102 protein-coding genes and 1 tRNA gene (2 of these 103 cut by a window edge) are annotated in these 115343 nt (G+C 74.6%); 48 read left to right on the top strand and 55 right to left on the bottom strand.

Annotated elements, in window-relative coordinates; all coding sequences use genetic code 11:
- From ACYVG5_RS09195 to ACYVG5_RS09170, 6 genes are all read left to right on the top strand, one after another.
- Positions 1 to 663, top strand: partial view of a putative bifunctional diguanylate cyclase/phosphodiesterase gene (locus ACYVG5_RS09195; protein WP_460683114.1) — the final stretch only. Its footprint begins 1932 nt before the window's first position; the window shows 663 of its 2595 coding nt (coding positions 1933-2595); the start codon falls outside the window, past its left edge; its stop codon occupies positions 661 to 663.
- Positions 660 to 3257, top strand: a complete 2598-nt coding sequence (locus ACYVG5_RS09190) for a diguanylate cyclase domain-containing protein (RefSeq protein WP_222048916.1) — start codon at positions 660 to 662, stop codon at positions 3255 to 3257. The genes ACYVG5_RS09195 and ACYVG5_RS09190 overlap by 4 nt, the downstream gene beginning before the upstream one ends.
- Positions 3258 to 3299: 42 nt before the next feature.
- Positions 3300 to 4169: an MBL fold metallo-hydrolase gene (locus ACYVG5_RS09185; RefSeq protein ID WP_460683113.1), complete on the top strand. Its 870-nt coding sequence runs from the start codon at positions 3300 to 3302 to the stop codon at positions 4167 to 4169.
- Positions 4166 to 4819, top strand: a complete 654-nt coding sequence (locus tag ACYVG5_RS09180; RefSeq protein ID WP_222048918.1) for a DedA family protein — start codon at positions 4166 to 4168, stop codon at positions 4817 to 4819. Before ACYVG5_RS09185 ends, ACYVG5_RS09180 begins: the two co-directional genes overlap by 4 nt.
- Positions 4816 to 6960 carry a phage holin family protein gene (locus ACYVG5_RS09175; protein WP_222048919.1) on the top strand — a complete coding sequence of 715 codons (2145 nt, stop codon included), beginning with the start codon at positions 4816 to 4818 and terminating at the stop codon, positions 6958 to 6960. The genes ACYVG5_RS09180 and ACYVG5_RS09175 overlap by 4 nt, the downstream gene beginning before the upstream one ends.
- A gap of 128 nt (positions 6961 to 7088) precedes the next feature.
- Entirely contained in the window at positions 7089 to 8066 is a 978-nt protein-coding gene (locus ACYVG5_RS09170) for a glucosyl-3-phosphoglycerate synthase (RefSeq protein ID WP_222048920.1), read from the top strand.
- Here ACYVG5_RS09170 and ACYVG5_RS09165 read toward each other — a convergent pair.
- The 5 genes from ACYVG5_RS09165 to ACYVG5_RS09145 form a co-directional block, all read right to left on the bottom strand.
- The gene (locus tag ACYVG5_RS09165; RefSeq protein WP_222048921.1) at positions 8063 to 8734 is read right to left on the bottom strand and encodes an HAD family hydrolase; all 672 of its coding nucleotides are present in this window, start codon (positions 8732 to 8734) and stop codon (positions 8063 to 8065) included. The genes ACYVG5_RS09170 and ACYVG5_RS09165 overlap by 4 nt on opposite strands.
- A 76-nt stretch (positions 8735 to 8810) precedes the next feature.
- On the bottom strand, positions 8811 to 9917 hold the full coding sequence (locus ACYVG5_RS09160; protein ID WP_222048922.1) for an NDMA-dependent alcohol dehydrogenase: 1107 nt from the start codon (positions 9915 to 9917) through the stop codon (positions 8811 to 8813).
- 177 nt (positions 9918 to 10094) lie between these two features.
- Entirely contained in the window at positions 10095 to 10724 is a 630-nt protein-coding gene (locus tag ACYVG5_RS09155; protein WP_460683112.1) for a TetR-like C-terminal domain-containing protein, read from the bottom strand.
- Between the two features lie 94 nt (positions 10725 to 10818).
- The gene (locus ACYVG5_RS09150) at positions 10819 to 11151 is read right to left on the bottom strand and encodes a hypothetical protein (protein WP_222048923.1); all 333 of its coding nucleotides are present in this window, start codon (positions 11149 to 11151) and stop codon (positions 10819 to 10821) included.
- A gap of 97 nt (positions 11152 to 11248) precedes the next feature.
- Positions 11249 to 12139, bottom strand: coding sequence for a 1,4-dihydroxy-2-naphthoyl-CoA synthase (locus ACYVG5_RS09145; RefSeq protein ID WP_222048924.1), 891 nt, complete (start codon positions 12137 to 12139; stop codon positions 11249 to 11251).
- 74 nt (positions 12140 to 12213) lie between these two features.
- Between ACYVG5_RS09145 and ACYVG5_RS09140 the strand changes: the two genes are divergently transcribed.
- Complete coding sequence (locus ACYVG5_RS09140; protein WP_222048925.1) at positions 12214 to 13002, top strand: endonuclease/exonuclease/phosphatase family protein; 789 nt, start codon at positions 12214 to 12216, stop codon at positions 13000 to 13002.
- Positions 13003 to 13081: 79 nt separating this feature from the next.
- Here ACYVG5_RS09140 and ACYVG5_RS09135 read toward each other — a convergent pair whose 3' ends face one another.
- The gene (locus tag ACYVG5_RS09135; RefSeq protein WP_222048926.1) at positions 13082 to 13555 is read right to left on the bottom strand and encodes an NUDIX domain-containing protein; all 474 of its coding nucleotides are present in this window, start codon (positions 13553 to 13555) and stop codon (positions 13082 to 13084) included.
- A 42-nt stretch (positions 13556 to 13597) separates the two neighbouring features.
- Between ACYVG5_RS09135 and ACYVG5_RS09130 the strand changes: the two genes are divergently transcribed.
- On the top strand, positions 13598 to 13894 hold the full coding sequence (locus tag ACYVG5_RS09130; protein ID WP_222048927.1) for an NIPSNAP family protein: 297 nt from the start codon (positions 13598 to 13600) through the stop codon (positions 13892 to 13894).
- Positions 13895 to 13897: 3 nt separating this feature from the next.
- On the opposite strand, the gene ACYVG5_RS09125 is transcribed toward ACYVG5_RS09130, so the two are convergent.
- From ACYVG5_RS09125 to ACYVG5_RS09075, 11 genes are all read right to left on the bottom strand, one after another.
- Positions 13898 to 14647, bottom strand: a complete 750-nt coding sequence (locus ACYVG5_RS09125; protein ID WP_460683111.1) for an IclR family transcriptional regulator — start codon at positions 14645 to 14647, stop codon at positions 13898 to 13900.
- An 11-nt stretch (positions 14648 to 14658) separates the two neighbouring features.
- On the bottom strand, positions 14659 to 15642 hold the full coding sequence (locus tag ACYVG5_RS09120) for a PDR/VanB family oxidoreductase (protein WP_222048928.1): 984 nt from the start codon (positions 15640 to 15642) through the stop codon (positions 14659 to 14661).
- 177 nt (positions 15643 to 15819) lie between these two features.
- Complete coding sequence (locus ACYVG5_RS09115) at positions 15820 to 16179, bottom strand: hypothetical protein (protein WP_222048929.1); 360 nt, start codon at positions 16177 to 16179, stop codon at positions 15820 to 15822.
- A complete protein-coding gene (locus ACYVG5_RS09110; protein WP_222048930.1) occupies positions 16176 to 17258 on the bottom strand; it encodes a Rieske 2Fe-2S domain-containing protein in 1083 nt (360 codons plus the stop codon). Before ACYVG5_RS09110 ends, ACYVG5_RS09115 begins: the two co-directional genes overlap by 4 nt.
- A 176-nt stretch (positions 17259 to 17434) precedes the next feature.
- Entirely contained in the window at positions 17435 to 18688 is a 1254-nt protein-coding gene (locus tag ACYVG5_RS09105; RefSeq protein WP_222048931.1) for an ABC transporter substrate-binding protein, read from the bottom strand.
- Complete coding sequence (locus tag ACYVG5_RS09100) at positions 18685 to 19824, bottom strand: branched-chain amino acid ABC transporter permease (protein ID WP_222048932.1); 1140 nt, start codon at positions 19822 to 19824, stop codon at positions 18685 to 18687. The genes ACYVG5_RS09105 and ACYVG5_RS09100 overlap by 4 nt, the downstream gene beginning before the upstream one ends.
- Complete coding sequence (locus ACYVG5_RS09095) at positions 19817 to 20707, bottom strand: branched-chain amino acid ABC transporter permease (protein WP_222048933.1); 891 nt, start codon at positions 20705 to 20707, stop codon at positions 19817 to 19819. Before ACYVG5_RS09095 ends, ACYVG5_RS09100 begins: the two co-directional genes overlap by 8 nt.
- Positions 20704 to 22392 carry an ATP-binding cassette domain-containing protein gene (locus ACYVG5_RS09090; protein ID WP_460683110.1) on the bottom strand — a complete coding sequence of 563 codons (1689 nt, stop codon included), beginning with the start codon at positions 22390 to 22392 and terminating at the stop codon, positions 20704 to 20706. Before ACYVG5_RS09090 ends, ACYVG5_RS09095 begins: the two co-directional genes overlap by 4 nt.
- Positions 22393 to 22509: 117 nt before the next feature.
- The gene (locus tag ACYVG5_RS09085) at positions 22510 to 24315 is read right to left on the bottom strand and encodes a feruloyl-CoA synthase (RefSeq protein WP_222048934.1); all 1806 of its coding nucleotides are present in this window, start codon (positions 24313 to 24315) and stop codon (positions 22510 to 22512) included.
- Positions 24312 to 25496 (bottom strand): thiolase family protein, encoded by a 1185-nt coding sequence (locus ACYVG5_RS09080; protein ID WP_222048935.1) that lies wholly within the window; start codon positions 25494 to 25496, stop codon positions 24312 to 24314. Before ACYVG5_RS09080 ends, ACYVG5_RS09085 begins: the two co-directional genes overlap by 4 nt.
- Positions 25497 to 25682: 186 nt before the next feature.
- A complete protein-coding gene (locus ACYVG5_RS09075; RefSeq protein WP_222048936.1) occupies positions 25683 to 26108 on the bottom strand; it encodes a MarR family winged helix-turn-helix transcriptional regulator in 426 nt (141 codons plus the stop codon).
- 122 nt (positions 26109 to 26230) lie between these two features.
- Between ACYVG5_RS09075 and ACYVG5_RS09070 the strand changes: the two genes are divergently transcribed.
- The 4 genes from ACYVG5_RS09070 to ACYVG5_RS09055 are packed head-to-tail and all read left to right on the top strand — an operon-like array spanning position 26231 to position 30663.
- Positions 26231 to 27142, top strand: coding sequence for an SDR family NAD(P)-dependent oxidoreductase (locus tag ACYVG5_RS09070; RefSeq protein ID WP_222048937.1), 912 nt, complete (start codon positions 26231 to 26233; stop codon positions 27140 to 27142).
- Positions 27143 to 27147: 5 nt separating this feature from the next.
- On the top strand, positions 27148 to 28011 hold the full coding sequence (locus ACYVG5_RS09065; RefSeq protein ID WP_460683119.1) for an amidohydrolase family protein: 864 nt from the start codon (positions 27148 to 27150) through the stop codon (positions 28009 to 28011).
- Between the two features lie 2 nt (positions 28012 to 28013).
- Complete coding sequence (locus ACYVG5_RS09060; protein ID WP_222048939.1) at positions 28014 to 29540, top strand: acyl-CoA synthetase; 1527 nt, start codon at positions 28014 to 28016, stop codon at positions 29538 to 29540.
- Between the two features lie 10 nt (positions 29541 to 29550).
- Entirely contained in the window at positions 29551 to 30663 is a 1113-nt protein-coding gene (locus tag ACYVG5_RS09055) for an NAD(P)/FAD-dependent oxidoreductase (protein WP_222048940.1), read from the top strand.
- A gap of 54 nt (positions 30664 to 30717) precedes the next feature.
- Here the strand turns inward: ACYVG5_RS09055 and ACYVG5_RS09050 are convergent, their stop codons facing one another.
- A complete protein-coding gene (locus tag ACYVG5_RS09050) occupies positions 30718 to 31470 on the bottom strand; it encodes a TSUP family transporter (protein ID WP_222048941.1) in 753 nt (250 codons plus the stop codon).
- 45 nt (positions 31471 to 31515) lie between these two features.
- Positions 31516 to 31602, bottom strand: a tRNA-Ser gene (locus ACYVG5_RS09045).
- An 80-nt stretch (positions 31603 to 31682) separates the two neighbouring features.
- On the opposite strand from ACYVG5_RS09045, the gene ACYVG5_RS09040 reads away from it, so the two are divergent.
- On the top strand, positions 31683 to 31922 hold the full coding sequence (locus ACYVG5_RS09040; protein ID WP_222048942.1) for a hypothetical protein: 240 nt from the start codon (positions 31683 to 31685) through the stop codon (positions 31920 to 31922).
- Between the two features lie 75 nt (positions 31923 to 31997).
- Here the strand turns inward: ACYVG5_RS09040 and ACYVG5_RS09035 are convergent, their stop codons facing one another.
- Positions 31998 to 33662, bottom strand: coding sequence for a fibronectin type III domain-containing protein (locus ACYVG5_RS09035; protein WP_222048943.1), 1665 nt, complete (start codon positions 33660 to 33662; stop codon positions 31998 to 32000).
- A gap of 372 nt (positions 33663 to 34034) precedes the next feature.
- Between ACYVG5_RS09035 and ACYVG5_RS09030 the strand changes: the two genes are divergently transcribed.
- A complete protein-coding gene (locus tag ACYVG5_RS09030; protein ID WP_222048944.1) occupies positions 34035 to 35831 on the top strand; it encodes a helicase-related protein in 1797 nt (598 codons plus the stop codon).
- An 85-nt stretch (positions 35832 to 35916) separates the two neighbouring features.
- Here the strand turns inward: ACYVG5_RS09030 and ACYVG5_RS09025 are convergent, their stop codons facing one another.
- From ACYVG5_RS09025 to ACYVG5_RS09005, 5 genes are read right to left on the bottom strand one after another with little or no spacing between them, the layout of a single operon-like run.
- Complete coding sequence (locus tag ACYVG5_RS09025; protein ID WP_222048945.1) at positions 35917 to 36960, bottom strand: ABC transporter ATP-binding protein; 1044 nt, start codon at positions 36958 to 36960, stop codon at positions 35917 to 35919.
- Positions 36957 to 38009 carry an ABC transporter ATP-binding protein gene (locus ACYVG5_RS09020; protein WP_460683109.1) on the bottom strand — a complete coding sequence of 351 codons (1053 nt, stop codon included), beginning with the start codon at positions 38007 to 38009 and terminating at the stop codon, positions 36957 to 36959. The genes ACYVG5_RS09025 and ACYVG5_RS09020 overlap by 4 nt, the downstream gene beginning before the upstream one ends.
- Positions 38006 to 38992 carry an ABC transporter permease gene (locus ACYVG5_RS09015; RefSeq protein ID WP_222048946.1) on the bottom strand — a complete coding sequence of 329 codons (987 nt, stop codon included), beginning with the start codon at positions 38990 to 38992 and terminating at the stop codon, positions 38006 to 38008. Before ACYVG5_RS09015 ends, ACYVG5_RS09020 begins: the two co-directional genes overlap by 4 nt.
- Positions 38989 to 39918, bottom strand: a complete 930-nt coding sequence (locus ACYVG5_RS09010) for an ABC transporter permease (protein ID WP_460683118.1) — start codon at positions 39916 to 39918, stop codon at positions 38989 to 38991. The genes ACYVG5_RS09015 and ACYVG5_RS09010 overlap by 4 nt, the downstream gene beginning before the upstream one ends.
- An 11-nt stretch (positions 39919 to 39929) precedes the next feature.
- Positions 39930 to 41453: an ABC transporter substrate-binding protein gene (locus ACYVG5_RS09005; RefSeq protein WP_222048947.1), complete on the bottom strand. Its 1524-nt coding sequence runs from the start codon at positions 41451 to 41453 to the stop codon at positions 39930 to 39932.
- A 166-nt stretch (positions 41454 to 41619) separates the two neighbouring features.
- On the opposite strand from ACYVG5_RS09005, the gene ACYVG5_RS09000 reads away from it, so the two are divergent.
- Together ACYVG5_RS09000 and ACYVG5_RS08995 are read left to right on the top strand one after the other, a co-directional pair.
- A complete protein-coding gene (locus tag ACYVG5_RS09000) occupies positions 41620 to 42654 on the top strand; it encodes a dipeptide epimerase (protein WP_222048948.1) in 1035 nt (344 codons plus the stop codon).
- Positions 42651 to 43688, top strand: coding sequence for a DUF1611 domain-containing protein (locus ACYVG5_RS08995; RefSeq protein ID WP_222048949.1), 1038 nt, complete (start codon positions 42651 to 42653; stop codon positions 43686 to 43688). The genes ACYVG5_RS09000 and ACYVG5_RS08995 overlap by 4 nt, the downstream gene beginning before the upstream one ends.
- Before the next feature lie 87 nt (positions 43689 to 43775).
- On the opposite strand, the gene ACYVG5_RS08990 is transcribed toward ACYVG5_RS08995, so the two are convergent.
- Complete coding sequence (locus tag ACYVG5_RS08990) at positions 43776 to 45935, bottom strand: fibronectin type III domain-containing protein (protein WP_222048950.1); 2160 nt, start codon at positions 45933 to 45935, stop codon at positions 43776 to 43778.
- Between the two features lie 262 nt (positions 45936 to 46197).
- On the opposite strand from ACYVG5_RS08990, the gene ACYVG5_RS08985 reads away from it, so the two are divergent.
- Positions 46198 to 47436 carry an MFS transporter gene (locus ACYVG5_RS08985; protein ID WP_460683108.1) on the top strand — a complete coding sequence of 413 codons (1239 nt, stop codon included), beginning with the start codon at positions 46198 to 46200 and terminating at the stop codon, positions 47434 to 47436.
- Between the two features lie 97 nt (positions 47437 to 47533).
- On the opposite strand, the gene ACYVG5_RS08980 is transcribed toward ACYVG5_RS08985, so the two are convergent.
- From ACYVG5_RS08980 to ACYVG5_RS08970, 3 genes are read right to left on the bottom strand one after another with little or no spacing between them, the layout of a single operon-like run.
- Positions 47534 to 48391, bottom strand: a complete 858-nt coding sequence (locus tag ACYVG5_RS08980) for a MaoC family dehydratase (protein WP_222048951.1) — start codon at positions 48389 to 48391, stop codon at positions 47534 to 47536.
- 2 nt (positions 48392 to 48393) lie between these two features.
- Positions 48394 to 49764: a 3-oxoacyl-ACP reductase gene (locus tag ACYVG5_RS08975; protein WP_222048952.1), complete on the bottom strand. Its 1371-nt coding sequence runs from the start codon at positions 49762 to 49764 to the stop codon at positions 48394 to 48396.
- A gap of 46 nt (positions 49765 to 49810) precedes the next feature.
- The gene (locus ACYVG5_RS08970) at positions 49811 to 51094 is read right to left on the bottom strand and encodes an acetyl-CoA C-acetyltransferase (protein ID WP_222048953.1); all 1284 of its coding nucleotides are present in this window, start codon (positions 51092 to 51094) and stop codon (positions 49811 to 49813) included.
- Between the two features lie 91 nt (positions 51095 to 51185).
- On the opposite strand from ACYVG5_RS08970, the gene ACYVG5_RS08965 reads away from it, so the two are divergent.
- The gene (locus ACYVG5_RS08965) at positions 51186 to 51860 is read left to right on the top strand and encodes a TetR family transcriptional regulator (protein WP_460683107.1); all 675 of its coding nucleotides are present in this window, start codon (positions 51186 to 51188) and stop codon (positions 51858 to 51860) included.
- Entirely contained in the window at positions 51857 to 53845 is a 1989-nt protein-coding gene (locus ACYVG5_RS08960; protein WP_222048955.1) for an acyl-CoA dehydrogenase family protein, read from the top strand. The genes ACYVG5_RS08965 and ACYVG5_RS08960 overlap by 4 nt, the downstream gene beginning before the upstream one ends.
- A gap of 74 nt (positions 53846 to 53919) precedes the next feature.
- Here the strand turns inward: ACYVG5_RS08960 and ACYVG5_RS08955 are convergent, their stop codons facing one another.
- A complete protein-coding gene (locus ACYVG5_RS08955) occupies positions 53920 to 56769 on the bottom strand; it encodes a SpoIIE family protein phosphatase (RefSeq protein ID WP_460683106.1) in 2850 nt (949 codons plus the stop codon).
- A 165-nt stretch (positions 56770 to 56934) separates the two neighbouring features.
- Here ACYVG5_RS08955 and ACYVG5_RS08950 point away from each other — a divergent pair, with 165 nt between their 5' ends.
- Positions 56935 to 58023, top strand: coding sequence for an EAL domain-containing protein (locus tag ACYVG5_RS08950; RefSeq protein ID WP_222049060.1), 1089 nt, complete (start codon positions 56935 to 56937; stop codon positions 58021 to 58023).
- Between the two features lie 52 nt (positions 58024 to 58075).
- Here the strand turns inward: ACYVG5_RS08950 and ACYVG5_RS08945 are convergent, their stop codons facing one another.
- On the bottom strand, positions 58076 to 58999 hold the full coding sequence (locus ACYVG5_RS08945; protein WP_222048957.1) for an aldo/keto reductase: 924 nt from the start codon (positions 58997 to 58999) through the stop codon (positions 58076 to 58078).
- A 347-nt stretch (positions 59000 to 59346) separates the two neighbouring features.
- On the opposite strand from ACYVG5_RS08945, the gene ACYVG5_RS08940 reads away from it, so the two are divergent.
- Positions 59347 to 59634, top strand: a complete 288-nt coding sequence (locus ACYVG5_RS08940; RefSeq protein ID WP_222048958.1) for an HU family DNA-binding protein — start codon at positions 59347 to 59349, stop codon at positions 59632 to 59634.
- Between the two features lie 86 nt (positions 59635 to 59720).
- On the opposite strand, the gene ACYVG5_RS08935 is transcribed toward ACYVG5_RS08940, so the two are convergent.
- Complete coding sequence (locus ACYVG5_RS08935) at positions 59721 to 60269, bottom strand: DinB family protein (RefSeq protein WP_222048959.1); 549 nt, start codon at positions 60267 to 60269, stop codon at positions 59721 to 59723.
- A gap of 32 nt (positions 60270 to 60301) precedes the next feature.
- On the opposite strand from ACYVG5_RS08935, the gene folP reads away from it, so the two are divergent.
- From folP to ACYVG5_RS08910, 5 genes are all read left to right on the top strand, one after another.
- Complete coding sequence (gene folP / locus ACYVG5_RS08930) at positions 60302 to 61162, top strand: dihydropteroate synthase (RefSeq protein ID WP_222048960.1); 861 nt, start codon at positions 60302 to 60304, stop codon at positions 61160 to 61162.
- Positions 61163 to 61266: 104 nt separating this feature from the next.
- On the top strand, positions 61267 to 61695 hold the full coding sequence (locus ACYVG5_RS08925) for a PaaI family thioesterase (RefSeq protein WP_222048961.1): 429 nt from the start codon (positions 61267 to 61269) through the stop codon (positions 61693 to 61695).
- Between the two features lie 87 nt (positions 61696 to 61782).
- Positions 61783 to 63411: a 4-coumarate--CoA ligase family protein gene (locus ACYVG5_RS08920; protein ID WP_222048962.1), complete on the top strand. Its 1629-nt coding sequence runs from the start codon at positions 61783 to 61785 to the stop codon at positions 63409 to 63411.
- Between the two features lie 57 nt (positions 63412 to 63468).
- Positions 63469 to 64461, top strand: coding sequence for an NAD(P)H-quinone oxidoreductase (locus ACYVG5_RS08915; protein WP_222048963.1), 993 nt, complete (start codon positions 63469 to 63471; stop codon positions 64459 to 64461).
- 90 nt (positions 64462 to 64551) lie between these two features.
- Positions 64552 to 65394 (top strand): PhzF family phenazine biosynthesis protein, encoded by an 843-nt coding sequence (locus ACYVG5_RS08910; RefSeq protein WP_222048964.1) that lies wholly within the window; start codon positions 64552 to 64554, stop codon positions 65392 to 65394.
- Positions 65395 to 65397: 3 nt separating this feature from the next.
- On the opposite strand, the gene ACYVG5_RS08905 is transcribed toward ACYVG5_RS08910, so the two are convergent.
- Positions 65398 to 66615, bottom strand: a complete 1218-nt coding sequence (locus tag ACYVG5_RS08905; RefSeq protein WP_222048965.1) for a cysteine desulfurase-like protein — start codon at positions 66613 to 66615, stop codon at positions 65398 to 65400.
- A gap of 127 nt (positions 66616 to 66742) precedes the next feature.
- Here ACYVG5_RS08905 and ACYVG5_RS08900 point away from each other — a divergent pair, with 127 nt between their 5' ends.
- Positions 66743 to 67279: a bacterial proteasome activator family protein gene (locus ACYVG5_RS08900; RefSeq protein ID WP_222048966.1), complete on the top strand. Its 537-nt coding sequence runs from the start codon at positions 66743 to 66745 to the stop codon at positions 67277 to 67279.
- 50 nt (positions 67280 to 67329) lie between these two features.
- Here the strand turns inward: ACYVG5_RS08900 and ACYVG5_RS08895 are convergent, their stop codons facing one another.
- The 4 genes from ACYVG5_RS08895 to serS form a co-directional block, all read right to left on the bottom strand.
- The gene (locus ACYVG5_RS08895; RefSeq protein ID WP_222048967.1) at positions 67330 to 68964 is read right to left on the bottom strand and encodes a methyl-accepting chemotaxis protein; all 1635 of its coding nucleotides are present in this window, start codon (positions 68962 to 68964) and stop codon (positions 67330 to 67332) included.
- 128 nt (positions 68965 to 69092) lie between these two features.
- Entirely contained in the window at positions 69093 to 69905 is an 813-nt protein-coding gene (locus ACYVG5_RS08890; RefSeq protein ID WP_222048968.1) for an HAD-IIB family hydrolase, read from the bottom strand.
- Positions 69898 to 70887 (bottom strand): HAD family hydrolase, encoded by a 990-nt coding sequence (locus tag ACYVG5_RS08885; protein ID WP_222048969.1) that lies wholly within the window; start codon positions 70885 to 70887, stop codon positions 69898 to 69900. Before ACYVG5_RS08885 ends, ACYVG5_RS08890 begins: the two co-directional genes overlap by 8 nt.
- On the bottom strand, positions 70884 to 72188 hold the full coding sequence (serS, locus tag ACYVG5_RS08880; protein ID WP_222048970.1) for a serine--tRNA ligase: 1305 nt from the start codon (positions 72186 to 72188) through the stop codon (positions 70884 to 70886). Before serS ends, ACYVG5_RS08885 begins: the two co-directional genes overlap by 4 nt.
- 211 nt (positions 72189 to 72399) lie before the next feature.
- On the opposite strand from serS, the gene ACYVG5_RS08875 reads away from it, so the two are divergent.
- The 5 genes from ACYVG5_RS08875 (at position 72400) to ACYVG5_RS08855 (ending at position 76647) form a co-directional block, all read left to right on the top strand.
- A complete protein-coding gene (locus ACYVG5_RS08875) occupies positions 72400 to 73830 on the top strand; it encodes a GuaB1 family IMP dehydrogenase-related protein (RefSeq protein ID WP_222048971.1) in 1431 nt (476 codons plus the stop codon).
- A gap of 4 nt (positions 73831 to 73834) precedes the next feature.
- Positions 73835 to 74182, top strand: coding sequence for a metallopeptidase family protein (locus ACYVG5_RS08870; protein ID WP_222048972.1), 348 nt, complete (start codon positions 73835 to 73837; stop codon positions 74180 to 74182).
- Positions 74183 to 74258: 76 nt separating this feature from the next.
- Complete coding sequence (locus ACYVG5_RS08865) at positions 74259 to 74606, top strand: GroES family chaperonin (RefSeq protein ID WP_460683105.1); 348 nt, start codon at positions 74259 to 74261, stop codon at positions 74604 to 74606.
- Between the two features lie 139 nt (positions 74607 to 74745).
- Positions 74746 to 75387 (top strand): hypothetical protein, encoded by a 642-nt coding sequence (locus ACYVG5_RS08860; protein WP_222048973.1) that lies wholly within the window; start codon positions 74746 to 74748, stop codon positions 75385 to 75387.
- 72 nt (positions 75388 to 75459) lie between these two features.
- Complete coding sequence (locus ACYVG5_RS08855; protein WP_222048974.1) at positions 75460 to 76647, top strand: AI-2E family transporter; 1188 nt, start codon at positions 75460 to 75462, stop codon at positions 76645 to 76647.
- 182 nt (positions 76648 to 76829) lie between these two features.
- Here ACYVG5_RS08855 and pheA read toward each other — a convergent pair whose 3' ends face one another.
- Complete coding sequence (gene pheA, locus ACYVG5_RS08850; RefSeq protein ID WP_222048975.1) at positions 76830 to 77768, bottom strand: prephenate dehydratase; 939 nt, start codon at positions 77766 to 77768, stop codon at positions 76830 to 76832.
- Between the two features lie 113 nt (positions 77769 to 77881).
- Here pheA and ACYVG5_RS08845 point away from each other — a divergent pair, with 113 nt between their 5' ends.
- From ACYVG5_RS08845 to ACYVG5_RS08810, 8 genes are all read left to right on the top strand, one after another.
- Positions 77882 to 79705 carry a diguanylate cyclase gene (locus ACYVG5_RS08845; protein ID WP_222048976.1) on the top strand — a complete coding sequence of 608 codons (1824 nt, stop codon included), beginning with the start codon at positions 77882 to 77884 and terminating at the stop codon, positions 79703 to 79705.
- Between the two features lie 190 nt (positions 79706 to 79895).
- Positions 79896 to 82712 (top strand): diguanylate cyclase domain-containing protein, encoded by a 2817-nt coding sequence (locus tag ACYVG5_RS08840; protein WP_460683104.1) that lies wholly within the window; start codon positions 79896 to 79898, stop codon positions 82710 to 82712.
- 243 nt (positions 82713 to 82955) lie between these two features.
- Positions 82956 to 84152 (top strand): nickel pincer cofactor biosynthesis protein LarC, encoded by a 1197-nt coding sequence (larC, locus tag ACYVG5_RS08835; protein ID WP_222048978.1) that lies wholly within the window; start codon positions 82956 to 82958, stop codon positions 84150 to 84152.
- Between the two features lie 82 nt (positions 84153 to 84234).
- Positions 84235 to 84831, top strand: coding sequence for a TMEM165/GDT1 family protein (locus ACYVG5_RS08830; protein ID WP_222048979.1), 597 nt, complete (start codon positions 84235 to 84237; stop codon positions 84829 to 84831).
- Positions 84832 to 84933: 102 nt separating this feature from the next.
- Complete coding sequence (locus ACYVG5_RS08825) at positions 84934 to 85521, top strand: GGDEF domain-containing protein (RefSeq protein WP_222048980.1); 588 nt, start codon at positions 84934 to 84936, stop codon at positions 85519 to 85521.
- A gap of 17 nt (positions 85522 to 85538) precedes the next feature.
- Positions 85539 to 86984 carry a diguanylate cyclase domain-containing protein gene (locus ACYVG5_RS08820; protein ID WP_222048981.1) on the top strand — a complete coding sequence of 482 codons (1446 nt, stop codon included), beginning with the start codon at positions 85539 to 85541 and terminating at the stop codon, positions 86982 to 86984.
- A gap of 437 nt (positions 86985 to 87421) precedes the next feature.
- Positions 87422 to 87892, top strand: coding sequence for a TipAS antibiotic-recognition domain-containing protein (locus ACYVG5_RS08815; RefSeq protein ID WP_460683103.1), 471 nt, complete (start codon positions 87422 to 87424; stop codon positions 87890 to 87892).
- Positions 87893 to 88055: 163 nt separating this feature from the next.
- Positions 88056 to 89129, top strand: a complete 1074-nt coding sequence (locus ACYVG5_RS08810; protein WP_460683102.1) for an FUSC family protein — start codon at positions 88056 to 88058, stop codon at positions 89127 to 89129.
- 57 nt (positions 89130 to 89186) lie between these two features.
- Here ACYVG5_RS08810 and ACYVG5_RS08805 read toward each other — a convergent pair whose 3' ends face one another.
- On the bottom strand, positions 89187 to 89981 hold the full coding sequence (locus tag ACYVG5_RS08805; protein ID WP_222048983.1) for a methyltransferase domain-containing protein: 795 nt from the start codon (positions 89979 to 89981) through the stop codon (positions 89187 to 89189).
- 126 nt (positions 89982 to 90107) lie between these two features.
- Between ACYVG5_RS08805 and ACYVG5_RS08800 the strand changes: the two genes are divergently transcribed.
- Positions 90108 to 90473 (top strand): STAS domain-containing protein, encoded by a 366-nt coding sequence (locus ACYVG5_RS08800; protein WP_222048984.1) that lies wholly within the window; start codon positions 90108 to 90110, stop codon positions 90471 to 90473.
- Between the two features lie 83 nt (positions 90474 to 90556).
- Positions 90557 to 91771: an arginine deiminase gene (locus tag ACYVG5_RS08795; RefSeq protein WP_222048985.1), complete on the top strand. Its 1215-nt coding sequence runs from the start codon at positions 90557 to 90559 to the stop codon at positions 91769 to 91771.
- Between the two features lie 10 nt (positions 91772 to 91781).
- On the opposite strand, the gene ACYVG5_RS08790 is transcribed toward ACYVG5_RS08795, so the two are convergent.
- The 3 genes from ACYVG5_RS08790 to ACYVG5_RS08780 all read right to left on the bottom strand — a co-directional run bounded on the left by ACYVG5_RS08790 (position 91782) and on the right by ACYVG5_RS08780 (position 96137).
- A complete protein-coding gene (locus tag ACYVG5_RS08790) occupies positions 91782 to 93230 on the bottom strand; it encodes a M28 family metallopeptidase (RefSeq protein WP_222048986.1) in 1449 nt (482 codons plus the stop codon).
- Between the two features lie 153 nt (positions 93231 to 93383).
- Positions 93384 to 95321 carry an alpha/beta fold hydrolase gene (locus ACYVG5_RS08785; RefSeq protein WP_222048987.1) on the bottom strand — a complete coding sequence of 646 codons (1938 nt, stop codon included), beginning with the start codon at positions 95319 to 95321 and terminating at the stop codon, positions 93384 to 93386.
- A gap of 63 nt (positions 95322 to 95384) precedes the next feature.
- Positions 95385 to 96137: a zf-HC2 domain-containing protein gene (locus ACYVG5_RS08780; RefSeq protein ID WP_222048988.1), complete on the bottom strand. Its 753-nt coding sequence runs from the start codon at positions 96135 to 96137 to the stop codon at positions 95385 to 95387.
- Between the two features lie 46 nt (positions 96138 to 96183).
- Here ACYVG5_RS08780 and ACYVG5_RS08775 point away from each other — a divergent pair, with 46 nt between their 5' ends.
- Positions 96184 to 96735 (top strand): sigma-70 family RNA polymerase sigma factor, encoded by a 552-nt coding sequence (locus ACYVG5_RS08775; RefSeq protein ID WP_222048989.1) that lies wholly within the window; start codon positions 96184 to 96186, stop codon positions 96733 to 96735.
- A gap of 20 nt (positions 96736 to 96755) precedes the next feature.
- Here ACYVG5_RS08775 and ACYVG5_RS08770 read toward each other — a convergent pair whose 3' ends face one another.
- Positions 96756 to 97739 carry a cytochrome c oxidase assembly protein gene (locus ACYVG5_RS08770; protein WP_222048990.1) on the bottom strand — a complete coding sequence of 328 codons (984 nt, stop codon included), beginning with the start codon at positions 97737 to 97739 and terminating at the stop codon, positions 96756 to 96758.
- Positions 97740 to 97783: 44 nt separating this feature from the next.
- Positions 97784 to 98710: a DUF5926 family protein gene (locus ACYVG5_RS08765; RefSeq protein WP_222048991.1), complete on the bottom strand. Its 927-nt coding sequence runs from the start codon at positions 98708 to 98710 to the stop codon at positions 97784 to 97786.
- Positions 98711 to 98802: 92 nt separating this feature from the next.
- On the opposite strand from ACYVG5_RS08765, the gene ACYVG5_RS08760 reads away from it, so the two are divergent.
- Positions 98803 to 99999, top strand: a complete 1197-nt coding sequence (locus ACYVG5_RS08760; protein ID WP_222048992.1) for a cytochrome P450 — start codon at positions 98803 to 98805, stop codon at positions 99997 to 99999.
- 47 nt (positions 100000 to 100046) lie between these two features.
- On the opposite strand, the gene ACYVG5_RS08755 is transcribed toward ACYVG5_RS08760, so the two are convergent.
- From ACYVG5_RS08755 to chvE, 9 genes are all read right to left on the bottom strand, one after another.
- A complete protein-coding gene (locus ACYVG5_RS08755; RefSeq protein ID WP_222048993.1) occupies positions 100047 to 100463 on the bottom strand; it encodes a type II toxin-antitoxin system VapC family toxin in 417 nt (138 codons plus the stop codon).
- Entirely contained in the window at positions 100445 to 100642 is a 198-nt protein-coding gene (locus ACYVG5_RS08750; RefSeq protein WP_222048994.1) for a hypothetical protein, read from the bottom strand. The genes ACYVG5_RS08755 and ACYVG5_RS08750 overlap by 19 nt, the downstream gene beginning before the upstream one ends.
- 161 nt (positions 100643 to 100803) lie before the next feature.
- Positions 100804 to 102306 (bottom strand): L-arabinose isomerase, encoded by a 1503-nt coding sequence (gene araA / locus ACYVG5_RS08745; protein ID WP_460683101.1) that lies wholly within the window; start codon positions 102304 to 102306, stop codon positions 100804 to 100806.
- A gap of 14 nt (positions 102307 to 102320) precedes the next feature.
- Positions 102321 to 102995 carry an L-ribulose-5-phosphate 4-epimerase gene (locus tag ACYVG5_RS08740; protein WP_222048996.1) on the bottom strand — a complete coding sequence of 225 codons (675 nt, stop codon included), beginning with the start codon at positions 102993 to 102995 and terminating at the stop codon, positions 102321 to 102323.
- Positions 102992 to 104629: a xylulokinase gene (locus ACYVG5_RS08735; protein ID WP_222048997.1), complete on the bottom strand. Its 1638-nt coding sequence runs from the start codon at positions 104627 to 104629 to the stop codon at positions 102992 to 102994. The genes ACYVG5_RS08740 and ACYVG5_RS08735 overlap by 4 nt, the downstream gene beginning before the upstream one ends.
- On the bottom strand, positions 104626 to 105804 hold the full coding sequence (locus ACYVG5_RS08730; RefSeq protein ID WP_460683100.1) for a LacI family DNA-binding transcriptional regulator: 1179 nt from the start codon (positions 105802 to 105804) through the stop codon (positions 104626 to 104628). Before ACYVG5_RS08730 ends, ACYVG5_RS08735 begins: the two co-directional genes overlap by 4 nt.
- 98 nt (positions 105805 to 105902) lie before the next feature.
- Entirely contained in the window at positions 105903 to 107156 is a 1254-nt protein-coding gene (gene mmsB, locus ACYVG5_RS08725) for a multiple monosaccharide ABC transporter permease (protein WP_222048998.1), read from the bottom strand.
- Positions 107153 to 108691: a multiple monosaccharide ABC transporter ATP-binding protein gene (gene mmsA, locus ACYVG5_RS08720; RefSeq protein ID WP_222048999.1), complete on the bottom strand. Its 1539-nt coding sequence runs from the start codon at positions 108689 to 108691 to the stop codon at positions 107153 to 107155. The genes mmsB and mmsA overlap by 4 nt, the downstream gene beginning before the upstream one ends.
- A gap of 120 nt (positions 108692 to 108811) precedes the next feature.
- Positions 108812 to 109951 carry a multiple monosaccharide ABC transporter substrate-binding protein gene (gene chvE, locus ACYVG5_RS08715; RefSeq protein WP_222049000.1) on the bottom strand — a complete coding sequence of 380 codons (1140 nt, stop codon included), beginning with the start codon at positions 109949 to 109951 and terminating at the stop codon, positions 108812 to 108814.
- A gap of 272 nt (positions 109952 to 110223) precedes the next feature.
- Here chvE and ACYVG5_RS08710 point away from each other — a divergent pair, with 272 nt between their 5' ends.
- Complete coding sequence (locus ACYVG5_RS08710; protein WP_222049001.1) at positions 110224 to 111834, top strand: long-chain fatty acid--CoA ligase; 1611 nt, start codon at positions 110224 to 110226, stop codon at positions 111832 to 111834.
- A gap of 105 nt (positions 111835 to 111939) precedes the next feature.
- On the opposite strand, the gene ACYVG5_RS08705 is transcribed toward ACYVG5_RS08710, so the two are convergent.
- Entirely contained in the window at positions 111940 to 112275 is a 336-nt protein-coding gene (locus ACYVG5_RS08705; RefSeq protein ID WP_222049062.1) for a rhodanese-like domain-containing protein, read from the bottom strand.
- 56 nt (positions 112276 to 112331) lie between these two features.
- Between ACYVG5_RS08705 and ACYVG5_RS08700 the strand changes: the two genes are divergently transcribed.
- From ACYVG5_RS08700 to ACYVG5_RS08690, 3 genes are read left to right on the top strand one after another with little or no spacing between them, the layout of a single operon-like run.
- The gene (locus ACYVG5_RS08700) at positions 112332 to 112847 is read left to right on the top strand and encodes a PH domain-containing protein (protein WP_222049002.1); all 516 of its coding nucleotides are present in this window, start codon (positions 112332 to 112334) and stop codon (positions 112845 to 112847) included.
- A complete protein-coding gene (locus ACYVG5_RS08695) occupies positions 112844 to 114334 on the top strand; it encodes a PH domain-containing protein (protein WP_222049003.1) in 1491 nt (496 codons plus the stop codon). The genes ACYVG5_RS08700 and ACYVG5_RS08695 overlap by 4 nt, the downstream gene beginning before the upstream one ends.
- A 32-nt stretch (positions 114335 to 114366) precedes the next feature.
- Positions 114367 to 115008 carry a pentapeptide repeat-containing protein gene (locus ACYVG5_RS08690; RefSeq protein ID WP_222049004.1) on the top strand — a complete coding sequence of 214 codons (642 nt, stop codon included), beginning with the start codon at positions 114367 to 114369 and terminating at the stop codon, positions 115006 to 115008.
- Between the two features lie 19 nt (positions 115009 to 115027).
- Here the strand turns inward: ACYVG5_RS08690 and ACYVG5_RS08685 are convergent, their stop codons facing one another.
- On the bottom strand, positions 115028 to 115343 hold the 3' end of the coding sequence (locus ACYVG5_RS08685) for a saccharopine dehydrogenase family protein (protein ID WP_222049005.1). 791 nt of this gene lie beyond the right edge of the window; 316 of the gene's 1107 nt are visible here — the last part of the coding sequence; its start codon lies off the right edge, out of view — the gene reads right to left on this strand; the stop codon is at positions 115028 to 115030.

Genomic DNA, 115343 nt, shown 5'->3' with positions numbered 1-115343 from the left:
GGCGACGTCTCCCCCGCGGAGTTCATCCCGCTGGCCGAGGAGTCGCCGCTGATCACCGAGCTGGGCCGCTGGGTGCTGGCCACCGCCGCCACCACCATCGCCGCCCTGCCCCACCCCGACCTGGGGGTGGCGGTCAACGTCTCCGCGCGGCACGTGCGCAGCGGCGAACTGGTCGGCCACGTCCTGGCCGCGCTGGAGGCCAGCGGGCTACCGGCCTGCCGGCTGGTGCTGGAGATCACCGAATCGGTGCTGCTCGACGACGGGCACGTCACCGCCGACCTGGCCACCCTGCGCCGGATCGGCGTCCGGATCGCCGTCGACGACTTCGGCACCGGCTGGTCGTCGCTGGCCTACCTGGTCGGCCTGCCCATCGACATGCTGAAGATGGACCGGCAGTTCCTCGCCCACGTCGAGACCGACCCGCAGCGCCGGGCGCTGTGCAGCTCCGTGCTGCACCTGGGCAGCAGCCTGGGGCTGTCGGTGGTCGTGGAGGGTGTGGAGACCCCCGCGGAGCTGCGGCTGCTGCGCGACATGGGGCACCGGTTCATCCAGGGCTTCCTGCTGGCCCGGCCGGTCGACGCGGGCGCCCTCGCCCGCGAACTGCCCGGCGACACCTGCGCAGCGCCCGCGGCCGCGCACCAGCACCCCGGCGGTGCCGCGTGACCGCCACCCAGCGGATCGCCCGGGAGCACCTGCTGGTCGTGGCCGCCGCGCTGGCCGGGATCGCGGTCACGCTGCCGTTCAGCCCGGGCGACCAGACCCCGCAGTGGGACAACCTCGTGCTCGCCGCCGTGTCCGCGTGGGCCACCGAGCGCGTCGTCCGGCTCACCCGGGCGATGACGCCGGCCGCCCGCCGGCCGTGGACGGCGATCATCGTCAGCGGGCTGCTGTTCACCGCGGCCAGCCTGCTGACCGGGCTCGGGGTGGGCGGTGTCTTCGCCCGCTCCAGCCTCGGCGACGTGCTGCTGATCCTGGCGGTGGTCGGCCCGATCATCTGCGCCGGCCTGCTCGCCGGGCGGGGCAGCGGCACCCGCTGGCCGGTGCTGGCCCTCGACGGCGTCCTGGTCGTGGTCGCGCTGGTGGTGGTGGCCGACGTGCTGCTGCTACACCCCGCGCTGCGGCCCGGAGCGATCGACCCCGGCCTGTTCCTGCTCGTCCTCGGCTACGCCATCTACCCCGCCATCGCGCTCGGGCTGGTCGGCGCGCTGTGCACGGTGACCAGCCGGGCGGTGCGCCGGTCGGCGACCGCGATCATCGGGATGACCGCGTTCCAGGGGCTGGCCGCCGCGATGCTCGCGGTGCTGGTCGTCGAGCGCGGCACCGTGTGGGTCGGCATCGCCGACGTGGCCAGCGTGCTGGCGCTGAGCACCGCGGTGCTCGCCGTCCAGCTCGCCCCGGCCGACGTCCCCGACCCGTCGTCGCCGGCCGGCCGGCCGGCGCCCACCGCCGCCGGCCTGCTCGTCACCTGCGGTGCGCTGTTCGGCGTGCCGGTCACCCTGGTCGCCGCGCTGCTGCTGGGCCTGACCATCCCCCCGGGGGCGATCGCGCTGTCCGCCGCGCTGATCGCGCTGCTGCTGATCCGCCTGGTGGTGCGCATCCGCGACAGCGGGCGCATGTCGGAGGACCTGCTCCGCAGCGAGGCCGACTTCCGCGGCCTGGTCGAGGCCAGCTCCGACGGTGTCGCGATCGTCGACGGCGGGTTCCGGCTGGAGTTCACCTCCCCGGCGGCCCGCACCCTGCTGGGCCTCACCCCCGAGCTCGGCCCCCACCCGGTGCTGCTGGACCTGCTGCACGCCGACGACCGGGCCCGCGCCCGCGCCGAGCTGACCGGCGTCGTCGGCGACGTGGCCCCCGCGGTGCTGCTGCGCGTGCGGCCGGCCGGCAGCGACCCCCGCGACCTCGAGGTGACCCACCACGAGCGCCCCGGCAGCGGTCGCCGGGTGCTGCACCTGCGCGACGTGACCACCCGGCGCCGTCGCGAGCGCGAGCTCGAGCGGATGGCCTTCTCCGACCACCTCACCCGGCTGCCCAACCGCGCCATGCTCTTCCAGGAGCTCGCCGAGCTCGGCCCGGCCGACGGCGACCGCAGCCTGCTGGTGCTCGACCTCGACGGGTTCAAGGCGGTCAACGACTCCGCCGGCCACGAGGCCGGTGACCTGCTGCTGGTCGAGGTCGCCCGCCGGCTGCAGGGCCTCATGCGCAGCGAGGACCTGGTCGCCCGGCTCGGCGGCGACGAGTTCGCCGTCCTCCTGGTCGGCGGGGAGCAGGCCGCCGTGGAGGCCGCCCAGCGCATCGTCGAGGTGCTCGCCCAGCCCTACCGGGTCGGCGACCGGACCTTCTCCGTCGGGGCCAGCGTCGGCCTGTCCCGGGTCCGCCCCGGCGGCGGGCAGCTGGCCTTCCGCGAGGCCGACACCGCGCTGCGGTCGGCCAAGCAGGCCGGCAAGGGCTGCTGGCGGGTGCACTCCAGCGACCGGCTGGCCCTCGCCGCCGCCACCAGCGACGTCGCGGTGGCGCTCGCGGACGGCGACGTCGAGCTGCGGTACGACCTCGTCGTCAACGGCGACACCGGCGTCTACGTCGCCGCCGGCGCCACCCCCGTCTGGGTCCATCCCGAGCTGGGCCCGCTGCCCGCCGCCGAGCTGTACGCCGCCGCCGAACGGCAGGGCCACACCGGCCTGCTGCAGCAGTGGGTGCTCACGCAGAGCTGCGCCGAGGTCGCCGCGATCAGCGACCGGCTGCTGCTGTGCGTCGACCTGCCCGCTGGGTACGTGCACGCCGATGACCTGACCGGGGACGTGACCGCGGCGCTCGCCGGGGCCGGGCTGGCCCCCGACCGGCTCACCCTGACCTTCACCGAGGAGGCGCTGCAGACCGCGTCGGCCGCGCTCATCCCCGCGCTGCACACCGTGCACGAGACAGGCGTGCAGCTGGCCCTCAGCGACTACGGGATGGGCGCCACGCTGTGGGCTCACCTGGCCCGGCTGCCGCTGGACGTCGTCATGGTCGACGTCCGCGACCTGGCCCCGGCCGGGCAGACCGAGCGCGCGCTGAAGGTGCTCACCGGCATCTACAACAGCACCAGCACCTTCGACGTCCGCACCGTCGTCACCGCGGTCGCCACCACCGAGATGTTCGCCGCCATCCACGCCCAGGGACTCGTCGCCATCGGCGGCCCGGTGCTGCCCACCGGGCTCTCCGCCGGCGCGCTGGACGGCCTGCTGCGCCACACCCCGGTCGCCGCCGTCGCGGTGTCCTGAAAGGCGCTGTTCCGCGCCATGATCAGCGCCGATACTGGCCGGGTGAGCGCACCCGCCGATCAGCCCACCGGAGGTGGTCCGGCTCCCCAGCGGAACTGTGACCTGCACTTCCTGGGCCACTCGACCGTGCGGGTCGAGCTGGCCGGGCGCGCCGTGCTCACCGACCCGCTGCTCACCCCCCGGCTGGGCCCGCTGCGCCGGGTGGTCGACCCGCCACCGGCCGACAGCTGGGCCGACGTGGACCTGGTGCTCGTCTCGCACCTGCACAACGACCACCTGCACCTGCCCTCGCTGCGGCGGCTGGGCCGCGGCGTGCCGATCATCGTCCCGCGGGGCGCCGGGCGCTGGCTGCGGTCGAAGGGCTTTCCCGCCGTCGAGGAGCTCGCCCCCGGCGCGACGCTCACCGACGGCGACCTGACCGTCACCGCCACCGAGGCCCGGCACAGCGCGCACCGGTGGGGCCCGCGGCTCACGCACGGTCCGCACGCCCCCGCCGTCGGGCACCTGCTGCGCGGCGGTGGATCCTCGGTCTACCTGGCCGGTGACACCGACCTGTTCCCGGGCATGGCCGGGCTCGGCGGCCCCGCGCCGCTCGACGTGGCGGTGCTGCCGGTGTGGGGCTGGGGCCCCAGCCTGGGCCCCGGTCACCTCGACCCGGTGCGCGCGGCCGCGGCGGTGGCGCTGCTGCGCCCGCGGGTCGCCGTCCCGGTGCACTGGGGCACGCTCGCCCTCGCCGGGCTCAGCTCGCTGCCCAGCCCCTGGCGGGCCCGGATGCGCGCGCTGCTCACCGAGCCGGCCGAGCAGTTCGCCGCCGCGGTGGCCGCCGGCGGGTCCGGCGCCACCGTGGCGCTGACCCGGCCCGGCGCCCGGGTGCAGCTGCCCGCCGCCGTGCCCCCGGGGACGGCGACGTGAGCACCGTCCCGCTGGCCGTCGAGTGGACCGACGCCTCGTCGCTGGGTTACCCGCTGCTCTTCGGCGGCGTGCTGCTCGGCTCGGTGGTGCCGGTGGTGCCGACCGGTGCGGTGGTCGGCGCGACCGCCGCAGTCGCCGTCACCACCGACTCGCTGTCGCTGCCCCTGGTGCTGCTGCTGTCCACCCTCGGCGCGTTCGTGGGCGACGTCCTCACCTTCGCCGTCTGCCGGTTCGGTGGCCCGGCCGCCGTGCGCCGGGTGTCCCGCGGGCAGCACGCCGAGCGGCTCGACGAGGTGCGCGGGCAGTTCCGGCAGCACGGCTGGCAGATCATCATCGCCGGCCGGCTGCTGCCCGCCGGCCGCATCCCGGTGCTGGTCGCGGCCGGCGCGCTGGCCTATCCGTGGCGGCGGCTGCTGCCGGCGTCGCTGGCCGCCGGGCTGATCTGGGCGGTGGCGTACGCGCTGCTCGGCGTGGTCAGCGGCGGGATCTTCGACTCCCCGCTGATCGCCACGCTCATCGCCACGATGCTGGTACTGCTGGTCAGCGTCGTCCTCAACGTCGTTCCGCACCGCCGGCGGACCCCGCCGGGTGCGGACCCGCTCCCCGACCCCGAGGCCGACCCGTCCCCCGCCGGGTGCGAGCCGCGGTGAGCGGGGCCCGCTCCCCCGGCCGGGTGCTGCGCGGCGGCCGGACCCTCGCCCGGGTGCTGCTCGTCTGGACCGTCGCCACCGCCGCGCTGACCGTGCTCGACGGCTGGCTGTCCGGCTTCGCCATGCGCTCGTGGTGGCAGCCGCCCGTCGCGGCGCTGCTGCTCGGCGTGCTGGCCGCCGTCGTCTGGCCGCTGGTGATGCGGGTCGCGCTGCCGGTCGCGGTGTTCACCCTGGGCCTGGGCGGGTTCCTGCTCATGGGCGCCGGGGTGCTCGCCGTCTTCACCGTCATCCCCGGCGTGGTGGTGACCAGCTTCGCCACCTCCGTCGTCGTCGCGCTGGCCATGGCCGGCGTCGCCGGGGTGATCAGCAGCGTGCTGGCCGTGAACGAGGACGAGGTCTTCTTCCGCCGCGCCCGCCGCCGGGCCGGGGCCGCCGAGCTGGCCGATGCCCCGCCCGGCGTGCTGTTCCTGCAGATCGACGGCCTCGGGCACGACGTCGCCCGCCGCGCCGTCCGGGACGGCTCGATGCCCACGCTGGCCGCCTGGCTGCGCGCCGACAGCCACGTGCTCACCTCCTGGCACACCGACTGGAGCTCGCAGACCGGGGCCAGCGTCTGCGGGATCCTGCAGGGCAGCAACGACGACGTGCCCGGCTTCCGCTGGTACGAGAAGGACCGCGACAAGATCGTGGCGGTCTCCCATCCCGCCGACGCCGCCGAGGTGGAGCGCCGGCACTCCGACGGGCGAGGGCTGCTCGCCGTCGACGGCGCGGGCCGGGGCAACCTGTTCACCGGCGACGCCCCGCACGTGTCGCTGACGATGAGCTCGCTGCCCGTCGTCGTCGCCCGGGGCTCGCGCCGCCGGCCGCACCGGATCGGTGCCGGCTACTACGCCTACTTCGCGAACCCGGTGAACGCGCTGCGCACGCTGGGCGTCTCGCTGGTCGACGTCTACCGGGAGCTGGCTGCCGCCGCCCGCCAGCGGCGGGCCGACGTGCGGCCCCGGGTCAGCCGCGGGGGCAGCTACCCGCTCGCCCGCCCGGGGACGACGGTCATCGCCCGGGACATCGTCGTCGCCGCCCTGCTGGAGGACATGCTGGCCGGCCGCCCGGTGGTCTACGCCGACTTCCTCGGCTACGACGAGGTCGCCCACCACTCCGGCGTCGAGCGCTTCGACACCCTGGAGGTGCTGCGCAGCATCGACCAGCAGATCGGCCGGCTGTGGCGGGCCACCCAGCTCGCGCCGCGGCCGTACCACCTGGTCTGCCTGTCCGACCACGGGCAGACCCAGGGGGAGGCGTTCACCGCCCGGTTCGGGGAGTCGTTCCCGCAGCTGGTCGGCCGGCTGTGCGGCGGGCCGGTCGCCCCGGCGCCGCGGCGCGGGCTGTTCGGCCGCCGTCCCGTCGAGGACAGCCGCCGCCCCGCCGAGGGCTGGCAGATCACCTCCGCGCTGGCCGAGGCCGCCTCCGGCGGCGGGCCGATCGCCCGCCGGCTGCGCGACCGGGTGGAGCGCGCCGGCACCGCGTCGGCCGCCACCCCGGCCGGCGACCACGGTTCGGTCGCCCGGATCGCGCCCGGCGTGGTGGCGACCGTCTCCGGGCACATGGCGGCCATCTCCTTCGCCGACCTGCCCGGCCGGGTGCCGCTGGAGACCATCGAGCGGCACTGGCCGCACCTGCTGCCCACCCTGGTCGACCATGACGGCGTCGGTTTCCTGCTCGTGCACTCCACCGAGTTCGGGCCGGTCGTGCTCGGCCGCAACGGGCTGCGGCGGCTGGGCAGCGGCGTGGTGATCGGGGCGGACCCGCTGGCGCCCTACGGCCGGCACGCCGCGGACCTGGTCGCGCGGTACTCGGGCTTTCCGCACTGCGCCGACGTCGTGGTCAACAGCCGCTACGACCCGGTCACCGACGAGGCCTCCCCGTTCGAGCCGCACGTCGGGTCGCACGGCGGGCTGGGCGGCGGGCAGCAGCGCGGCTTCCTGGTGCACCCGACGTCGTTCGCCGACCCCGGCGAGATCGTCGGCGCCGAGCACCTGCACCGGGTGCTGCGCGGCTGGCTGACCGACCTGGGGCACCCGGAGCCGGCCGGCGACCGCGACGCCCGGCACGCGCCCCTCACCCCCTGGCCACTGCCCGCCTGATCCACCCCCGGCGGCCGGAATGGCCGTTTCCGCCGCCGGGACGGCCACCCGGGTACGCCGCGTGAAGACTGCGTGAACGGCGGCGACCGGAGGTGCGCGGACACCGCCCGGTGACCGACAGTGGGCGCATGCGACCCGATGCCCGCGCATGGTTCGAGCACCGCACCACGGCGGCCACCTCGCTGGCCGACATCGACGTCGACGCCCTGCTGCTGGCCAAGCGCCGGGGCGGGCACCGGATCAGCGTCGTCCTGCCGGCCCGGGACGAGGCGGCCACCGTGGGCAGGCTGGTCGCCGACCTCGCCGACCGCTGGGTCACCGGCGTCCCCCTCGTCGACGAGCTGCTCGTCGTCGACTCCGACTCCACCGACGACACCGCGGCGGTCGCCCGGGCCGCCGGCGCCGAGGTCGTCGCCGCCGCCGACGTGCTGCCGGCCTGCGGCAGCCGGCGCGGCAAGGGCGAGGCGCTGTGGAAGTCGCTGGCCGCCACCACCGGCGACCTCGTCGTCTTCATCGACGCCGACCTGCTCGGCGACATCGGCCACTACGTGCCCGGGCTGCTCACCCCGCTGCTGACCAACCCCAGGGTCGACTACGTCAAGGGCTGCTACACCCGGCCGCTGGACGTCGGCGGCGAGCACCGCCCGGCCGGCGGCGGGCGGGTCACCGAGCTGACCGCCCGGCCACTGCTCAACGCGCTGTGGCCGGAGCTGGCCGGCTTCGTGCAGCCGCTGGGCGGCGAGTACGCCGGCCGCCGCTCGGTGCTCGAGCAGGTGCCGTTCGCGTCCGGCTACGGCGTGGAGGTGGGCCTGCTGGTCGACCTGCTGCAGGTGTGCGGGCTCGGCGGGCTGGCCCAGGTCGACCTGGGCACCCGGCGGCACTCGCACCAGACCGACGAGGCGCTGGGCCGGATGGCCGGGCAGATCGTGTCGGCGGTGCTGGCCCGCGCCGGGCGCGGCCGGCTGGAGCCCGGCGGGCTGCTCACCCAGTTCACCCACGACGGCACCGGGTTCGTGCCGCACAGCAGCACCGTGGCCGCCGACCAGCGCCCGCCGCTGGCCGCGGTGCCCGAGTACACGGCACTGCGGGCCGGCGTCGTCGGCTAAGGAAAGGCCAGCGGCGTCTCGTCGAGGGCGGCGGCGAGGTCGGCCGGGGTGTCGTAGAGGGCGATCGCGCCGGCACTGCGCAGTTCGTCGTCGCCGAAACCCCCGGAGCGGACGACGATCGCCGGCATCCCGGCCTTCTTCGCCGACTCCACGTCCCATACCGAGTCACCGATCAGCACGGCGGCGGCGTCGGCCGGGGCGCCGAGCTTCTCCAGTGCCACCTGCAGCAGGTCCGGCGCCGGCTTGGAGGCCTCGACGTCGTCGGTGGAGGTCCAGTCGTCGGCGAGGTCGCGGGCGTCGAGCAGGTCGAGGAAGGCATCGACGTGCTGCGGCTTACCCGAGCTGGCCAGCACCAGCCGGTGACCACGCTCCCTGATCGCCACCAGCAGGTCGCGGGCGCCGGGCAGCGGCGCCACCTCGCCGATCAGCCGGTCGAACTCCTCGACCCAGCGCTCCCGGGCCTGCCCGCCGACCCGCTCCTCGAGCCCGTCGCCGCCGAGCGCGCCCACCAACTTGTCACCGCCCATCCCGATCAGCCGGTGGATGCGCCAGATCGGGAAGGTCTCCCCCAGCGACCGCAGTGCGCGGTACCAGGCCAGCGCGTGCTGGTAGTTCGTGTCGACGAGGGTGCCGTCGACGTCCAGGACCGCGATCGTGGGCTCGTTCACGGTGCCGTGCCTGCCCGCCCGGCCACCCGTTCACCCCTCGAGGGCCAAAGTCGCGACTTTGGCCCTCGAGGAAGGCTCAGTGCTGGTGCTGCAGGACGCCGCGGATGGTGGTGCCGTCGCGCTGGTCCTGGTAGCCCTGGTTGATCTCGTCGAGGCCGTACCGCTTGGTGATCAGCTCGTCGACCTTGAGCTTCCCCTCCTCGTACATGCGCAGCAGCCGCGGGATGTCGCGGTAGGCGTTGCACATGCCGTAGAGCGCGCCCTGCACCCGCTGCTCGAAGACCGTGGCGATGTTGCCGGGCAGCACCACGGTGGTGTCCATGGCATGGTCGGACAGCCCGGTGAGCACCAGCGTGCCGCCCTTGCCCAGGCAGCCGTAGGCGCCGCCGACGATCTCCGGGCTGGTGACCCCGGTGGCGAGGACGACGACGTCCGCGCCGGTGCCGCGGGACAGCGCCCGGGCCAGCGCGGCGGCCTCCTCCGTGCTCGCCACGGCGTGGGTGGCGCCCAGGGTCTGGGCGAACTCGCGCCGGAAGGGCACCGGGTCGACGGCGATGACGTGCTGCGCGCCGACGCTCGCCGCACCCTGCACCGCGTTGCAGCCCACGCCGCCGGTGCCGACGACCACGACCACGTCACCCACCCGCACCGGGCCGGCGTTGACCGCCGAGCCCCAGCCGGTGGGCACGCTGCAGGCCATCAGCGCGGCGACGTCCAGCGGGTAGTGGTCGTCGATCCGCACGCAGGAGAACTGGGAGAGCAGCGAGGTCTGAGCGAAGGCGCCCACGATGCAGAAGCCGCCGAGCGGCTCGCCGTCCAGCGTGAAGGGGAACGACCCGTCGGGCAGCTGACCGGTGGTGATGGTGGCACCCAGGTCGCAGAGGTTGGAACGGCCCGAGGCGCACCAGCGGCAGTGGCCGCAGGCCGGCAGGAAGGTGGTGACGACGTGGTCGCCCGGCGCGACGTTCGTGACACCCGCCCCCACCGCGCGGACGACGCCGGCGCCCTCGTGCCCACCGACGATCGGGTACCGCGCGCTCTCGAACCGCAGGTGCTCGTCGGAGTGGCACAGGCCCGCGTAGGCCATGTCGACCAGCACCTCACCCGGCCCGGGGTCGCGGACCTCGAGCTCGACGACCTCCCAGTCGCCCGGGCCCCGCAGCACCGCGCCCTGCGTCTTCATCCGTGCGTCCTCCGGAGGCTCGAACCCACGCCGCCGCCCTCGGACGGGGCGCCGGTGGCCACCCGCCCGGACGCCGTTCCGGCCCGCGCAGCAGGTGACGCACCGCACGTTAGGCGCCCGTCCGCCACGCCCGCGCGCCGGGGTGGCACCCGGTGCCGGCGGGGTCGGCCGATCCGGTCAGACCGGGTCGGGAACCGGCTCCGGGTCGGTGATCGGCAGGAGGACGTCGGCCACCAGCTGCCGGACCCCGTCGGCGTCCAGCGGTGCTTGCTCGAAGGCGGTGTAGCGCTGCCACCACAGCGCCTCGAGCACCGAGCCGAGCAGCGACACCCGGTCGGGGGCGAGCTCACGGCCGCGGCGGGTCTCGCGCGCGGCGATCTCCCGGACCACCGCGGCGAGCGGGCGGACCAGCGCCTCCTCCAGGCCGGCGCGCAGCTGCTCGTCGTGCCGGGCGGCGCTGACCAGGCTGGCCGCCGCCCGCTCGGCGCGGCCCAGCGGGCGGGTCCACGGCTCCAGCAGGCCGGCCAGGTCGGTGCGCAGCGAGCCGGAGTCGGCCGGCAGCTGCACCAGGGTGGACCGGGCCAGCGCGTGCCGCGCCAGGGCCGCCATGGTGGGCCAGCGCCGGTAGATGCCGGCCTTGCCGGCCTTCGCCCGGGCCGCGATGCGGTCGCTGTTCAACCGGCCCCAGCCCTCGTCGGCCAGGATGTCGACGGCCACCGAGAGCAGCTGGTCGGACAGCTCCGCGGACATCGGCCGGCCCGGAGGACGGTTGACAGCGGTGCGCGCGGGCTGGCCGGTCGTGGTCACGGTGCAATCGTGCCCAGGAGGACACGTCGACCACAACCGGGTGGCTCGCCGACCGGCCCGGCGGGTCCGTCCGCCGTCCGCCGTCCGGCGCCGGTCAGCCGCTCGCGGCGGTCTCCACGTGGGCCTGCAGGCTGGCTCCGTCGTCGCCCACCCAGCCCTTGCCGCGGGCGTACTCGACCATGCCGTCGAAGTTCGCCCCCCAGTCCGCCGCGGAGGCCTGCGGTTCCGCCGCGGCGCGCAGCGCCGCCACGTCCAGGAAGGCCGTGTCGGCGCCGGACAGCCGGCCCAGACCCGCCGCCCGCAGCGCCTCGTCGGCCTCCTCGGGGGTCACCGCCCCCACGGCCAGGTGCAGCCGCTTCAGCTCGTCGACGTCGGACACCCGGACCTCGGGTGCCGATCCGGCACCCCCCACCACCTCGACGATCATCTGCGTCCCTCCATAGGTATGGCTCCTGCTGACACCTGGAAGGCCCCCGTGCAGGGGCCCGCCGCGAGCTTGCGAGTGGTGGGGGGCACGGGGGTCCTCAGACGTGCCACGGGAACCGGGAGAAGTCGGCGTCGCGCTTCTCCAGGAACGAGTCGCGCCCCTCGACGGCCTCCTCGGCCATGTAGGCCAGCCGGGTCGTCTCCCCGGCGAACAGCTGCTGGCCGACCAGTCCGTCGTCGATCAGGTTGAACGAGTACTTGAGCATCCGCTGCGCGGTCGGGCTCTTCGCCACGATCCGCCGCCCCCAGTCCAGCGCGGTGGCCTCCAACTCGGCGTGCGGCACCACCCGGTTCACCATGCCCATCGCCTGGGCGTCCGCGGCGGAGTACTCCTCGCCGAGGAAGAAGATCTCCCGGGCGAACTTCTGCCCGACCTGGCGGGCCAGGTAGGCCGAGCCGAAGCCGCCGTCGAAGCTGCCGACGTCGGCGTCGGTCTGCTTGAACCGGGCGTGCTCGGCGCTGGCCAGGGTCAGGTCGGAGACCACGTGCAGGCTGTGCCCGCCGCCGGCGGCCCACCCGGGGACGACGCAGATGACCACCTTCGGCATGAACCGGATCAGCCGCTGCACCTCGAGGATGTGCAGCCGTCCGCTGACCCCGGCACCGGCCTCGTAGCCGTACCTGCCCCGCACCCGCTGGTCACCGCCGGAGCAGAAGGCCCAGCCGCCGTCGGACTCGCTCGGGCCGTTGCCGGTGAGCAGCACGCAGCCCACGTCGGTGGACAGCCGGGCGTGCTCGAGGACGGCGAGCAGCTGGTCGACCGTCTGCGGGCGGAAGGCGTTGCGCACCTCCGGCCGGTCCAGGGCCACCCGGACGACGCCGGCGTCCACCGCGCGGTGGTAGGTCAGGTCGGTGAGCTCCGCGAACCCGTCGACCGCCTCCCAGGCGGCTGGGTCGAAGATCTCCGAGACGTCCGCGCGCGCACTCACCAGGGGAACCTATCGGCCGGTCCGGTTCCCCGCTGTCCCGCAGGTCAGCGGCGGCGGGGGCTACCGTTCGGCCGATGCGGGTCGGGACGCTCAACCTCGCGTCCGGGCGGGACGCCACCGGCCGCTGCCTCGACGGCGCCGGGCTGGCCGCCGCGCTGGCCGGGGTGGACGTCGACGTCCTCGCCGTCCAGGAGGTCGACGCCGGCCAGCCCCGCTCGCACGGGCTGTCGCAGCCGGCCGTGGTGGCCGCGGCCCTGAGCGCCACCGACTGGCGGTTCGCGCCCACCATCGACGGAACACCCGACCCGGTCCGCAGCTGGCGTCCGGTCGACCCGGCGGTGCTCGGCGGCCCGGACGACGACCCGGCCGGCCCGCGCTACGGCATCGCGCTGTTCACCCGGCTGCCGGTGCGCCGCTGGTCGGTGCACGCGCTGGGCGCCGGCCGGGCCCGGCTGCCGATCCGGGCGCCCGACCCGCGCACCGGCGTTGCGCGCTGGTGGTCGTTCCCCGACGAGCCGCGGGTCGCGCTGGCCGCCGAGCTGGCCGGCTGCACCGTCGTCGGCACCCATCTGTCGTTCGCCCCGCACACCGCCGCCCGGCAGCTGCTGCGGCTGCGCGGCTGGGCCCGGCAGCTGCCCGGGCCGGTGCTGGTGGCCGGCGACCTCAACCTGCCCGGCCCCGCCCCGGCCAGGCTGACCGGGGGGCAGCGCCTGGTCACCGCGCCGACCTATCCGGGGCCGGCCCCGCGGGTGCAGCTGGACCACCTGCTGGCGCTGGGCGCGCTGACCGCCAGCGACGTCGAGGTCCGCGAGCTCGCCGTCGGCGACCACCGCCTGGTCACCGCCACCGTGCACCCCGCCTGAACGGGCTCACCCGCCGCCCCTGTGCTTTTTCGGGCTCAAGTACGCGTACTTGAGCCCGAAAAAGCACAGGGGCAGGGGGTCAGGGCAGGAGGAGGGGGCGCAGCGTCGGCAGGGAGGCGGCCAGGCCGGGGTGCAGCCGGACGTCGGCCAGGGCGGCCAGCGGGAACCAGCCGACGTCGACGCTCTCCGCGTTGAGCTCCAGCAGCCCCGGGTCGAGCAGCCCGACCGGGGTGGCCAGCACGGTCGTGTAGGTCCAGCCACCGTGGTCGTCGACCGACCCGGGCCCGAGGACGACGTCGGCCCGGCGCAGCCCCAGCTCCTCGCCGGCCTCGCGCAGCGCACCGTCGACCGCCGGCTCGTGCCGGTGCAGCGCCCCACCCGGCGTGCCCCAGGTGCCGCCGTGGTGCGACCACTCGACGCGCAGCTGCAGCAGCACCTCGACGCCGTCGGGGCCGGGCCGGTGCAGCAGCAGCCCGGCCGCGCCGGCCAGCCCCCAGTGCCGGTGGCCCTGGGCGCACGTCGTCCAGCCGTCGGTCGGGGAACGGTCGAACACGCCTCGAGTCTGCCTGAACCTCCCGCGGGGCAGGATGGGCGGATGACCACCGTTCAGCTGCGCCGCTACGACGTCGAACCCGGCCGGATGGCCGACTTCCTGGCCTGGTTCCCGACCCTGGCCCCGGTGCGGGCCGAGTACGGGTTCCGGCTGCTGTTCGCCTACGCCGACGACGTGAACGACACCTTCACCTGGGCGGTCGAGCACGATGGCGACGAGGCGCAGTTCCGCGAGGTGGAGGCCACCTACAACGCCTCCCCCGAGCGCGCCGCGGTGTTCGAGACCTTCCCGGCGTGCATCACCACGATGCAGATCGGGTTCGTCCGCCCGGTGCTGTGACGCTCAACTGGTCGACAGCACCCGGCTGATCGCCCGGGCGGCGGCCCGCACGCCCGGGGCCATCGCCCGCACCGCGCCGGGCCCGTCGCCGCGCACCACGATCGACAGCGCGGCGACGACGGTGTCCCGTTCGGTGATCGGCGCGGCGACGGACACCGCGTCCGCGGTGACCTGCCGGTCGCTGATCGCCACCCCGGCGCGCCGCACGTCGGCCAGCACCCGGCGCAGCTGCGCCGGGTCGGTGATGGTCCAGGGCGTGTAGCGCCGCAGCGGGCCGGCGAGCACCTGTTCCTGTACCTCGGCCGGCGCGGCGGCCAGCAGCACCAGCCCCACGCCGGTCGGCGCCAGCGAGAAGCGCCCGCCCACCTCGCTGAGCACCGGGACGGCGTTCCGCCCCGCGAACCGCTCGACGAAGACCACGTCGGTGTCGTCCCGGACGGCGAGCTGCACGTTCTCGTGGGTGACCTCGTAGAGGTCCTCCATGAACGGCAGCGCCGCCTCGCGCAGCCCGAGCGCGCGCGGCGCGAGCGCGCCGAGCTCCCACAGCCGCAGCCCGATCCGGTAGCGGCCGTCCTCGTCCCGCTCCAGACCGCCCCACGCGCACAGCTCGGCGATCAGCCGGTGCGCCGTCGACAGCGGGACGTCGATGGCGCGGGCGATCTCCGACAGGTTCAGCGACCGCCGCTCGCGGCCGAACGCGTCCAGGACGTCGAGCAGCTTGGTGCCCGCCGTCCGCCGGCCCGCGGCAGCCACCGCAGCTGCCCTCAGAGCTCGAGGACCAGCTTGGGGCAGGCCGCGCGGGAGACGCAGATGAACATCGTGTCGTTCGCCGCCTGCTCCTCGGGGGTGAGCAGCGAGTCGCGGTGGTCGACCTCGCCCTCCACCACCGGGGTCTCGCAGGTGCCGCAGGTGCCCTCCTGGCAGGAGGAGAGGACCGGGACGCCGGCCTCCTCCACCGCCTCGAGGATCGACTTCTCCGGCGGCACGGTGAGCGTCATCCCGGAGACGGTCAGCTCGACCTCGAAGCTGCCGCTGAGCACGCGCTCGCCCTGCTCCTTGGGCGAGAAGCGCTCCACGTGCAGCGAGCCCGACGGCCAGCCGGCGGCGGCGACGCGCTCCTCGACGGCCTTGAGCAGCGGCTCGGGGCCGCAGCAGTAGATCTTGGTGTCGGGCTGCACGGTGCCGAGGATCCGGTCGAGGTCGATCAGCCCCACCTCGTCCTGCGGGTGCAGGGTGACCCGGGGGCCGTGGCCGGTCTTCGCCTCCAGCGCGTCGAGGGCCTCGAGGAACGCCATCGAGGTGCGGGTGCGCCCGCCGTAGTGGAACTCCCATTCGGCGTCGGTCTCGCAGGCGGTGGCGGCCATCGGCAGGATCGGGGTGATCCCGATGCCGCCGGCGATGAACACGTACCTCGGGGACGGCGCCAGCTCGAAGTTGTTGCGCGGCCCGCGCACGTCGATCTCCTCGCCCTCGAGGAGCCGGTCGTGCACGTACGCCGAGCCGCCGCGGCCCTCGGGCTCGCGGAGGATGCCGATCTGCCAGACCGACCGGTCGTGCGGATCGCCGCACAGCGAGTACTGCCGGACCAGCTCACCGGGCAGCTTCAGGTCGATGTGCGCGCCGGGGCCCCAGGCCGGCAGCTCGGCGCCGGTCGGGTCGCGCAGTTCCAGGACGGCGACGCCCTCGGCGCCCGTCGTCCGGCGCGCGACGACCAGCCGCAGGTCCACCTCGTCGTGGGTGCTGTGCACAGTTCTCCTTCTCGTCGCCCCGGTCGGGACCCGCCGCGACCTCGCGGGCGGTGCGGGGCAGTCTAGGCCCGCTCCGGGAACCCGCCCCGAGCCTGCGAGCGGTGTGGGGGCAGGTCAGCCCCCGCTGCAGGGGCCCGCCGCGAGCTTGCGAGCGGTGGGGGGCAGCGGGGTCCTTCCTCAGACCGGGACGGGTGTGTGCGTCCGGATGATCGTCGGGTCGGTGATGTAGTGCGCGGGTGGCGGGGGCAGCGGGCCGGTCACGGGCGGCTCGACGGGGCCGCCGGCCGGGTGGTCGGGGTGTGCGAGCAGCCACTCCCACATCTCCTGCGGGTCGGCGGCCTCGGCCTCGGCACCGCAGAAGCACAGCCCGCGCAGCCGGTCGGAGCCCGGCAACCAGTTCACCCGGAGGACGCGCTCCCCCGCCAGCACCTGGCGGGGGGCGGGCAGGCTCAGCACGCCCTGCCGCACCGTGCTCACCTCGGCCGCGTTCAGCGGCACCTCCTCGGCCGGGACGTCGCCCAGCGGGCCGCCGCTCACCGGCCGGCCGCCGGGACCGCGGCGCTCTCCGCGACGGCCTCGCCGGCGCCCTCGGCGGCCAGCCGGGCGATGATCCGCCGGGCGGCCAGGCCACCGGTGTCGATGTTGATCGACAGCTCCTGGTAGCCGTCGGGCTCACCGGTGAGCACGTTCTCGAGCACGTCGAGGGCCACGACGTCCTGCAGCACGACGGTGCGGTTGCTCTCCCGCAGGAAGTCCGAGACGCCCTCGTCGTCCAGGGCGAAGTCGCGCGCGACGGCCCAGAAGTCGTGGGTGCTGTTCTCGGTCTCGGGGGTGATCGCGTAGACGACCTCCACGTGGAAGGCGTCGGGGTCGGTGCCGTCCTCGTTGGGCAGCACGCCCACCGGCGCGATCCGGCTGTGCAGCTTGTACAGGCAGGGCGGGGTGAACTCGATGTCCTGCCAGCGGGTGATCCGGCCGGTGATGCCGGTGCTCTTGGCGTAGAACGGCGGGCAGTCGGCGTCGGCCATGTGCCGGCTGACGTAGACGATCCCGGCCGCGTCGTCGACCTCGGTGGTGATCGGGGTGTTCGCCACCTCCGGCGTCCCGATGTACCCGCCGTGCAGGTAGGTCTCGTGGGAGAGGTCCATCAGGTTGTCGACCAGCAGGCTGGCCCGCGCGGCGAGCGGCTCCATGCCGGAGACGGCGGTCCAGCCCTCCAGCTCCAGCCACGGGGCGCGGGGGATCGTGCTGGCGTCGGCCTTCTCCGGCTCGCCGATGAACACCCAGACGAAGCTGTCCTGCTCCACCACCGGGTAGGACCGCAGCCGGGCGGTGCGCGGCACACGGGTCTGCCCCGGAACGGCGACGCAGGCGCCCTCGGCGTCGTAGGTGAAGCCGTGGTAGCCGCAGACGACGGTGTCGCCGACGAGGTGGCTGGGCTGCTGGGAGAGCGGGAACCGGCGGTGCACGCAGCGGTCGCTCATCGCGGTGACCTCGCCGGCCTCCGTCCGCCAGAAGAGGATCGACTCCCCGCAGATGGTGCGGCTGAACAGTTCGCGGCTGACCTCGCGGCCGTAGGCCGCGACGTACCACTGGTTCCGGACGATCGACGTCATGGGGTGCCCTCCCGGCGGTGTCCTCTTCGACTCCTCCCCAGGGTGACTGCGGTCACCGGCGGTCGGCCAGCCAGCTTCCATCATATGGAAGCTGCTCTGGACCCGGGGGTGTCGAGGGAAGGCGCCCGCCCGGCCGACTGCAGGGGCCGGGCGGGCGCCCGATCGATCGGTGGTGCTCAGCCGGTGAACTCGTACCCTTCGGCGAGCTCGGAGACGAACGAGTCGCCCACGGCCGTCAGGCCACCGGCAGCGGCCGGGTCGGCCCTGGAGATGTAGATCTCGCGGGTCGGCGGGACGCTCGGGTCGGAGTAGTCCAGCACGCCGGCGACGGTGCCGCCCGACTCGTAGTCGGTGATGGAGCGCAGCGCCTCCTGCAGCCCCTCCCGGGTGAGCGCATCCTCCTCGCAGGCCCGGGTGAGGACCTCGTGGATGATCTGCGACGACGCGTAGCCGTACATGGCGCCGTTCTGGATCGGCTCCTCATCGGGGTACTCCGCCTGGTAGGCGGTCAGGAACTCCTGCACGCCCTCCTCCTCCAGCGAGGGCGGGGCCATCGACGTGGCGGTGTAGAAGTTCTGCTCCAGCGCCGCACCGGCCGGCGTGTCGAGCAGGTCCGGGGTGAAGGCCGGGCCGTTGCCGACGATGGGGACGTCCAGCCCGATCGAGGCGGCCACGCTCGCGATCGAGGCGGTCTGCGGCGACGCGGCGGCGACGATGATCGCCTTCACGCCGTCGTTCGCCATCGCGTTGACCTGCGCCGACAGGTCGGTGTCGCTGGGCTTGATCTGGTGCGGGACGACGGTCAGGCCCAGCTCCTCGGCGGCGTACTCGGCGCCGCGCAGCGAGCTGCCCCCGAAGTCGCCCTCGAAGTACACGACGCCGATGGAGTCGCCGCTGGTCAGCCCGTGCTCACGGGTCAGCCAGTCGATCGCGTTGATCGTCTCGATGTCGTAGGTGGTGCCGGTGATCTGGAACTGCGGGTCGGGCAGGACGTCGGAGGTCCACGCCGCCATGCCCACGAGCATGTTGTCCTCCTGGAAGGAGGGCCGCAGCGCCGTGATGACCGACGAGCCCAGCACGGGGGCGATGGCCAGCACGTTCCCGGACATGGTCTGGTAGAGCGAGACCGCGGTCTGGGCGTCGTAGCCGTGGTCCTGGACGTCGAGCTCGACCTGCCGGTCGCAGACGCCGCCGTCGGCGTTCACCGCATCCCAGTACAGGTTCGTGCCCTGCAGGATCGACCGGCTGTTCGACGCGAACACCGCGGTGAGGTCCATCAGCGAGCCGAGGGTGATCGTGTCCTCGGTGACGCCGGGCACCGCCTCGGCGGCGCCGCCCGCGCTGCCGCCGCTCTGCTCCTCGGCCTTGCCGCAACTCGTCGCGGCGAGCGCGACCATCAGACAGACACTCGTGACCAGTGGTCTCTTCATCGAGCCAGCTCCTTCGTGGTGGGCGAATCGGACATCGGGCGATCGGGACTGCCGGGGCCGTCCGCGTTCCGGCGGAAAGATGAGCCCAGCCGGCGGCCGAGGCCGGCCAGCCCGTCATGGGCGAACAGCAGGATCAGCACGATGGCCAGGCCGTAGATGATCCGGCTCAGGTCCGCGGCGCTGATCCCACTGGACCCGGGCTGGGCGAGCAGCGGGAGCAGGTCGCTGTAGCGGTTGAGGACCAGCGGCAGCAGCGTGACCAGGGCGGCGCCGACCACCGCGCCGCCGACCGAGCCGATGCCGCCGATCACGATCATGACGAGGAAGTCGACCGACATGGTCAGCCCGAAGCTCTCCGGGACGATCCGGCCGAACACCAGCGCCATCAGCACCCCGCCCAGCGCGGCGTACATCGACGAGACGATGAAGGCGGCGGCCTTGTAGCGGGGCACGTTCACCCCCATCACGCCGGCCGCGACCTCGCTGTCGCGGATGGTCGCCAGCGCCCGCCCCGGCCGGCTGCGGACGAGGTTGCGCGCGCACCACCAGGAGACGCCGACCAGCAGCAGCCCGAGGTACCACAGCCGTTCCAGGCCGCCGAACTGCACGCCGAGGACCGTCAGGCCCTCGGGGGTGCCGTCGGAGAAGCTGAACCCGAACAGGCTGAAGGGCTCGGCGTTGCGCCCGTTGTAGCCGCCGGTCAGCGGGACGGCGTTGAACAGGATGTGCTGGCCGAGGAACACCAGGCCCAGCGAGGCCAGCCCCAGGTAGATGCCGCGCAGCCGGCCGGAGATCGGGCTGAACAGCGCTCCGGCGAGCCCGGCGGCCAGCACCGCGCCCAGCAGCGCCAGCACCGGGGGCAGCCCCAGCCCGGAGGCGAGGGGCGAGGACGGGTCGCCGGCGAGGTAGCAGTACCCGTAGGCCCCGATCGCGACGAAGAACGCGTGCCCCAGCGAGAGCTGGCCCGAGCGCCCGACCAGCAGGGTCAGCCCGATCGCGCTGATGACGGCGGCCATCGCGAACAGGCCGGACTGCAGCCAGAAGGCGCGCAGGGTCAGCGGGAGGGCGAGCGCGACGAGGACGACGGCGATGATCGCCAGCGTGCGCACCCGCCGGGTCGTCGGTGGCCTAGACACGGGCGACCTCCTTCGTGCCGAACAGCCCGGACGGTCGGATGAGCAGGACCAGCAGCATCACGGCGTACGGCGTCACCTGGGCGAGGTCGCGGCCGAGGAACGTCAGGTCGCCCTGGTAGCCGGCGGACAGCGTGGTCACGACGCCGATGATCAGTCCGCCGACCACCGCGCCGGGGAAGGAGTCGAACCCGCCGAGCACCCAGGCCGGGATCGCCGCCAGTGCGACCAGTCCCACCGTGGGGCTGATGCCGGGCGACGGGAACGAGGTGAGGAAGATCCCGGCCACGGCCGCCAGCGCGCCCGCGACGCCCCAGGCGCTCGCGGCCACCCGGTTGAGCCGGATGCCCATCAGCTCCGCGGTTCCGCCGTCGGCGGCGGCCGCCCGCATCGCGATGCCCCAGTTGGTGAACTGGAACAGCGCCCACAGCACCCCGACCACCACGGCCGTCACCAGGGCGGCGATCACCCGGGACAGCGGGATGCTGGAGCCGAGCACGTCGACGGTGCTGGTGCCCCAGGGCGCCCCGGTGGTGAGGGTGGCGGTGCCCAGCCGTCGGGTGAGCTCGGTGACCATCAGGACGTCGACGCCCAGGGTGAGGATCGCCAGCGTCCCGAGGTCCGCGGCGCGCACCCGGCGCATGATCACGACATCGATCACCACCGCGGCCAGCGCGGCCACCACGATGCCCAGCAGCAGCGCCGGCCAGAAGCCCAGGGCGTCGTTCGTCACGCCCACGACGTAGGCGCCGAGCAGCAGGACCGAGCCGTGCGCGAAGTTCAGCACGTGCGTCGCCTTGAAGATCATGACGAAACCGAGCGCGATCAGCGCGTAGATCGCGCCCAGCGACAGCCCGTTGAGGACGAGGCCGAAGAGGTTGCTCACCGCTCCTCCTCCTGCTCGGTGCCGAGGTAGGCCCGCAGCACGTCGGGGTCGGCCTGGACCTCGGCCGGGGTGCCGTCGGCGATCCGCCTGCCGAAGTCGAGCACCGTGACCCGGTCGGCCAGGCCCATGACGAACCGCATGTCGTGCTCGACCAGCACGATCGAGATGCCCAGCTCGCGCTGCACCGTGCCGATCGCCTCCTCCATCGCGACCGACTCGTTGAAGTTCATCCCGGCCACCGGCTCGTCGAGCAGCAACAGCCCCGGCTCGGCGCAGAGCGCGCGGGCCAGCTCGACCCGTTTGCGGTCGCCGTAGGGCAGCTCGCTGACCAGCTGGTGCAGCACGCCACCCAGGCCGAGCAGCTCGGCGGTGCGCACCACCGTCGCCTCCTGCGCGGCGGCCTCCCGGCGGGCGCCGGGCAGCCGCAGCGCGGCCGAGAAGAACCCCGTGCGCATGTGCCGGTGCCGGGCGACCAGCAGGTTGTCCAGGACCGTCTCGGTCGAGGACAGGGCCATGTTCTGGAACGTGCGGGAGATGCCGAGGGCGGCGATCTGGTGGCGCGGCAACCGGGTGAGGTCGCGCCCGCCGTACCGCGCTGCCCCCTCGGTCGCGGCGTACACCCCGCTGAGCACGTTCAGGCAGGTGGACTTGCCCGCGCCGTTGGGGCCGATGAGCGCGTGCAGGGAACCCGGCGCGACGGTGAACGACACGTCGGTGAGCGCGGTGATGCCACCGAACCGCACCGTCAGGCCCTCGACCACGAGGTCGTGCACCGCGGCGCCCGCCGGCCGCGCCGCTCCGGCATCCGCGGATGGGGCGCCGGTGGCGGTGGCGCCGGTTGGGGGGACGTCGGTGGCGGTGGCGCCGGCGGCGGGGACGTCGGTGGCGGGGGCGGCCTCCGCGCCCACGCCGAGGTACCGGTCGCGGACCTCGTCGGTGCGGGCCAGCTCGGCCGCCGGCCCCTGCAGGGAGATCTGGCCGACCTCGAGGACGAACGCGTGGTCGGCCACCCGCAGCGCCATCGCCGCGTTCTGCTCCACGAGCACCACGGAGGTGCCCTGCCGGTTGATCTCGGTGATGACCTCACCGATCTGCTCGACGATGAGCGGTGCGAGCCCCAGCGACGGCTCGTCCAGCAGGAGCAGGCGGGGGCTGCCCATCAGCGCCCGGCCGATCGCCAGCATCTGCTGCTCGCCGCCGGACAGCAGCCCGGCGCGTTGCCGGCGCCGCTCGCGCAGGATCGGGAACAGGTCGTAGACCTCGCCGCGCGCCCTGTCGCGGGCCGCGGCATCCCGCGCCGCCGTCCCGCCGGCGCGGAGGTTCTCCTCGACGGTGAGGGCGGCGAAGACCCGCCGGCCCTCCGGTACCTGCAGCACTCCCCGGCGGACGACGTCGGACGCGCCGCGCCGGCCGATCGGCTCCCCACCGACGTGGATGGAGCCGCCGTCGATGGCGCCGCCCTCCCGGCCGAGCGTGCCCGAGATCGCCCGCAGGAGCGTGCTCTTGCCGGCTCCGTTGTTGCCCAGCACGGCGACGATGCCGCCGTCGGGAACCCACAGCGAGACCCCGCGCAGCGCCTGCACCGAGCCGGCGTAGGAGACGTGCAGGTCGGTCACCTCGAGCAGGGCATCCCGCGTCCCGGCCGTCGCGGCCGAGGAGCCGGTGGCTCCGCGCGCCTCAGCCACCGGGCCACCGCCACGCACCCGCGCACTCCACCCGCACGACCATCTGCTGCTCCCGACCCGTCATCCCGCGGAACTTCCCGATCGGCAGCGACCTGCCCGTCCTGGCGCCCGGACGCCTCATCCGCGCACGACCACCTGGGGCGGGAGCGGCTCCGCGTCGAGCAGGGCCACCAGGTCGGCCCGCCGCTCGCGCACGGCGGCCTGGTTGACGTAGCCCTTGTCGGTGATCTCCCCGGCGTCGAGGACCGGCGGCTCGCGCAGGACGAGGAGCCGCTCGACCCGCTGGGAGGAACCGCCGCCCTGGTCGGCCAGGTGCTGCATCGTCTGCGCCAGCTCCCGGCGCAGGGACTCCGCCGGCACCCCGTCGGCATCGCAGCGTTCCGCGGCGTCCGGGCGCAGCCAGACCATCGCGGTCACGCAGTCGCCGTCCTGGCCGCAGATCACCGCGTCGGTGAGCAGGCCCTCGGAGGCGGACAGCAGGGCCGGCCGCAGCGTGCCGACGCTGACGAACGTGCCCGTCGACAGCTTGAAGTCCTCCGCGATCCGGCCGCGGAACAGCAGCCCGGCGGCGACGTCGGCGGGGTCGGCGAGCGTCACGGCGTCGCCGGTGCGGAAGAAGCCCTCCTCGTCGAAGGCGGCGGCGGTCAGGTCGGGACGGCCGTGGTAGCCGGGGGTCACGTTCGCCCCGCGCACCCGCAGCTCGGTCTTCTCCCCCACCGGCACCAGCGCCAGCTCCACGCCGGGCAGCGGCACGCCGAGGACGTCGCTGCGGGTGATCGGGAAGTGCGCCGACGTCGCCGCGGGCGCGGTCTCGGTCAGCCCCCAGGAGGTGGTCATCTGCATCCGGGAACCGTGCTCGGCGGCCAGCGCCTGCAACCGGTCCCACAGGCGCTGCGGCAGGGCGGCCGCGGCGAAGAAGCCCAGCCGCAGGCGGTCGAGGAACGCCCGGGCCGCCTCCGGGTCCTGCTCGAGGGCCGGGAGCAGCGCGGCGTAGCCGGCGGGGACGTTGAAGTAGAGCGTCGGCCGGGCGTCGGCGAGGTTGCGCACCGTCCGGCCGATCAGCGGTGGTGCGGGCCGCCCGTCGTCGATCCACAGGGTGCCGCCGTTGACCAGCACCATGTTCAGGTCGTGGTTGCCGCCGAAGGTGTGGCTCCAGGGCAGCCAGTCCAGCAGCACCGGCGGCTCGTGCTCGAGGAACGGCCACGCCTGGCGCATCTGCTGCTGGTTGGCCATGAGCATGCCGTGGGTGTTGACGACGCCCTTGGGCTGGCCGGTCGATCCCGAGGTGAACAGGATCTTGGCGACGTCCTCCCGCCGCAGGGCGGCGCAGCGGCGGTCCACCTCCGGCGTGGGCTCGGCGCCGAAGCCGTCGAGGGCGACCGAGCCGGGCAGGTCGCCGTCCCGGCTCACGACCGGGCGGTTCCCGGCCACCGCGGCGACCGCATCGGCGAAGGTGGCGTCCTCGGCGACGATCAGGCCGGGGTCGACCACGTCGACCATCGCGCGCAGCTTGGCGTGGTCGGTGCTCTGCAGCGAGTAGGCGACGCTGGCCGGCACGACCGGTGCGCCCACGGTCATCGCGGCCAGCGTGGCCACCAGGTGCAGCCGGCTGTTGCCCGAGACCACCATGACCGGCCGGTCGGCCAGCCCGTGGTCGAGCAGGCCCTGGGCCATCCGGTCGGCTGCCGCGCGGGCCTCGCCCCAGGTCAGCCGGAGCCAGCTGCCCTCGCCTCCGCGCTCGGCGGTCAGCAGGCGATCGGGGTGCTCGTCGCTGCCCCGGCGGAACTCGTGCACCGGGCTGACCGGGTGCGGGGCCAGCGGCACGGCCGACCGGATGACGAGGCGACCGTCCGGCCGCTGTTCCGCGGTGATCTGCGGCGATGCGAACGAGGCCTGCTCGCGGGTGTCCGAGCCAGCTGTCACTCGGTCACCTCGATCACGAGCGCGGCGCCGGTGTCACCCGCGGCGCAGCCGGTGAACAGACCGATGCCACCGCCGCGCAGCCGGAGGGTCTCGATCAGCTCGGCGATGGACCGCAGACCGGTGGGCCCCTGGGGGTGACCGAAGACCAGGCTGCAGCCGTAGACGTTCATGTCCTCGACCTTCGCCCCGGTCTCGCGGGCGAAGAACAGGTCGTTGACGGCGAAGGGGTTGTGGGTGGTGATCGCCTGCACGTCGCCCATGTCCAGCCCGGCCGACTGCAGCGCGGACAGCGCGGCCGGCACGGGGGCCTGGGGCATCCGGCTCTTGGCCACCCGCGCGAAGCCGCTGGACAGGATCCGCACGATGCCCTCGCCGGAGAGCTCCCGCGCCCGGTCGGCCGTGGTGACCACCGCGCCGGCGCAGCCGTCGGCCGGGTGGGTCTGGGAGGCGAAGGTGTGCAGCGCGCCCGGTGCCGCGGGGGGCAGGGCGCCGATGCCGTCCCGGGTCTTGGGGCGGATGCCCTCGTCGGCGTCCAGGGTGAGCGGCTTCTTGCGCTGCGGGATCTCCACCGGCACCTGGTAGCGCCGCTGGAACGCCCGGTCCTCGGCGAGCCCGGCGGCGTACTGCTCCCAGCGCAGGGCGGTCAGGTCATCGAGCTCCTCGCGCGTGACGCCCATCTCCGCGGCGACCGCCTCGGCCGCGGCCAGCATGCCGGCACCGGCCCACGGGTCGCGGGCGAAGCTGTCGAGCACCCAGTGCGAGGTGACCGGCGCGCCGCCCATGGCGGCGGGCGCCGGCCAGGACAGCGTCGGCCCGTTGGAGATCCGGTCGGTGCCGACGACCAGCTGCGGCCCCGTGCCCGCGGCCACCGCCCCCGCGGCGGCGTGCAGCGCCGCCACGCCGGTGGCGCAGGCCTGGCTGACCATCGGGCCGGTCAGCCCCTCGGCACCGAGCCTCGCCGCCAGGGTGGGGGCGCCGTAGAAGATGTCCCGCTGGGGCACCGTCCAGCCCAGCACCACCCCGTCGAACCCGGCCAGGTCCACCGACCGGTCGGCCAGCGCGCGGGAGGTCACCGCGACCGCCAGGTCCAGGCTGTTCACCTCGGCGAGCGTTCCCTGCCACTTGGCGAACGGCGAGGACCATGCGTGGCCCAGCGGGATCGCCACGTCGGCGTACTGCATCTTGCGCCTCCACCCGATCGGAATGTGATCCCGGCCATCCATTCATGGAACGGTCACCCGGTCAAGATGGACAGGCGTCTAATACTTTGGGCGATGGAACGGGTGTGGCTGCGGGCCGGCACGCCCGCACCCATCCGAGGTAACGGCCGGCTCGCCGCCGTCGCGCCGGCCCGGCCGGCCGCGCCGTCAGCCGGCGGAGTCGACGACCCGGGAGAGCAGCGCGCGCAGCGTCGCCTGCTCCTCCTCGTTCAGGCAGCCCAGCGGACGCTGCTGCCCGCGAGTGGCCCGCCGGGCGGCCTGCCGGCGGACGCGCTGCCCCAGCGGAGTGCCCGCGACGAGCTTGGTGCGGCGGTCGGTGGCCGAGGGGCGGCGCTCGACCAGCCCGGCGTCGGCCAGCTCGTCGACCAGCTGGACGACCTGGCTCGGGTCGAGACCGAGCCGGCAGGCGAGATCGCGCTGCGACATCCCCTCGGCCGCACCGCACGCCAGCACGAGGACGGAGTAGTGCCGCACCCGGAGGCCGTGCTCGGCCAGTGCGGCATTCGTCGCCCGGGCGACCAGACCGCTGGCGCGCGACAGGAGGAAGCCGGCGTCGTCGGTCAGTTCGGTCACGCCGCTGCCTCCCTCAATGATTGACAAGCTCCACGATATCGCCCTAGCGTCGGCCGCGGGAGTTCGAGGCCCGCCAGCGCGCCCCTCCCCGACACCCCGGTACGCACCGAGAAGGAGCCATCGTGGACCTGTCCGGCAAGGTAGCCATCGTCACCGGCAGCGGACGGGGGCTCGGCCTGGCCTACGCGCAGGAGCTGGCCCGCGCCGGCGCCGCCGTGGTCGTCAACGACGTCGACGAGGCGGTGGCCACCGCCGCGGTCGGGTCGATCACCGCCGCGGGCGGCACCGCCGTCGCCGAGGTGGTCGCGGTGGGCACCAGCGAGGCCGCGCAGGCCCTGGTCGACCGGGCGGTGGGCGAGTTCGGCCGGCTCGACGTGCTGGTCAACAACGCCGGCATCCTGCGCGACACCACGCTGTGGAAGATGACCGACGAGCACTTCGACGCCGTGCTCACCACCCACCTGCGGGGCACCTTCACCTGCACCCGGGCCGCCGCGATCCGGATGCGCGAGCAGGGCGAGGGCGGCCGGATCATCTGCGTCGGCTCCCCCACCGGCCAGGTCGGCAACTTCGGCCAGACCAACTACGCCGCGGCCAAGGCCGGCATCGTCGGCATGGTGCGCACCTGGGCGATGGAGCTGGCCCGCGCGGAGATCACCGTCAACGCGATCGTGCCCGTGGCGGCCACCGCGATGACCGAGACCGTTCCGTTCGTGCAGCCCTACATCGAGATGCTGAAGAACGGCGAGCCGCTGCCGGCCTTCGCCCGGCAGGAGCTCGGCTTCGGCACGCCCGAGGACGCCGCCGGCCTGGTCGCCTTCCTCGCCTCCGACGCGGCGTCCGGGATCACCGGGCAGGCGGTCGGGATCGGCGGCGACCGGCTGGCGCTGTGGAGCCATCCCAGCGAGGTCGTCGTCGAGTTCGCCGAGGGCACCGGCTGGTCGCCCGACGCGATCGCCGAGGTGTGGCCGGAGAAGTTCGCCTCCGCTCAGCAGACCGTGGGCCAGCAGCTTCCGCAGGAGCCGGGCAAATGACCGGCCTGGACCTCGAGAAGCTGGTCGCGATCGACGTGCACGTGCACGTCGAGCAGGACCTGCACGGCCACCTGTCGATGGACGCCGAGCTGCTGGACGCGGCCGCCAAGTACTTCAAGGGCGAGCCGAACCACCCGACGGTGCCGGAGATCGCCGCGCACTACCGCGACCAGCAGATGGCCGCGATCGTCTTCACCGTCGACTCCGAGCTGGCCACCGGGCACCCGACGCTGTCCAACGAGGAGATCGCCGAGGCCGCCGCCCAGCACCCCGACGTGCTCATCCCGTTCGGCTCGATCGACCCGGCCCGGGGCGCGTCCGGCGTGCGGCTGGCCCGCCGGCTGGTCGAGGAGCACGGCGTCCGCGGGTTCAAGTTCCACCCGTCGATCCAGGCCTTCGAGCCCAACGACCGGCGGCACTACCCGCTGTGGGCGGAGCTGGAGAGCCTCGGCGTCCCGGCGCTGTTCCACACCGGCCAGACCGGCATCGGCTCCGGCCTGCCCGGCGGGCGCGGGATCAAGCTGCGGTACTCCGACCCGATGCTGCTCGACGACGTCGCCGCCGACTTCCCGGGCCTCACGGTGATCATGGCGCACCCCTCCGTGCCCTGGCAGGACGCCGCGATCTCGATCGCCCAGCACAAGGCCAACGTCTACATCGACCTGTCCGGGTGGTCGCCCAAGTACTTCCCGCCGCAGCTGGTGCGGGCCGCGAACACGCTGCTGAAGAACAAGGTGCTCTTCGGCTCGGACTACCCGCTGCTGTCCCCCGAGCGGTGGATCGCCGACTTCGCCAAGCTGGAGATCCGCGACGAGGTGCGGCCGCTGATCATGAAGGACAACGCCGTCCGCGCCCTGAAGCTGGGCTGAGCGTGCGCAACGCGGGCATCGGCTCCTGGCCGGAGCGGCGGCTGCGCATCTCCCCGGACAAGGACGCGCTCTGGTTCGAGGGGACGACGACGTCCCACGGCGCCTTCGCGCTGCGGGTGCGGCGCACCGTGTCGGCGCTGGCCGCCCTCGGCGTGCAGGCCGGCGACCGGGTGGCCTGGGTCAGCGGCAACCACCCGTCGGCGCTGGAGACGCTGTACGCCTGCGGGCAGCTCGGCGCGATCTGGGTGCCGGTCAACGGGCGGCTCACCGCGACCGAGGCGGAGTTCGTGCTGCAGCACTCCGGCGCCTCGGTCGTCGTCCACGGCCGCGACCACGGCACGGTCGCCGACGCGCTGCGCGACCGGCTGCCCGGCGTGCGCGCCTGGGTCGCGGCCGAGCCGCCGGTCGCCGGCGGCTCCGACTCGCTGCCCTACGAGGACCTGCTCGCCGCGGCGGCCGAGGAGTCCCGCGACGAGCCGGTGACGCTGGAGGACCCGTGTCTGATCATGTACACGTCCGGCACCACCGGGCGGCCCAAGGGCGCGGTGCTCACCCACGGCAACATGACGTGGAACGCGGTCAACCAGGTGCTGGGCATGGACTTCACCGCCGACGAGCGGACCCTCGCCCTCGCCCCGCTGTTCCACATCGGCGGGCTCAACGGCACGGTCAACCCGACGCTGCTGCGCGGCGGGTGCGCCGTCGTCGTCCGCGGGTTCGACCCGGCCGGCACGCTGGAGGTCATGGAGGCGCAGCGGGTGAACTCCTTCTTCGCCGTCCCGACCATGCTGGACGCGATGGCCCGCGAGCCGGGCTTCTCCACCCGCGACCTGTCCGCGATGCGCACCATCGGCGCGGCCGGCGCGCCGCTGCCGCTGTCCACCCTGCGCACCTGGCAGAACCGGGGCATCACCATGCAGCAGGCCTACGGGATGACCGAGGCCGCGCCGGGCTGCACCGTGCTCGACTCCACCGACGCCGAGCGGAAGCTCGGCTCGGCGGGCAAGCCGTGCTTCTTCACCGACGTCCGGGTGCTCGGCCCCGACGGAGCCGCGGTGGCGCCGGGTGAGGTCGGCGAGGTCGTCGTCCAGGGGCCGAACGTGATGGCCGGCTACTGGAACGAGCCCGAGCAGACCGCCGCCGTGCTGCGCGACGGGTGGTACCACACCGGCGACGCGGGCTCGGTCGACGAGGAGGGCTTCCTCTACATCCGCGACCGGTACAAGGACATGATCATCTCCGGCGGGGAGAACGTGTACCCGGCCGAGGTCGAGTCGGCGCTGCTGGAGCTGCCCACGGTGCAGGAGGCGGCGGTGATCGGCGTCCCCGACGACAAGTGGGGTGAGGTGGGGCTGGCGATCGTCGTCGCCACCCCCGGCGCGGGCGAGGACGTCGAGGCGCTACGCACCGCGCTGCGGGCCCGGCTGGCCGGGTTCAAGATGCCGCGCCACTTCCAGTTCGTCGACGAGCTGCCCAAGACCGCCACGGGAAAGATCCGCAAGCCCGATCTGCGGAGCCGGTTCCGCTAACGTCGGGTCGGTGCAGGTGGACGTGCTGGTCGTCGGCGGCGGTCCGGCGGGGGCGGCCTGCGCCGCGGCCGCGCTCCGCGCCGCCCCCGGCTGCCGGGTGCTGGTGGTCGACCGGGCCGACTTCCCGCGGGACAAGGTCTGCGGCGACGGCGTCGCCCTCGAGGCGCTCGACGTCCTGGCCGGGCTCGGCCTGGACGCCGAGGCGCTGGTCGAGGGCTTCCCGGCCGTTCCCCGGCTGCGGCTCACCTCCCCGCGCGGGACGATGGTCGAGCGCGCGATGCACCGCCCGGCCCGGACGGTCCCGCGCGCGGTGCTCGACGGCCGGCTGCTGGGCCAGGTGCTCGCGGCCGGTGCGGAGTTCACCCGGCACACCGTCCGCCGGGTCACCGCCCACCCCACGCACGTCGACGTCGACGGCCGGTTCACCGCCGGGGTCGTGGTGGGCGCGGACGGCGCGGAGTCCGCCGTCCGGAGATCGCTGGGCCTGCCGGGCAACGCACCCGACCGGCTGGCGGTGGCGATCCGCGGCTACGCGCCCGAGTTGCCCGGCCAGGCGGGCGTCCAGGTCATCGCCACCACCGGGCGGCGCTGGCCGGCGTACGCCTGGTCGTTCCCAATCGGCGACGGCCGGGCCAACGTCGGCTACGGCGAGCTGGTCACCGGGGACGTGACCCGCGCCGGGCTGGTCGACGGGCTGCACCGGCTGCTGCCGGGCGCGGCGCCGTCCGGGCTGCGGGCGCACCGGCTGCCCCTGTCGACCGGCCGGCCCCGGCTGCCCGACGGCCGAGTACTGCTGGCCGGCGACGCGCAGTCGCTGATCAACCCGCTCACCGGGGAGGGCATCTTCTACGCGGTGCTGTCCGGGGCGCTGGCCGGCGCGGCCGCCGCGCACGGGGCGGCGGCGGGCCGGGCGCACCGGCAGCTGCTGCGGGCGCGGCTGGGCCGGCACCTGCGCGCGTCCGGCGCCGCGTCGCAGCTGAGCCGGTGGCCGGCCGTGATGGACGCCGCGGTGCAGGCGGCTGCGGCCGACCAGCGGGTGTTCGACGACGTCGTCGCGCTCGGGCTGGCCGACGGCCGGCTGACCGCGCGCACCCTCGCCGGGGCGGCGCGGCGGCTGCGCTGAGCAGCCGTCGGCCGGGAGCGACGGCGACCCGGTCGCGCGGTGGGTCGCTGCTGGTCAGCCGATCGACGTGGCCACCGTGGTCAGCCCGGTGACCAGCACCAGACCCAGGGTGAGCAGCCGGAACGGGGCGAGGGGCAGCCGGGAGCCGTAGGTCACCCCCACGACGTTGCCGAGCACCGCGCCGGGCAGCCAGCACACCAGCAGCAGCCCCACCCGTTCCCACGACAGGCCACCGGCCAGCCCGATCAGGGCCAGGGCGAGGGCGTTGCACACGAGCAGGTACACCGCCATGTCGGCGATGAACTCCCGGGGTGCCACGTTGCGGTGCGACAGCAGGATCACCGGCGGCGGGCCGTTCATCGAGGTGGTGATGCCGAGGAACCCGCCCAGCATCCCGGCGACGCCCGGCGCGACGCGGGACGGGGCCTCCGGCGCGCCGGAGCTCACGGCCGGCCGCCGGAGCAGCAGGAAGACGGCGGCGACGACCGCCACGCTCCCGGCCGTCACCTTGAGCGCGTTCTCGTTCACCAGGTCGAGGACGAGGTAGCCCACCAGCAGGCCGGGCACGCAGCCGGCCAGCAGGTAGGTGGAGCGCTGCCGGTTGACCGAGTGCCGCAGCCGCAGGACGGCGCCCAACCGGGTCGCGACGCCGACGCTGAGGTTGACGACGACCACGTCGACCAGTGGGATGCCGGCGAGCAGCAGCAGCGGGGCGCACACCAGGGAGTAGCCGAAGCCCGTGCCGCCGGCCAGCACGCTGGCGAGGAAGACGACGATGCCGCCGGCCACCAGCAACGCTACGTCCACGCACACCCTCCACGGTCGAGCTGCCGGCCGTTCAGGCGAGCTGAGCGGAGGGCGTGGGATTCGAACCCACGATGGGTGTTACCCCATAGCGGTTTTCAAGACCGCCGCCATCGGCCACTAGGCGAGCCCTCCTCCAGACCCCCTGACCGCCGCAGCGGCGCAGCAGGAGACCGGAGAGGGGAGCGTATCCGGGCTCGGCCTAGCGTTGCGCCGTGGCCACCGCTCCGTTCCGCCCGCCCTGGTTCGAGCACAGGGGTGTGCAGGTGCTCGCCGCCGGCGCGCTCCTCTACAACCTCGTGCAGGCGGTGCTGCACCTCGTGGGCGCCGAATGGGGGGAGGCGTTCCTCAGCTGCGCCTGGAGCGTGCTGTTCGGCTACGTGCTGATCGAGTCGCTGCGCTTCCGCCAGCAGCAGGACGCCGCCCGGGACGAGCCCGCCGGACCGGGCGACTGACCGGGCAACGGGCACCGGCCCCGCCCGCGGGTGCGGGACGGGGCCGGTGGCCTGGTATTGAGGTAGTGCTGGAGATCAGGCCTGGCGACGACGGGAGACGACCAGCAGGCCGCCACCGACCCCGAGGGCCAGCACGCCGGCACCCACGAAGGGCAGCGCGGTGAAGCCGGTGTAGGCCAGGCCGCCGGTGGTGGCGAGGGAGGTGCTGTCGGAGACGACAGCCGCCACGGCCGCGACGCCGCCGGTGACGGTGACCTCGACGACCAGGTACCGCGGGTTGCCGTCCTCGTCGACGCCGGCCGCCACCAGGTTGTGCGTGCCGTCGGCCAGGCCCTCGGGCACGGTCACGATCGCAGTGAAGTCGCCGTTGGCGTCGGCCACGACCGTGGCGAGGACCTGGGGGGTCGAGTACATGACGATGTCGACCGAGGAGCCCGGCAGGTAGCCGGAGCCGTTCACCTTGACCAGCTCGCCGACCGCGACCGACTTGTCCGCGTCCGTGGTCGCCAGCGGCGCGGACGCCGTGGGCACCGCGGTCGGCGCCACGAAGCCGGGCACCGTGCCGCTCCGGACCGGCTCGGAGCCGGTGTTGCGGTAGTCGCCCTCGGCCAGCGCGGCGACGCCGACGTAGTAGTTCCAGCCCGCCTTCACCGGGAAGGTGCAGTTGTAGTCGTCGGCCTCGGTGGCGCACGTGCCGACGGCGAGGTCCTGGCCCTGGGGGTCGCCCTCGAACTGCGGGTACGCCTCGACGCCCCAGCCGGTGATTCCCGCGCTGTCGGCAGGCGCCTTCCAGCTGACGGTCAGGGACCTGACCCCGGTCTTGACGGTCACGTCGCTGGGGGCGGGGTAGGTGTGCACCGGCGTGGCGGTGACGACGGCGCTCTCACCGCCGACGCCCACGATGCTGGTGGTGCGCAGCTGGACGGTGTGCGCGGTGCCGTTGGTCAGGCCGGTGACGGTGGCGTACAGCGCCTCGTCCTGGGCGTCGTCCGCATCGCGCACCGGGGTGATCGGCGCCCAGGCGCCGCCGTCGACCTTGATGTCGTAGCCGGTGACGTCGGCGTAGGGCATGCCGCTGCCCTCGTAGTCCCGGAGCTGCTCGCCCTCCCACGAGGTTCTCGGCTCGAAGAAGCGCACGGTGATCGAGTTCTCCCCGACCTCGGTGTCGGTGAGCTCCACCTGCGGTGCCGGCGGCGCGCTGCAGAGCACGCCCTCGCCCGCGACGAGGCCGGCACCGGTTGCGTTCGAGCCCTCGAGGGTGTTGCCCTCGGCGGCGCCCGAGGAGTCGTAGAACGGCTGGCTCCCCGGCCAGGGCACCAGGATCTCGTTCTGCGGCTGGCCGAGCCCGGCCAGCTCCCCGCCGGCGGCGATCAGGACCTCGGCCCCGGCCAGGGTGACCACGCTGTCCGCGCCGGCGGTGCCCGTGCCGGCGGCGCCGGCCGACAGGGTGAAGTCCTCTCCGGCGGAGACCTCGGTGGTGACCCTCAGCTCGCCACCGGGCTGCCCGGGCGCGCCGTCGACGTCCACGCCACCCTCGCCGCCGATGACCCGCCAGGCGATGCCGCAGATGCCCTCGGGCACCGCTCCCGAGGTCGTGTCGCCGTCCACGGTGGAGAAGGACAGGGCCGGGACCGGCGTCGCGGAAGCGACGCCAGAAACGCTGAGGACTGCGGTGGACATGCCGATCGTGGCGACGGCCAGCAGGCCGGCCGCACGACGGGATGGGGATGCTGTGCGCACGCCGGACTCCCAGGAATGGTGTGCCCGGAACGCCGGGCCTCGTCGGTCCGGGGTGCCGGACACGGGGAGGACTGGACCACCGGCCCCGGCCCCGCCCGGGTGGCGGCGCGACGATGGTGTGAGCCGTTATCGAACCGTGATCTGCGCTGCATGGTGCAGTTTGACCCCAACTTGTGCCAACTGTTATGAGTCGAAACCGGATCGTTTCCGCGTTCGGAGTGGTGAGGACTGCTGACAACGGCCCGTCGGAACCGTCAGGTCGGCGAAACGGGCATGATCAGGCCGCTGCGGGCGTTCACCATTTCGGACGGTCCGCGCACGGGCGCGTCGACGTCCCCCAGAGCCCGCCTGATCGAAGGACACCGCCTGCCTGTGACCGCCCCCCAGCCGTCCACCCGCCGCCGCGAGCGCAGCGCGGGCCGCGAGGCCGCCACCCGCGACGCCGACCGCGTCGAGGCGCGCAACGAGAAGCGCGCCCAGCAGATCTGGGTCGACGGCGCCGCGCCCGCCCTGCCGGCGCGCACCACCCGCCCCGAGGAGGTCGTGTTCCACCTCGGGCCCACCAACTCCGGCAAGACCTACGAGTCGCTGCAGGCCCTGGCCCGCACCGGCAGCGGCGTCTACGCCGCGCCGCTGCGCCAGCTGGCCCACGAGGCCTACGCCCGGCTGTCCGCCGAGCTGCCCCCCGGCACCGTCGGGCTCTCCACCGGCGAGGAGGAGATCGACCCGAACGCGCCCATCGTGTGCTGCACGGTGGAGAAGGCCCCGATGCGCGGGGAGATGCTCGTGCTGGACGAGTCGCACTGGGTCGCCGACCCCGACCGCGGCCACCACTGGGCCCGGCTGCTGCTCACCGGCGACTACCGGGTGATGCACCTGATCTCCGCCGCCGAGGCCTACCTGTTGCTCAAGCCGCTGGTCGCCGATGCCAAGCACGTCGAGGTGGTCAACCACAAGCGGCTGTCCCGGCTCGACGTGCTGCGCGCCCCGGTGCGGGCGAACGGGGTGCGGCCGCAGACGCTGGTCGTCGCGTTCTCCCGCAAGGCCGTCTACGCCGTCGCCGCCGAGCTCGACCAGCACCGGCCCGGAAAGGTCGGCGTCCTGTACGGGGCGCTGCCCCCGGCCACCCGCCGCGAGGTCATCGAACGGTTCACCACCGGCGAGCTCGAGGTGCTGGTCACCACCGACGTGATCGGCCACGGGATCAACGTCCCGGCGACCACGGTGCTCTTCGCCGAGACCACCAAGTTCGACGGCACCGAGATGCGCCCCCTGCGCACCTGGGAGACCGCCCAGATCGCCGGCCGGGCCGGCCGCTACGGGCTCACCGGGCACGGCCAGGTCGGCATCCTGATCGGCGTCGCCGGGCTCAAGCCCTCCCAGGGGCTGCTCATGGCCGGTGCCGAGGTCGCCCGCGGCGACGCGATCAGCGACCTGCCCCGCCGCGCGCCCCGGCTGCGTCCCGAGCTCGCCGACCTCGGCGCCTTCGAGCCCCAGGACCTGCCCGAGGCGCTCACCCGGTGGATGGCCTGGGCCCGCGCCGCCACCCGCGACGAGGCGATGACCGCCGACGACGTCACCAGCCTCGTCGTCCGGGTGCACGCCCTGCTGCCGCTGCTGCGCGGGCCGCTCGGCGCGGCCGGTGACCTCGACACCGTCTGGCGCCTGGTCAACCTGGCCATCGACTACAACCCGCCGCGGCGCACCCGCTGGCTGGTGCTGGCCAAGGCAGCGCTGCAGCACGCCGTCGGGCTGCCCGTAGCGCCGGAGACGGTGCTCCCCGACGTCCCGGTCGGCGGCACGGTCGAGGAGTTCGAGCAGGCCGCGGCCGGCGCGCGCGACGCCCAGACGCTGCTGCGGCAGTTCCCCGGGGTCGCCGGCCTGAGCAGCGACGACGCCGCCTGGGTCGAGGAGGAGTGCGCCGAGACGATCACCGAGCTGCTGCCCGGCGCGATCGCCCTGGGCCGGTCGGGCAAGTGCGCGGAGTGCGGAACGGCGATCGCCCCGTGGTTCAGCACCTGCCGGCCGTGCAGCGGACCGCCGGCCGGCCGGGGCGGGCGGGACGGCAGCGACCGGGGCGGTCCCGGCCGCGACCAGCGGCGTCCTCGGCCCGGCTCCCGCTCCGGTTCCCGGCAGGGCCGGCGTCCCAGCCGCAGCGGCCGGGGCTGACCTGCCGGCGGGCCGGGCTCTTGCGGTTCTGCCACCGGTCCTGCGGTGGTGCAGCACCGCAGGACCGGCAGGAGAACCGCAGGACTCACGGCCTCCGGGACGGCGCCGCCGCGTCCTGCTCCTGCGCCACCGGCGTCCCGACCACCCCGTGCAGGTGGCAGGCGGCCACCTGACCGGCGGCACCGGCCGGCTGCAGCGCCGGGTCGACCCGGTCGCACGGCTCGAAGACGTACGGGCAGCGCGTGCGGAACCGGCAGCCGCTGGGCACCGCCGCCGGTGACGGCACGTCCCCGGTGAGCACGATCCGCTCGCGGGCACGCTCCTCGGCCGGCTTCGCCAGCGGCACCGCGGACAGCAGCGCCTGGGTGTAGGGCATCTGCGGGTCGCCGCCCACCGCCGCGGCCGGACCGACCTCGACCACGCGCCCGAGGTACATCACCGCGATCCGGTCCGAGAGGTACCGCACCGCCGACAGGTCGTGGGAGATGAACAGGTAGGTCAGCCCCAGCCGGCGCTGCAGGCGGCGCAGCAGGTTGAGCACCTGGGCCTGCACGCTCACGTCCAGCGAGGCGATCGCCTCGTCGCACACCAGGAAGTCCGGCTCACCCGCGAGCGCCCGGGCGATGCCGACGCGCTGGCGCTGCCCCCCGGAGAACTCGTGCGGGTACCGCCCGGCCACCGCCGGGTCGAGCCCGACCAGCTCCAGCAGCTCCCCCACCCGGGCGGCGCGCTCCCGCTTGCCGGACCGCAGGCCGTGCACCTCCAGCGGCTCGGCGACGGTCTGGGCCACCGTGCGGCGCGGGTCGAGGGATGCGAACGGGTCCTGGAACACCATCCCGGCGCGGCGGCGCAGGTCGCGCAGCCCGCGGGCGGAGAGCCCGGTGACGTCGGTGCCGTCGAAGGTCACCGAGCCACCGGTCGGCTCGACCAGCCGCAGCAGCGCGTTGCCCAGCGTGGACTTCCCGCAGCCGGACTCCCCGACCAGGCCGAGGGTCTCGCCGCGACGGATGTCCAGGTCGACCCCGTCGACCGCGCGCACCGCACCGGTGGTCCGGCGCAGCAGGCCGGAGCCGCGGACCGGGAAGTGGACCTGCAGCCCCCGCGCGGAGACCAGGACGTCGTCGCTCACCGGTCCTCCTCCGTCGTCCCCGGGGCCCCGCCGTCCTCGGCGCACCAGGTCGCCGCCCGGTGCGCCAAGGAGGGGCCAAAGTCACGACTTTGGCCTCTGACGTGGGCGAGCGGGGGTTGCTCGGTCTCGCACCGGGGGTCGGCCCGCACCGGGCAGCGCGGCCAGAACACGCAGCCCGCCGGCAGGTCGGTCGGCGCGGGCGGCGTGCCCGGCACGGTGGCCAGGTCGGGGAGCCCGCCGTCCGCGCGCGCGACGGCCAGGTCGGGCAGGGCGCCGAGCAGCCCGCGGGTGTAGGGGTGCGCGGGCCGCTCCAGGACGTCGTCCACCGTGCCGTCCTCCACGCACCGCCCGCCGTACATGACCAGCACCCGGTCGGCGATCCCGGCGACGACCCCCAGGTCGTGGGTGATCCAGACGACGCCGGTGCCGTGGTCGGCCTGCAGCCGCTGGACCAGGTCGATGATCTGCGCCTGCACGGTGACGTCGAGCGCCGTGGTCGCCTCGTCGGCGATCAGCAACGCCGGGGAGTTGCTCAGCGCGATCGCGATCATGACCCGCTGGCGCATCCCGCCGGAGAGCTCGTGCGGATAGCGGTCCACGGCCTTCTCCGGGCCGGGCAGCCCGACCTCGCCGAGCAGCTCGACGGCGCGCCGGCGGGCGACCGCCTTCGGGACGTCGACGTGCGCCCGGATCCCCTCGACCAGCTGCCGGCCCACGGTCAGCACCGGGTTCAGCGAGGTCATCGGGTCCTGGAACACCATGCCGACACCGGGCCCGCGCAGCTGGCGCAGCCGGTCGGCGGGCATGGCCAGCAGGTCCTCGCCGTCGAGCAGCGCCCGGCCGGTCACGGTCGCGACGCCGGCCGGGAGCAGCCCCAGCAGGGCGAGCACCGAGACGCTCTTTCCGCTGCCGGACTCCCCGACCACCGCCACGGTCTCGCCCGCACCCACGGTGTAGCTGAGCCCGTTGACCACCGACGCGGTGCCCCGCGGCGTGCGCAGCCGGACGTGCAGGTCCTCGACCTCCAGCAGCGGCGCAGTCACAGTCACTGGCGGCCCCCGCTCATCGCGGTGCGCTGCCGCGGGTCGAGCACGTCCCGCAGCCCGTCGCCGAGCAGGTTGAACGACAGCACCAGCAGGAAGATCGCCAGCCCGGGGAAGACCGCGATCCACCAGGCCAGCTCGATGTACCCGCGGCCCTCGGACAGCATCAGACCCCAGGAGGGGTCCGGCGGCTGGGTGCCCAGGCCGAGGAAGGACAGCGCCGCCTCGGACAGGACGGCGAAGGCGAGGCTGACCGACGTCTGCACGATGATCGGCGGCGCCGCGTTGGGCAGCACGTGCCGGGCCAGCAGCCGCACGTCGGAGGAGCCGACCGAGCGTGCGGCGCGCACGTACACCTCCTCCCGGACGCCGAGCACGCTGGACCGGGTGACCCGGGCGAAGATCGGGATGTAGACGATGCCGATGGCGATGGTGGTGTTGGTCAGGCCCGGGCCGAGGATGGCGACGATGGAGATCGCCAGCAGCACCGCGGGAAAGGCGAACAGCATGTCCATCAGGCGCATCAGGACGTCGTCCACCCACTTGCCGTAGAAGCCGGCGAGCAGGCCGATCAGGGTGCCGACGACGAGGGAGATGCTGACCGCGATCAGCCCCACCCGCAGCGAGACCGCGGCCCCCAGGATGACCCGGGAGAACACGTCCCGGCCCAGGTCGTCGGTGCCGAACGGGTGGTCCGGGCTCGGTGGTTGCAGCCGGGCGCCAACGTCGATCTCGTTGGGGCCCTCCGGGGCCAGCTGCTCGTCGAGCAGGGCGACGACGATCATCCCCAGCACCACGAGCGCGGCGATCAGCGCGGTGGGGTTGCGGGCCAGCAGGCCCAGCGTCTCGCGCCAGCGCGGCCGGGCCGGCCGCAGCGTTCCCGCAGCCGTGTCCGAGCCCGCACCGGGTGGCCGGTCGGTCACCGTCTGCGGCGCCGGCTGCGTCGAGGGAACGGTGCGGCCGGGGCCCGGGTCGGCGGGGGTGGTCATCGGCGGGCGATCCGCGGATCGAGCCGGCTGTAGAGCAGGTCCACCACCAGGTTGACGAGCAGGAAGACCAGGGCGAACAGCAGCACGGCGCCCTGCAGCACCGGGTAGTCGCGGGCCTGCACCGCCTGCAGTGCCAGCTGCCCGAGCCCCGGCCAGGCGAAGACGATCTCCACCACCACCACCCCGGAGAGCAGGTAGGCCAGCTGCACGCCGGTCACGGTGACCAGCGGGAGCAGGGCGTTGCGCAGCACGTGCCAGCTGAGCACCTGCCGGGCCGGCAGGCCCTTGGCCTGCGCCGTCCGGACGTGGTCCTGGCCCAGCGCCTCCAGCACGCTGGAGCGGACGAACCGGGTGATCACCGAGCCGGAGACCACCCCGGTGACGATCGCCGGCATGATCAGCCGTTGCAGCCAGCCCCACGGGTCCTCGGTCAGCGGGACGTACCCGCCCGAGGGCAGCCAGCCCAGGGTGCCGGCGAAGACCAGGATGAAGACGATGCCCATCCAGAAGTCGGGCACCGAGATGCCGATCTGGCTGAGCACGGTGGCCCCCCGGTCGACCAGCGACCGGGGGCGCAGCGCCGACAGGGTGCCCAGCGGAACGGCGATCAGCAGGGCGACGAGGATCGCCGCCAGCGCCAGGGTCAGGGTGGCCGGCAGCCGCTCCAGGATCAGCGCGGTCACCGGTTCACCGCTGCGGAAGCTCACCCCGAGGTCGCCGGTGAGCGCCCGCCCGGACCAGGTGAAGTACTGCTGCAGGACGGGTTGGTCCAGGCCGGACCGCTCGAGCAGGGCGTCGTAGGTCTCCTGGGAGAAGCGGGTGCCCAGGGCCAGGCGCACCGGGTCGCCGGGGACGAACTGGATCAGGGCGAACACGATGATGCTCACCCCGATCAGCACGACGACCGACTGCCCGGTGCGCCGCAGCAGGTACCCGGTCAGGGCAGCTCCACGTCCTCGAAGTTGATCGCCTTGTCCGGCCGGATCGTGTACCCGCTGAGCCCCGGCGTCCAGGCCTGCACGACGTCGGGGTTGTACAGGTACACGTACGAGGCGTCGTCCACGATGAGCTGGGCGGCCTGGTCGTAGAGCTCCTTGCGGGCCTCCCGGTCGGTCTCGCCGGCCGCGGCGGTGAGCAGCTGGTCGACCTGCGGGTTGCTGTAGCCCTGGTAGTTGCTCGCCCCGCCGGTGATGTGCTGGGAGTGGTAGTAGTCGAACGGGTCGATGTTGCCCAGCCAGCCGAGCAGGAAGGCGTCGAAGTCGCCCTGGGCCTGCCGGTCCAGCCAGGTGGCGAAGTCGACCGTCTGGACGTCGACGTCGATGCCGATGGGCTGCAGCTGGCTGGCGATCACCTGGGCGGCGGTCACCGTCTCGGGGAACTCGTCGGTGACCATCAGCCCCATGCTGATCGGGGTCTGCACCCCGGCCTGCTGGAGCAGCTGCTGCGCGGCCTGCGGGTCGGCGTCGTACGGCGCGTAGTCGGTGTGGAAGTAGCTGTCCTCGGGGATCGCCGTCTGGTTCGGCTCGGCCGCGCCGAAGCGGGCCGCCTCGGTGACCGCACCCCGGTCGATCGCGGTGGCGATCGCCTGGCGCACCTGCGGGTTGCCGAACGGCTCGCGCGCGTAGTTCATCGACAGGTACCAGTAGTCGACGCTCGGGGTGGTCGCCAGCTCGACGGCATCGCTGTCGGAGAGCGGCTCGATCTGCTGCGGCGGGATGTTGTCGGTCCACTGCACCTCGCCGTTCTCCAGCGCGGTGAGCGCCGCGGCGGGCTCGGTGATGTACCGGAACTCGACCCCGCCGATGCCGGGCGCGCCACCCCAGTAGTCCTCGTAGGCGGCGAGCTCGGTGCTGCTCGCGTCGGAGCTCTCCAGCGTGAACGGCCCGGTGCCCACCGCCTCGGTGGTGAGGTCGTACTCCTCGGCGGCGCCCTCGGGGAGGATCGCCATCCCCTTGAAGGCCCCGATCAGCGCCGGCAGGTTCGGCGTCGGCCGGCTCACCTGGATGACCACCGTGCCCGGGCCGTCGGCGGTGACCGACTCGACGTTGGCGAACCGGTAGGCGTTGTTCAGCTCCTCGTCGATGATCCGGTTGTACGAGTAGACGACGTCGGCGGAGTCGAACGTGCTGCCGTCGTGGAAGGTGACGTCGTCCCGCAGGGTGAAGGTCCAGGTCAGCCCGTCCTCGCTGGTCTCCCACCCGGTCGCCAGGCTCGGCTCCATCGTGAGGTCCTCGGGATTCGGGACGGCGAGGGTGTCGTAGACGTTCTCGAGCACCTGGAAGCTGGGGTAGGCGCTGGTCACGTGCGGGTCGAACTGGTCGGGCTGGGCACTGACGGCGGCGACCAGGACGTCTCCGCCGCCGCCGTCACCCCCGCCCGTGTCGACGCTCTCGCCGCCGCCGCAGGCGGTCAGGGCGAGACCGCCCGCGGTGGCGAGCAGCAGGATTCGTGGACAGCGCACGGGTTACCTCCAGCGGTTCGACGGTCTCGCGCACCCCCGACCCTGTTCCTCGCGCTCCGCCGGCGCACAGGCAGGCGCGGGATCGTTGCCCGTTCGAGATCTTGCCGGCCGCCTGCCAGGGTGGGGCCCGCCGCCCGGAGCGGCCCGCCGACGAGGAGCGATGCCGATGGCCCGCGACACCGTGGCCGTGACCTGCCGGGCACGGACGCTGCACCTGCGCGACACCTTCACCATCGCCCGCTCGTCGGTGGACACCGAGGAGGTGCTCGTCGTCCGGGTCGACGCCGCCGGCGCGACCGGCCACGGCGAGGGTGCGCCGGTGGGCTACGCCGGGGAGTCGGTGGCCGGGATGGCCGCGGCCGTGGAGGCCGACGGCGCGGCCCTGCTCGGGAGCGACCTGCGCGACCTGGAGGGCATCGCGCGCCGGCTGCGGGCCTGGGACGGGCCGCAGGGCGCGAAGATGGCCCTGGACGGCGCGGCGCACGACTGGGTGGGGCGGCACTACGGGCTGCCGGTCTGGCGGCTGCTCGGCTTGGACGGCCGGCAGCCCCCGACCAGCTTCACGATCGGCATCTCCAGCGTCGAGGAGACGGTGGCCCGGGTGCGCCGGGCACCTGGGTTCGAGGTCTACAAGGTCAAGGTGGGCGGCCCGGACGACCTCGGCCGGCTGGCCGCGATCCGTGCGGTATCCCCTGCTCGACTGCGGGTCGACGGGAACGAGGGCTGGACGCTGGACGGCGTCCGGGAGCTGCTGCCGCGGCTGCGCGAACTCGGCGTGGAGCTGATCGAGCAGCCCTTCCCCGCCGCCGACCTGGACTCCTTCGCCCGGTACCGCGAGCTGCCCGGCCGGCTGCCGGTCTTCCTCGACGAGGGGTGCACCGACCTGGCCTCGGTGCCCGCAGCCGCCCGGCACGCCGATGGCGTCGTCGTGAAGCTCGCCAAGTGCGGCGGCATCCGCGAGGCGCACCGGATGCTGTCTGCGGCGGCGGCCCTGGGTCTGCGGGTCATGCTCGGCTGCATGATCGAGTCGCAGCTGGGCATCGCCCAGGCCGCCCAGCTCGGGTCGCTGGCCGACCTGGTCGACCTGGACGGGCACCTGCTGATCTCCGACCAGCCGTTCACCGGCCTGGGCCTGGACGCCGGCCGGGTCGTCCTCCCCGACGCCCCCGGGCTCGGTCTCACCCCGGCGGAGGCCCGATGAGCGTCGACCGGCTGGCCGTGCTCACCGCCGGTCAGCTGACCGAGTCCTACGCCAAGACCGCGCACGGGGTGCTCCGCTACGGCACACGCGAGGTGGTGTGCGTCGTCGACCAGGTGCACGCCGGGCGCCGGGCCGTCGACGTCGTGCCGTTCTGCGACCACCCCGCCCCGGTGGTCGCCGACGTGGCCGCGGCCGCGGAGCGCGGGGCGACCACCGTGCTGCTGGGAGTCGCGCCGCTGGGTGGCCGGCTGACCCCGGAGTGGCACGCGCTGCTGGCTGGGGCACTGCGGCTGGGCTTGCACGTGGAGGCCGGGCTGCACACCGACCTGCGCACCGACCCGACGCTGGCCGGGCTGGCCCGCGAGCACGGTGCGGAGATCCGGAACCTGCGCGCCGCCCCGGCGGACCTGGACGTGCCCCGCTCGGAGCCGCTCGCCGCCCGGGTGGTGCACACGGTCGGCTCGGACTGCGCGATCGGGAAGATGAGCGTCGTGCTGGAGCTGGACCGGGCGGCCCGGAACCGCGGCCGGCGATCGGTGTTCGTGGCGACCGGCCAGACCGGGGTGGCGATCTCCGGCTGGGGCATCGCCGTCGACTCGGTGGTCTCCGACTACGTCGCCGGGGCCGCCGACCGGCTGGTGCGGGAGGGCGCCGCCCGCGGGGACCTGCTGTGGCTGGAGGGCCAGGGCTCGATCTACCACCCGGCGTACTCCGGCGTCACGCTCGGTCTGCTGCACGGCTCCTCGGCCGACGCCCTGGTGCTCTGCCACCGGGCCGGGCAGACGGCGATCGTCGACTACCCGCGGACCCCGCTGCCGGGGCTGGCCGACATCGTCCGCGGCTACGAGCAGGCGGCCGGCTGGGTGCGGCCGGCGCCGGTGGCGGCGGTCGCGCTGAACACCGCCCACCTGGACGGGGCCGGGGCCCGGGCGGCGATCGCCGAGGCCGAGGCGGCGACCGGCCTGGTCGCCGACGACGTCATCCGGTTCGGGCCCGACCGGGTGCTGGACGCCGTCCTCGCCGCCCTGCCGTGACGGAGGGCCGCTGATGACGCAGTTCGGGCCCTGCTCCGAGAGGAGCAGGGCCCGAACCGTGGTGCTACCGCCTACCGGCGGCGGAGGTCACGCCTCCTGGGTGTTGCGGCGGCGCGAGGCGACGAGCAGCCCGCCACCGAGGCCGAGGGCGGCCAGGCCACCGATCAGCGGGACGGCGACCGAGGCGCCGGTGTAGGCGAGCCCACCGCTGCTGGCGGCGGCGACGCCACCGGTGACGGTGAAGTCCGCACGGACGACGTAGGGGTTGCCGTTCAGGTCCACGCCGCTGGCGACCAGGCTGTGCTCGCCGTTCACCAGGTTGGCCGGGATCGTGACGTCGACGGTGAAGTTGCCGTTCTCGTCAGCCGTGACGTTCTGCAGGAACGTGGGCTCCGAGTAGACGTAGAGGGCGACCGTGGAGAAGGGCAGGTAGCCCTCGCCCTTGAGGGTCATCTTCTGGCCGGCGGTGACCTTGGAGATCGCCGTGCCGTCGCTGTTCTTGAGCGCGGTGCTGCCCGGGGTGGCGGCCGGCACGGTGGTGGCCTTGACCGGGGCCGGAACCACGGACGTCTCGAGGAAGCCGGCGGACTCGCTCAGGTTGGCGTCCTTGTCGAACGCGTAGACGCCGACGGTGTAGGCCACGTCGGCCTGGACACCGAGCAGGCAGGTGCGGACGGCGGCGCTGACGATGCAGGACACCAGGTCCTGGCTGCTCTGCGCGCCGACCGGGTTGGCGAAGGCCTCGTAGCCCACGACGGCCGAGTCGTCGGCCGGCGCGGTCCAGCTGACCAGGATCGACGAGGTGCCGACGACGGCCTTGACGTCGCGGACGGCGCCGATGGAGGCCTGCGGAGCCTCCGGCGTGGTGACCTCCGGCGTGGTGGGGATGGTGGGGATGGTCGGGATGGTCGGGGTCACCGGCGGGAGGGTGCCGTCGGTGGTGCAGTCCGTGGCGGCAGCGACCGTGGCGATGGTCGCGGCGGCCTTGCCCTCACCGAGGGTGTACAGCGCCGCGCCAGTGGAGATGCCGGCGGCCGCGGCGGCCGCATCGGCCTCGGCCTGGGCCGTGACGGCGTCGGCCTCGGCCTTGTCGGCGGTGGCCTGCGCCTCGGTGGCAGCAGCCTCGGCGGCCTCGGCGTCGGCGGCAGCGGCCAGGGCGGCAGCGTCCTTGGCGACAACCTCCTCGGCGGCAGCGGCAGCGGCCTGGACGGCAGCGGTCTCGGCGGCTACGGCCTCGTCGGCGGCGCCCTGCGCGGCCGTGAGAGCCACCTGAGCCTCCCCGGCCGCGGTCTCGGCCACGGTGAGGTTCGTGAGAGCGTCCGTGAGGGCCTGAGCGGCCAGGGTGTTGGCCGCGGCAGCGTCGGTGTCAGCCTGAGCGGCCAGCACGGCGTCGGCCTCAGCCGCAGAGGCATCGGTCGCAGCGGTGGCCGCGGCGTCGTGAGCGGTCACAGCATCGGCGGAAGCGGTGGCGGCCAGGCCGGCAGCGGTCGCAGCCTCCTCGGCAGCCGTCACGGCGAGAGCGGCAGCCTCGTCGGCAGCGGTCTGGTCTGCGGGATCACCGGAAGCGTCGGCAGTGGCCTGGGCCTCGTCAGCAGCGGTCTGGGCGCTGGTGGCAGCGGTCTGGGCGTTGTCGGCAGCGGTCTGAGCGGCGTCCGCGTCGGCCTGCGCGTCGGCGGCGGCAGTGTCGGCGGTGAGCTTGGCCTGGGCCGTGGTGTCGACCAGCGCGTCGGCGGTCACCAGGGCGGCGGCAGCGAGCTGAGCGCTCGCCGCGGCCTCATCGGCAGCGGTCTGCGCGGTACCGGCAGCCGTCTGGGCGGCGAGGAGGTCGGTATCGGCAGCCGCGGCGTCGGCCTTGACGAGGTCGAGGGCGGCGAGAGCGTTGACAGCAGTCGCCTTGGCTTCGTCGGCCAGGAGGGCAGCGGCCTCGGCGGCTGCAGCAGCGGTCGCGGCGTCAGCGAGAGCCGCGGTAGCGGTGGCAGTCGCGACGGCGGCGGCCTCGGCGGCATCGACGGCGGCGGCAGCGGCGGCGTCGGCAGCGGTCCGGGCCACCAGAGCGGCCTCGGCAGCAGCAGCGGCGGCGGCAGCAGCGGCGGCGTCGGCGTCGCCCGGGTCCACGCAGACGGGGGTGGTGACCGGGTCGGTCTCGGCGTTCGCGACGCCGGAGACGCCGAGGACAGCGGTGGACAGGGCGATGGTGCTGGCAGCCAGCAGGCTGCCCCAGCGCCGGGACGGGCTCTTGATGCTCACGCGGTGCTCCCCCGAGGGACATGGCCCGGAACGCCGGGCACGTCGACCCGGGTTCCCGGGTGCAAGAGAACAACACCATGCGGGAATCACCGCAACATGCGCCGACGCGACGGTGTTACGTCGCGTTATCAAACCGTTACATGGAGATATCCAGGCCTTCCCTTGGCTTGTTCTGCCAAATCAACTGGCGGCTACCTGGATACCGGCTGTGCGCCGGCGACCCGCTGACCTCGGCGGGGACCACACCACCGAAGATGGCCACGTGAGTTCATCGTCGAGCGTCGGCCCCGGCCCGCGCGCCACTCGCGCCGGTGGGCGGCTGCGGTTCCTCGCTCCCGCCGCGGCGCTCGTACTGATCGCCCTGTGCCTGCGCGGCCCGTTCTCCGCCGTCGGACCGGTGGCCGCCGACCTCCGCGCCGAGTTCGAGCTGTCCACCGCCGCCCTCGGGGCGCTCACCGCCCTGCCGCTGGTCTGCTTCGGCCTGGTCTCCCCCTTCGCCCCGGCGCTCGCCGCCCGGCTCGGCGTGCACCGCGCAGTGCTGGCCGCCGCGGTGGTCCTGTCCCTCGGTGTGGCGGTCCGGCTGGGCGGAACGGCGGGGCTCTTCCTCGGCACGGTGCTGCTCACCGGCGGCATCGCGGTGTGCAACGTGCTGCTGCCTGCGGTGGCCCGCGCCGAGTACGGCGAGCGCGCCCCCACCGTCATCGGGGTGGTGGTGTGCTCGATGGCCCTGTCGGCGGCCATCGGCGCCGGGCTGGCCCAGCCGCTCACCGCGGTCAGCGGCAGTGCGGGCACGGGGCTCGCGCTGTGGTTGCTGCTCACGGTCCCCGCGGCGGCCGCGATCGCCGTCCTCGCCCGGGCCCGGCCCCACACGGCCGCGCCGGCCCAGCCGACCCGGCGCGCCATCCTGCGCGACCGCGTCGCGCTGCTCGTGACGCTGTTCTTCGGACTGCAGTCGCTCAGCTTCTACTCGATGCTGGCCTGGCTGCCCGACGTCCTCCAGACCGAGGCCGGCATCTCCCCCGTCGCCGCCGGCGGGCTGCTGGCCCTGGCCGCCGCCGTGGGCGCGCCGGCGTCGCTGGTCGTGCCCACCCTCGCCGCGCGCCATCCGAACCAGGGGCGCTGGGTGCTGCTGGCCGGTGGGCTGATCGCGGCGGGCATCCTCGGACTGCTGGTCGCCCCCGGTACGGCACCCGTGCTGTGGGCGCTGCTCTACGGCCTGGGCACCGGCGTCGCCTTCCCGCTGGCCATGACCCTGATCCTGCTGCGCACCCGGGACGTCGCCCAGACCGGCCGGCTGTCCGCGGCCGCGCAGAGCACCGGCTACCTGCTGGCCGCCACCGGGCCACTGAGCGTCGGCCTGCTGCACGACCTGACCGAAGGCTGGAACCTCGGGCTGGCGCTCCTGCTGGTGCTCGTCGTCGCCCAGACCGCGGTTGGCCTGGCCGCTGCCCGCCCGCGCCTGGTCACCGAGCGGCTCGTCACCGCGCCGTCCGCGCCGTAGGCCGACCCCTCCGGCCGAGTGGGCAGTTGCGGTCGGCGACACCGGCAGACCCGCCGGGCGCAGCGACCGCAACTGCCCACTCGAGCCACGCGGAGGGTCAGCGCGGGCGGACCGTGCCGACCAGGTGCTCCGCGCCGCTGCCGGCGTTGCGAACGGCGAGGTCCCAGCCGCCGTCCACCTGCTCGGTGCCGAGCGTGACCGTCGAGGGCAGGAAGAGCGGCTTGCGGAAGGCGACGTCCACGTCGGCCGCCTCGGGCAGCCGGCCCGACAGCGCCGCCAGCGCCCGGGCCTGCACCCACATGCCGTGCGCGATGGCCCGCTTGAACCCGAACGCCTTCGCCGACAGCGTCGACAGGTGGATCGGGTTCACGTCACCGGAGACCTTCGCGTAGCGTCGGCCGGTGTCGGCGGGCACCCGCCACTGGGCCGCGGTCCGGTCCAGGGCGACCACGTCCACCGTGACGTCGGCGTCCGGGGCACCCGCCGGCGCGGTGGCGCCGCGGGCCAGGTACGTCGACCGGCCGCGCCACACCTCCGTGCCGCCGGTGGACACCGACGCGCACAGGTCCACCGTCGCGCCCCGCACGTGCGCAGCGAACCGCTCGGCCCAGACCTCGACGTCCAGCTCCGCCGACGCCCGGACGGGCCGGATCGACGAGATGGAGTTGCGCACGTGCACCAGCCCGGGCAGCGCGAGCGGAAAGGCCGGGTCGGCCATCAGGGCGACCTGCAGCGGAAAGGCGAGCAGGTGCGGAAAGGTCACCGGCAGGGTGTCGGTGAGCGGGAAACCGCAGACCCGCGCGTAGTCGGCGGCCTGCGCGGCGTCCACCGGGACGCCCACCCGGGCCAGCCGGGTCGCCGGCAGGTCGCCGCCGCGGCCACGCGCGCTCAGCGCGGCCCGGCCGAACAGCGCGGGCAGGTTCGGTGCCTCCGCCAGCACGGTGCGCTCGGCCACGGTCACGCCCCCAGCAGCGACTGGCCGCAGACCCGCACGACCTGGCCGTTGACCCCGCCGCTGGCCGGCTGCGCCAGCCAGGCGATCGTCTCGGCCACGTCGACCGGCAGGCCACCCTGCTGCAGCGAGTTCAGCCGCGCACCGACCTCCCGGGTGCCGACCGGCATCGACGCCGTCATCTCGGTGACGATGAAGCCCGGTGCGACCGCGTTGATCGTCGCGCCGCGCCCGGCGAACTCCGGCGCCCATGCGCGCACCATGCCGATCACCCCCGCCTTGCTGGCCGCGTAGTTGGTCTGGCCGCGGTTGCCGGCGATCCCCGACTGCGAGCTGACGCAGACCACCCGGGCGGCCGGCCGCAGCAGGCCGTCGGCGTCCAGCAGCGCCTGCGTGAGGTCGAGCTGGGCCTGCAGGTTGACCGTCATCACCGTGTTCCAGCGGTCGGCGTCCATGTTCACCAGCAGCTTGTCCCGGGTGATGCCGGCGTTGTGGACGACGATGTCCACGCCAGGGCCTACGCCCGCGTAACGCCGCTCGCGCAGGTGCTCGACCAGCCGGCTCGCGGCGTCCGCGGCGGTGATGTCCAGCTGCAGCGCTGCTCCGCCGACCTCGTTGGCGATCCCGGCCAGCGCCTGACCGGCGGCCGGCACGTCGACGGCGACCACGTGCGCGCCGTCCCGGGCCAGCACCCGGGCGATCGCCGCGCCGATGCCGCGGGCCGCGCCGGTGACGACGGCGACCTTGCCGGTCAGCGGCCGCTCCTCGTCCTGCACCGCAGGGGCCACCGGGGCCGACACCGTGACCTGCTGGCCGTCCACGTAGGCCGACCGGCCGGAGAGGAAGAACCGCACCGGCGCGGCCAGCGCCTCCTCGGCGCCGGCCGGGACGAGCACCAGGTTGGCCGTCGACCCGCCGCGCAGCTCCTTGGCGACGGACCGGACCAGCCCATCCAGGGCCTGCCGGGCCGCGGCCTGGGCCGGCGTGGCCGCCTCGGCCGGTGGGTCGGCCAGCACGAGCACCCGCCCGCTCGGCCGCAGCCGCTTGACCGCCGGGGCCAGAAAGGCGTGCACGCCGGCGAGGTCGGCCGGGCCGGTCAGCCCCGTCGCGTCGAGCAGGACGGCGGCCGGGCGCTCGCCGTCCTCGGGCCCGTCTGCGGTGCCGAGCGACTGCACCGGCACCCCGGCGTCCTGCAGCAGCGCGGTCAGCCGGTCGGCCAGCCGCCCCGCGGCCGCCGAGCCGACCACGGCCGGGCCGGGCAGCAGCGGCTGGCCGGGCTCGTACCGGCGCAGCACGGCCGGCCGGGGCAGGCCGAGCTGCCTGGTGATCGTCGTCCCGACGCCGGAGTTGGCGAAGTTGCGGTACCAGTCGTTCACGATGGGTCCTCCACGTGCTCGAGCCCGGAAGAGCGTAGGGACACGATCAGGACTCCAGGATGGCGACGACGCCCTGGCCGCCGGCGGCGCAGATGGAGATCAGGCCGCGCTTGCCCGGGCCGGCCTCGTGCAGCAGCTTCGCCAGGGTGGCGACGATCCGGCCCCCGGTCGCGGCGAACGGGTGGCCGGCGGCCAGCGACGATCCGTTCACGTTGAGCTTCGACCGGTCGATCGCGCCGAGCGGGGTGTCCAGGCCGAGGGTGTCCTTGCAGTACGCCGGGTCCTCCCACGCCTTGAGGGTGGCCAGCACGGTGGAGGCGAAGGCCTCGTGCACCTCGTAGAAGTCGAAGTCCTGCAGGGTGAGCCCGTTGCGGGCCAGCAGCACCGGGACGGCGTGCACCGGGGCCATCAGCAGGCCCTCGCCGCCGTGCACGTAGTCGACGGCGGCGGTCTGCGCGTCGACCAGGTGGGCGAGCACCGGCAGACCCTTCGCGGCGGCCCACTCGTCGGAGCCCAGCAGGACGGCGGAGGCGCCGTCGGTCAGCGGGGTGGAGTTGCCCGCCGTCATCGTGGCGCCCTCGCCCTTCCCGAACACCGGCTGCAGCGTGGCCAGCTTCTCCGGCGAGGAGTCCGGCCGCAGGTTCTGGTCGCGGGCCAGCCCGAGGTAGGGGGTGACCAGGTCGTCGAAGAAGCCGCGGTCGTAGGCGGCGGCCAGGTTCCGGTGCGAGGCGACGGCGAGCTCGTCCTGCTCCTCGCGGCCGATCTCCCACTCGGCGGCGGTGATCGCCGCGTGCTCACCCATCGACAGCCCGGTGCGCGGCTCGGCGTTGCGCGGCACCTCGGGCAGCAGCTGGCCGGGCCGGATTCCGGCCAGCGCCTTGAGCCGCTGCTGGACCGTCTTGGCGCTGTTGACCGCCAGGAGCACCCGGCGCATGTCCTCGTTGATGGCCATCGGGGCATCGGAGGTGGTGTCGACGCCGCCGGCGATGCCCGACTCGAGCTGCCCGAGGGCGATCTTGTTGGCGACCAGGATCGCGGCCTCCAGACCGGTCCCGCACGCCTGCTGGACGTCGTAGGCCGGCGTGCTCGCCGCCAGCCGGGAGCCCAGCACGCTCTCCCGGGTCAGGTTGAAGTCCCGGGCGTGCTTGAGGACGGCGCCGGCCGCCACCTCGCCGAGCCGCTCGTCCTGCAGCCCGAAGCGGGCGACCAGCCCGTCGAGGGTGGCGGTGAGCATGTCCTGGTTGGACGCCCGGGCGTACCGGGAGTTCGAGCGGGCGAAGGGGATGCGGTTGCCGCCGACGATCGCGGCCTTCCGGGTCGGAGCTGCCATCGGGGAGACCTCTCAGCGGGGCGGTCCGCCAAAATGGCCATTCTGGCGGAAGCATGCGTCGGTACTCAAGGTATCAGGTACCGTTCGTTGCGTGAACGCTGACCGAGGAAGTGCGCGGGACCGGCGCGACTCCCGGTGGGACGAGCACCGGCGGGCGCGCCGCGAGCAGCTGGTCCAGGCCACCATCGCGGCGGTCGGCAAGCACGGCGCCGGCGTCGGCATGGAGGAGATCGCCGCCGAGGCCGGCACCAGCAAGACCGTCGTCTACCGGCACTTCGCCGACCGCAGCGAGCTGCACGTCGCCGTCTGCGCCCTGGTCGCGGAGCAGCTGACCCGCAAGCTGCGCGAGACGATGAGCGGCACCGACCACCCGCGGCAGATGGTGGCCGCCGCCATCGAGGCCTACCTGGCCTTCCTGGAGGCCGACCCCGAGGTCTACCGCTTCGTCGTCCACCAGCAGCTGCCCGACCGGCCCGTCGACCCGGCCGGACGCCCGCTCGACCCGATCAGCAACCTCTCCGGCCTGGTCGGGCACGAGGCCGCTGCCCTCGTCGCGGTGGGCCTGCGCCGCGCCGGGCGCGACCCGGCCGCCGCCGAACCCTGGGGCCACGGTCTGGTCGGGCTGATCCGCTCGGCCGCCGACTGGTGGCTGCAGGCCGACCGCCCGATGCCCCGCGCGGAGCTGGCCGCCCACCTCACCGATCTCGCGTGGTCCGGCCTGGCCGGCATCGCGATCCCCGCACCGATTCCCCTGGAGGGCCCGTGACCATCCCCGCATCCGTCGACCCCGTCCGCATCCAGGAGGTGCTCGACGGCCGGTGGGCGCACGTCCGCCGGGCCGTCCGCGAGCAGCTGGACGACGCCGCGTTCACCCCCGTCCCCGGCGAGTCGATGGCCGAGGCCCGGGCGCGGACCACCGCCCTGGCCGGCCGGCTGGCCGGCACCGACGCGGTGACGCTGGGCTTCCCCGCGCAGTACGGCGGGCGGGACGACGCCGGCGGCTCGGTCACCGCGGTCGAGATGCTGGCCTTCACCGACCTGTCGTTGATGGTCAAGGCCGGCGTGCAGTGGGGCCTGTTCGGCGGGGCGGTGCAGGCGCTGGGCACCCGGCGCCACCACGACGAGTTCCTGCCGGCGATCATGAGCTTCGAGCTGCCCGGTTGCTTCGCGATGACCGAGACCGGCCACGGCTCCGACGTCCAGCAGCTGCGGACGACGTGCACCTACGACCCGGCCACGGAGACCTTCGACCTGCACACCCCGCACGAGGCCGCCCGCAAGGACTACATCGGCAACGCCGCGCGGGACGGGCGAATGGCGGTCGTCTTCGCCCAGCTGATCACCGGTGGGGAGGGCCGCGGCGTGCACGCCTGGCTGGTGCCGATCCGCGACGAGGCCGGCAACCCGCTGCCCGGCGTCACCATCGGCGACGACGGCCCGAAGGCCGGGCTGCTCGGCGTCGACAACGGCCGGCTCACCTTCGACCACGTGCGCGTGCCGCGGGAGATGCTGCTGGACCGCCACGGCTCGGTCGCCCCCGACGGCACGTACACCTCGTCCATCGAGAACGAGACCCGCCGCTTCTTCACCATGCTGGGCACCCTCGTGCGCGGCCGGGTGAGCGTCGCCGGCTCGGCGGGCTCGGCCACCAAGGTCGCGCTGGAGATCGCCGTCCGGTACGGCGACACCCGCCGCCAGTTCACCGCGCCCGGCGAGCCGCGCGAGGTCGTGATCAACGACTACCGGGTGCACCAGCGCAAGCTGCTGCCGGTGCTGGCGCGGACCTACGCCCTGCACTTCGCGCAGGAGGAGCTGGTCTCGGCGATGCACGACGTCCAGGGCGCGGCGGACCTCGACGAGGCCGCCCAGCGCGAGCTGGAGTCCCGGGCCGCCGGCCTGAAGGCGGCCACCACCTGGCACGCGACGCGCACCATCCAGCTGTGCCGCGAGGCCTGCGGCGGGGCCGGCTACCTGGCGGAGAACCGGCTGCCCGGCCTCAAGGCCGACACCGACGTGTTCACCACCTTCGAGGGCGACAACACGGTGCTGCTGCAGCTGGTCGCCAAGGGCCTGCTCACCGGCTACCGGGACGCGTTCGGCTCGCTGGACGGCTGGGGCAAGGTTGCCTTCGTCGCTGAGCAGGTGCGGGAGACGGTGCTGGAGCGCACCGCGGCCCGCGGGCTGATCCAGCGCCTGGTGGACGCCGTCCCCGGCCGGGAGGACGACGTCGCCCTCACCGACCGCGGCTGGCAGCTGGCCGCCTTCGAGGACCGCGAGAAGCACATCCTGGACGGCGCGATCAAGCGGCTGCGCCGCAACGCGACCCGCAAGGACATCACCCCCTTCGACGTCTTCAACGACGTGCAGGACCACGTGCTGAGGGCGGCGCAGGCGCACATCGACCGGGTGGTGCTCGAGGCGTTCGTCGCCGGCATCGAGCGCGCCGCCGATCCGGCGGCCCGGGCGCTGCTCGAGCGCGTGTGCGACCTGTTCGCGCTGTCGACCATCGAGGCGGACAAGGGCTGGTTCCTGCAGCACGGCCGGCTCACCCCCGCCCGCGCCAAGGCGCTGACCGGCGCGGTCAACGAGCTGCTGGGCGAGCTGCGCCCGCACATGCGCACCCTGGTCGACGCCTTCGCCATCCGCGACAGCTGGCTGGCCTGCGCGATCCTGACCGAGGAGCCGGCCCGTCAGGAGGCGATGGCCGCGCACGATGCCGCGACCGACCGGGAGATGGCGCCCGCTCGGTGACCTCGCGGCCGGCCCACTGAGCAGTTGCGGTCACCGACACGGCGGGGCACGCCGTGCCGGCCGACCACAACTGCTCAGTCGGCGGGGCGACGTGGGGGGTCGCCGGCGGTGCCGGCGCCGGAGACCACCGCCGGGGAGGGCTCGATCCCCGGGGGCACCCGCTGCGGCCCGGCCTCCGCCGGCCGCGGGGCGTCCTGCCGGTGGACCCGGACGGCGAGCAGCGCGACGTCGTCCTCGGTGTCGGGCAGGAACATCCGCTGCAGCAGGCGGTCGCACAGCTGCTGCAGCGGCAGCGCGGACAGCTCGGCGAGCACCTCCCGCAACTCCTCCATGCCGGCGTCGAGGTCGCGGTCGCGGCGTTCCACCAGGCCGTCGGTGTAGAGCAGCAGCGTCCCGCCGACCTCCACGGTGGCCACCCGGTCCATCCGTGGCCGGTCGGCGTCCACCCCGAGCAGCAGGTCCGGCGGCTCCTCGTCGAGCAGGGTGGCCGCGCCCTCGGCGGACAGCAGCAACGGCGGTGGATGGCCGGCGGTCGACCAGCGGACCCGGGTCTCCCCGGCCCGCAGCTCCGGATCGTCCTGCTCGAGCCGCGCCACCAGGGCCGTCGCCATGATGTCCAGGTCCAGCCCCCGGGCGGCCCGGTCCAGCCCGCCGAGCACCTCCGCCGGGGTGCCACCGGTGTGGTGGCCGATGCCCCGCAGCAGCCCGCGGAGCTGGCCCATCGCGGCGGCGGCCCGGCTGTCGTGGCCCACCACGTCACCGATGACCAGCACCGTCGCGCCGTCGGACTGGACGAAGGCGTCGTACCAGTCACCACCGATCTCCGCTCCGGCCGCGGCGGGGACGTAGCGGACGGCGATCTCGCAGTGGTCGGGCGCCGGCGGCTCGGTGAGCAGGCTGCGCTGCAGCGTCTCGGCCAGCTGGCGCTGCTGGCCGAACAGCCGGGCCTGCTGGAGGGCCAGGCCCGCCCGCCGGCCCACCTCCGTCGCGGTGTCCAGCTCCACGCGGGTGTGCGGGCCGCGTTCGGCGCCGGTGTACAGCCCCAGCGCCCCCAGCGTTCCGCCGCGCGCCACCAGCGGGACGACGGCCCCCGAGGCCGGCCCCAGGGCAGCGAGCGCGGACCGTGCCGCCGGGTCGGGCAGCGCGCGCTCGACGTACTCCGGTGCCAGCACGGGGAGCACCACCGGGCGGCCGGTGCGGATGGCCACCCGGGCGCCGGCCTCGTCGGTCATCGTGGCGACCATGGCCCGCACGTACTCCGCCAGCTCGGCGCCCCGGGCCGGGTCGGAGTGCGCCGAGGTGAGCTCGCGCAGCCGGCCGTGCTCGTCGGTGACCACGACCCAGCACCAGTCCCCGAGGGCGGGGACCACCAGCTCGGCCAGCCGGCTGATCTGCTCGGTGATGTCCAGCGTGCCCGACAGGACCTCGCCCACGTCGGCGAGCAGGCGGAGCTGGGCGTTCGCCGCGGCCATCTGCTCGACCGCCGCATCCCGCTCGGCGTCGGCCTGCAGGCGCATCACGCTCAGCGCGATCTGTGCGGTCAGCGCCTCGAGCACCTCGACGTCGTCGTCGCCGAACGGGTGGGGCGTGTTCCACACCGCCACGAAGGCGCCCAGCAGCCGGCCCTCCACCCGCAGCGGCAGGGCGGCGACCGCCTGGGCGCCGAGCAGCCGGGTCATCTCGGCCATCCGCGGGAAGCGCGCGGCAGCGGCCGCCGGGTCGGGCAGCAGCACCCGCTCCCCGTGGCGGGCGACCCACTGGGTGGGCAGGGAGTCGTCGAGGGCGATCTCCACGCCGTCGGCAGGGGCCGGCACGCCGACCTCGGCGGCCGCGACCTCGACGATGTCCTTGAGCCGGGAGCCCAGGTGCGCGCGCAGCACTCCCGCACGGTCGAAGACGGCGAGCGCCCCGGTCGCGGCGCCCAGCACCTCGGCGCCGCGGAGGGTGATCTGCGCCAGCTGGTCGATCCGACCGGCGCCGGCGAGTGCGGCGGCGACCTCGGCGACGGCGGTGGTGCGCTGGAGCGAGGACAGCCGCCCCTCGGCGTGCCGGCGCCCCTCCGTCACGTCGACCAGGGCGCCGAGCAACCGGACCGCGCGTCCGGTCGGGTCGGTCAGCACCCGGCCCCGGGACACGACCCAGCGCGCCGACCCGTCGGTGCGCAGGATCCGCATCTCGGCGGCGTAGTGGCCGCGCTCCGCGACGGCTGCGTCCATCGCCGCCCCGACCGCGGCCTGGTCGTCAGGGTGGACGTGTTCGAGCACATTGCCCGGCGCGTCCGGGCCGGGCACGTACTCGCGGCCGAACAGGGCCGCGCACCGCTCGTCCCAGCTCACCTGGCCGGTGTCGAGGTCCAGCTCCCACACGCCGACCATGCTGGCCTCGAGGGCCACCTCCAGGCGGCCGAGCGAGCTGCGGAGTTCGGCGGACGCCGCGGCGAGCTCCAGCTCGGTGCGCACCGCCGCCGCCACCTCACCGGCCAGCGCGACGTCCTCGGTGGACCACGCGCGCGGCACCGCGGACAGCGCGGTCAGCGCACCGACCGCGTGGCCGGAGAGCTCCAGGGGCAGGGAGAGGAGGGCACGCACCTGCCCGGCGGCGACGGCCGGCACCCGGGCGAACCGGGCGTCGGCCGCGACGTCGGGCACCACGAGGGGCGCCCGCAACCGCGCCGCCATCGCGCCGGGCGCATCGCCCAGCGGGCTCGCCGGGCCGCGGACGGTCGGCCGGCCGACCCCGCCCACGGCGACCGCGACGTCGGTGTAGAGCACGACCTGCACCGTCTCCGCCCGCAGCAGGCGGGCGGCCAACCCGGCGAGCCGGTCGAACGGGGCGCTGCCGGGAAGCTCGGCGACGAGCCGGCGGGTGACGGCCAGGCGCGCCGGGTCGTCCAGCGGATCGCGTTCTGCACACGGGACGGGCACGGCGACGGACCTCCTCGTTGCACATCGACGGCGGTGCCCGGCACGGCGACGGTCGGACCATGCTGCCATGCCCCACCCCCCGGCCGCGTCGAGCGGAACGCCTCGATGGGGTGAATCCCCGTTCAGCGGCGCCCGCCGGGGGTCGATGCCGGGGAGGTGACGACGATGCTCCCGCGGCCGCCCTGGGACTGCCGGCCGCTCCTGGCCGACCCCAAGGACCTGACGGTGGTCTTCCAGCCCATCGTGGACCTCGCCTCGGCCGGCATCGCCGGCTACGCGGCGTCGGCCCGCTTCCCGGGCACCGCGGCCCCCGACGTCTGGTTCGCCGCGGCGACGGAAGCAGGTCTCGGCGCCGAGCTGGAGGCGCTGGCGATCAGCCACGCGCTCGCCGCGCTGCCGGACCTACCGCCCAGCACCTTCCTCAGCGTCGACGTCAGCCCCCACCTGCTGGGCAGCGCCCCGGTCGCCGCGGCGTTCGCCGCGCCGGCCACCCTGCGCCGGGTGGTGGTGAGGCTGACCGGGCACACCCCGGTCGGGGACATCGGCGCGCTACGCGAGCAGACTGCCGCGCTGCGCGGCCGCGGTGCCCGCATCGCCATCGACGACGACGGCTCCGGCTACGCCGGACTCCAGCAACTGGCCGAGCTGCGGCCCCAGCTGGTCACGCTGGACCGCGCCCTGGTGACCGGCGTCGACGACGACCCGGTGCGATACGCGCTGGCCGAGCTGGTCGGCGCCTTCACCGGGCGGATCGACGCCTGGCTGCTGGCCGACGGCATCGAGACCTCCGGCGAGCTGGCCGCCTTCGCCCGGCTCGGGGTCCCGCTCGCGCAGGGCTGGCTGCTCGGCCGCCCGGCGCCGGGGTTCGCGCCGCTGACCCCGCAGGTGGTCGACATGGTGCGCGGCCAGGTCGCCCGGGCCCGGCGGTCGGAGAGCGTGGCCGGCCTGCTGCGTCCGGTGCGGCAGCGTCCGGCCGGCGGGGACGACGGCACCGCGCCGCCGCCCTACGTCCTGGTCGACGACGACGGGACGCCGTCGGGGATGGTGCTGACCGACCCGCACTCGGGCCGGTCGTACCCCGCCGCGGTGTCCCTGCGGGTGCCGCCGGCGGCCGACGTCACCGAGACCCTGCAACGCGCGCTGACCCGGTCGCCCGCCCAGCGCTTCGACCCGGTCGTGTGCACCGCCCGCAACGGCGAGGTGCTCGGCCTGCTGCGGATGGAGGACCTCGCCTCCGCGGCCGCGACCCGCTGAACCCGCAGGTGGAGTGGATCCGTCGACGTGTCGCCGGACGGATCCACTCCGCTCATGCGCTGGCGTCGCTGAGGCGCCGGCGCTGCTCGTCGGTGAGCACGAGGTCCTGCATCGGCAGCAGGTCGGCCAGCTGCTCGACCGAGCGGCCGCTGGCGATCGGCGCGACCACGGTGGGCTGGTCGGCCAGCCAGCGCAGCGCCACCGCCGCCCCGGGCACCCCCTGCTCGGCGGCGACGCCGGCCAGGGCGCCGAGCACCCGGTCCCCCTGCTCGCCCACGTATACCGAGGCGCCCTTGGCGCGCGGCGAATCGATCTGCTCACCGGCCCGGTACTTGCCGGTCAGGAAGCCCTTGGCCAGCGAGAAGTAGGGCAGCGCGCCCAGACCGTTGGCGGCGACGACGCCGGCCAGCTCGTCCTCGTAGGCCGGTCGCTCCATCAGGTTGTAGAGCGGCTGGAGGGCCACGTAGCGGGGAACGCCCAGCCGCTCGGAGATCTCCAGCGCCTCGGTCAGCCGCTTCGCCGAGTAGTTCGACGCCGCGACGTACCGCACCTTGCCAGCCTGCACCAGCGCGTCGAAGGCGGTGAGCGTCTCCTCCAGCGGCGTGGTCTCGTCGTCGTAGTGGGCGTAGTAGAGGTCGATGGTGTCGACCTGCAGGTTGCGCAGCGACCGCTCGGCGGCGGCCGCGATCTCGCCGGCCGACAGCGGGTGCTCCTTCTTCCCCGGCGAGGCCTTGGTCGCCACCACCATCCGGTCCCGCGTGCCGCGCTCGGCCATCCACCGGCCGAGCACCTGCTCGGAGACGCCGTTGCCGTACATCTCCGCGGTGTCGACGAACGGCGACTGCGTGCTCGGCGTGGCGTCCAGGAAGCGATCGAGCAGGGCGAAGGACGTCGGCTCGTCCGCCGTCCAGCCGAAGACGTTGCCGCCCAGGCAGAGGTCGCTGACGGTCAGATCGGTCCCGGGGAGCTGTGGCATGGCCGCCACGCTATGTGCGCCCCCGGGCGGCTGCCCGCCGGGCCCGGTGATCCTCCGGGCGTGACTGCTGGGGCCCGCGGGTCGAAAAAGCCCGGAAACTCGGGACTTCGGCTGGCCAGGACCGGGGTAGTCATGGCAGCGTGCGCCCAGTTCCTGGTCGACGACGTGGTCGGCCAGCCCCTCCCACCGGGACCCCTGTGCTGGAGTTGTCAGCAGCACCGGGCACGGTGGAGACCCCGGCGTCCACCAGGACGACCAGGGTGCCGCGCCCGTCGACCGGGCGCGCCGACCAACGGCGACCGCCCCGCACCGGGGTCGGTCGCCGATACCCCAGCGAGAGGAACCCGATGAACAAGGCTGAACTCGTCTCCGCCATCGCCAAGCGCGCCGACGTTCCCGCGTCGACCGTCGACTCCGTGATCGACGGCCTGCGCGAGGAGCTGGTCGAGGCCATCACCCGCGGCGACAAGGTGGCCGTCCCCGGCCTGCTGACCGTCGAGCGCACGCAGCGCTCGGCGCGCACCGGCCGCAACCCGCAGACCGGCGAGTCGATCGACATCGCCGCGGCCCACACCGTCAAGGTGACGGCCGGCTCGAACCTGAAGAAGGCCGCCAGCGCCGTTCCGGTCGACTGAGGACCCGGCACCTGCGCCCCCGCCCCCGCCCGACCCGCGGTCAGGCGGCGGGCGGGGGCGCCGCTCGCCGGTGAGCCAGGACGGCGTCAGTCGCCGGTGACGCCGTCGATCGCCTCCCGGAGCAGGTCGGCGTGGCCGTTGTGCCGGGCGTACTCCTCGATCATGTGCAGGTGGATCCAGCGCAGCGACACCCGCTGCCCGTGGCGGGGGCTGGCGCCGGTGTCGTCCAGGGAGTCGTGCGCAGCCGCCAGCGCCCGGCTGGTCGCCAGCTCCCCGGTGAACGTGGCGAGCTCCCGCGCGACCGCGGTGTCGGCGTCGGGGTGGTCGGGGTCGCGGCCCACGCCGTCGAAGTCGCCGTCGTCGTCGTCCGGCCCGTAGTACAGCGGCGCGGCCTGCTGCCCGTCGAGCACCCGGCGGAACCAGGACCGCTCCACCTCGGTCATGTGACGGACCAGTCCGCGCAGGCTCATCGTCGACGGCGGGACCGACCGCCGGCCCAGCTGCTCGGCGGTCAGCCCGGCGCACTTGTGCAGCAGCGTCGCGCGGTGGAACTCCAGCCAGGCCTCCAGCGCCGCCCGCTCACCGTCGCGGAACGGCGGGTCGACGCGCTCGGGCACGGCGGGGAACTCGGTCATGGGCACAGCATGGCGTCTGCTTGGCTGTACCGGTGCTGCGACTCGGTGCCCTGGACGTGCCCGACGGGCGGCTGGTCGTGATGGCCATCGTGAACCGCACCCCCGACTCCTTCTACGACCGCGGTGCGACCTACGAGCTCGAGGCGGCGGTCGAGCGGGTCGGCCGGGTCGTCGCCGAGGGCGCGGACATGGTGGACGTCGGCGGGGTCAAGGCGGCGCCCGGTGAGTTCGTCTCGCCGGCCGAGGAGGTCCGGCGGACCGTCGACCTGGTGGCCGCCATCCGCGACGCCCACCCCGCGCTGCCCATCTCGATCGACACCTGGCGGGCCGAGGTGGCCCGGGAGGCGCTGGCCGCCGGCGCCGACGTGGTGAACGACGCCTGGGGCGGGGTCGACCCGGAGCTCGCCGGGATCGCCGCCGCGGCCGGTGCGGGCATCGTCTGCACCCACGCCGGTGGGCTCCCGCCCCGCACCCGGCCGCACCGGGTCAGCTACCCCGACGTGATGGCCGACGTCCTCACCCGGACGACGGCGCTCGCGGAGGCCGCCGTCGCCGCCGGCGTGCCACGGGAGCGGGTGCTCATCGACCCCGGGCACGACTTCGGCAAGAACACCCGGCACTCCCTCGAGGTCACCCGGCGGCTGGACGAGATGGTCGCCACCGGCTGGCCGGTGCTGGTCGCACTGTCGAACAAGGACTTCGTGGGCGAGACCCTCGACGTCCCGCTCGACCAGCGGCTGACCGGCACGCTGTCCGCCACCGCGGTCAGCGCCTGGCTGGGCGTGCGGGTGTTCCGGGCGCACGACGTCGCCGCCACCCGCCAGACACTGGACATGGTGGCCTCGATCCGCGGCGACCGCCCGCCGGTGCACGGCATCCGCGGGCTGGCCTGAAAAAGGACCTCCCTCCTCCCCACCGCTCGCGAGCTCGCGGCGGGCCCCTGGAGGGAGGCCATCGGCGCGGGTCCCTGCGGCGGGGCCGGGCTAGGTTGCCCGGCATGGCCGCCACCGGGTTCCACACCGCCGACCAGCTCAACGAGATGCTGCCGGGCACGCTCCCGGGCCTGCTGGGCATCGTGATCGACAGCCACGAGGCCGGCCGGCTGACCGCCCACCTCGACGTCCGCCCCGACCTGCTGGCCCCCAACGGCTACCTGCACGCGGCCACCGTGGTGGCCCTGGCCGACACCGGCTGCGGGCTGGCCACCCGGGCGCTGCTGCCCGAGGGTGCCAGCGGCTTCACCACCGTCGAGCTCAAGAGCAACCACCTGGGCACCGCTCGCGAGGGCCGGATCGCGGCGGTGGCCACCAACGTGCACGCCGGGCGGACGACGCAGGTCTGGGACGCCGTGGTGACCGACGCCGGCAGCGGGCGGACGGTCGCGCTCTTCCGGTGCACCCAGTCGGTCCTCTGGCCGAGGACCTGATCGGTACCTGCCGGTCATCCGTTCGCCCCGCAGCTCGGCAACGGGTGTGAGACTGGCGTCACGTTGCACCTGAGTCGAGGAGGACCCGTGGCGTTCGCCAGTCGCTATCCCGATGTCGAGATCCCCGAGCTGTCGGTGCCGGAGTTCGTGCTGGCCGGCGCGGCCGCGCGCGGCGACGCCCCGGCGCTGATCGACGGCATCACGGGCGACACGATCAGCTTCGCCCAGTTGGCGCACCACGTGGGTCGGGTGGCCGCCGCCCTGCACGCCCGGGGCCTGCGCAAGGGCGACGTCGTGGCGGTGCTGTGCCCCAACACGATCTGGTACCCGGTGGTCTTCCACGGCATCGCGGCGGCCGGCTGCGTGAGCAGCCCGATCAACTCGCTCTACACGCCGGAGGAGATCGCCTTCCAGCTGAAGGACTCCGGCGCCAAGGTGCTGGTCACCATCTCGCTGTTCATGGAACGCGCGCTGGCCGCGGTCGACAAGCAGCCGGTCGACGAGGTCATCGTGCTCGACGGCGCCGAGGGGCATGCCTCGCTGATGGACCTGCTGACCAGCGACGCCCCGGCCCCCGAGGTCTCCATCGACCCGGCCACCGACCTGGTGACCCTCCCCTACTCCAGCGGCACCACCGGGCTGCCCAAGGGCGTCATGCTCACCCACCGCAACCTGGTGGCCAACGTCGAGCAGTGCCGCCCGCTGTTCGAGCTGCACGAGAGCGACGAGCGGGTCATCGCCGTCCTGCCGTTCTTCCACATCTACGGCCTGACGGTGCTGATGAACCAGGGGCTGGCCTGGGGCTGCGCCGTGGTGACGCTGCCGCGGTTCGACCTCGAGCAGTTCCTGCGGACCCTGCAGGACCAGCAGGTCACCCGGGCCTACGTGGCTCCGCCGATCCTGGTGGCGCTGGCCAAGCACCCGCTGGTCGACCAGTTCGATCTCTCCTCGCTGCGCACCATCACCTCCGGTGCCGCGCCGCTGGACGAGTCGCTGGCCCAGGCCGTGGAGACCCGGCTGCGCCGCGGCGCCCCGGACGGCGTCGTCGTCGGGCAGGGCTACGGGATGACCGAGCTGTCCCCCGTCTCGCACAGCAGCCCCGAGGCCGGCCACGAGCCGCCCGGCGCCGGCGGCCCCGTCCCGAAGGGCACGGTCGGCTACGCGATCCCCAACACCGAGTGCCGGCTGATCGACCCGGCCACCGGCGAGGACGCCGCCCCCGGCGAGCGCGGCGAGCTGTGGGTGCGCGGCCCGCAGGTGATGGCGGGGTACCTGAACAACCCGCAGGCCACCGCCGAGACGCTGGACTCCGACGGTTGGCTGCACACCGGCGACGTCGCGATGGTCGACGACGAGGGCCGCTACACCGTGGTCGACCGGGTCAAGGAACTGATCAAGTACAAGGGCTACCAGGTGGCCCCGGCCGAGCTGGAAGCGGTGCTGCTGGGCCATCCGGAGATCGCCGATGCCGCAGTGATCGGCGTGCGGGACGCCGACGGCGAGGAGCTGCCCAAGGCGTTCGTCGTCCGGGCGCCGGGCTCCTCGCTCACCGAGGACGGCGTCAAGGCCTTCGTCACCGAGCGGGTGGCCCCGCACAAGAAGGTCCGGCTGGTGGAGTTCATCGAGGCGGTGCCCAAGTCCGCCGCCGGCAAGATCCTGCGCAAGGACCTGAAAGGAAGGACCCCGTCCTCCTCACCCCTCGCAAGCTCGGGATGAACCTCTGGACGGGGCCACACGGTGCGCGGCAGCGGCCCCCGGCTTAGCGTCGGGGTCATGCGTGCGGTCACGATCAGCGAACCCGGCGGCCCCGAGGTCCTGGGCTGGGGTGAGGTGCCCGATCCGGTGTGCGGGCCGGGTGAGGTGCTCGTCGACGTCGTCGCGGCCGCGGTCAACCGGGCCGACCTGCTGCAGCGGCGCGGCAACTACCCGCCGCCCCCGGGCGCCAGCGCCGTCCTGGGCCTGGAGTGCAGCGGCGTCATCAGCGAGGTCGGCCCCGGGGTCTCCGGCTGGTCGGTGGGCGACGAGGTGTGCGCGCTGCTGTCCGGCGGCGGCTACGCCGAGCGGGTGGCCGTTCCGGCGGCCCAGCTGCTGCCCCGGCCCTCCGGGGTCGAGCTGGCCACCGCGGCCGCGCTCCCGGAGGTCGTCTGCACCGTCTGGTCCAACGTCTTCCTGCTCGCCGGCCTGCGCGCCGGCGAGGTCTTCCTGGTGCACGGCGGCTCCAGCGGCATCGGCACCATGGCGGTCCAGCTGGCCGTGCGGGCCGGCGCCCGGGTCGCGGTGACCGCCGGCAGCCCGGCGAAGCTCGACTTCTGCCGCGAGCTCGGTGCCGACATCCTGGTCAACTACCGGGACGAGGACTTCGTGGAGCGGGTGCGGACGGCGACCGACGGGCACGGCGCCGACGTCGTCCTGGACATCATGGGCGCGAAGTACCTCGCCCGGAACGTCGACGTGCTGGCCACCGGTGGCCGGCTGGTGAGCATCGGCATGCAGGGCGGCACGAAGGCCGAGCTGGACCTGGGCAAGCTGATGCGCAAGCGGGGCTCGGTGCACGCCACCGCGCTGCGCTCCCGCCCGGTCGAGGGCCGTGGCGGCAAGGCGGAGATCGTCGCTGCGGTGCGGCACGACGTGTGGCCCGACGTCGAGCGCGGCGCCGTCCGGCCGATCGTGGACCGCCGGCTGCCGATGTCGCGGGCCGGCGAGGCGCACGCCCTGATCGAGGCCAGCGACCACATCGGCAAGGTCCTGCTGCTCCCGGACGCCTGAGAAAGGACCCCACTGCCCCCCACCGCTCGCAGGCTCCCGGCGGGCCCCTGCAGCGGGGCCACTGGTTTCCACCACCCCGAGGAGAACCCCATGCCGCAGCGCGCCCGCCCCTTCGCCCAGGTCGACGTCTTCGGCGCCGGGCCCTACCTGGGCAACCCGGTCGCCGTCGTCCTGGACGGCACCGACGTCGACGACGCGGCCATGGCCGGTTTCGCCCGGTGGACCAACCTCTCCGAGACCACGTTCGTGCTGCCCCCGACCACCGCCGACGCCGACTACCGGCTGCGGATCTTCACCCCCGGCGGGGAGATCCCCTTCGCCGGGCACCCGACGCTGGGCTCGGCGCACGCCTGGCTGACCACCGGCGGCTCCCCGCGCCGCCCCGGGGTCCTGGTCCAGGAGTGCGCGCTGGGGCTGGTCGAGCTCCGGCCGGCCACCGACGAGATCAGCTTCAGGGCGCCGGAGCCGCTCCGCACCGGCCCGCTGGACGACGACCTCCTGGCCCGGATCGCCCGGGGACTGCGGACCGACCCGGCCGCCGTCGTGGCACACCAGTGGGTGGACAACGGCCCGGGGTGGGCCGCTGTCCAGCTGGCCACCGCCGCCGAGGTGCTCGCCCTGGAGCCCGACGACGCCCTGATGGGCGAGCTGGTGCTCGGAGTGGTCGGCGCGCACCCCGCCGGCGCGCCCGAGCAGTTCGAGCTGCGCGCGTTCTGCGCGCCCCTCGGCGTCCGCGAGGACCCGGTCACCGGCAGCCTCAACGCCGGCGTCGCGCAGTGGCTGATCCAGACCGGCGCCGCACCCGCGACCTACCGCGCCGCCCAGGGCAGCCGGGTGGGCCGCCGCGGGGTGATCGCGGTGCGGCACGAGGACGGCGGCACCTGGATCGGGGGTGCGTCGACGACGTGTATCACCGGCGAGGTCGAGCTGTAGTGCTCAGCGGAGGGCGGCGACGCTCTCGATCAGGTGCTCGACGTCGCCGGCGGTGTTGTAGTGCAGCAGCCCGAACCGCACCGCTCCGCCGGTCTCGTTGACCCCGATCGCGTCGAACAGCTCCCGGGCGTAGAAGTCGCCGTCCCAGGCGCACACGTTGTGGCGGGCCAGCTCCCGGGCCACCTGCCGGGGCCGCATCCGCGAGACGGTGAACGACAGGGTCGGGGTCGGGCGCACCGGCGCGCCGAGCACCTGGACGTGCGGCATCGCGCGCAGCGCCCGGTCCAGCCGGCCGAACAGCTCTCCCTCGTACCGCTCGACCGCGCCCATCGAGGTGGCCAGCCGCTGGCGGCGGGTCCCGGTGGCGGCCGGGCAGAGATCGGCGAGGTGCTCGACAGCCGCGGTCAGCCCGGCGTAGAGCTCGAACGGCGGGGTGCCGGCCTCGTACCGGTCGGGCACCCGGTCCGGCGCGGGCATGAGCTTGTCGGGCCAGAACTCCCCGAGCAGCCCGGGGTCGGCGACGACGGCCGCCACGTGCGGACCGCACCACTTGTAGGCCGAGACGGCGAGGAAGTCCGCGCCCATGGCGCGCAGGTCGAGCAGCCCGTGCGGTGCCGCGTGCACGCCGTCGACGTAGACCAGCGCCCCGACCCGGTGCGCCCGCTCGGCGATGCCGGCGACGTCGGGCCGGGTGCCGATGGCGTTGCTGGCGGCGCTGACCGCGACCAGCCGGGTGCGCGGGGTGAGCAGCTCGTCGTACTGCCAGACGGGCAGCTCGCCGGTCTCGATGTCGACCTCGGCCCACCGGACCTGCACGCCGGTCTCGTCGGCGACCTGCATCCACGGGCGCACGTTCGCGTCGTGGTCCAGCCGGCTGACCACGACCTCGTCGCCGGGCCGCCACTGCTTGGCCAGCGCCCGGGCGAGCGAGTAGGTCAGGCTGGTCATGTTGGCCCCGAGGACGACGCCCGCCGGCGTCGCGCCGACCAGGTCGGCCACCGCCGAGCGCGCACCGGAGACGAGCTGCTCGGCCCGGGCGGAGGCGGGGAAGACGCCGCCGCGGTTGGCGATCGGCACCCGCATCGCCTGGGAGACCGCGCGGATGACGCTCTCGGGGACCAGTGAACCGGCCGGGGCGTCGGCGTGCACGAACCCGTCGGACAGGCCGGGGAACAGCCCGCGGACACGGGCGACGTCCAGCCGCCCGCCCCCCGATGACATGCCGCGAGCCTAGTCAGTGGCCACCTCCCGGCCGGTCCGCCGCCGACCGGCCGGAACGGCCCGCCGCGAGCTCCCGGACCCGACCGCGCCCGCACCTGCTCGGCGGCCAGCAGGCAGGATGGGGGGCATGACGGCAGCAGGAAACGGCGGGCAGCGCCCCCAGCAGGTCCTCGTAGTGGGGCCCGACGGTCAGCCGGTGGGCTCGATGCCCATGCCGGCCGACGGCGAGGATGACGGCGCGGCGGCCATCGGCGACCTGGTCGAGCAGCCCGCCAAGGTCATGCGGATCGGCACGATGATCAAGCAGTTGCTGGAGGAGGTCCGGGCGGCTCCGCTGGACGACGCCAGCCGCAACCGGCTGCGCGACATCCACGCCTCCTCGATCCGCGAGCTGGAGCAGGGGCTGGCCCCGGAGCTGCGCGAGGAGCTCGAGCGGATCACCCTCCCCTTCGCCGAGGACGAGACGCCGTCGGACGCCGAGCTGCGGATCGCCCAGGCCCAGCTGGTCGGCTGGCTGGAGGGCGTCTTCCACGGCATCCAGACCGCACTGTTCGCCCAGCAGATGGCCGCCCGGGCGCAGCTGGAGGAGATGCGGCGCAAGGCGCTGCCCGGCGGCCAGCAGGCCGGCCCGGAGGTCCGCCCCGGCGGGGGGCAGTACCTCTAGGACGACGGGGGCAGGGTTCCCTGCCCTCGGACGGTGCTGGTGGTCCGCCGTCAGACGGTGAACCTGCGGACGGCGTCCTGCAGCTCGCTGCTCATCCGCGACAGCTCGGCCGCGGCCAGCTGGGCGTCGGCGACCCGGTCGTTGGTCTGCTGGGTGCCGGCCGCCAGGCCGGTGATCGCGCTGGCGATGGACCGGGAGCCGTCCGCGGCCTCCCCGACGTTCCGGTTCATCTCGTTCGTGGTGGCGGTCTGCTCCTCCACCGCGGCGGCGATCGTGGCCTGGAAGTCGTTGATCTCCCCGATCACCGAACTGATCTGACCGATCGCGTCCACCGCCCCGGCGGTGTCGGCCTGGATCGCCGCCACCCGCTGGGAGATGTCCTCCGTGGCCCGCGCCGTCTCCTGCGCCAGCTCCTTCACCTCACTGGCCACCACCGCGAAGCCCTTGCCGGCCTCCCCGGCCCGCGCGGCCTCGATCGTGGCGTTCAGCGCCAGCAGGTTGGTCTGCTCCGCGATCCCGTTGATCAGCTTCACCACCGCGGCGATCTCGGTCGAGGAGTCACCCAGCTTCCCCACCGTCCGCGTCGTCGCCTCGGCCACACCCACGGCCTGACCGGCCACCCGCGAGGCCTCCGTCGCGTTCTGGCTGATCTCCCGGATCGCCGCCTCCATCTGCTGCGACCCCGTCGCCACCGTGTCCACGCTCGAGGCCACGTCACCGGCCGACGCCACCACCACGTCCGCCTGACCCGCCGCGGTCTGCGCGTTGTCGGCGATCGCGTCGGAGGCAGTGCTCAGCTTCCGCGACGCGGTCTCCAGCCGGTTCGCCGAGGCGCCCACCAGCGTCAGCACGCCCGACAACGCATCGAGGGTGTGGTCCAGCGACCGGGCGACCTCGCCGATCTCGGCGCCGCCGGTCTCCCCGACCCGCACGCTCAGGTCGCCGTCGGCCACCTGGTCGAGCACCTGCCGCACCCGCTGCACCGGCCGGGTCACCGACCGCACGACCAGCAGGGCGAGCACCACGGCGACCGCCAGGCCCAGCGCCACCACCACGACCGTCCAGTTCCGCGCCGCGGCGTAGGTGTCGCGCGCCATCGCGGCGGTGTCCGCGGCGACGCGGCTCTGCGCCTCGGTGGACTCTCCCAGCGCCTCCACCGCGACGGCCTCGAACTCCTTCATCTGCCCGATCGTCGCGGCTGCGGTCACCATGTCGTTGCCGGCCAGCGACGCCTGCAGGTCCCGCTGCAGCTGGAAGTAGCTGGCCGCCGCCGCCTGGTACTCGGCGAAACGGTCGGCCACCCCGGGTGCGAGCGGGGCAGCCGCGACCACGGCGCCCTGGGCCTCCAGGGCCTCCTGCGCTTCGGCTGCGGACGCGGCGTCCTGCGCGTTCACCGCGGGGCCGGCGCTGACGATGTTGGACCGCGCCGAGTACGCCTCGTGGATCCACCAGGCGGCCTGCAGCGTCTGCAGTTCCTTGAGCGGCACCGCTCCCTCGGTGTAGACCCGCTCGGCGTCGGCGCTGAGAACCGACATCCGCTGCACCCCGAAGGCGCCGACGGCCAGCGTGGTCAGCGCGACCAGCAGGATCGCGGCGAGCAGCCGGCCACGCAGGCCCACGCGGGCCAGCACGGCTCGGCCGGCCGAGCCGTCGGAGGTGCGGACATCGAGGTCGGGGACTGCCATCTGCGCTCTCCTGACGAGGGGGCGTCCAGCACGCCCGGTCCTGCCGTCATCGGCAGCCGGGGGCGGCACCTGAACCCGGCAGGCCGGCGGGTCCGGAATCCGCAACCGCTCCGGCGGTGGTGTCCGGCTCAGCTGCGGGGCAGGCTCGCCAGGAAGGCCGCCACCCCGTCGGCGTCGTTGGTGCCGGTGACGTCGGTGGCCGCGGCGAGCACCTCCGGATGGGCGTGTGCCATCGCCACTGCGCGGCCCCCGCCCTCGCGCACCCAGTCGAACGCGGCGACGTCGTTGGGCATGTCACCGAAGTAGACGACGTCGCCCGGCCCCAGCCCCAGGTCGCCGGCGACCCGGGCGAGCCCGGTGGCCTTGGTGACCCCGCGCGCCGAAATCTCGGCCAGCGCGTCGGTGGAGCTGTTGGTGACCGTCGCCCGGTCGCCCACCACCTCCTCGACCAGCGCGACGAAGGCGTCCCGCGGCATCGACTCGTGCCGGGCGAGCAGCTTGGCGACCGGCCGGGCCACCATCTCCTCCAGCGTGGCGACGGCGACGCCGGGAGCGTTGACGTCCCAGCGCGGCTGGTACACCGGCTCGTGCCGGAACTGGTCGCCGTACTCGACGGCGAACCAGGTGGTCGGCTCGCCGGCCCGCAGCCCGGCGGTGATCTCCCGCAGCACCTCCGGCTGCACCGGGAACTCTTCGAGCACGGTGAGCCCGCCGAGGTCGAGCAGCACGGCGCCGTTGCAGCAGATCGCCGTCCCGGAGCCGATCACGTCGCGGATGCCGGCCATCCACCGCGGCGGCCGGCCGGTGGCCAGCACCACCGGGACGCCGTCGTCGCGCCAGCGGTCCAGCTCCGCCCGGGTCTGCGCGCTCACCGTCTCGTCGCTGCGCAGCAGCGTGCCGTCCATGTCGCTGGCGATCAGCCGCGGCCGCCAGTCAGACACCGGCGGCCTCGCGACCGCTGTCGATCCCGGCCAGCACGGTCTCGAGGTAGCGGGCGACGCCGTCGGCGTCGTGCCCGCTGGTGCGCCCGGCCGCCGCGGCGCGTACCGCCGGGTGCGCGTTGGCCATGGCCACCGCCCGGCCGCCGGCCTCGGTGACCGCGTCGATCATCGGCAGGTCGTTGGGCATGTCGCCGAACACGAGCACGTCGGGGAAGGCCAGGCCGTAGGTGTCGAGCACCACGGCCAGACCGGTGGCCTTGGTGACGCCGGGGGGCAGCACCTCGATGAAGCCCAGCCCCGCGTGGGTGAGCTCGGCGACCGCCGGGTCGACCACCCGCTGGGCGATGCCGAGCAGCTCGTCCTCCCCCAGCGACGACGAGCGCAGGAAGACCTTCAGCACCGCCCCCACCGGCAGCACGTCGTGGCGCGGCAGCAGGTGCGCGGGCTCGGGGTAGGGCCAGTCGAAGCCGTGCTGCACGCGCAGCGGGGCCAGCTCACCGTCCTGCAGCGCCTCGGCCTGCTCGGCGGCGTCCTCGACGGCGACGATCAGCTCGCCGGCGACATCCTCGATCGCGGCGATGACCGCCGTCGCGTCGTCCCGCGCCATGCCCACGGTGCGCAGCACCTCGTCCCGGCCGCCGTCGGTGCCGAAGCGGACGACGTACCCGCCCTGGGCGAGGACGGCGATGCCCCGGCCGCCGACCGCCCCGCGGACGCTGTCCAGCAGCCGCGGGCCCCGGCCGGTCACCCCGACGACCGGGATGCCGGCGTCCCAGCACGCGGCCAGCGCGGCCCGGGTGCGGGGGCTGACCCCGCCCGCGGAGTCGAGCAGCGTCCCGTCCAGGTCGGTGGCCACCAGCCGCGGACGCCAGCCGTCGAGCTCGGCGGCGAGGTCGCCGAGATCGACCACCTCGCGTGCCCCGGCCGCGGCGTGCGGCGAGGTGAGGCCGTTGGCGGCACGCGCGGGGAGTCGGGTGCTCACCCGACCAGCCCCGGGGCCGCCACCGGCGCCAGCGCCATGCCGGGGGTGAGCACCGCGTGACCGCCCAGCCAGGGCCGCAGGGCGACCGGCACGTGCACCGAGCCGTCGGCCTGCTGGTGCACCTCGAGCAGGCAGGCGATGGTGCGGGCGATCGCACACAGGGTGCCGTTGAGGGTGGCCGCCGGCTGCGGCCGGCCGTCGGCGTCGCGGGTGCGGATGGCGAGCCTGCGGGCCTGGAAGGTGGTGCAGTCCGAGGTGCTCGTCAGCTCGCGGTAGGTGCCCTGGCTGGGGAACCACGCCTCGATGTCGAACTTGCGGGCCGCGCTGGTGCCGAGGTCCCCGGCGGCGATGTCGACCACCCGGTAGGGCAGCTCCAGCGCCTGCAGGAACTCCTCCTCCCACTGCAGCAGCCGCCGGTGCTCGGCGGCAGCCTCCTCGGGTGCGCAGAAGCTGAACATCTCGACCTTGTCGAACCAGTGCACGCGGATGATGCCGCGGGTGTCCTTGCCGTAGGAGCCGGCCTCGCGGCGGAAGCAGGACGACCAGCCGGCGTAGCGGCGCGGGCCGGCGGACAGGTCGAGCACCTCGTTGCTGTGCATGCCGGCGATCGCCACCTCGGAGGTGCCGACCAGGTACAGGTCGTCGCGCTCGACCCGGTAGACCTCCTCGTCGTGCTCGCCGAGGAAGCCGGTGCCCTCCATGGCCTCGGGCTTGACCAGCGCCGGGGCCACCACCGGGATGAAACCGGCCGCGACGGCCCGGGTGATCGCCAGCTGGGCCAGCGCGAACTCCAGCAGCGCGCCCGGGCCGGTGAGGAAGTAGAACCGGGCGCCGGAGACCTTCGCGCCGCGCTCCATGTCGATCGCGCCGAGGGCCTCGCCGATCTGCAGGTGGTCCCGGACCTCGAAGTCGTAGCCGGGCACCTCGCCGACGGTGCGCAGCGTCACCGCGTCGTCCTCACCGCCCGGCGGGACGTCGGGGTGCACGACGTTCGGGATGCGGAGGTGGACCGCGCGCAGGGCCGCGTCGGCGGCCCGCTCGGCCTCCTCGGCCGCCCGCACCTGGGTGCTGAGCGCCTTGGCCCTCTCCAGCACCGCGGGCCGCTCCTCCGGCGAGGCGCCGCGCACCGCCTGCGAGGCGGCCTTCTGCGCGCCGCGGAGGTCGTCGGCGGCCTGCACGGCCGCGCGCCGTCCGGCGTCGGCGGCGAGCAGCGCGTCGACCAGGGACTCGTCGGCACCACGCGCCCGCTGGCTGGCACGGACGAGGTCGGGGTGCTCACGCACGAGTCGCAGGTCGATCACGGTGCAATGTTGTCATCCTCCGGATGACACCGCGGCCAGGCGCCGTGCCCCACTCGCGCTGAGCCGCTTCGTCGCGCGCGGCGGGAACCCTCCGGGCTCCGCACCGCTCACGACAGAACTCCCGGCGCGTTCGTCCCGCACGCCGGGGACCGGGCGGGCCCGTCGGCGTGCGGAACACCTCGCTGGCGCGAGGGTGCGGGACAATGGCCGCATGCGCTTCCTCGGCGACCGCCCCGCCACCGACCTGACCTACGCCGACGTCTTCATGGTGCCGGGCCGGTCCGCGGTCGGCTCCCGGCTGGAGGTCGACCTGACCACCCCCGACCAGGTGGGGACGACGATCCCGGTCGTGGTCGCCAACATGACCGCGATCTCGGGACGGCGGATGGCCGAGACGGTCGCCCGCCGCGGCGGCCTGGCCGTGCTGCCCCAGGACATCCCGATCGACGTCGTCGGCGAGGTCGTGTCCTGGCTCAAGGCCCGGCACCCCGTCTACGACACCCCGATCACGCTGGGCCGCAGCTCCACCGTCGGCGAGGCGCTGTCGCTGATGGGCAAGCGCGCGCACGGGATCGTGGTCGTCGTCGAGGAGGGCCGCCCGGTCGGTCTGGTCACCGACGGCGCCTGCCAGGGAGTGGACCGGTTCACCCAGCTGTCGGAGGTGATGACCCCCGGCCCGCTGACCATCCCGGCCGGAACCGACCTGCCCAAGGTCTTCGAGGTGCTCACCGAGGAGCGGGTGCAGGCCGCCCCGGTCGTGGAGGGCGACCGGCTGGTCGGCGTGATCACCCGCAAGGGCGCGCTGCGCTCGGCCCTCTACCAGCCGGCCGTCGACGCCCGGGGGGAGCTGCTCACCGCGGCCGCGGTCGGCATCAACGGCGACGTCGCCGGCAAGGCCGCTGCGCTGCTGGCGCACGGGGTCGACGTCCTCGTCGTGGACACCGCGCACGGGCACCAGGAGAAGGCGATCGAGGCCGTCCGCGCCGTGCGGACGGTGGCCGGGTCCACCCCGGTCGTCGCCGGCAACGTGGTCACCGCCGAGGGCACCCGCGACCTGATCGAGGCCGGTGCCGACGTGGTGAAGGTGGGCGTCGGGCCGGGCGCCATGTGCACCACCCGGATGATGACCGGCGTCGGCCGGCCGCAGTTCTCCGCCGTCGAGGAGTGCGCCGCGGCCGCCCGTGCGCTGGGCCGGCAGGTGTGGGCCGACGGCGGGGTCCGCCACCCCCGCGACGTCGCCCTGGCCCTGGCCGCGGGGGCGGCCAACGTGATGGTCGGCTCCTGGTTCGCCGGCACCTACGAGAGCGCCGGCGACCTGAACACCGACGGCGACGGCCGGCAGTACAAGGAGAGCTTCGGGATGGCCTCGGCCCGCGCCGTGCGCGCCCGGACGTCGACCCAGAGCGGCTTCGACCGGGCCCGCGCCGGCCTGTTCGAGGAGGGCATCAGCTCCTCGCGGATGTACCTGGACCCGGCCCGGCCGGGCGTGGAGGACCTGATCGACGGGATCGTCGCCGGCGTCCGCTCGGCCTGCACCTACGCCGGCGCCCGCACGGTGGACGAGCTGCACGAGCGGGCCGTGCTGGGGGTGCAGAGCGCCGCCGGGTACGAGGAGGGCCGGCCGCTGCCGACCAGCTGGTGAGCTGATGGACGCCCTGCCCCAGGACCGGTTCGAGGAGCTGGTCGCCGACGCCCTCGACGAGGTCCCGGCCGAGCTGATGGCCCTGCTGGACAACGTCGTGGTGCTGGTCGAGGACCGCAACGACGAGGAGCCGGACCTGCTCGGCCTCTACGACGGGTACGCGCTCACCGACCGCGGCTGGGACTACGGCGGGGCCCTGCCGGACCGGATCATGATCTACCGGTCGGCCATCTGCGACATCTGCGACGACGAGGACCAGGTGGTCGAGGAGGTCACGATCACCGTCGTCCACGAGATCGCGCACCACTTCGGCATCGACGACGACCGGCTGCACGCCCTCGGCTGGGCGTAGCAGAAGGACCCCCTCCCACGAGCCCTTCGCAAGCTCGGGCCACGACCGGAGGGGGCCGCGGGTAGCGTCGGCCGACGTGCCCCAGGACGACGTTCGCCCCACCACCGGCGCCAGCGGGCTGCCGATCAAGATGCTGCACGACCGGCTGCTGGTGTCGCTGCGCCGCGAGGACGGCGACCGCCGGTCCAGCGGCGGCATCCTGATCCCCGCCACCGCGCAGGTGGCCAAGCGCCTGGTGTGGGGCGAGGCCCGGGCGGTGGGGCCGACCGTGCGGCAGATCAAGGTCGGCGACCAGGTGCTGTTCTCCCCGGAGGACCAGCACGAGGTCGAGGTGCACGGCGAGGACCTGATCATCCTGCGCGAGCGCGACGTGCACGCCGTCGCCGCGGAGCGGATCGAGGAGTCGACGGGTCTCTACCTCTGAGGCCACCAGGTCGGGGATTGTGACAAGTGCGTGTCGGTCCGGGGCCGCAGCGCGATCCCGTCGCCGCAGCGGGCACACCGGGGACATGGGCGTCCGCAGTGGGTCCACGAGGACGAGCGCAGCGGGGTGGGGAGGGATCGTGGTGCAGCACGACGGTCGCCGCGCGCGGCGGCGCCGCGGGCTGACCGCCCTCGCGGCCGCCGTCCTGGCGCTGACCGGGGTGGCCGGCTGCACCGACCCCGCCGAGCCGGCGCCGAGCGCGGGGACCACCGAGGGCCTGGCGGACCTGCGGGACCGGGTCGACACGCTCGAGGGGCGGGTGGACACCCTCGAGGACCGGGTGGCGACCCTGGAGGACAGCGGCAGCTCCACCCCCGCCGCGCCCGCCGACCCCTCCGGTGAGGCCCCGGCCGACGGCGGGCCGCCCGGGGAGGGCTTCCCCGGCATCGGCGAGGACCTCGTCGGCCGGACGACCAGCGTGCGCGCCGTGGTCGCGGAGGTGATCCCGTCGACGGGGGTCGGCACCGCGTTCCGCGCCGACGGTGGCACCGGCGACCCCATCGCCGTGCTGTCGGCCGTCCCGTTCCCGGAACTCGACCGCGGCGACGTCGTCGAGGTCTCCGGCACGGTCGTCCGGGTCCGGCCCGACACCTTCGAGGCGGACTTCGGCGTGGCCGCCGACGCCCTGCTGGAGGAACCGGATGCCTTCCTGGCGGCGGCCGGCGGCGATCTCGCCCTCTCCGCCGACCGGATCGACGTCTTCGGGGAGGGCGGCGACTAGACCCGCCTCCTTCCTCCTCCTTCCTCCTTTCACCGCCGGGCCCGTCGTGCCCGGCCGAGCAGACGGGCCACGATGAGACGCCGATCCACGGGTGCCCCCAGCACCCCGGGCGCCGGTCGACCGGTTCCCGACGGTTCCGCTCCGGACGTCGACGGCGGGCCCGGCGTCGACCGGACCCCGACCGGGGTGGTGCCTGCCTGGACGCTGCGGGTCCTGGCGGTGTCCGGGGCCGTGCTCGCCGGGGCGGGGGTCGCCTGGCTCGCCTTCTGGCTGCTCTTCCGGCTGCCGCTGCTGACCCTCTCGCTGCTGGTGGGCCTGCTGCTGGCCGCGCTGGCCGGGCCGATCGCCCGGCGCCTGACCCGCAGCGGCGTGCCGCGGGGGGTGTCGGCGCTGGTGGGCGTCCTGGCGCCGTTCGCCGTCGTCGCCGGCATCGGGGTCCTGATCGGGTTCCGGGCCGTCGCCCAGCTGCAGGACCTCACCCGCCCGCTGGCCGCCGGCGTCGACCGGATCCGGGTCTGGCTGATCGAGGGGCCGCTGGGCCTGGACCCGACCCGGGTGTCCGAGCTCCGCAACGAGATCGTCACCCAGATCTACGCGGCCACCCCGGCCCCGGCGGACGGCGCACGCCTGGGGCTCTCCCTGCTCGCCGCGCTCGTCCTCACCGCCTTCCTCACGTTCTTCCTGATCAAGGACGGCGGGCAGATGTGGTCGTGGCTGCTCGACCGGGTGCCCGACCGGGCGCGCACGCGGGTCGACGGAGCGGGGCGGGCAGCATGGGACACCCTGTCCCACTACGTGCGCGGGGTGATCGTCGTCGCCCTGATCGACGCCGTCGGGATCGGCGCCGCGCTGTTCCTGCTGGACGTCCCGCTGTGGATCTCGTTGACGCTGCTGACGTTCATCGGGGCGTTCGTGCCCATCTTCGGGGCCACGCTGAGCGGGGCGGTGGCCGTCCTGGTCACGCTGGTCACCAACGGCTTCACCGACGCGGTGATCGTGCTGGTCGTCGTCCTGGTCGTCCAGCAGCTCGAGGGCAACGTGCTGCAGCCGGTCATCATGGGCCGGGCGCTGCACCTGCACCCGGCGGCCATCCTGCTGGCCGTGACGGCCGGAACACTGCTGGCCGGCATCGCCGGTGCGCTGTTCGCCGTTCCGCTGCTCGCCGCCTCCTACCGCGCGGTGGAGTACCTGCGCACCGCGCCGGACGGTGCCGGCGCGGCCCCGCCGGGGAACACCGCCCCGTCGACCGCCGCGTCCTGAGCCCTTCCGGCCCGGCGAGCGTTACCAGCCGGTTCACCGGAAGGCCCGCAGCGACACGCAGCTGTGACCGGAGTTGTCGCGTGTGACGAACTGGTCCCGCCGGGGGGTTGCCATCGGTTGCCGATGGAGCACACTGGGTCACCAGCGTGACGAGCGAAGGCGGTGCGGTGTACTCCACGCGCTCAGTCGGCCTCCCCCTCCCGGATCCGGGCCAGCCACTCCTCGGCGTCGGCGAACGCCGGGTCGGCCACGTGCTCGTCGACCGGCTTGCCCGGCAGGGCGTCCGCCCGCGGGTAGGAGCCCAGGAACCGCACATCGGCGCAGAGCCGGTGCAACGCGGCCAGCGCGTCCCCCACCCGGCGGTCGGCGACGTGCCCCTCGCAGTCGATGGAGAAGGAGTAGACGCCCAGGCGCTCCCTCGTCGGCCGCGACTCGATCCGGGTGAGGCTGATCCCCCGGACGGCGAACTCCGCGAGCAGGTCCAGCAGCGCGCCGGTCCGGTCGTCGACCACCACGGTGACGGTCGTCTTGTCCGCGCCGGTGGGTGCCGGCAGCGGCCCGGGCCGGGTGACCAGCACGAAGCGGGTCACCGCCCCCGGGTGGTCGGCGAGATCCTCGGCGAGCGCGGTCAGCCGGTACCGCTGCGCGGCGATCGGCGCGCACACCGCGGCGTCCCACTCGCCGGCGGCGACCCGGCGGGCGGCGTCGGCGGTGGAGGCGGCGACGACCACCTCGGCGCCGGGCAGCAACCCGGCGAGCCGGCTCCGGCACTGGGCCAGCGCGTGTGGATGGCTGGCGACCGTGCGGACGTCGGCGACCGTCGTCCCCGGGCGGACGGCGAGCACGAACGCCACCGCCAGGAAGACCTCCCGGGTGATCACCAGGGGCGCGCCGGTGACCAGCCCGTCCATCGTCGCGGGCACCGATCCCTCGACGGAGTTCTCCAACGGGACCAGGGCGGCGTCGCAGTTCCCGGCGCGCACGGCGGCCAGCGCGGCCCCCACGCTGGGCTCGGGGCGGGCCTCCTCCTCGCGAGGGGCACCGAGGATGCGGAGCGCGGCCTCGGCGAAGGTACCCTCGGGGCCGAGATAGGCGAACCTCGTCGGAGCTGTACCAGGCATCCGGCGAGGGTAGTGCGGCCGTGTCGGGGCAGGCGCCCGGCACGGGGGGAGCTGCCTCGTCACCGGCCGGTTGCGCAGCTGCTGCGTCAACCGTCAGTTGACTGGAGGAATCCGTGACCCCCGGGCCCGAGGCCGTCGACGAGCAGCAGCTCGAGGCGGCCCGCTGGCGCCTGCTCGCCGTCAGCGACGCAGGGGACGCCGGGGCCTTCGGCACCGAGTTCGCCGCGGTCGAGGGTGCGTTCCGCACCGCCGGCTCGCCGTGCTGGGACGCCTGGGCCGGTGCCTTCGCCGCCCGCACGCAGCTGGACGGCGGCGACCTGGACGCTGCTGCCGCCGACGTCGCCGCCGCCCGCGCCGACCTGGAACGCTGCCCGCCGACGGCCGAGCGCGCGCTCACCCTGGCCTACCTGGCGCACGTCGAGGTGGCCGCCGACCGCCTCGACGCGGCCCTGCACCTGGCCGTCGACGCCAGCCTGCTCGCCGACCAGGCCGGCACCGGCGAGCCCAGCCGCGCGCTGCACCAGGCCCACTACTGGCTCTCCCGGGCGCTCACCCTGCTCGACCTCGAGGAGCTCGCCGCCGCCCAGGCGTTGCGCGGCTCCCGGGTCGCCGACGCGCTGCCCGACGTCGCCGACCGCTGGCGCCTGCTGCGGCTGAGCGCCCAGCAGCACGCGGAGCTGGCCCAGACCGTGCACCGGCGTGGCGACCTCCCCCGCTCCCGCGAGCTGGCCGCGGTGGCGCTGGGCTGCGCCACCTCCGCCCGGGAACTCCCCTGGAGCGCACCGGAGCCCGAGGAGGACCTGCTCGCGGTGGTGACCGCCTGGGCGATGACGCTCGCCGGGCAGCTGGACGAGGCGCTGACCCCGCTGCGCCGGGTGCGCGGACGGATCGAGGGCGACGGCGGCGGCCTGCACCTGCTCGGCCACGCCGACCTGGTGCTCGCCCGGTTGCTGTTCTCCCTCGGCGAGCGCGACGCGGCCGCGGCGGTCACCGGCACGTCCGCCGCCCAGCCGGTTCCCGCGCCGGCACCGACCGGGCCCGGCGAGGAGGCCATCGACCTGCTGGTGGACGCGGCCGGCGCGTTCGCCGCCGCCGGCGACCGGCGGCGGTACCGCCAGTGCCTGCTGGAGCTCGGCCAGGCATCGGCCACGCTGGGCCACAGCGCCGAGGCCCTGCACTGGCTGGAGGCCTACCGCGCCGAGACCACCCGCGCCCACCTCCGCGGGCGCGAGCTCTGGGCCGAGATGTTCGTGCGCCGCAGCCGGCTGCGAGAGGCGCAGCGACAGACCGCCGTCCTCCGCCGGCACGCGATGGAGGACGCCCTGACCGGGCTGGGCAACCGGCGCAACGCCGAGCGGCGGATGGCCGAGCTCGACTTCGAGGCCGGCCCGGTCTCGCTGGCCGTGGTCGACGTCGACGGGTTCAAGGCCGTCAACGACGCCAGCTCCCACGTGCACGGGGACGCGGTGCTGCGCCGGATCGCCGAGCTGTTGCGGGTGCACAGCCGCACCGGTGACGAGGTGTACCGCTGGGCCGGTGACGAGTTCGTCGTGCTGCTGCCCGCGACCGCCGAGCCACAGGCCGTGGTCGCCATGGAGCGGCTGCGCACCGCCGTCGCCGACGCCGACTGGGCCGCGCTGCCGGTGCACCGGCCGATCACGGTCAGCATCGGGGTCGCGACCGCCGCCCCCGACCGGGTCGGCGGCCCGCACTCGTGGCGGGCCCTGTTCGACTCCGCCGACCTGCACCTGTTCGGCGCCAAGCGCAGCGGGCGCAACCGGGTGCGCGCGACGACCGCCGGCCAGGCCGGCACCCAGCCCGCCGGCCGCCCGCTGCCGATGACCGCCTCCGTGGACGACCTGGTCGCCGAGGTCCTCGGCAGCCAGGCCGCCCGGCCGCCGGGCTGGGCGTTCGACGACGGCGAGGTGGCCTCGTGAGCGAGCTCGCGAGCTCACGCAGGAGCACAGCAACCGGGCGAAGCTGCCCGACGAGCGCCAGCGAGGAGGGGCAATGAACCTGCGCGCCTCGCGGGGCCCCCGCGGCCCGGCCGGCAGCCCGGGCCGCGCGCGACGTGCCAGCAGGGCGCAGGTGCGTGACTCCCGGGCCGGCACCAGGCACAGTGCGCTCGTGCCACCCGGAGTCCTGCACCAGCAGGTGACCTCGGCGCTGGCCAACGGGCAGCTGGACACCGCCGAGGCGCTGCTCGCCGAGATCGACGGCGCGCTCGCGGTGCCGGCCACCGAGCCCGGCACCCCGCCGCTGCCGCCACTGGCCCGGGCCTGGGCCGACACGCTGCACGCCGAGCTGCTGGTCCGCCGGCTGCGGCGGGCCGGCTGGTCGCTGGTCGGCGACCCGCTCGTCGAGGGCGGCCCCGAGCAGGATGCCGCCCTGGATCTGCACACCGGCGTCGCCGGGCTGCACGACCCAGCGACGGCCACACCCACCCCGGCGCCGGCCACCGACGGCCGCGCCGAGTCCGCGACGCACGCCGCGCTGGCGATCGCCCTGGTGCGGTCGGCGCGGGCGGCCTTCGACGCCCAGGACGACGATCTCCAGCGTGCCGCCGGCCTGGCCCGGCACGCCCGCATCGAGCTGCTCTCCCGCCGGGTCGACGCCGCGATGGACGAAGCGGTCGAGGCGGCCAGCCTGCTCGACCCGGGCCTCCCCCCGACCCCGCTGCTGGTGCACACGCTGTGCTCACTGGCCGGCGTGCTGGCCGACCTCGAGCTCATGCCGCTCGCCCTGGACTACCAGCGTCGCGCGGCCGACACCGCCGAGCTGGCCGCCCAGCAAACTCCCGGCGAGCCGCGTCCGGACGGGCGGACGGCATCCGCGGTCGCCGCCGAGGCCGCCACCCGGCTCGCCGCGCTGTGCGCCGAGGTCGGTGAGGGCCTGCTCGACGAGGACGCCCCGGAGGCGGCGGCGCCCCGGTTCGCCGAGGCCCGCGAGCTCACCGTCCGGGCGCTGGGCCGGCTGCCCACCGACGACCCGGGGGTGCTGGAGGCGCAGGTCGTGCACGGCTGGGCGCTGGCCGGCCTGGGCGAGCACGAGGCCGCCGTCACGCTGCTGCGGTCGGCCGTACCCGCCACGGAGGCCGCCGACGAGGCCGAGCTGACCGCCTCGGCCCAGCTCGGGCTGGGCCGTGCGCTGCGCCGGTCCGACGACCGTCGCGCGGCCGACGACCACCTCGCGGCGGCGCTGGCGCTGGCCACCGAGCAGGGCCTGCCCCGGCTGCGGCGGGCCGCGCTGCGGGAGCTGTGCACGCTGCACGCCGAGCTGGACGACGCCGCCCGGGCGCTGCCGTACCTGCAGGCCTACCTCGCCGACGAGCTCGACCGGGTCGATGAGCGACGCACCCGCTGGGTGGAGCTCTTCGGCCGCCGCAAGAGCCTGCTGGAGACCGAGCGGGCCGCCGGGCAGCTGCGCCGGCAGGCCTACGAGGACCCGCTCACGCACCTCCCCAACCGGCGGTACGCCGAGGCCCGGCTGGACGGGCTGCTCACCGCGGGCAGCGTGCCGGCGCTGGCCGTCGTCGACATCGACCGGTTCAAGTCGATCAACGACGCCGCCGGCCACCCGGGCGGTGACGCGGTGCTGCGGGCCGTCGGCCAGCTGCTGGTCGACGGGTGCCGCGACACCGACGAGGTGTGCCGCTGGGCCGGCGACGAGTTCGTCATCCTGCTCCCCGACACCACCGCCGAGCAGGGCGAGCGGGCGATGGAGCGCATCCGCCGCTCGATCGCGGTGCACGACTGGTCCTCCCTCGGCGTCGACGTGCCGGTCACGATCAGCGTGGGCGTCGCCTCCGCGGCCCGCGGCGACGACCGCCGCACCCTGTTCGCCGCCGCTGACGGCGTGCTCTACGAGGCCAAGCGCGGCGGCCGCGACCGCGTGGTCCGGCTGTCCGGGGTGACCCAGACGCTCGCCGACGACGGCGCCCTCGGCACCGGGGACACGCCCGACGACACGCCCGGTGACACGCCCGCCGCGAGCGGGCCGGCGCCTGCCGACACGGCCTCCGCCGACGTCCCCGGCACGGCCGGGCCGGCGGTTAGGGTCGGCGACGTGAGCGCCCGACCGCTGGAGGACGACCCCGGATACCGGGCCGACGACGACGCCGACGACCTCGCCGACGCCGCGGGCGGGTTCGCCCCGCTGCTCGTCGAGCCCCCGGCCGACGAGGCGCCGGCCCGCCCGCGCAGCCCGCTGGACGAGCTGTTCGGCGGCGGCCCGCGCGCCACCGGAACCCGCACCATCTCCCCGGCCGCGCCGCCGGCGCCGGTCGCCGGCACCGCGGCCGCGCCGTCCCGCGAGCCGGCCGTGCCGGTCGGCCCGGACATCATCTGGGGCACCGGCCGCAGCACCGAGCAGGTGCTGGCCCTGGTGCGTGCGGCCCGCCGCGAGTTCCCCGACCGCGCCGCCCTGGTGGTCCGGGCCGACGCCGACACCTTGGTCGCCCTGGCCAGCGAGCACGACGCGTACACGACGATGGACCACGCCGCGATGTCCTGCGCCGTCGGCCCGCTGCCCGAGCCGGTGGGCCGGGTCGGCGTGCTGTGCGCCAGCAGCGGCGACACCCCGATCGCGGCCGAGGCCGCCTTCGTCGCCCGGGTCACCGGTACCGCGGTCGTCCGGGTCGACGACGTCGGGGGCAGCCGCCTGCGCCCGCTGCTCACCGACTCGTCGCTGCTCACCGAGGTCGACTGCCTGGTCGTCGTCGCCGGGCTGGATGCCGCGCTCGCCGGCGTGGTCAGCGGCCTCACCGAGGTCCCGATCGTCGCCGTTCCCACCTCGGCCGGGCAGCCGAACTCCTTCGGCGGCTTCGGCGCGCTGCTGACCATGCTGAACTCCGCCGCCCCCGGCGTCGTGGTCAGCAACATCGACAACGGCTGGTCGGCCGGGGTCTTCGCGGCAAGGATCGCGCGGCGGAGTAGCCGGGGTTGATGATGCGGACCGCGCAGCGGGCCGGGTGCTCGGTCGTCGCGACGGACCCGACTTCCGGACCGAGCCACACGGGGATGCGGTGACGGTCCAGCCGGACCGGGGGACGGCTCCTGGCCGGAGTGGCCTCGTCGCGGGGGCCGGAGGCTCCCCGACGGGGACACGGTCAACGGCTCCACGCCAGCCGGGAACGGCACGTGGCCGCGGTGTCGTCCGGAGGACGACAGTGTCATCGATGATCACGGCATGACCATCGGGTGGTTGGACTGCTCCGCCGGCGCGAGCGGCGACATGCTGCTCGGGGCGCTCGTGGACGCCGGGGTACCGCTCAGGGTGCTGTCCGCGGCCGTCGCCGCGCTGCCGGTGGAGCCGGTGACGCTCACCGCGGAGCCGGTCACCCGGCACGGGCTGGGTGCCACCCGGGTGCACGTGCACGCACCGGCCAGCGACGTGCACCGCACCTGGGCCGACGTCCGCGGCCTGCTCGCCACCGCCGCGCTGCCCCCGGCCGTCCGGGACGGCGCGCTGGCCGTCTTCGGGCGGCTGGCCGCGGCCGAGGGGCGGGTGCACCGGGTTCCACCCGCCGAGGTGCACTTCCACGAGGTCGGCGCCCTCGACGCGCTGGCCGACGTCGTCGGCGTGGTCGCCGGGTTCGAGCACCTCGCGCTCGCCCGGCTGTCGGCCTCACCGGTGGCGCTGGGCAGCGGCTCGGCCCGCGGCGCGCACGGCGTCGTCCCGGTCCCCGGGCCCGCCGTCCTCGAGCTCCTCGCCGGCGTGCCCGTCGTCGCCGGGCCGGTGCCGGCGGAGACCTGCACGCCCACGGGCGCGGCGCTGCTGGCCGCCCGGGTCCAGCAGTGGACGACGCTGCCGCCGATGCGGGTGCAGCGGGTCGGCAGCGGCGCCGGCGGCCGCGACCCCGTCGAGCACCCCAACCTGGTCCGGCTCGTCCTCGGTGAGCCCGCCGACGCCGCCGCCGGCGAACCCGGCGGCGGCGACCTGGTGCTGGAGGCGAACGTCGACGACCTGGACCCGCGGCTGTGGCCCGGGGTGCTCACCGACCTGCTCGCCGCCGGTGCCGCCGACGCCTGGCTGACCCCGATCCTGATGAAGAAGGGCCGGCCTGCGCACACCCTGTCGGTGCTCTGCGCCCCGGCGCGGCTGGCCGCCGTGCAGCAGGTGGTGCTGTCGGCGAGCTCCACCATCGGGCTCCGCCGTTCCGCGGTGTCCAAGCTGGCCCTGGACCGCACCCAGGGCCACGTTCCGGTGCTGGGCGGGGAGGTCGGGGTGAAGGTGGCCCGGTCGGCCGGCCGGGTGGTGAACGTGAGCGTCGAGTTCGACGACGTCGCCGCGCTCGCCGGGGCACTGGCCCTGCCGGTCAAGGAGGTGCTGCGCGCCGCGACCGCCGCCGCCGAGCGCGCGCACCCCGTCGAGCCCGGGGCCTGATCCCGCCGGCGCCGTCGCCTACCCTCGTCCGGCGAGAGGGGCAGCAGCCCTGGCCCGGTCGTGTGAGCAGAGAAGAGCAGGCGTGGTCCCCTCGGTCATCCTGGCCGCGTTCGTGCTGGTCCTGCCGGTCGAACTCCCCGACAAGACGCTGTTCGCGACGCTGGTGCTGGCCACCCGCTTCCCGGCCCTGCCGGTGTTCGTCGGCGTCGGCACCGCATTCGGCCTGCAGGTCGCCATCGCCGTCACGGCCGGCAGCCTGCTCTCGCTGCTGCCCGAGGCCCTCGTCACCGGAGTGGTCGCGGTGCTGTTCCTGGTCGGCGCCGTCCTGCTGTGGCGCAGCGCGACCAGCGCCCCCGACGAGGATGCCACCGCGCAGACCCGGGAGAACACCTCGTTCCTCCGCGCCGCCGCCATCTCCTTCGGGGTGCTCTTTGCGGCCGAGTGGGGCGATCTGTCCCAGCTGGCCACCGCCGGCCTGGCCGCCCGCTACGACGAGCCGGTGTCGGTCTTCCTCGGCGCCTGGGCCGCGCTGCTGGTCGTCTCCGGCCTGGCCGCCTTCCTGGGCAGGAGGCTGGCCGACCGGCTGCCGGTGGCGATGATCCGCCGGGTGGCAGCCGTGCTGTTCCTGGTCTTCGCCGTCATCGCGATCGTCGAGACCGTCCGCACGCTCACGGCCTGACCCGGAGGGGGCAGATCCCGCCCCGCCGTCCTCAAGACGGCCCGGCGGACGGTCGACGTCCTGAGCGGGGGCCGACAGCCGGCCCCGGGACGGGAGTGGGTCATGGACGCGGTCCGGCTGGAGCAGTCGCAGGACCTCCTGGTGCAGACGGCGGCGGTCGTCGCCGCGCAGCGGGAGTTCGCCTCCCGGCTGCGCAGCCGCACGATCCGCGACCCGCTCACCGGCCTGCCCGTGCGCAGCCTGCTGGTCGACCGGCTCGAGCTGTCGCTGGCCGCGGCCGGCCCCGGCTCCGGGCGCCTGGCCGTGCTCTCCTGCGACCTGGACGGCCTGGCCAGCCTCGAGCACCGGCACGGCCCGACGGTGGCCGACACCGCCCGCGGTGAGGTCGCCGGCCGGCTGGTGGCCGCCGTCCGCCAGGGCGACCTGGTCGCCCGGGTCGGCACCCAGACCTTCGTCCTGCTGTGCCCGGGGATCGTCGTCCCCGAGGACGCCGAGGGCATCGCGGAGCGGGTGGCCGCCTCGTTCGACGAGCCGCTGCGCCCCGATCCCGACGTCGCCGCACCCGTGCGGATCAGCGTGGGGGCGGCCCTGTCCGGCCGGGATTCCACGCCGGCGTCCCTGCTCGCTGCCGCCGATCAGGCGATGGCCCGGGTCCGTGCCGACCGGCTGGCCGCCGGCCGCACCGACTGACGCCCGCCCGTCCCGCCGTGCCCGTGTCCACGCCCGAGGTGTCCGCCGTCGACCTGCTCGACGTGCCCGAGGACGCCGAGCTCGACGCCATCGTCCGGATCGCCGCGGCCGTCACGGGCATGGCGATGGCCACCGTGAACGTGCTGGACACCCACCGTCAGGCGCAGCTGGCCAGCGTCGGCTTCCCGCGCCGGGTCACCCCGCGGAACGAGTCGCTGTGCACCCGCGCCCTGGAGGCCGGCAGCGTGTTCGCCTCCGCCGACCTGAGCACCGACGACCGGTTCAGCGACAGCCCGTGGGTGGATGGCCGCCGCGACGAGGTGCGCGGGTACGCGATGGTGCCGCTGCAGCTCGACGGCGGCGTCGTCGGCACGCTGTGCGTGCAGGACCGCGAGGTCCGGGCGCTGTCGGCCGACCAGCTGGACCGGCTGCGCGACCTCGGCACGGTGGTCGTCGCGCTGCTCGAGCGCCGCCGGCAGAGCCGGCGCACCACCGAGCTGGCCCGGGCCAGCTCGGCCGCGCACGCCGAGGCGACCGCCGCGCACGACGAGCTCGCCGCCGCCCATGCCGCGCTGACCAGTGCCCGCGCCTTCGACGAGGCGCTCCTCGACGCCCTGCCGGTGGCCGTCGTGGCGGCCGACCCCTCCGGTCGGGTGACCGTCTTCAACCGGGTCAGCCGGCTGTGGCACGGCACCGACAGCGACCCGACCCTGCTTCCGGAGGAGTTCGCCCAGCACTTCACCCTGCGGACGGCGGACGCCACCCGGCTGCTGGCCCCCGGGGAGGTGCCGCTCACCCGGCTGTTCCGCGAGGGGCGGCTGGAGGACGTAGAGATCAGCATCGTCCCGGACGGCTCGGCTGCCCGGGTGGTCTCCTGCAACGGTGCGGCGGTCCGCGGCCCGGACGGCAGCCGGCTGGGGGCCGTGATCGTGATGTCCGACGTCACCGCCCAGCGCGAGCTGGAGGACCGGCTGCGCACCGCGGCCCTGCACGACCCGCTCACCGGACTGCCCAACCGCAGCCTGCTGGTCGACCGGCTGGACCTGGCGCTGTCCGCGGCCGGCCGGGACGGCGCCCCGCTCGCCGTCCTGTACTGCGACCTCGACGGCTTCAAGGCCGTCAACGACGGGTGGGGGCACGCCGCCGGGGACGCCGTCCTGACCGGGGCCGCCGGCCGGCTGTCCGCCGCGGTCCGTCCGGGGGACACGGTCGCCCGGATCGGCGGCGACGAGTTCGTGCTGCTGTGCCCCGGCATCGAGGACCGCGCGGCCGCCCAGGCCGTCGCCGACCGGGTGGTCGCGGCGATGGAGACCCCACTGCCCTCCGGCGCCGGCCGGGTGCACCGGGTGGGGATCAGCGTCGGGGTCGCCCTCTCGACGCCCGACTCGGCCCCCGAGGCGCTGCTCACCGCCGCCGACCAGGCGATGTACCGGGTGAAGTGGGCCCGCCGCCGGCTGGTCTGAGGCGGATCCTGGAACGGGCTTGACCCTGACGCGACGTCAGGCTGTCTGCTCTGCCCTGTCCGGAACACACGGAGAGGAGGGGTCATGAGCTGGACGGTGGGCGAGCTGGCCCGGCTGGCCGGCGTCACGGTGCGCACGCTGCACCACTACTCGAAGGACCCCGCTGCCCCCCACCGCTCGCACGCTCGCGGCGGGCCCCTGCAGCGGGGCCAAAAGAACGTGCTGCTGCTCACGGATGCTGTTGTACTTGCGGCCCGCCTGCAGGGGCCCGCGCCGAGCTTGCGAGGTGCGGGGGGCAGGCCGGTCCTTTCGTTGCACCGGCGGACAGCATGTCTGTGTGGCCTGCCTGCAGGGGCCCGCGCCGAGCTCGCGAGGCGTGGGGGGGCAGGCGGGTCCTCCCGCGGCTGCTGCGGGACCGGCTCGAGCGCACCCAGGCGATGGTCGCGGCCGTCGAGAAGGAGATGGAGGCACGGCAGATGGGGATCTCCCTGACCCCGGAGGAACGGTTCGAGGTGTTCGGCGACTGGCTGCCCGAGGAGTACGCGGCCGAGGCCGAGGAGAAGTGGGGCGACACCGAGGCCTGGAGCCAGTCCCAGCGGCGGACGGCAGCGATGTCCAAGGAGGACTGGCTGCGGGTCAAGGCCGAGGGGGACGACGTCGAGCGCCGGTTCGCCGCCGCCCTGGCCGGTGGGGTGCCGGCCGACTCGGCGACCGCGATGGGCCTGGCCGAGGAGCACCGGCAGCAGATCAGCCGGAACTTCTACGACTGCTCCCCGGAGATGCACGCGGGGCTGGGCCGGATGTACGTGGCGGACGAGCGGTTCACCGCGTACTACGAGCAGATCGCGCCCGGCCTGGCGCAGTACGTGAGCACCGCCGTGAAGGCCAACGCCGCCCGCCAGGGCTGAGCCGCCCGGCCGACCGGTAAGCCGGGGCGTGACCCGGCTTACCGGTCGGCCACCCGGGTCGACCCGGCGAGGAACGTCACGGTGCCCCCGGTGCCGCCGGCGGGGCCGCGGGCCGCATGCTGGACGGGTGGGGTGGGTGATCGCGCGACTACAGCAGCCCTGGGTGCAACGCGGGATTCGGGCGGCGCTGGCCGCCGGGCTGGCCTGGCAGATCGCGGTGCTGCTGCCGCCGATGCTGTCGGAGTACGCGTTCTACGCCCCGCTGGGCGCGGTGATCGCGGTGCACCCCACCGTCGCCGACTCGGCCAGCGCGGCCTGGCGGTCGGTGCTGGCGATGCTGATGGGCTTCGCGCTGGCCTACGGGGTGTACCAGCTGACCCTGGCGGTGCCCGCCGCCCTCACGATCGCCCTGATCGTGGCCCTGTCGATCGCGGTGGAGCAGTGGCGGCGGCTGTTGCGGGAGCAGGCCAGCTGGGTGAGCTTCGCGGCGGTGCTGATGATCACCGTCGGTGCCGGTGAGCCGGGCCCCTATGTCCTGCGGTACGCCGGCCTGACCCTGCTCGGGGCGGCCGTGGGAGTGCTGGTCACCGCCGTGCTGTTCCCGCCGCTGCAGCTCACCACGGCGGTGACGAGGATCGCCGACACCCGCTTGCTGCTGTCCACCCACCTCGCGGAGATCGCCGCCGGACTGCGCGCGGGCGGCGTGCCCGAACCCCGGGAGTGGGAGCGCCGGGGAACCGCGCTCGACGCTGCGCTGGAGGCGATGCGCCGGGCCGAGACCCAGGTCGAACGGGCCCGGCGGGCGAACCCGCGGGCACACCGCTGGCAGGGCATCGCCGGCAGCATCCGCGAGCAGTCGCGCGCGCTGGACCGGGTCGCCGTCCTGGTCGACGACCTCACCACCCTGGTGGTCGAGTTCCAGCCGCACCGGCGGGGCCTGGACCGGGTGGACGGCGCCACCGGCTGGGTGCTCGCCGACACCCTCGACGGGCTGGCCCGCGTCGTCCGCATCCCGTACCACGCCGCCATGGAGGCGCCCGACGACCGGGACGCCGCCATCGCCGACGCGATGGCCGCGCTCGCCCGGCTCACCACGCTGCTGCGCACCTCGGATATCGCCGACGACGAGGGGTTCTTCGCCCTCGGCGCGGTGACGGTCGGCACCCGCCGCTCGCTCTTGGCGCTCGACGCCCACGAGCGGTTCCCGCGGCCGGTCTGGCCCACTCCCCCGGCCTGATCCCCGGCCTGATCCCCTGCTCCGGGCGGCAGAGATGGCCATTGCTGCCGCCCGGGGTCAGACGTGGATGAGCAGTTCTCCGTGCAGCATGCCGAGCCAGCCGTCGTCGGCGGCCGCCCAGCGCAGCCACGCGGCGGCCACGTCCGCCAGCTCGGCCGGCGTCGCCAGGCCGTAGGCCACCGCCTGCTCGGCGAACGCCGACGCGGTGGCGCGGCCGGCCCACGAGTTCCCCCACCACTGGCGCTCGGCCGGGGTGGCGAAGCACCAGGCCGTCGTGGTGGCCACGGTGTCGCGCAGCCCGGCGGCGTGCGCCCAGGAGAGCAACCGGCGGCCGGCGTCGGGCTCGGCGTCGTTGTGCCGGGCCACCCGGGAGTACAGGTTCAGCCAGCGGTCGAGCCCGGAGTCGGCGGGGAACCAGGTGGTCGCGGCGTAGTCGACGTCGCGGACGGCGAGCACCCCGCCGGGGCGGCAGACCCGGGCCATCTCGCGCAGCGCCGCGACCGGATCGGTGAGGTGCTGCAGCACCTGGTGGGCGTGCACGACGTCGACGGAGTCGTCGGCGGCCTCGAGCGCGTAGACGTCGCCCACCGCGAACTCGACGGTCACCCCGCCCCGGGCCGCCAGTGCGCGGGCCTCGTCCAGCGGCGCCGGCGACACGTCCAGCCCGAGGACCCGGCCGGGCGCTACCCGCCGGGCCAGGTCGACGGTGATGGTGCCCGGGCCGCAGCCCACGTCGAGGACGTCGAGCCCCGGGCGCAGCGACGGCAGGAGGTACCCCGCCGAGTTCTCCGCCGTCCGCCAGCGGTGCGACTGCAGCACCGGCTCCGCGTGCCCGTGCGTGTAGGTGTCCACCCGGCCAGCCTCCCGCACGACGCGCGACCGCGGCCGGGCGGCAGCCCCGGCGTGCTGCCGCCCGGCTGAGCGGCAGGACACGGCCGAGGGCGTTTCCCGGCGGCCGGCCGAGGGCACCTCGGCACCATGGTCAGCAGCCCCGATGCCGCGCGGGACGACGTGCCCGCCAGCATCGAGGCGGTGGAGGGGCCGGTGCGTCAGCTGCGGTTCACCGGCGCCGTCACCAAGGACGTCGTCCGCGAGTTCCGGCTGCGCGTCCGCCCGACCGACTGGCCGGCCCGGGTCGACCTCAGCGGGGTCACCGCGATGGACACCGCGGGGCTGGAGCTGCTGCTGCACCTGGCCCGCAAGCAGAAGCGCTTCGGCGGCGAGCTGGAGGTGGTCGAGCCGCCCGCGGCACTGCGCCGCACCATGGAGCAGGGTGGCCTGACCCGGCTCAGCCACTGGGCGCTGGCCCCCGACGGGACCCCGACGGTGGGCGCTGACGCGTAGTTCCGGGCCGGGGAACCAGCCGGCCGCGCACTCCGTCGTGGCGCCGGCGGGGAACCGCCGCGCCGATCGGGCAGGCTCGGCGCATGACGGGGAACCAGGTGACCAGCGAGGTCGGCCGGCTGCGCACCGTGCTGCTGCACCGGCCCGGCGCCGAGCTGCGCCGGCTCACCCCCCGCAACAACGACGAACTACTCTTCGACGGCGTCCCGTGGGTGGCCCGGGCCCAGGAGGAGCACGACGCGTTCGCCGCCGAACTGACCGCGCGCGGGGTCGAGGTGCTGCACCTCGACCGGCTGCTCACCGACGTGCTGGCCGCGCCGGCCGCGCGGGCCGCCGCCATCGCCGCCGCCGTCGACGACCCGCGCCTCGGCGCGACGCTGCAGCACGCCACGACCGCCCACCTGGACGGGCTGGCCCCGGATGACCTGGCCCGGGCGCTGGTCACCGGGGTGGCGCACGACGAGCTGCGCGGCGGGCGGGGGCTGGCCTACCAGCTGATGGGCCGCGGGGAGTTCGTCGTCCCGCCGCTGCCCAACCTGATGTTCACCCGCGACTCCTCGGTGTGGATCGGGAACCGGGTCGCGGTCACCTCGCTGGCGATGCCCGCCCGGCACCGGGAGAGTGCGCTCACCGCGGCCGTCTACGCCCACCACCCGCGCTTCGCCGGGGTCGAGCCGCTCTACGGGGCCGACCTGGAGCACCTGGAGGGCGGCGACGTGCTGCTGCTCGCGCCGGGCGTGCTGGCCGTCGGGGTCGGGGAGCGGACGACGGCCGGCGGGGCCGAGCGGCTGGCCCGGCGGGTGTTCGCCCGCGGGCTGGTGCACACGGTGCTCGTCGTCCCCATCGCGCAGGAGCGGGCGACCATGCACCTGGACACCATCTGCACGATGGTCGACGTCGACGCGATGGTCATGTACCCGGCGGTGGCCGACACCCTGCTGGCCTGGACGGTCACCGCCGGCGACCAGGCGCCGGACGACGCCGACACCACCGAGCTGGCGGTGTCCGGGCCGCAGCCCTTCCTCGTCGCCGCCGCGGCGGCGATGGGCATCGACCGGCTGCGGCTGATCGACACCGGGCTGGACCCGGTCACCGCCGAGCGCGAGCAGTGGGACGACGGCAACAACACCCTCGCCCTCGCCCCGCGGCTGGCCGTCGCCTACGAGCGGAACACCGTCACCAACGCCGCGCTCGAGGCCGCCGGCATCGAGGTGGTGCGGATCGCGGGGTCGGAGCTGGGCAGCGGCCGGGGCGGGCCGCGGTGCATGTCCTGCCCGGTGTTCCGCGACCCGCTGTAGCGGAGCTCCCTCAGCCGTTGTCGGTCAGGTCGAGCGGGCTGGGGTCGGTGGCCAGGCTCAGCGTGGCGAACGCGATCGCCCGGCTGTTGATCTTCAGCGCCTTCAGGTCCACGTTGGCCAGGTCGTCCGCGGCCGCGTGGTAGTTCGGGTCGTGCGGAATTCCCGCGGTGCCGCCGAAGAGTGCGACCTCCTCCTCGGTCTTCACATCGTCGGCCCCGGTGAACAGCCCGCTCGCCGGGATGCCCGCCTCGATGAAGCCCTGGTAGTCCGACCGGCCGGAGAACTCCGTGTCCACCCAGGGCTGGCCCGTGCCGTCGAAGTAGTCGGTGAACACCTGCTCCAGCGACTCCGAGCCCGGCGGCACCGCGACGGGCGCCTGGTAGGTGGACTGGTCGGCGTCGTAGACGCCGATGACGTAGTTCGGTGAGCCGATCATGTCGAAGTTGAGGTAGCCGGTGATCTGCGCGAGCTGGGCCTCGTCCAGCGAGGCGACGTACTCCAGCGAGCCCAGCAACCCCGACTCCTCGGCCCCCCACCAGGCGAACCGCACCGCGTTCTGCGTCGGCTGCCCCAGCCAGGCGAGCTCCAGTGCGGTCTGCAGCACGCCGGCCGACCCGGTGCCGTTGTCGTTGATACCCGGGCCCTCGACGACGGAGTCCAGGTGGGCACCCAGCATGACCACGTTGTCCGGGTCGCCGTGCGGGGTCTGCGCGATCAGGTTGAACGTCGTCCGGTTCTCGCGGAGCTGGCGGAGGTCGAGGGTGCCGGGAAGCGCCGGGTCCGCGGCGAGCTGCGCGCGCAGCGCCACGCCGTCCTCCTGGCTGATGCCACCGGCCGGCGCGCCCTCGACCGGACCGCCCAGGGTGCCGACCAGCGGGCCGGGCTCGTTGTTGGAGACCAGGACGCCGACGGCGCCCGCCGCGGTGGCGTGGGCCTGCTTGTCGCCGAAGGCGCACACCCCGCGGGAGACCACCACGATCGTCCCGGCGACCGAGCCGTCGAAGTCGGTGGGCTCGCAGCCGGGGGTCGGATCGTCGGCGGGGAGCGCCCGCAGCGGGGCGGTCACGCCGCCCTCGGCCGTCGACGGCGAGTACTCCATGACGATGACCTCGACCGGGGCCGCCCCGACCAGGAACGTCGCGGCGATCGTCTCGGTGTGGACGAAGTCGAAGGGCTGCCGCTCGACGTCGTAGCCGGCGTCCTCGAGCAGGCCCTGGACGTAGTCGCCGGATGCGTCGTAACCGGGGGTGCCGGAGGCGCGGGTGCCGCCGTGCTCGTCGGCGATGTCCTGGAGGGCCTCGAGGTGCCGCAGCACCTCCTTGGTCGTCACGCCGGAGGCGAACGAGGACGGATCGGGGTCGGTCGTGGCACCGGCGGGGGTGGCCACCAGGCCGGCGGCGACGAGGGCGGCCGACGTGGTCGCGACGACCAGCGTCGATCGGCGGGTGCGGAACGTCATCGAGCGGTCCCTTCCATGGAACCGGCACAGCCCGGTGTCCGTGCCCGGTGCGGCGACCCTAGCGCCGCGGGTGTGACCGACACCACAGGAGCACGGGCAAGCCAGGCACCTTGACGGGCTCCGGCGGGAACCCGTTCCGGTGCCGGCCCGACGTCAGGCTGCCGGAGCGAAGGCCTGCACGGCCGGCAGGAAGACCTGCTCGCGGTAGACGTCGCTGCGCTCCGGGCTGGCGGTGAGCTGCACCAGCGCCAGCCCGCCGGGGTGCTGCGCCAGGGCCAGGTCGACCCGCTGCCCGAGGTCGTCGACCCGGTAGAGGTCCCAGGTGAGGAACGGCGACTGCAGCTGCCCCACCGGCTCCGGGGGCGAGCCGGTGCCGAGCTGCGCGCCCAGCTGCTGGAGCAGCTGGTCGGCGGTGACCCCGGGGACGACCTGCTGGATCAGGGAGACCAGCGGCGACGCCTGGAACACCCCGGGCACGACCTCGGTCCACCCGTCCGGCCGCACCCCGGCCGCTCCGCCGTCCTCGGCCTGCCACGACGCCATCTCGACGGCGACGGAGTCGGCGGTGAACGCCGGTGCGTCGATCTGCTCGATGCAGGCGGCATCCGGTGCAGCACCGGGGTCGTCGAGGAACGCCGAGGTCAGCTGCACCGCGCACTCGTGGACGGCGACGGATCCGTGCCCGGTGACGGGGAAGGAGAAGAAGAAGCTGTTGGGCAGGTCGTCGCTGATCGACTCCCCCCACCGCGGGGGCGTGATCGGGTCGAGGTCGCCGGCGAGCACCAGCGTCGGGATCTCGCTGACCAGCGGCTCGTTCTCCGCCTCCCCCGGCTCACCGGCGTCCCAGGTGGCGCAGACGTCGAAGATCCCGGCGCCCAGGGTCGGTGCGCTCTCGAAGAAGCCCTCGACCAGGGGGTGGTCGTCGGCGGCCGCGGCGACCGTCTGCTCGCTGCTGAACGGCACCTCCTCCTGGCACTGCACGGCCAGCTGCTGGCCGACGGCGACGAGGTCGAGCTGCTGGGCGAAGGCGCTGAGGAGCAGGCCGATCGTGCCGACGTCCCCGCCCGCCGCCGCGTCGATGATCTCGGGGAGGAAGGGCACCAGCTCGGTGGAGTAGAGGCTCTGGAACAGGAACCCGGTGAGCCCGGCGCCGTCCAGCTCGCTCTCCACCCGCTGGCCGGTGGTCGGGTCGAGCAGGGTGACCGGTACCGGCTGGGCGTCGAACTGCTCGGCGAGGCCGGTGAACGTCTGCTCCAGGTCGGGGAAGCGCTCGGCGCACCCGGCGTCGTCCGCGCAGACGTCGAAGAGGGCCTCCATCGCCCGGGCAGCATTCCGCGGCGCCTCGCCGTACAGGTCGGCGTCGATCGGGTACGCCGCGTCGAGCACCACCGAGCGGATGCCCCCGGGGGTGTCGCGCATGGCGGTCTGCGCCAGCCGCGTGCCGTAGGAGATCCCGTAGAGGTTCCACTCCTCGTACTCCAGGGCCCGGCGCAGGTCGTCGAGGTCGGCGGCGGACGCGGCGCTGTTGTAGTCGGCGAGGTCGATGCCCTCGTCGAGCAGCCGCTGCCGGCAGGTGTCGAGGGACTCGACGGCCTGCTCCGCCAGCTCCTCCTCGGGAAGATCGGACCCCAGCGTCTCCCGGACCCACGAGCTGTACTCGTCGCACGCCAGCGACGGCTCGGTCAGCCCGGTTCCCCGCTGGTCGAGGATCACCAGGTCGCGGGTGGCGGTCAGCGGCTCGTACAGCTGGCCGAACGCCAGCGGCACGAACTCCAGCGCGCCCTGGCCCGGCCCGCCGGAGAGGTAGACGACCGGGTCGTCGGCCGGGGCATCAGCCGTGGAGCGGGCGATCCCGAAGGCGAGGTCGATCGTGCCGGCGTCGGGTTCGGCCCGGTCGGCGGGCACCTCGAGCGTCCCGCACTCGATGTCGACCCCGGCCGGCACGTCGAACCCGCAGGCGCCCCACTCGACGTCCCGGACGGGGGTGCTCGCGGCGGCCGCCGGCTCCGCCCCGTTCTCGGCCTCGGCGCCGGTGCACCCGGCCGCGAGGAGCAGGAGGGCGAGCAGCACAGCCGGGGGACGACGCTCCATGGGTCTCCTTCTCGGTCCTCGTCGGGCCGGTGACGGTAGCAGCGCGGCTGCCCGGCCGCCGGGTCACGCAGCCGGGCGCTCCGCGGCCGGAGCACCCGACCGGTACGTCGGGCCGGCGACCCGGACCAGCGGGACGAGGCCGTCCGCGGCGCTCCGGCGCGGCCACGCCGCCCGCCGGGACGACGGCCACCGCGGAACGCCGGCCCCGACCGGACCGCCACTCCCGGTCCGGCCGCGCAGCGCGAGCAACCCCACCAGGACCGCCCCGCCGACCAGCAGCAGGTGCACCCCGGCGCGCTCGACGTGCACGTGCCCCGCACCCAGGTCGCCGACGGTCACCCAGGCGAGGACGGCGGTGAACGGCAGTAGGAACGGCAGCGAGCCGGCCGCGAGCCGCGGGCGGGCGGCGACGACGAGAAAGCACGCGGCCAGACCCAGGTTCCACGCCGCCGTCTCGTTGACCAGGTGCGGGGGCGCCGACATCGCGGCCTCCGCGCCGCCGGTCAGCGCCGGCAGGGCCACGGCCAGCTGACCGGCACCGACGGCCAGGAGTGCCAGCCGGAGCCCGGCGTCCACCCACCGGCGCCGGATCCCCCGGGAACCGGCCGGCAGGGCCGCCAGCACGGCCGCGCTCACGTCCGGCACCCGGGGAGCCGGGACGAGCCGCACCCGGCGGGTCACCTCGGCCGCGGCCTGCTGCCAGTTCCGGCAGGCGGCGCAGCCGGTCAGGTGCTCGTCGACCCGGGCCGCGGGCATCCCCGGCGACTCGCCGTCCAGCTGGGCGGACATCGCCTCGCGGAAGGGTTCACAGGTCACGCTGGCATAGTCGGCGGCGACAGCCGAGGAGTTCCCGGAGGGCGACGTGGGACAGCTGGAACGTCTCGCGGCGCTGGCCGGCGCGGGCGACCGGGACGCGCAGGCGGCCCTGGTGCGCGCGACCCAGGCCGACGTGTGGCGGTTGTGCGCGCACCTGGCCGACCGGCAGGTCGCCGAGGACCTCACCCAGGAGACCTTCCTGCGGGCGCTGCCCGCGCTGGGCCGGTTCGAGGGCCGCGCCAGCCTGCGGACGTGGCTGCTGTCCATCGCCCGCCGGGTGTGCGCCGACCACGTGCGGGCCAAGCAGCGGCGCCCGCTGGTCCTGGTCGGCGAGGACACCGACCTGGCCGGCCTGGCGCGCGACGTCCCGGCCGGCGAGGTGGCCGGGACGGTCGCCGCCCAGGACCTGCTCGACCGGCTCGACCCCGGACGCCGCGAGGCCTTCGTGCTCACCCAGCTGATGGGGCTCCCCTACGCCGAGGCCGCCGAGGTGGCCGGCTGCCCGATCGGCACCATCCGCTCCCGGGTCGCCCGGGCCCGCACCGACCTGGTCGAGGCGCTGGGCACTCGTCGTGGAGCGGCGGATTCGTCGGCGTGACGCCGACGGATCCACTCCGTTCAGGGCTGCTGGGCGGCCAGCCGGCGCAGCCTCTCGTTGTAGGCGGTGAGCGCCGGGTCCTCACCGCTCTCCCCGCGGGCGATGGCCCGCTCGCGGGCCCGCTCGGCCGCCCGGTTGGCGCGGTCCTCCGAGCGGCTCCACTGCACGAAGACGATGGCCAGCACGATCACCGTCGGGAACTCGCCGAACGACCAGGCGATGCCACCCGCCCAGCCCTGGTCGAACAGCGGGTCGATGTCCCAGGCCTCCGGGATCGAGGAGTAGCTGGTCAGCAGCAGGCTGCTGCTCATCATCACGATGACGCCGAAGAACGCGTGGAACGGCGCCGGCAGCAGCAGCTCGAGCATCCGGCCGCCGTGCCCGGAACGCCGGGGCCACGGGTCGACGGCCAGGATCGGCCCGAAGAACAGCAGCCCGGTGACCAGGAAGTGCAGCAGCATGAGCGTGTGGCCGGGGGTGGTGGCCATCAGGTCGTCGAAGACCGGGGTGAAGTAGACGCCGTAGAGGCTGGCGATGAACAGCGGCACGGTGAACAGCGGGTGCGACACGAACCGGCCCAGCCGGCTGTGCAGCCCGGCCAGCAGCAGCCGGCGCGGCACCCCGGAGGTCCCCTGGCTGCTGGGCAGCACCCGCAGCGCGAGGGTCACCGGCGCGCCCAGCAGCAGGCCCAGCGGCGAGAGCATCGTCAGCACCATGTGCTGGACCATGTGCACGCTGAACAGGCCCATGCCGTAGGACTGCAGGCCGCTGGCGCAGACGTGGAACACGCTCGCGGCGCCGGCGAGGAAGGCGACGGTGCGCAGCACCGGCCAGGCGATCCCACGCCGGTGCAGCTGCCAGACCCCGGCCAGGTAGACGGCGGCGAGGACCAGCGCCAGCCAGGCGACCGGGGAGGCGTAGCCGAGGTCGAGGGCCAGCAGCCGCCCCAGGGTGGGCGGCGGCTCCGGCAGGACGTGCCCCATGCTGCCGTGCTCGTGCTCCACGCCTGCTCCTCCTCAGCCCCTCGGTACCGCCCTCACGGTAGGCCTCACCGGAGGGTGACCTGGCGGGACAGCAGCCCGGCGCGGGACCGCCGCTCGTCGGCGGTCAGCGGGGAGTCCAGGCGCAACGCGGCCTCCAGCGCCGCCTGTAGCTCGGTGGCGGGGCCGGCCCAGTCGGCGCCCGGCGTCCCGGCCGGCACGTCCCAGACCGGGACGACGAGGCCGTGGGCGCGGAAGGCGCCGGCGTAGCGGGTGTCCTCGCCCAGGGTCAGCTGCTCGGCGGCGCGCAGCCGGGCCAGCGCGTCGAGCAACCGCTCCTCCGGCTCCGGCCGCACCCACCGCACGTGGGCGCGGTCGGCGGCCGGCTGGCACCAGTAGGCGGCGTCCAGCCCGGCCAGCCGCACGGTGGGCATGACCGCCTCGTTGGCCTGCTCCAGACCGCGGCGCGCGGCGGGGCCGGGGTCGGTGCCCTCCAGCCAGAACTCGAAGTCGTCGTGCACGGTGACGTCCAGCGGGGCGCTCGGGTCGAGCAGCTCCTGCAGCCGCGGACCGGCCGACCCGGCGCCGCCGATCGGGCCCGGGTCCACGGGCGCGCCGGCCGGCGCCTCGAGGGCGGCGGCCAGCGCCGTCCCGATGTCGCGGCTGACGTCGTCGGAGGAGGTGGGCAGCTGGAGGCCCAGCAGGATCTCGCCGCTGGCGCGGACCAGCGCGGGGGCGCCGCCGGGCAGCACGCTGGCCAGGGTGATGCGCCGGCCGGCCGTCGTCGTGAGGGGCGCGGTGGCGGCCGGCACCAGCTCGCGCAGGGCGATCCAGTCGGCCTCGCCGGGCAGCCCCTCGAAGGGACGGCGCACCGGCGGGGCGTACCCCGAGCCGTGGCAGTGCTTGTAGCGGCGGCCCGAACCACAGGGGCACGGCGCCTTGGGGTTGACCTCCCCGGGGGCGGCGGGGGCGGCGGAGCGCTTGCGGGAGACCATGGCTGTCAGCGTAGGTGGCCGCCTCGCGGGGTCCCGTCACGAGCCTGCGAGTGGCGGGGGACGAGGCGGTCCTTTCATTAGGCTGCCCTCCCGTGACTCCCCTGGACCTGACCGACCCGGCCGTCGTCGCCGACCCGTATCCGGCGTTCGCCCGGGCCCGGTCCGAAGCTGCCGTCCAGTGGCACGAGGGCATGGGCCTCTGGCTGGCGTTCACCCACGCGGAGTCCAACGCGGTGCTGCGCGACCGCCGGCTGGGCCGGATCTGGCGCGACAAGGAGCCGGCCGAGCGGTTCGGCAGCTTCAACCTGATCCACCGCAACGCGATCCTGGAGATGGAGCCGCCGGACCACACCCGGCTGCGCCGGCTGATCAGCACCGCCTTCGCGCGCGGGCACGTCGAGCGACTGCGGCCCTGGGTGCAGGAGCTGGCCGACTCGCTGGTCGACGGCCTGGTGGCGCGCTCCGGCGGCTCGACGCCGGTCGACGTGCTCAGCGGGATGGCCGAGGAGCTGCCGGTTGCGGTGATCGCCGAGCTGCTCGGCGTGCCCGACGCCGACCGGCCGCTGTTGCGGCCGTGGTCCAACGCGATCGTGAAGATGTACGAGTACGGCCGGACGACGCAGGTCGAGGACGACGCCGAGCGGGCGGCCGCCGAGTTCGTCGGCTACCTGCGCGAGCTCGCCGCACAGCGGCGCACCGCGCCCGGTGAGGACCTGCTGTCGCACCTGGTCACCGTGCGCGACTCCGACGGCGACCGGCTCACCGAGGACGAGCTGGTCACCACCTGCATCCTGCTGCTCAACGCCGGCCACGAGGCGACCGTGAACGTCAGCGGCAACGGGCTGCTGGCGCTGCTCGAGCACCCGGACCAGCTGCAGCGGCTGCGGAACGACCCCGCCCTGCTGCCGACGGCGATCGAGGAGCTGATGCGCTACGACTCCCCGCTGCAGCTGTTCGAGCGCACCGCCACCGAGGACATCGGGATCGGCGGGGTGACCGTGCAGGCTGGGGAGAAGATCGCTGCGCTGCTGGGCGCGGCAAACCGCGATCCCGCCGTGTTCGCCGACGCCGACACCCTCGACGTCGGCCGCACCGACAACCCGCACATCACCTTCGGCGCCGGCGTGCACTTCTGCATCGGCGCCCCGCTGGCCCGGGTGGAGCTGCAGGCCTCCTTCGGCGCGCTGCTGCGGCGCACGTCGGCGCTGGAGCTCGGCGCCCCGGCGCGGCGTCGTCCCGAGTTCGTCATCCGCGGGCTCCGGGAACTGCCGGTGATCCTCACGGTGTGATCCCGGGCCGCTCCGCACGCTCCCGTCAGCTGTCCGGGGAGCCGCGATCAGATGTGTGTGATCACGATGTGCGGATGCGCCGCCGTCAATGCGGTCATGTCGACGGGGTCCGAGGTCAGCAGCATGAGCGGGCGGGGCTGAACCATTGCTGCGACCGCGATGTTCGCGTCGACCGTCGCGTCGTTCCTGGTGGCGACGGTGCCCAACAGCCGGCCGGCTTCCTTCGCGCTCTCCTCGGTCACCGGGACGACGTCCACGGCCTTGATGACGCGGCGCACCTTTGCGTCCCGCGGACCACCTCCGAGCGTCTCGGTCAGGCTCAGCGCCGACACGACGACCCGGGCACCCCGCCGCTCGGCGGCCTGCAGGAAGGCCCGCACCCCGACGTCACCGACAGCTGCCTTGCTGATGCCCTCCGAGTCGAGGAACAGCGTCCCGGGGGCGGTCACGTGCTTCTGGGCCATGCGGCTTCCGCCTCCGCGACCAGGGCCTCCGGCACGGGGCCGTGCTCCGCGTCCAGCTCGTCGAGCAGATCCCGCAACCGATCAGCTGCCAACGACGCCTCCACGGCGGCGGTCAGATACGCGGAGAGGCCACCCTTGTCCGCCCGCGCACGGGCTTCGGCCAGGACGTGCTCGGGCATCGTCACACTGACCTTCGTGAAGGCACCCCCCGTTGTTCCGGCCGGCCGCCGGGGCGGCTTCTCGGGAGCAACGGCCAGCGCCCGGGACGCCTCTGGACTCATGGCCTGATCCTACCGTCGGTAGGATCAGGCCAACGCCACCGCGCCCGGGCGACGGTCGCTTAGAGGCGCTGGGCCAGCCGCTGGTAGGCCGCGCTCCAGCGCAGCTCCTGGGCCAGGCTGCGCCGCGTGGTGTCGGCGTCGATCAGCACCAGCTCGGTCCCGAACACCTCGGCCAGGTCGGTGAGCTCGTCGGCCCCGAGCTGGGTCGACAGCACCGTGTGGTGCGGCCCGCCGGCGGTCAGCCAGCCCTCGGTCGCCGTCTCGAAGTCCGGCCGGGGCTCCCAGACCGCGCGCGCGACCGGCAGGTTGGGCAGCGGCTCGGACGGCGCGACGACGTCGATCTCGTTGGCCACCCAGCGGAACCGGTCGCCCAGGTCCGACCAGCCCACCGTGATGCCGGCGGCCGGTGCGGCACTGAACACCAGCCGCGCGGGGTCCTCCCGGCCGCCGATCCCCAGCGGGTGCACTTCCAGCCGGGGCCGCTCGCCGGCGATCGTGGGGCAGACCTCCAGCATGTGCGCGCCGAGGATCCTGGGGGTGTCCGCGGCCAGGTCGTAGGTGTAGTCCTCCATGAAGGAGGTGCCGCCGGGCAGCCCGGCGGCGGCGACCTTCAGCACCCGCAGCAGCGCCGAGGTCTTCCAGTCACCCTCACCGCCGAAGCCGTACCCGTCGGCCATCAGCCGCTGGACGGCGAGCCCGGGGAGCTGCCGCAGCCCGCCGAGGTCCTCGAAGTTGGTGGTGAACGCGCCGAAGCCCCCGTCGGTCAGGAACGACCGGAGCGCGACCTCGACCCGGGCCTGGTAGCGCACGCTGTCGTGCCGTGCGCCGCCGGGGCGCAGGTCGTCGTCCATGTCGTACAGGTCGCCGTACTCGGCCACCACCGCGTCGACCGCGGCGTCGCCGACGGTGTCGACCACCTCGACCAGGTCGTTCACGCCCCAGGTGTTCACCGACATGCCGAAGCGGATCTCCGCCTCGACCTTGTCGCCCTCGGTGACCGCGACGTTCCGCATGTTGTCGCCGAACCGGGCCAGCCGGAGACCGCGGGCGGCGGCGGCGCCGGCCGCGGCCCGGGCCCAGGACCCGACCCGGGCCTGCACCCGCGGCTTGCCGACGTGCCCGGCCACCGTGGTGCGCGGCGTGCGCAACCGGGTGAGCATGAACCCGTACTCGCGGTCGCCGTGGGCGGCCTGGTTGAGGTTCATGAAGTCCATGTCGATCGTCGCCCACGGCAGCGCGGCGTCGGCCTGGGTGTGCAGGTGCAGCAGCGGCTTGCGCAGCGCGTCGAGCCCGGAGATCCACATCTTCGCCGGGGAAAAGGTGTGCATCCAGGTGATGACGCCGATGCAGGCCGGGTCCTCGTTGGCCTCGCCCATGATCCGGCGGATGCCGCCGGCGTCGGTGAGCACCGGCTTCCAGACCACCCGCACCGGGACGGCGTCGGCGTCGTCCAGCACGGCGGCCACCCGCTGGGACTGCCCGGCGACCTGCTGCAAGGTCTCCTCGCCGTACAGCCCCTGGCTGCCGGTGAGGAACCAGACCTCGAGTCCGTCGAACGCCACCTCTTGCTCCTTCGTCATCGCTGTCCGTAGACGTTCTGGTACCGCGCGTACAGGCTGTCGATGTCGGCCTGCGCGATGGGGACGGGCTCCCCCAGCTGGCGGGAGAGGTGCACGGTGCGGGCGACGTCCTCGGTCATGACGGCGGCCTTGACCGCGGCCTTGGCCGAGGGCCCGATGGTGAAGACGCCGTGGTTCTGCATCAGCACCGCCGGCGAGCGGTGCCCGGCGAGGGTGGCCACGATCCCCTGGCCGATCGAGTCGTCGCCGATGAGGGCGAACGGGCCGACCGGGATCGGGCCGCCGAACTCGTCGGCCATCGCGGTGAGCACGCACGGGATCGGCTCGGCGCGGGCCGCCCAGGCCGCCGCGTAGGGGCTGTGGGTGTGCACCTGGCCGTTGACCTGCGGCATCGCCCGGTAGACGTAGGCGTGCGCCGCGGTGTCGGACGACGGCGCCCTGGCCCCGTCGACGACGGCCCCGTCGAGGTCGCAGACGGTGATGCCCGCCCAGGTCAGCTCGTCGTAGGAGACGCCGCTGCCCTTGATGACGAACAGGTCCTCGCCGGGCACCCGCTCGGAGACGTTGCCGGCGGTCCAGGTGACCAGCTGGTAGCGGGTCAGCTCGGCGTGCAGCGCGGCGACGTGCTCACGCTGGACGCGGTGGGTGCCGTGCTCGGCAGGGCTGGTCATGCGTGCTCCTCGATCGGTGCGGCGGCGGTCGTCCCGATGCCCACGTGCTCCACGGCGGCCCGCTCGACCGGGAGCGCGGCGACGTACCGCCGCATGAACGCGTCGAAGCCCGCGACGTCGTCCGGCCGGGGCTCGGCGGTCTCCAGCGCGGTGCCGGCGAAGACGGCGGTGTCCAGGTAGTCGGCCAGGCCCTGCTCCGGCGCGCGCCGGGTGGCGAAGGCGGCGAGGACGGCGATCCCCCAGGCGCCGCCCTCGGCCGCGGCGTCCCCGACGGCGACCGGCGTGTCGATCGCCGCAGCCAGGAAGCGTTGCGCCACGCCCTCGGTCCTGAACAGGCCGCCGTGCGCGAACATCCGGTCCAGCCGCACCCCCTCGGTCTTCTGCAGCACGTCCATGCCGATCCGCAGGGTGGCCAGGGACGCGAACAGCTGCGCCCGCATGAAGGTGCCGAGGTCGAACCTGCTGTCCGGGGACCGCAGGAAGAGCGGCCGGCCCTCCTCGAAGTCCGTGATCGGCTCTCCGGAGAGGTAGTTGTACGCCAGCAGCCCGCCACCGTCGCTCGCACCGCCCAGCGCGGCGGTGAAGAGCGTCTCGAAGACCTCCGACGGGCCGGCCCGGACACCCATCGCCCGGGCGAACTCGGCGAACAGCCCGGCCCAGGCGTCCAGCTCGCTGGCCCCGTTGTTGCAGTGCACCATGGCCACCGGGTCGCCGGCCGGCGTGGTGACCAGGTCCAGTTCGCGGTGGGCCCCGGAGAGCTCCCGCTCCAGCACGACCATGGCGAAGATGCTGGTGCCGGCGGAGACGTTGCCGGTGCGCGGGGCGACCGAGTTGGTCGCGACCATCCCCGTGCCCGCATCCCCTTCGGGAGGGCAGAGCGGGATTCCGGGACGCAGCCGCCCGATCGGGTCGAGCAGCCGCGCCCCCGCCTCGGTCAGCGTGCCGGCCGGCCGGCCGGCGACGGCGACGGCGGGCAGCAGCGCGGCGAGGTCCAGGTCGACCCCGGCCTCGGCGGCCAGTTGGTCGAACCGGGCCAGCATCGTGGCGTCGTACCCGCCGGTGGAGGCGTCGATCGGCAGCATGCCGCTGGCGTCCCCGATGCCCAGCACCTTCTCGCCGGTGAGCTGCCAGTGCACGTACCCGGCCAGCGTCGTCAGGTGGTCCAGCCGGCCGACGTGCTCCTCGCCGTCCAGGACCGCCTGGTACAGGTGCGCGACGCTCCACCGGTGCGGGATGTTGCAGCCGAACTCCGCGCTGAGCCGCTCGGCGGCCCGGCCGGTGTTCGTGTTGCGCCAGGTGCGGAACGGGGCGAGCAGCTCGCCGTCGGCATCGAAGGCGAGGTAGCCGTGCATCATCGCGGACACGCCGAGGGCGCCCACTCCGGCCAGCTCGACCCCGTGGCGTCGCCGCACGTCCTCGGCCAGGGCCGCAACGCTGCCCTGCACCCCCGACCACACGGCCGCCAGCGAGTACGTCCACCGCCGGTCGACGAGCTGGTTCTCCCAGTCGTAACTGCCGACCGCGAGCGGAGCGTGGTCCGGGCCGATCAGCACCGCCTTGATCCGGGTCGATCCGAGCTCGATCCCCAGGGCCGTGCGACCCGAGGTGATAGCTGCACCGGCATCCGTCGTCATGTCAGGAGCCCCTTCCGCCCACCGGTGACAGGTGTGGTGCCCGCGGTCCGGTCGGCCGCACGGCGCGGCAGCCGACCCGGTGCTGCGAGCGCGCGCGTGCCGGCCGGAGCCGCCACCGGAGCCTCGCGCCGCCCCTTCGGGGAGGGCGGTGGGCCGGTGGTCGACCGCACCACGAGCTGCGGCTCGACCGGTTCGGCCTGGTGGTCCCCGCCGCCCAGCCGGGCCAGCACCAGCTCGACCCCCCGCCGTCCCAGCTCGGCGAAGTCCTGTCGCACGGTGGTCAGCGGCGGGGTGTAGTAGGCCGCCTCGGGCACGTCGTCGAACCCCACGATGCTCAGGTCGCCGGGCACCGTCAGGCCCTCGCCGTGCAGCGCGTTGAGCAGGCCGAGGGCCATCTGGTCGTTGGCGAGGAAAACGGCGGTGACCGCGGGCTCCCCGGCCCGGCGGCCGCGGATGCGGGCGGCGAGCTCGCGGCCGGCGGCGTGGCCGGACGCCGGCCACCAGTCGCCGGTCAGCACCTCGGGCACCTCCGCGCCGGCGGCGAGCAGTTCCCGGCGCCACCCGACGATCCGGCCGCGGGCCTCCATCGAGTCGCCGGGACCGGCCACGTGGTGCACCGTGCGGTGGCCGAGTTCGAGCAGGTGGCGGGTGGCCAGCGCGGCGCCGGCCTCCTGGTCGACCCACACCGTGGGCCGCCGTTCGTCCCGGCCGACCTGGACGGCGATCAGCGGCACCGGCACCTCGAACCGCCGCAGCGACTCGACGGCCTGCCCGTAGGTGGACAGCGCGAGCACGGCGTCCACCGACTGGGCGACGAACCGGTCGACGGCCTCGCGCATGGCCCCCTCGCTGTCGTCGTCGAGGATGGCGACGCTCAGCGAGTAGCCCGCGGCGCGGGCGGCCTGCTCCAGGCCGAGCAGGGTCTGCGCCGGCCCGTACTGGTTGATGTGCGAGGTGACCAGGCCGAACGTGCGGGTCGACCCGGTGACGAGCGCCCGGGCGGCGGTGTTCGGCCGGTACCCCAGGTCCTCGATCGCCTGCTGCACGCGCTGCCGGGTCGCCGGGGCGACGTGCGGGTGCCCGTTGACGACGCGCGAGACGGTCTGGTGCGAGACGCCTGCCCGGGCGGCCACGTCGGACATGACCAGCGCTCGGGTCGCCCCCTCGGGCTCCACCGTTCTCCCCCTCGTCGATGCTGTCGGGGCCGGGACGGCCCATCGGATGGCACGGTCAGCCCGGCCGGGTGCCCACGGTCGCGCCGGGCGACCGGGACTCAGCGGGCGGCGCCGGCGCGGCGCTTGTTGTAGACGTCGAAGGCGACGGCGAGCAGCAGGACCAGGCCCTTGACCACGGACTGGACCGACTGGTCGACGCCCAAGAGGGACATGCCGTTGCTCATGACCGCCATGATCAGGCCACCGACCATGGCGCCGACCACCGTGCCGACCCCACCGGTGACCGCGGCCCCCCCGATGAAGGCGGCGGCGATGGCATCGAGCTCGAACATCTCACCCGCGCCGGGCTGGGCGCCGTTGGACCGGGAGGAGAAGATGACCCCGGCGATCCCGGTCAGGAAGCCCATGTTGACGAAGATCCAGAAGTTGACGGCCTTGACCTTCACCCCGGACAGCGTGGCCGCCGACAGGTTGCCGCCGATCGCATAGACCTGGCGCCCGAACACGGTCCGCTTGGTGACCAGCCCGTACACGATGGCCAGCACACCCAGGATGATCAGCACGATCGGCAGGCCACGCGCGTGCGCCAACTGCCAGGCGAAGGCCATGACGACGACGCCGACCAGCACGATCCGAGCGATGAACAGGCCCATGGAGCCGACCGGCTGCTCGTAGCGGATCCGGGCGGTGCGGGTGCGCCAGGCGCCGAACGCATACCCGGCCACTGCGATCGCGCCGATGAGCAGGGTGAAGGCGTCGTAGCCGTTGCCGCCGATCAGCCCGTTGAGGAACCCGCTGGCCACCTCGCGGTACTGCGACGGGAACGGGGACAGCGAGACGTTGTCCAGCACCTGCAGGGTCAGGCCACGGAACAGCAGCATGCCGGCGAGGGTCACGATGAACGCCGGGATGCCGACGTAGGCCACCCAGAAGCCGTGCCAGGCCCCGACGGCCAGGCCGACGGCGATGGCGGCCAGCGCACCGGCCCACCACGGCCAACCCTGCTGGATCACCAGCACGGCGGAGACCGCCCCGGTGAGCGCCACCACCGACCCCACCGAGAGGTCGATGTGCCCGGCGATGATCACGATGACCATGCCGATGGCCAGCACCAGGATGTAGGAGTACTGCAGGACGAGGTTGGTGATGTTCCCGGCGCTGAGCAAGGTGCCGTCGGTCAGGACCGCGAAGAGGGCGACGATCGCCACGAAGGCGACGTAGATCCCGCTCTGCCGCAGGTTCCGGATGATCAGCGACCGGAGGTCGTTCGAGCCGTCGTCCAGCAGCCCACCGCGCGCGCCGGCACCCGGCGCCGGCTTGAGCTCCTCTTCCTGAGGCACGGTCCTGGTCATGCTGCGGTCTCCCTCTCCTTGGTCATGAGCGCCATCAGGCTCTCCTGGGTGGCCTCACGCACCGGCACCTCGCCGGTGATCCGGCCGGCCGACAGCGTGTAGATGCGGTCGCAGATGCCGAGCAGCTCGGGCAGTTCGGACGAGATGACGACGACGGCCTTCCCGGCCGCGACGAGCTGGTTGATGATCGTGTAGATCTCGTACTTGGCGCCGACGTCGATGCCGCGGGTGGGCTCGTCGAGGATCAGCACGTCCGGGTCGGTGAACAGCCACTTGGCCAGCACGACCTTCTGCTGGTTGCCGCCGGACAGCTTGCCCACGATCGAGGAGACGCTGGGCGCCTTGATGTTCATGTTCCGCCGGCTGGACTCGGCGACCTTGGTCTCCTCGTTGGCGTTCACCCAGCCGCGGCGGGACAGCTTGCCGAGCCCGGCGGCCGAGACGTTGCGGCGGATGTCCTCGATCAGGTTGAGGCCGTACTTCTTGCGGTCCTCGGTCGCGTAGGCGATGCCGTTGTCGATCGCCTCGGCCACGTTGCGGGCCTTGACCTCCCGGCCGTGCATGAAGAGCCGGCCGGAGACGTCCCGCCCGTAGGAGCGGCCGAAGATGCTCATGGCGAGCTCGGTGCGGCCGGCGCCCATCAGCCCGGCGATGCCGACGACCTCGCCGGCGCGGACGTCGAAGGCGGCGCGGTCGACGACCAGCCGGTCCTGGGTCGGGTGCTTGACGCTCCAGTCCTCGACGCGGAGGACCTCCTCCCCCGGGTGCGACTCCCGCTCGGGGTAGTAGGACTCCAGGTCGCGACCGACCATGCCGCGGATGATCCGGTCCTGGGTGACCTCGCCGGCGTGCAGGCTGAGCGTCTCGACGGTCCGGCCGTCCCGGATGATCGTCACGTTGTCCGCGATCGCGGTGATCTCGTTCAGCTTGTGCGAGATCATGATCGAGGTGATCCCGCGCTCCTGCAGCCGGCGGAGCAGGCCCAGCAGGTGAGCGGAGTCGGTGTCGTTGAGCGCCGCGGTGGGCTCGTCGAGGATCAGCAGCTTGACGTCCTTGGAGAGCGCCTTGGCGATCTCGACCAGTTGCTGCTTGCCCACACCCAGCTGGCCGACCGGGGTCTCCGGGTTCTCGTTCAGGCCCACCGACGCCAGCAGCTCCGCCGCCTTGGCGTGGGCCTTGTTCCAGTCGATCAGGCCACCGCGACCGCGGCTCTCGTTGCCCAGGAAGATGTTCTCCGCGATGGAGAGGTAGGGGACCAGGGCGAGCTCCTGGTGGATGATCACGATCCCGACGTGCTCGCTGTCCCGGATGCCGGAGAAGCGGCAGACCTCGCCGTCGAAGGAGATCTCGCCGTCGTAGCTGCCGCTGGGGTACACCCCGGACAGCACCTTCATCAGCGTCGACTTGCCGGCGCCGTTCTCACCGCAGATGGCGTGCACCTCACCGCGGCGGACCGCCAGGGAGACGTCCTCCAGCGCCTTGACGCCGGGGAAGGTCTTGGTGATGGAACGCATCTCCAGGATGTGGTCGTCCATGGACTCCGTCGTCCTCGTCCTCGTCGCGCGCGTGCGGCGCTGTGTGGGGTTGTCGGGAGGTGGTTCCGGCCGGGCTGGACAGCCGTGCTGCCCAGCCCGGCCAGGACTGGGAGACGGACGTCAGTCCGTCTGGCCCGCGGCGACCTCTTCGGCCGTGTAGTAGCCGGAGTCGATCAGGACGGACTGGATGTTGTCCTGGTAGACGGTCTCGACCGGGAGCAGGTAGGACGGGACGACCTTCACACCGTTGTCGTAGGTCTCGGTGTCGTTGGCCTCCGGCTCCTCACCCTCCAGGTAGGCCTCCGCGGCGGCGACGGCCTGCTCGGCCAGCAGCCGGGTGTCCTTGAAGATCGTGGAGTCCTGGACACCGTCGGCGATGAGCTTGACCGAGGCGATCTCGGCGTCCTGCCCGGTGATCACCGGCATCGGCTTCTCCGGGGTGCCGTAGCCGGCGTTCTGCAGGGCGGTGATGATGCCACGCGAGATGCCGTCGAAGGGCGAGAGCACGCCGTTGAGGACCGAGCCGTCGCTGTAGCTGGAGGTGAGCAGGTCCTCCATGCGCTTCTGCGCGGTCTCCTGCGACCAGCGCAGGGTCGCGGCCTGCTCGATGCCGGTCTGGCCGGACTTGACGACCAGGGTGCCGTTGTCGATGTAGGGCTGCAGGGTGTCCATCGCGCCGTCCCAGAAGAAGTGCGCGTTGTTGTCGTCCAGCGAGCCGGCGAACAGCTCGACGTTGAACGGCCCGGTGGCGGTGCCCTCGGAGCCGTCCTCGTTGAGGATCCCCAGCCCGGTGAGCAGCGCCGTGCCCTGGGCGACGCCCACCTTGTAGTTGTCGAAGCTGACGTAGAAGTCGACGTTCTCGGTGTCGCGGATCAGCCGGTCGTAGCTGATGACCGGGATGCCCTGGTCGGCGGCCGCGTCCAGCTGGCTGCTCAGCGCCGTCCCGTCGATCGCGGCGACGATCAGGGCGTCGGCACCCTCGGTGATCATCTGGTCGATCTGCTGCATCTGGGTCGGGATGTCGTCACCGGCGTACAGGAGGTTGACGTCGTACCCGGCCTCCTCGAGCTGCGCCTCGACGTTGGCGCCGTCGGCGATCCACCGCTCGGAGGTCTCGGTCGGCATCGAGACACCGATCGTGAGGTCCTCGGGAGCCGCGTTCTCGGTGTCCGTGTTGCTGCCGGCGCCCTCGCCACCGCAGGCCGTGAGGCCGATCGCCAGCGTGGCGCCCAGGGCGGTCAGGCCCAGCTTCTTGTTCACTGCCACATCTCTCCTTCGAGACATCTGCCGCCCGATGGCGCAGGCCCACCTCGGTGCGGGCGGACCCAGTGTGAGCGCTAACAACCGTGGTCCGTCAACCCCGTCACCCCAAGTTGATCGTCACGGTCGCGTAACGGCCCGTTCATCCGGGCGCCGGCCGGCGGCGGCGCTCCCGCCCGTTCCCCCGGACGGGTGACGGCCGGGACCGGTGCCGCCGGCCCGGGGACGCGTCCGTGGTGGAACGTGAGCCTGCTCACTGGCACGATGCGGCCATGCGCGGGTTGATGCAGGACGTCCCCCTCACCGTCGACACGATCTTCCGGCACGTCGAACAGCACCACGGCGACGTCCCGATCGTCACGAACAACCCCGGCGGGAAGGTGCGCACCACCTATGCCGAATGGGCGCAGCGCACCCGGCGGCTCGGTGGCGTGCTGGACACCCTGGGCATCAGCGCCGACGGCCGGGTCGCGACCTTCGCCTGGAACTCCGCGCGCCACCTGGAGCTCTACTTCGCCGCGCCGTGCACCGGCCGGGTGCTGCACACCCTCAACGTGCGGCTGTTCCCCGAGCAGCTCACCTACATCGCCAACCACGCCGAGGACGAGGTGGTCTTCGTCGACCGCACGGTCCTGCCGCTGCTGTGGCCGCTGATCGACACCATGACGACGGTCCGGCACGTCGTCGTCATGGACGACGGCGGCGACGCCGAGATCCCCGACGACCCGCGGGTGCTCGACTACGAGACGCTGCTCGCCGCGGCCGAGCCGGTCGAGTTCTCCGTTCCCGACGAGAACTCGGCGGCCTCGATGTGCTACACGAGCGGCACCACCGGCAACCCGAAGGGGGTGGTCTACAGCCACCGCTCGACGTTCCTGCACACCCTGGGGGTCATCGCCCCCAACGCCTTCGGGCTCAGCGTCCGCGACGTCGCCATGCCGGTCGTGCCGATGTTCCACGCCAACGCCTGGGGCATCGCCCAGGCCGCACCCGCCGCCGGCTCGGCGCTGGTCTTCCCCGGCGCGATGATGCAGCCGCAGGCGATCGCCGACCTGATCGTCGACGAGAAGGTCACCTTCACCGCCGGCGTCCCGACCATCTGGCAGGGCGTGCTGCCGCACCTGGCCGGCCGGGAGCACTCCCTGCGGGAGATCGGCTGCGGCGGGTCCGCCGTGCCCAAGGCGCTGTCGGAGGCCTACCGCGAGCAGGTCGGGCTACCGATCCTGCACGCCTGGGGCATGACCGAGACGCACCCGGTCGCCTCCTCCGGGGTGCTGTCCCGCGCGTTCGACGACGCCGACGAGGACACCCGGGCCACCCAGCGGGCCCGCCAGGGCATCCCGTTCATCGGCGTCGAGGCCCGGATCGTCGAGGCCGGCACGATCGACGAGCTGCCCTGGGACGACGTCGCCACCGGGGAACTGCAGGTCCGCGGCCCGTGGTGCGCGCAGGAGTACTACAACCCGGACGCCGGCGCGGAGCTGTCCACCTCCGACGGCTGGATGAAGACCGGCGACGTCGCCGCCCTCGACCCGTTCGGCAACATCCGGATCGCCGACCGCACCAAGGATCTGATCAAGTCCGGTGGGGAGTGGATCTCCTCGGTCGACCTGGAGAACGCGATCATGAGCCACCCAGCGGTCGCCGAGGCCGCCGTGGTCGGCGTCCCGCATCCGAAGTGGGACGAGCGGCCGCTGGCCTGCGTCGTCCTCAAGTCGGGGGAGACCGCCGGCGAGCAGGAGATCCTCGACCACATCGCGCCGCTGGTGGCCAAGTGGTGGCTGCCGGACGCCGTGGAGTTCATCGACGAGGTGCCCAAGACCAGCGTCGGCAAGTTCTCCAAGAAGGACCTGCGCACCCGGTTCGCCGACTACGAACTGTGAAAGGACCCCGTCCTCCTCACCCCTCGCAAGCTCGGCAGAAGGACCCCGTCCTCCTCGTCCCTCGCAGGCTCGGGATGAGCCTCTGGACGGGGCCGGACGGGGCCGTCAGCGCACGAAGGGCTGCTGGCCGGTCTCGCTCACCATCGGCCGGCCCGCGGCCTGCCACTCGCCCATGCCACCGCCCACGTTGACCGCGTCGAAACCGTTCTGGTTCAGCCAGGCGGCCACCCGGGCCGAGCGGCCGCCACCGCGGCAGGTGACGTAGAGCGGGTCGCCCTCGGGCAGGTCGTCCAGGCGCGCGGGGACGTCGCCCATCGCGATGTGCGTGGCCCCCTCGATGTGCCCGGCCACCCACTCGTCGTCCTCCCGCACGTCGAGGACGACGGCGTCGGCGGGCAGTTCCGACGCGGGCACGGTGGGAATCTGCTGCGGCATCGTCATGCCGTCCATCGTGGCACGCACGTCCCCGCCGGCGACCGCTGCCAGGATGTGCGGTGATGACCGCTCCCCCGCCGGCCCCCGTCCGCGACCCGGCCTGGCCCCTGTCCCGCTCGGCCATCGGTCTGTGGACCACCCAGGGGGTCATCAGCACCGTCGTCTACGTGCTCGCCCTGGCCGCCTTCTTCGTCTTCGTCCCCGGCGACGCCGGCACCCCGGTCACCCTGGTGCGCTGGCTGGGGCCGGTGCTCGTCGTCGTCCACGGGGCGCTGGCCATCGGCGTGCGCCCCCGGCTGCGCTACCGGGTGCACCGCTGGGAGGTCACCGACGAGGCCGTCTTCACCCTCACCGGCTGGCTGACCCGGACGTGGACCCTGGTGCCGATCTCGCGCATCCAGACGGTGGACGTCACCCGCGGTGTGCTGCAGGGCCTGTTCGGGCTGTCGACCGTGCTGGTGCTGACCGCCTCGTCGCAGGGCACAGTGCGGATGCCGCACCTGGAGACCGACGTCGCCCGCCGGGTCGCCGACGACCTCGCGCGCCGGGCCGAGCTGGTCCGGGACGAGGCGACGTGATCGATCCGGCTCCGCAGCCCGGCGAGCGCACCTCGCCGCGGGTGCTGCTGGTGCACACCATCACCTTCCGGCAGGCCCGGGCGCTGGCGCCGGTGGTGCTGGGCATCGGCGCCGCCCGCGGACTGGGCGACGGGCCCGCCGCGCTCGTCGCGCTGGTCGTGGGCATCACCGTGCTCTCGCTGCTGGCGGCGGCGGTGTCCTGGTGGCGGTTCAGCTACGCGGTGGGCGACCGCGCCGTCGTCGTCACCCGCGGGCTGCTGACCCGCTCGGTGCGCACCGTGCCACTGGACCGGGTGCGCGGGGTGGAGGTGGAGGCGCCGCTGCTGCACCGGGTGTTCGGCCTGGTGCGGGTGCGCATCGACGCGGCCGCCGGCAGTTCGGTCACCGGCACCGAGGAGCTGCTGGTCGACGGTGTCCCGCGGGCGGAGGGCGACCGGTTGCGCGCCGTCCTGCTGACCCGCCGCGCCCGCCCGGCCGCGGGCGAGCCGGAGCCGGAGCACGACGCCGCCCAGGATGATCCGACCGAGCCCGTCGAGGAGGAGATCGCCCGCTTCGACAACCGCTGGCTGCTCTACGCCCCCCTGGTCGGTGGCTACCTCGCCGTGCCGCTGGCGGCCGTGGGCGCGCTGACCCGGCTGGCCGACGAGCTGCCCGAACGGTTCGTGCCCGACGTCGAGGGCCCCGACGTCGTCGACGGCCCGGTGGTCGCGATCGCGGTCGTCGCGGCCGTGCTGGTGCTGGTGCTGGGCTCGGTGATCGGCGCCGCGGTGGTCAACTGGCGGTTCCGGCTGGTTCGCCGGGGCGGGTCGCTGATCGCCGTCCGCGGTCTGGTCACCCGCCGGCACACCGAGCTGGAGATCGACCGGATCCGCGGCTACACCGTCAGCGAGGGCCTGGGCATGCGGCTGGTCGGGGCCGCCCGGGCCAGCGCGCTGGTCACCGGGCTCGGGGACGCCGCCCGCCGGGGACAGCTGTTCCCGCTGGGCCCCCGGGCGCAGGCGTGGTCGCTGGGCGAGCGGATCGTCGAGGCCCCCGGCCCGCTGCGCGCGCACCCTCCGGCGGCCCGGCGCCGGGCCGTCGTCCGGTCGGTCGTCCCGGGCTCGGTCGTGCTGCTCGCCGGCGCCGTGCTGACCGCGACGCTGGGCTGGTGGGGCGTGCTGGTGGCCGGCATCGTGCTGACCGTGCTGGGTGTGCCGCTGGGGCTGGGCCTCTACGCCGCGCTCGGCCACGCCGCGGGCCCGCACTCGCTCGCCGTCCGCTCGGGCTGGCTGCTGAGGTCGCACACCGTGCTGCAACGCCGCGCCGTCATCGGGTGGCAGGTGCGGCAGAGCCCCTTCCAGCGGCGGGCCGGGCTGGCCACCGTGGTGGCCTGCGTGGGCGCCGGCAGCGGCGGCTACGCCGCCGTGGACCTGGCGGCCGACGAGGCGGCGGGATTCGTGACGACGGCATCGGGCCGCTGGGCGGGCACGCTGCACCCGTCGTCGTGAGCGCGGCCGCCGCACGACCGCGAGGAGGAACCGTGCCCATCGACGCCGACGGCCTCGCGGCGCTGCTGCCCCCGCTGGAGGACGCGCCCGGACCGGAGCTGACCGGCGCCGGCACCGCGGACGGGCTGCGCTTCACCGGCGCCGCGCTCACCGGCGACGCCACCGCCGCGCGGTTCCTCGAGTGCGTGCTCGACGACTGCGACCTCGGCGGGGTCGGCTTCGACCGGTCCCGCTTCGCCAGCTGCCTGCTCACCGGGGTGCGCGCGACGGCGTGGTCGCTGATGGACGCCACCCTGCTGGACGTCGTCGTGGAGGGCGGGCGGCTCGGCGCGGTCACCGCGCACGGCTGCGAGGCGACCCGGGTCCGCCTCGGCAGGCTCCGGGCCGACTACGTCGGCCTGCGCAACGCCACGCTGGTCGACGTGACCGTGGCCGGTTGCACGATCGGCGAGCTGGACCTGGCCGGCGCGCAGCTGCGCGACGTGCGACTGGTCGACTGCACGATCGGGTCGCTGGTGCTCGAGGAGGCCAGCTGCCGGTCGGTGGACCTGCGGGGCGCCGAGGTGACCCGGCTGGACGGCGTCGCCGGGCTGCGTGGCTGCACGATCGACGGCGCCCAGCTGGTCGGCTGGGCCCCGGGGATGGCCGCCGAGCTGGGCATCACCGTCGGCTGATCAGCTCACCGCGCGTGCGTCACCGCCGCTGCAGGCCGGCCGCTGCGGCTGCGGCGGTGAGCTCCGCGAGACCGAAGGCCTGCACCGGCCCCAGCGCGCCGACGTCCCGCACCCCGCCGGCGGCGGCGCGCACCGCGCCCCGGGCGAGCAGGCCGGCGGTCAGCGCGTACGGGTCGGGGCCGGTCAGCTCGACGGTGGCCACCCGGGCTCCTGCCGGGTCGCGGACCTCGGCCAGCACCGTCGTCCGGGCGTCCGGCTGCGGCGCCGGCGCCACGGCGACCCGGGCGGCCAGCGCGTCGGCGAGCCGGGGAACGTTCCGGCGGACCCCCGGCAGC

The sequence above is a fragment of the Modestobacter lapidis genome (genome assembly GCF_054780755.1).
Note: the sequence above shows the minus strand (reverse complement) of the source record. Positions and strands in the feature narration are given on the sequence as shown.

Coding starts and splice junctions, on each gene's coding strand:
- ACYVG5_RS09170 (WP_222048920.1), top strand. CDS start 7,089: ATGCGACCCGATGCCCGCGCATGGTTCGAGCACCGCACCACGGCGGCC.
- ACYVG5_RS09160 (WP_222048922.1), bottom strand. CDS start 9,917: ATGAAGACGCAGGGCGCGGTGCTGCGGGGCCCGGGCGACTGGGAGGTC.
- ACYVG5_RS09150 (WP_222048923.1), bottom strand. CDS start 11,151: ATGATCGTCGAGGTGGTGGGGGGTGCCGGATCGGCACCCGAGGTCCGG.
- ACYVG5_RS09140 (WP_222048925.1), top strand. CDS start 12,214: ATGCGGGTCGGGACGCTCAACCTCGCGTCCGGGCGGGACGCCACCGGC.
- ACYVG5_RS09130 (WP_222048927.1), top strand. CDS start 13,598: ATGACCACCGTTCAGCTGCGCCGCTACGACGTCGAACCCGGCCGGATG.
- ACYVG5_RS09110 (WP_222048930.1), bottom strand. CDS start 17,258: ATGACGTCGATCGTCCGGAACCAGTGGTACGTCGCGGCCTACGGCCGC.
- ACYVG5_RS09105 (WP_222048931.1), bottom strand. CDS start 18,688: ATGAAGAGACCACTGGTCACGAGTGTCTGTCTGATGGTCGCGCTCGCC.
- ACYVG5_RS09080 (WP_222048935.1), bottom strand. CDS start 25,496: ATGCAGTACGCCGACGTGGCGATCCCGCTGGGCCACGCATGGTCCTCG.
- ACYVG5_RS09015 (WP_222048946.1), bottom strand. CDS start 38,992: ATGACCACCCCCGCCGACCCGGGCCCCGGCCGCACCGTTCCCTCGACG.
- ACYVG5_RS09000 (WP_222048948.1), top strand. CDS start 41,620: ATGGCCCGCGACACCGTGGCCGTGACCTGCCGGGCACGGACGCTGCAC.
- ACYVG5_RS08995 (WP_222048949.1), top strand. CDS start 42,651: ATGAGCGTCGACCGGCTGGCCGTGCTCACCGCCGGTCAGCTGACCGAG.
- ACYVG5_RS08970 (WP_222048953.1), bottom strand. CDS start 51,094: ATGGCAGCTCCGACCCGGAAGGCCGCGATCGTCGGCGGCAACCGCATC.
- ACYVG5_RS08950 (WP_222049060.1), top strand. CDS start 56,935: ATGCTCCCGCGGCCGCCCTGGGACTGCCGGCCGCTCCTGGCCGACCCC.
- ACYVG5_RS08945 (WP_222048957.1), bottom strand. CDS start 58,999: ATGCCACAGCTCCCCGGGACCGATCTGACCGTCAGCGACCTCTGCCTG.
- ACYVG5_RS08940 (WP_222048958.1), top strand. CDS start 59,347: ATGAACAAGGCTGAACTCGTCTCCGCCATCGCCAAGCGCGCCGACGTT.
- ACYVG5_RS08935 (WP_222048959.1), bottom strand. CDS start 60,269: ATGACCGAGTTCCCCGCCGTGCCCGAGCGCGTCGACCCGCCGTTCCGC.
- ACYVG5_RS08925 (WP_222048961.1), top strand. CDS start 61,267: ATGGCCGCCACCGGGTTCCACACCGCCGACCAGCTCAACGAGATGCTG.
- ACYVG5_RS08915 (WP_222048963.1), top strand. CDS start 63,469: ATGCGTGCGGTCACGATCAGCGAACCCGGCGGCCCCGAGGTCCTGGGC.
- ACYVG5_RS08910 (WP_222048964.1), top strand. CDS start 64,552: ATGCCGCAGCGCGCCCGCCCCTTCGCCCAGGTCGACGTCTTCGGCGCC.
- ACYVG5_RS08905 (WP_222048965.1), bottom strand. CDS start 66,615: ATGTCATCGGGGGGCGGGCGGCTGGACGTCGCCCGTGTCCGCGGGCTG.
- ACYVG5_RS08900 (WP_222048966.1), top strand. CDS start 66,743: ATGACGGCAGCAGGAAACGGCGGGCAGCGCCCCCAGCAGGTCCTCGTA.
- ACYVG5_RS08895 (WP_222048967.1), bottom strand. CDS start 68,964: ATGGCAGTCCCCGACCTCGATGTCCGCACCTCCGACGGCTCGGCCGGC.
- ACYVG5_RS08875 (WP_222048971.1), top strand. CDS start 72,400: ATGCGCTTCCTCGGCGACCGCCCCGCCACCGACCTGACCTACGCCGAC.
- ACYVG5_RS08870 (WP_222048972.1), top strand. CDS start 73,835: ATGGACGCCCTGCCCCAGGACCGGTTCGAGGAGCTGGTCGCCGACGCC.
- ACYVG5_RS08855 (WP_222048974.1), top strand. CDS start 75,460: ATGAGACGCCGATCCACGGGTGCCCCCAGCACCCCGGGCGCCGGTCGA.
- pheA (WP_222048975.1), bottom strand. CDS start 77,768: ATGCCTGGTACAGCTCCGACGAGGTTCGCCTATCTCGGCCCCGAGGGT.
- larC (WP_222048978.1), top strand. CDS start 82,956: ATGACCATCGGGTGGTTGGACTGCTCCGCCGGCGCGAGCGGCGACATG.
- ACYVG5_RS08825 (WP_222048980.1), top strand. CDS start 84,934: ATGGACGCGGTCCGGCTGGAGCAGTCGCAGGACCTCCTGGTGCAGACG.
- ACYVG5_RS08815 (WP_460683103.1), top strand. CDS start 87,422: ATGGTCGCGGCCGTCGAGAAGGAGATGGAGGCACGGCAGATGGGGATC.
- ACYVG5_RS08800 (WP_222048984.1), top strand. CDS start 90,108: ATGGTCAGCAGCCCCGATGCCGCGCGGGACGACGTGCCCGCCAGCATC.
- ACYVG5_RS08795 (WP_222048985.1), top strand. CDS start 90,557: ATGACGGGGAACCAGGTGACCAGCGAGGTCGGCCGGCTGCGCACCGTG.
- ACYVG5_RS08790 (WP_222048986.1), bottom strand. CDS start 93,230: ATGACGTTCCGCACCCGCCGATCGACGCTGGTCGTCGCGACCACGTCG.
- ACYVG5_RS08785 (WP_222048987.1), bottom strand. CDS start 95,321: ATGGAGCGTCGTCCCCCGGCTGTGCTGCTCGCCCTCCTGCTCCTCGCG.
- ACYVG5_RS08765 (WP_222048991.1), bottom strand. CDS start 98,710: ATGGTCTCCCGCAAGCGCTCCGCCGCCCCCGCCGCCCCCGGGGAGGTC.
- ACYVG5_RS08755 (WP_222048993.1), bottom strand. CDS start 100,463: ATGGCCCAGAAGCACGTGACCGCCCCCGGGACGCTGTTCCTCGACTCG.
- ACYVG5_RS08750 (WP_222048994.1), bottom strand. CDS start 100,642: ATGCCCGAGCACGTCCTGGCCGAAGCCCGTGCGCGGGCGGACAAGGGT.
- ACYVG5_RS08740 (WP_222048996.1), bottom strand. CDS start 102,995: ATGACCAGCCCTGCCGAGCACGGCACCCACCGCGTCCAGCGTGAGCAC.
- ACYVG5_RS08735 (WP_222048997.1), bottom strand. CDS start 104,629: ATGACGACGGATGCCGGTGCAGCTATCACCTCGGGTCGCACGGCCCTG.
- mmsB (WP_222048998.1), bottom strand. CDS start 107,156: ATGACCAGGACCGTGCCTCAGGAAGAGGAGCTCAAGCCGGCGCCGGGT.
- mmsA (WP_222048999.1), bottom strand. CDS start 108,691: ATGGACGACCACATCCTGGAGATGCGTTCCATCACCAAGACCTTCCCC.
- ACYVG5_RS08710 (WP_222049001.1), top strand. CDS start 110,224: ATGCGCGGGTTGATGCAGGACGTCCCCCTCACCGTCGACACGATCTTC.
- ACYVG5_RS08705 (WP_222049062.1), bottom strand. CDS start 112,275: ATGACGATGCCGCAGCAGATTCCCACCGTGCCCGCGTCGGAACTGCCC.
- ACYVG5_RS08700 (WP_222049002.1), top strand. CDS start 112,332: ATGACCGCTCCCCCGCCGGCCCCCGTCCGCGACCCGGCCTGGCCCCTG.